The following is a 113,160-nucleotide window of genomic DNA, read 5'->3' as shown; positions in this document are numbered from 1 at the left end:
GGTCAGCAGCATGATCAGGCCGACGCGGATGCGCGCCGGCAATACCGTGGCGCCGAACACCGGCGCCACCAGGAACAGGCCGGCCACGCGGCCCATCGCCCACAGCACGCTGCCGAGCAGGATCGACAGCTGGGCGAGATCCAGCGTGGTCACCGCACCGCTCCGGGCAATCCTTCGATCAGGTGCCGGGTGAACTGCACCAGGGTGCGCAGCATCCACGGCCCCGTGATCAGCGCGACCAGCGCCATCGCGATCAGCTTCGGGATGAAGCTCAAGGTCATTTCATTGATCTGCGTCGCCGCCTGGATCACGCCGACCAGCACACCGACCGTCAGCGCGGTAAGCAGCAAAGGGGCGGCGACGAGCATCGCGACGTAGAGTGCGTGCTGGCCGAATTCGATGACGGACTCGGGGGTCATGCGCTGGTCCTCCGCTTCTGCCCCCTCTCCCCTCCGGGGAGAGGGTTGGAGTGAGGGGCCGGGCGGAGCGAGATGTTGAGGGCCTGCCGCGGAGTGCAGCTCGCACGTACCAGCCCTGTGGCGAGCCCCGCCCCCTCACCCCGGCCCTCTCCCCGGAGGGGAGAGGGAGAAGATCGCGTCGCACTCATGAGAAGAAGCTCCCTGCCAGCGTGCCCAGCAACAGCGACCAGCCGTCAACGAGCACGAACAACATGATCTTGAACGGCAGCGAGATGATCATCGGCGACACCATCATCATGCCCATCGACATCAGCACGCTGGCCACCACCAGGTCGATGATCAGGAACGGGATGAACAGCAGGAAGCCCATCTGGAAGGCGGTCTTCAGCTCGCTGGTGACGAAGGCCGGCATGGCCACGCGGAACGGCACCTCGTCCTTGCCGGCATAGGGCTGCTCTTTCGCCAGGCGGGTGAACAGCTGCAGGTCGGCGTCGCGCGTCTGGTCCAGCATGAAGCGCTTGAACGGCGCGGCGGCGGCGGGCAGCGCCTGCTCGGCGGCGAGCTGGCCGTCCATATAGGGCTTCACGCCGTCGGCGTAGGCACGCTCCAGCACCGGCGACATCACGAACAGGCTGATGAACAGCGCCAGGCCCAGCAGCACCTGGTTCGGCGGCGTGGACTGCGTGCCCAGCGCCTGCCGCAGAAAGCCAAGCACGATGATGATGCGCGTGAACGAACTCATCATCAGCAGGATCGCCGGCAGCAGGGTCAGCACCGTCATCAGCGCCAGCATCTGCAGCGACAGCGTCCAGCTCTGGCCGCCGCCGGCCGCGTTCTGCACGTTCAGCACCGGGATGCCGGCGACCGGATCGGCCAGCAGCGGCAGCGGCGCCAGCAGCAGCAGGGCGAACAGGAAATATTTCATCACTTGCGCTTCCAGAAGCCGAGCAGGTCCGCGAAGGCGGGCATCGGCGGCGATGGCGGAGTCTCGGCGGCGGGCGCATCGCCTTCGTAGACGTGCAGCGTGCGCATGCCGCCCTGCCCCACGCCGACCAGCAGGCGCTTGCCATCCGCCTCCAGCAGCAGCACGCGCTCGCGCGTGCCCAGCGCGAAGGATTCGACGCAGCGGATGCGCCGGCCGCCGGATTGCGCGCGCCCCTGCGCGCGGCGGCCCAGCCAGCCGGCGGCGAAGATCAGCGCGATGATGCCGATCAGGCTCAGGCACACGCGCAGCAGTTCCCCGCCCACGCTGGGTTCGGCCGCGGGCGCGGCGGCCACGGCAAGCAGGAGCATCATCAGCGCAGCTTCCGCACGCGCTCGGCGGGGCTGATCACGTCGGTGAGGCGGATGCCGAACTTCTCGTTGATCACCACCACTTCACCGTGCGCCACCAGGGTGCCGTTGACGAACACGTCCAGCGGTTCGCCCGCGGCGCGGTCCAGTTCCACCACCGAGCCCTGGTTGAGCTGCAGCAGGTTGCGGATGCTGATGCGCGTGCGGCCGACTTCCATCGCCAGCGTGACCGGCACGTCCAGGATCAGGTCCAGGTTGACGTCGCCGTTCTCGCCGGCCACGCCCAGCATGGTTTCGTATTCCGGGCGGCCGGCCGGATCGAGCAGGGTGGCGGAGTCGTTGGTGGTGCTCATGCGTTGGGATTCCCGGTGGAGAACTCGGCGGACGTGCGCGTTTCGCGGCGGCCGGCGGGGGTCTGGAAACGGACGGCCTTGTGGCCGCTGGCGCGGCCGAGCTGGCCGCGGAAGATCGGTACGTCCTCGGCGAATACCGTGCACAGCTCCGGCAGGTTCACCGGGATCACGTCGCCGGGACGCAGCTTGAGAAAGTCGCCGATCTGCATGTCGGCTTCGAGCAGCAGCGAGCTCAACTCCACTTCGGCGTCCAGCACTTCCTGGTGCAGGCTCTGCAGCCAGCGCTCGTCGCGCTCGACGCGGTCGCTCTGCACGCCGGCGTCCAGCAGCACGCGGATCGGCTCGACCATGGAGTACGGCAGGGTGAGGTGGATCTCGCCGCCGCCGCCGTCCACTTCCACGTGGAAGCGCGACACCACCACGGTTTCGGTCGGGCTGACGATGTTGGCGAACTGCGGATTGATCTCCGAATTCAGGAACTCGAAGTTCAGCGGCAGCACCGGCGACCAGGCCTCGACCATGGCGGTGAAGATTTCCGCCAGCACGATCTGGATCACCCGCGTCTCGGTCGGCGTGAAGTCGCGGCCTTCGATGCGCGCGTGGTAGCGGCCGTCGCCGCCGAAGAAATTGTCGATCACGCTGAAGACCAGGCGCGGCTCCATCACGATCAGCGCGGTGCCGCGCAGCGGCTTCACGCGCACCAGGTTGAGATTGGTCGGCACGGCCAGGCCGTGCACGTATTCGACGAATTTGGACATCTTCACGCCCAGCACCGAGACCTCGCAGGTCTTGCGCAGCACGCCGAAGATGCCGGTGCGGAAGTAGCGCGCGAAGCGGTCGTTGACCATCTCCAGCGTGGGCAGGCGGCCGCGCACGATGCGGTCCTGCTGGGTGAAGTCGTACGACAGCACGGCATCCTTCGGCGGCGGCTCGTCGCCGCCGGTCGGCACGTCGCCGCCGTTGACGCCGTTGAGCAGGGCGTCGATTTCTTCCTGGGAGAGCAGATCGCTCACGGCTGCCTCACTGCATCACGAAGCTGGTGAAATACAGCGCTTCCACGCCGGGGCGGCCGGTGCGGTCCTCGACGATCTTCTGCACCGCCGCCAGCGCCTTGGCCTGCAGCTTCTGCTTGCCGGCGGTGTCGGACAGCGCGGTGTAGTCCTGGGCGGAGAACAGCATCACCAGCGCATTGCGGATCACCGGATCCGCTTCCTTGGCGGCCTGCAGCGCGGCCGGGTCGTGCGACATCAGGGTGACGCCGACCTGCAGGTAGCTGAGCCCGTCGGCCTTCTGGAAATTGACCACGAAGGCCGGGTCCATCGGCATGAACACCTCCGGCCCTTCCTTCTTCTTCTCGACCTTCGCTTCGCTGCCCGCGGCGCCTTGCGCGGCGTGCCCGCGCAGCGTGTACAGCGCGTAGCCGCACACCGCCGACACCAGCACCAGGGCTGCGGCAAGAATCAGGACGGTGCCCCGCCCATGGCCCGCCTTGGGGGCGGGGGCGGCGACGGCGGGAGTGGGCTCGGCGTTCGACATGCAAGACCTCGGGTGGACACGGTTCCTTGTCGGCAGCGCCCCGGGGGCGGTGCCTGGCGGAGGTCTTGTAGCAATCGGCATGCCATCGGAAGAAATGGCCTGGTGGCGCGGTTTGCGGCGCCCATGGGCGGGGATTGCGGCGTTTTATTGACGCGCGGCGGGGGGACGTCGCGACGCCGCCATGGCGGCGCATTTTCGGATTCGCGCGACGTATTTTCGGATTTGTGTGATACCATATTTCGGTACTATCCCTGCATGAAAAACAAACATGCAAGGACGCTGAGCCTGATCTTCAACCGCCCCGCTTCCGGCAACGTGAAGTGGGCGGAGGTGGAGGCTCTTTTCAGGGAGCTGGGCGCGAGGATCAGCCAGGCGGAAGGCTCCCGCGTGGCGGTCGTGCTGGCCGGGTAGGTCCACGTGTTCCACCGCCCTCACCCGCGGCCGGACATGGACAAGGGCGCGGTGGCCGGCGTCCGCAAATGGTTGGAGTCTCTTGGAGTGAAGCCATGATCAATGTCATGACCATCGACGGCCACAAGGCCGTGATCGAGTACGACCCGGAGCTCGAGATGTTCCGCGGCGAGTTCACCAGCCTCAACGGCGGTGCCGATTTCTACGCCACCGACGTGGCCGGCCTGGCGCGCGAGGGCAGCACCTCGCTGCGCGTGTTCTTCGAGACCTGCCGCGCCAACGGCATCGAGCCGTACAAGAACTTCTCCGGCAAGTTCCAGGCGCGCATCCCGCCCAAGCTGCACGAGCGCGCCGTCACGGCGGCGGCGGCGCGCGGCGTCAGCCTCAACCAGCTGCTGCAGATCGCGCTGGAGCACGAAGTGCTCAGCCCGGCCTGAAGCTGGAGCTCAGGCGAACGTATCCAGCAGGCCGACGGCGACCGTGCGGGCGCCGACGCCTTCGACCGGATCCGCTTCCGCGGCCAGCGCATCCTGCGGCTCGCCCGCGTGGCCGGCGCCGCGCTCTCCCGCACTTTGCTGCCCCACCTGCGCCTGTCCCAGCGACAGGCCATGCCCCGCCAGCATCAGGTCGAGCTGACCCAGCGTTTGCTGCACGGCGGTGACGGCCGCCGGATGCTGCGCGGTAAAGCTGACGTCGACGCGGCCGTGTTCGGCCACGCTCACTTTCACGTCGAGCTGGCCCAGTTCCTCCGGGCGCAGGCGGATGCGCGCCTGCTTGATCTCCTGTCCGCCCAGCCAGGCGACCTGCTGGCCGAGTTCCTGCGCAAAGCCCGGGCTGCCGGCGGGCGCATCCATCTTCAGGCTGTGCGCGGCAGGTGCGGCGTTCGGCGCAGGTGCATGCAGCGTCATCGGAGCGGCGAGCGCTTCGACGTTGCCCGGTTCGGCGGACTTGTGCGTTTCCGGCGCAGGCGACGCACTCGCCGCCGCAAGCAGTGCGCCGGCGTCGACACCGGTGGACGGCACGGGCGCCGCAGCGCCTGCATCCTTTGCGGCATCCATCACCAATCCAGGCAATCCACGTTGCGCACCGCCCTTGCCCGCATCGGCCGATACCGTCTGGCCCTGGCCCGCACCGGCGATCTTCGCCTGCGCCGCCACGCCCTGCCCCAGCATCGCGAGCACCGCCGCCGCCAGCGCATTGCCATCGCGCTCGGCCGGGTCGGTGGTCGCTTCGTCCTTGCCGGCGAGCGGACCGCCGGCCTCCACGGGGGCCAGCGCCACCTTCGCCGGCAGCACCGGTGGCGCGATGGCTGCCGGCAAGGCGGCGCCCGCCTGCTGGCGCATCACCTGGTTGAACTGGCGCTCGAAACCTTCCTGGCCGGAGGCGGCATCGGCCGCGCCGGTCTGCGCACCTTTGCCGGCGGCGGCAGGCGCGCCGGAGGCGACGGGCTTGGGCGTGGAAGTAGGCATGGATACGTTCGGAGTCATGGAAGGAAGCCTGCTAGCTGCGGCGCCGCGGGTTGCGGTGCTGCATGCGTTCGTCGATGTCGTTCTGTTCGCGGCGCTCTTCGCTCTTGCGTTCCTGCTCGCGCGCCTGGCCGATCACGCTCTCCAGCGCACGCTCGCGCGCATGCGCGGCACGCCAGGCGGCGCCGGCCTGGTCGAGCAGGCGGCGCTGGCGCTCCACCTCGAACAACTGCTGATTGATGGCGCGGTCGATGCGCTCCACGAACTGCTGCCGGTTGAGCAGCGCCGCCACCGAAACCGCGGCCGCGCCGTCCAGCGCGTACTCCGCGCGGTAGCGGCGCAATTCGGAAAGCTGGTGCTCGGCCGCGCGCAGGCGCTCCTGCTGCTCGGCGAGGCGCAACGCGGCGGTCTCGCGCTTTTCCTTGGCGTGATCGGCGGCCGGCGCCAGGCGGGCGGAACGCGGCTTCATGCGGCGGCCTCGGCGGCGAGGTCCTGCAGCGCCTCGATCGCCTGCGCCAGCGGCATCGGATCGTCCACTTCCTGCTGCAGGAAACCGCGCAGCTGCGGCCACATCGCAATGGCCTTGTCCACCTGCGGATCGGAACCCTTCTGGTACGCGCCCACCGCGATCAGGTCGCGCTGCTGGCGATACGCCGAATAGACCTGCCGGAACTGCTGCGCCGCGCGCAGGTGCGTGCGCTCCACTACCGCCGGCATCACGCGGCTGATCGAGGCTTCGATATCGATGGCCGGATAGTGGCCGGCTTCGGCCAGGTCGCGCGACAGCACGATATGGCCGTCCAGGATCGCGCGCGCCGCATCGGCGATCGGATCGTGGCGGTAGTCGTCGCCCTCGGTCAGCACCGTATAGAACGCGGTGATCGAACCGCGCCCCTCGGCATCGTTGCCGGCGCGCTCGACCAGGGCCGGCAGCAGGGCGAACACCGACGGCGGATAGCCCTTGGTCGCCGGCGGCTCGCCGATGGCCAGCGCGATCTCGCGCTGCGCCTGCGCGTAGCGGGTGATCGAATCCATCAGCAGCAGCACGCGCTGGCCGCGGTCGCGGAACCATTCGGCAATCGCGGTGGCGTACTGCGCGCCGCGCAGGCGCTTCAGCGGCGGCGCATCGGCCGGCGCGGCGACGATCACCGCGCGGGCGCGGCCTTCCTCACCCAGCGTGTGCTCGACGAATTCCTTCACCTCGCGGCCGCGCTCGCCGATCAGGCCCACCACCACCACGTCGGCGTCGGTGTAGCGCGTCATCATGCCGAGCAGGGTCGATTTGCCGACGCCGGAGCCGGCGAACAGTCCCAGGCGCTGGCCGCGGCCCACGGTAAGCAGCGCATTGATCGCGCGCACGCCCGTATCCAGCGGCGCGTCGATCGGCTTGCGCGCCATCGGATTGATCGGTTCGCGCTTGAGCGAGGCGTGCTCGTCCACGTCGAGGGGGCCGGCGCCATCCAGGGGCACGCCGTCCGCGCCGATCACGCGGCCCAGCAGCGCGGCGCCCACCGGCAGGCCGCCGGTATGCGAGCACGGGCGCACGCGCGCATTCGGCAGCACGCCGTGCATCTCGGTCACCGGCATCAGCAGCAGGCGGTCGTCGGCGAAGCCGACCACTTCGGTATCCAGCTGCACGCCGCCCGCGGCGGCCACCAGGCAGCGCGCGCCGAGCGGCGCTTCGCAGCCTTCGGCTTCCAGCGTCAGCCCGACCACGCGGCGCAAGCGCCCCTCCACCACCAGCGGCGCAGCCGCCTCGGCGCGGCGTGCGCGGCGGGCCAGGCGCTGGCGCCAGCGTTCGGTGGTGGCGGAGCCGCTGCTCATGCCATTTCGGTCTCGGGATCTTCGCTGGCTTCGTCGCCGAACACCGCGTCGGCGATGGCGGCGAGCCGCGTTTCCACCTTGGCGTCCAGGCGCGAGCTTTCGCTTTCCAGCAGGCAATCGCCGCGCTGCATGTCCGGGTCGGGCAGCAGCTGCCAGTGCGGCTCCGCCGCCTCCAGCTCGCGCAGCAGGGCCAGATCGTCCGGATGCAGATACACGCGCAGGTTGCGCGTCGCCGCCGGCAGGGCCAGCGCGGCTTCGCGCACCGTGCGTACGATCAGCGCGGGCGAGGTTTTCAGTTCATGCCCCACCACACGGCGGGCGATCACCAGCGCCAGCCGCGCCAGGTCCTGTTCGGTCGCGTCGTCCAGCGCTTCCAGCGGCCGCGCGGCGGCGTGCAGGATGCCGTCGAGCAAGGCGAGCTTTTCGCGCAGCTCCGCGTCCGCGGCGGCGCGCCCTTCGGCCAGGCCTGCCGCGTAGCCCGCGTCGCGCGCTTCGCGCTCCAGGCCTTCCAGATCGGCCACGGTCGGCAGCGCCGCCTGGGCTTCCGCCGCCTCCGCCGGCTTGGGCTCGCCCACCTCGGGCAGCTCCCACCGGCGGAAATCCTTCAGCTGTTCGCGCGAGAGAAAGGAGGCGGCCATCAGACGAAGTCGTCACCGCCGCCGGTAAGGCTGATCTGCCCGGTGTCGGCCAGCCGGCGGGCGATCTGCAGCACTTCCTTCTGCGCGGCGTCGACTTCGCTCAGGCGCACGGGGCCCTTCACTTCCAGGTCGTCGCGCAGCATGTCGGAGGCGCGCTTGGACATGTTCGAGAAGATGCGTTCGCGCACGCCGGGCTCGGCCCCCTTCAAGGCGGTGACCAGGCGCGCCGACGGCACTTCGCGCAGCAGCATCTGCATGCTGCGGTCGTCCAGCTCCGCCAGGTCCTCGAACACGAACATCAGTTCTTCGATGCGGCCGCCGAGCGCCGCATCGTGGCCGCGGATCGCGCTCATCAGCTCGGTCTCGCGGCTGGTCTCCATCGCATTGAGGATGTCCGCCGCCGCCTTCAGGCCGCCGACGGTGGCGGACTTCAGCTTGTTGGTATTGCCGGAGAACTGGCGCTCCATGATCTCGTCCAGTTCGTTCAGCGCATGCGGCTGCACGCCGTCGAGCGTGGCGATGCGCATCACCGAATCGCTGCGCACGCGCGGCGGCAGGTAGCCGATCACTTCGGCGGCCTGGTCCGGCTCCAGGTGCGCCAGCACCAGGGCGATGATCTGCGGATGCTCCTGCCCGATCATCTCGGCGATCGCGCGGCTCTCCATCCACTTCAGCGATTCCAGGCCCTTGCTGCTGCGGCCGAGCAGGATGCGGTCGATCAGGCCGCCCGCCTTGCTCTCGCCCAGCGCGTTGACCAGGATCTTGCGGATGTATTCCTCGGTGCCCACGCCCAGCGAGGTGTGCCGGCCCATGTCCTCGGTGAGGCGGCCGAGTACGTGCTCGACCTGCTCGCGCGAGACATTGCTCAGGCCTGCCATGGCCTGGCCGACGGCCTGCACGTCGCGGGCATTGAGATGCTTCAGGACTTCGGCCGCGTCCTGCTCGCCCAGGGTGAGCAACAGGATTGCCGCGCGCTGGGCGCCAGTGATTTCGATATTAGCCGCCATCTTCGCCCACCCAGCTCCTGACCACCTGCGCCACCTGCTTGGGGTTCTCGGTGACCATGCGCTTGGCCATCGCCACGCGCGCTTCGTAGTTCATGCCCGGCGGCGGGCCCAAACGCCCCGGCGCCACGTCGTCGTCCATATCGTCGATGCGCACCGATACCGTCGGCACGCCGCCGGCGCCGGCAGGCAGCGCCTGCAGCGCGGTGCCCGGCGCGCCCTTGAACACGCCGCGCAGCAGCGGGCGCAGCAGGCCGAAGGCGATGATCAGCGCGACCAGCACGCCGCCGCCCTGCTTGATCAGGTCCATCACGCCGGGGCGCTGCCAGAACGGCGTCTCCGGCAAGGGTTCGTTGCCCGGCGCCTTGTGGAAGGGCTGGTTGATCACGCTGACGCTGTCGCCGCGCTGCTGGTTGAAGCCGACCGCGTTCTTGGCCAGGTCGGTCAGGTGTTCCAGCTCCTGCGCGGTGAACGGCACGCTCTTGCTGTTGCCCTTGTCGTCGGTGGTGGCCTTGTTGTCCACCGCCACCGCCACCGTGAGGCGCGCGAGGCGTCCGGCCGGATCGCTGACGTGGCTGACGGTGCGATCGAGTTCGTAGTTGCGCGTGGCGCTGCTGGAACTCTCGCCGCCCGCATTGGTATTCGCCGTGGCGCTGGCATTGCCCGCGCCGGCATTGGGCTTGGCCGCGGTCGGCTGCGCCACCGTGGTCGGCGGCTGGTTGCTCAGCGCGCCCGGCACGCCGCCGTTGCTGGAGCCGTCGCGCCGCTGCTCGCTGCTGACCTGTTCGCTGCGCAATGCGGGGTTGTCGTGATTGTAGGTTTCGGTGGCCTTCTCGGTCTGGCTGAAATCCAGGTCCGCATAGACCTGCGCGCGCACCTTGCCCGGGCCGACCAGCGGCGTGAGCAATTCCTCGATACGCTGCGCGTAGGTGTTCTCCATCCGCGTAGCCAGGCGCAGGCGGCTGTCGCCGACCGCGCCGGCGCTGTCCGGATCGGTGACGGTGAGCAGCTGGCCTTGCTGGTCGACCACGGAAACCTGGCGCGGATCCAGCTCCGGCACGCTCGACGCCACCAGGTGCACGATCGCCGCCACCTGCGAGGCATCGAGCTGGCGGCCCGGGAACAGCGTCACCAGCACCGAGGCGCTGGCCTGCTTGTTGTCGCGAATAAAGGCCGACGGTTTCGGCAGCGCCAGATGCACGCGCGCCGCGCGCACCGACTGCAGGCCGGCGATGGTGTTGCCCAGGTCCGTTTCCAGCATCTGCTGATAACGCGTGCGTTCGGCCAGGTCGCTCATGCCGAACGGCGAATCCGCGCCGGGCACGGTGGCGCTGGTGCCCGCGCTGCCTTGCGGCAGGCCTTGCGCGGCAAGACGAAGGCGCACGGCGGCAAGATCCGCCGCCGGCACCGAGATCGATGCGCCATCCGGCCCCAGCTGATAGGGCGTATTGGACGTCTGCAACGCCTGGGTAATGGCGGAGGCGTCCTTGGAATCCAGGCCCGCATACAGCAGCGCGAAGTTGGGCCCGCGCGACCACAGCACCACCGCGACGCCGAACGCCACGGCCGCGGCCACGGCAACCAGCAGCAGCAGCTGCCGCGTCGCCGGGCTCTGCGCGAGTTGCTTCAGCGGGTCCAGGCGCTTGCCGTTCGGGTCGGTCTGCGCGATGGCGTTTTCGGCCATGAAAACTGCTCGTTATCGGTGGAGTGGGATGGCGGGCGGACGCTGCGGTCCGTTACACCGGCATGTTCATGATGTCTTTGTAGGCATCGACGAGTTTGTTGCGCACTTCGGTCATGGCGCGCAGGGAGAGGTCGGCCTTCTGCACGGCGACCATGGTGCGGCCGAGGTCGGCGCCGGCGTCACCGCGTTCGAAGGAGGCCGCCAATTTTCCGGCTTCCATTTGGGTCTGGCCGACAGTGGCTATCGATTGCTTGAGCAGGGCGCCGAAATCGCTGGTTTGGGCTGGGATTACGCTGCGCGATGCGGTTTCGGGTGTCGGCATGGTGGCGGACATTTGCCGCATTTGGGATAGCAGGGTGTTGACGTCGATTGTGGGCATGACGGAATTCCAGCGCGTCCTTTGATGACTAGGGGGATGGATGCACAAGGTGTGCCATCACCAAAAAATGGGTTGCGCGTGCGTTGCTCGTCATCCCGGCGTAGGCCGGGATCCAGTGGCGGTATCGCTCGGTTTTGCGTGGCCGCGACTTGGCCGCTTATGCAGCGGGCATTTCGGACGCCTGCCGGCGCCCGAGTCACTTTCTCTTTGCTGGCCCAAAGAGAAAGTAACCAAAGAGAGAATGGCCTTAGAGCAAAGGCTCGCGACGCGACTAGAAGGAGCAGTGGGCGGCTGCGGTAGCCTGATTAACCTGGGTCTACACGAAACGACTGTGCGTTTACGTAGCGGCTTCTTCAACGTGCCGTTGCCGAGAGGACGTTCAAGGAACGAGGCCAGCTTTTGCTCTTCGTTCCTGTATGCGGCGCCACATCACTTCTCCCTCTCCCCTCCGGGGAGAGGGTCGGGGTGAGGGGCCGGGCGGAGCGAGGGGGTGAAGTTCTTTGCGCTTGATAGAACGATCCAAATCCGGCGCGCGATTGGCGCGCCGGATTTGATCTGATCAAGGCACCTGCAGACCCGCCTGCAGGCCGTACTTGCGCAGCTTCTCCACCAGCGTGGTGCGCTGCATGCGCAGCAGCTTGGCTGCGTGGGCGACGACGCCGCCGGTGGCGTCGAGAGCCTGGCGGATCAGGCCTACTTCGATATCCGAGAGGTGATCCTTCAGATCCAGGCCGCCTTCCGGGAGGATCGCCGCCGAAGGCTCGTGGGCAACCGAGGCGGCGATCGGGGTGGCGATCACGGGAGCGCGGCCTTCCATGACCGCCAGCAAGGCGGCGCCGGTGACTTCTTCGCCGACGGGAACGCCGCGGTATTTCTCGGGCAGGTCGCCGGCGCGTACTTCACAGGACGGATAGAGGATGGCCATGCGCTCGACCAGGTTGCACAGCTCGCGCACATTGCCGGGCCAGGTGTGGCTGCGCAGGGCGTTCATCGCGCTGGCGCTGAAGCGCACGCCGCCCAGGCCGCGGCGCAGCAGGCGCTGGTTGAACTCGGTGATCAGTTCCGGCAGGTCTTCCAGATGCTCGCGCAGCGGCGGCATCTCCAGCGGGAACACGCTGAGGCGGTAATACAGGTCTTCGCGGAAGCGGCCGTCGGCGATGGCCTGCTCCAGGTTGCGGTGCGTGGCGGCGATGATGCGCACGTCGCAGCGCTGGGTGCGGTTGCCGCCGACGCGTTCGAACACGCGCTCCTGCAGCACGCGCAGCAGCTTCACCTGCATCGGCAGGCTCATGTCGCCGATCTCGTCGAGGAACAGCGTGCCGCCCTCGGCCAGTTCGAAACGGCCCTTGCGTGCGCTGATCGCACCGGTGAAGGCGCCCTTCTCGTGGCCGAACAGTTCGCTTTCCAGCAGTTCCGCCGGAATCGCGCCGCAGTTGATCGCGATGAACGGCTTGTCGCGGCGCTGCGAGGATTCATGGATGGCGCGCGCCACCATTTCCTTGCCGGTACCCGATTCGCCCAGCACCAGCACGGTGGAATCGAACGGCGCGACCTGGCGCACCAGCGCATTCACGCGGCCCAGCGCATTGGAACCGCCGACGATGCGATGCATGCCCGACTGTCCCGTGGCGCAAGCGGACTGGCCGCCCTTGAAGCTCAGCCGCGATGGCGCCGAGCAGCGGCGCAGCGCGTCGAGCAGCGGTTCGTAGCGCAGCGGGAACGAGAGCAGCTCCACCGAGCGCGAACGCGAACCCGGCAGCGCGCCGGGCAGCTGCGCGGCGAGCGGGGAATCGTTCGCCACCAGCAGCGGCAGATGCAGCGCCAGGTCGCCCAATGTGTCGAGCTGGCGCTGGAAATCGTCGAGGTCCACCACGTCGCCGATATAGATCGCGCACCAATCGCCCTTGCCGCTTTCGGCGGTATCGTTACCGGCGAAACGCGGGCGATACCCCAGGAATTGCAGCGCCGATCCGATGGTATCCGCCCGGACGGCATCCGCTTCGATGACCAGTACGTCGATGTCTTGGACTTCGTTTTGCACGCTAAACCCCCTGCCCATGGTGGTGACCGGCGTTCCTATGCCCTGTCACTCGTTTTTTCTGCTGACCCATAGCGTCAACGCTCCGACGTCGACGCCGTTGGGCTATACGCAAAATCGGGGCCAACGAGGTGGCGGGTCTATGACGGGGGGTAGGGATGGGGTCGGTTTTCCGACTACTCCCTAGTGCTGTAAACGTATTCACGACGCCGGCGAAACGTCTTAAACCGTTGAGCGACCGACGCTAAATGAATGGATGCTGACGCCGCAGGCCTGGGCACACCGCACATGCCAAGTGTCAGACACGTCAAAAAACTGAACTTTTGGGGCCTCGGTTTTGTGATATCGATCACATTGCCTTCACGAACCGCTTCAGGCCGCTGGCCCATGCCCTTGCCGGGTGACTGCCACTCTGCGTCGGTGATGGCGAAAAACCATCCGTTCCAGCCCTTCGCCCAGCGCGTCGGAATGATTCTCAAACGTCAGGAACACGCGGCCGTCGGGGAAACGGCGTTCCACGCGCACCGGCAGTTCCAACGGAAAACTCGGGCAAGCATCGAGACGGATGCGCAGCAGCGCGCCCTCGCCGGCCGGCGCCAGCGCCGGCGGCACCAGGGCGCCCACGGCGTTGAAGCGCAGGGTGTGGCGGGGCCGGGTCAGCGCATCGGGAATCAATACGCGGTTGATGATGTGGATCAGCGCGGTGAGCTTGGCGTCCATCCGCGCAAGATCCTGCACCAGCGGGCTGTCCTCGTCGGAAACCTCGGCAGTGCGCTCGTCCAATACGTCCAGCATGCCCAGCGCGGCCAGGTTGCGTTCGGCATAGCCGGCGGCCATGCGCTCGTCCAGCGGCAGCGAGAGCGGCTCCAGCTCGGCCAGCCAGTCGCCCTCGCAGGCGAGCAGTTGCTGGAATTCGTCCCAGGCGCTGGCATTCATGTGTGGCGTTCTCCGGCGATGCCGCCCGATCGGGCGTAGGTTGGGGTGAGCCGCAGGCGACTGCGAAGGCAGGATGCCGTAGCGAACATCCGCATAGCGGATGGCCCGAAGGGCGGGTTGCTGATGCAGCCCGTAACCCCAACGTGGCGAGGCGCATGAAGTTGCCGGCTTCGGGGTTCGCCTGCGGCTCAGCCCAACCTACACGGATGATTCCGCGACGTCAGTTGCTGGTGTAGGCGGCGATGGCCTGCGAGCGGCCATGCGCCGCCTGCCATTCCTGCGCCACTTTATCGCGCTCGCGCTCCACCACCTCGCACAGGCGTCGGTTGTAGTCGATCAGGGCGCGCAGGGCGGTCGCGTCGCCGCGGCTGGCCGGCAGCACCTGTTCGAGCACGCGCTCGCGTTCATCCTGGATCGCGGCGAAGCGTTCCCAGTCGCCCTGCTCGGCCATTTCCAGCATGCCGCGGCTCAGCGCCATTACCTGTTCCAGGCCGTTCACAGCGCGGCCTGCGCGGGACGCTGCGGGCTGCGCGCGTCCATCGGAATGCCGTTCCAGGCGCGGCGCAGCTTCTGCATCAGGTCGGAGACCTCGTCCAGCGCGCGCGGGTCGTCGTGCAGGTTGGCGTGCAGCAGCCGGCGGCCCATGTAGTCGTACAGCGCGCCGAGCTGGCCGACCAGCGGCGTTTCCACCGCCGGATCCAGGCTGCCGCGCAGCTCGCTGATGATGTCCAGGCAGCGCGAGATCAGCTCGCCCTTGGCGGCCACCTCGCCGTGCAGCATATGGCCGCGCGCCTTGGTCAGGCGTTCGATCGCGCCGTCCATCAGCATGGTGATGAGGCCGTGCGGGTCGGCGGTTTCCACCGTCCCGTGCGAACGCACCTGCTGGTAGGCGCCGGCGCCGTATCCGAATCCCATGGTCTGGCTCCTCGCTTACTTGCTGCTCTTGGTGAGCGCGTCGAACTGCTGCGTCAGGTAGCTGCTGGTGCTGTTGAGCTTGGTCAGCAGGGTGTCCAGCGCGGTGAAGCGCTTGGTGTACTGGGTGGTCAGCGCGTCCATGTCGGAGTTGAGGTTGTCCTGGCGCGTGCCCAGGTCCTTCAACTGCTTGTTGAGATTGTTGGTGCGCGTGGTCAGCACGCCGGTGCTGGCGGTCCAGTCGGTCAGCGGGCTGTTGAGCTGGGTGGCCATGCCGCTGGTGCCGGAGAACAGGCCGCTCACCTTGGTGCCGCCGTCGCTCAGCGCGGTGGACAAGGCGCCGCTGTCCAGCTTCAGCGTGCCGTCGATCTGCAGGGTGATGCCGATCGAATTGAGCATGGCGCCGTTGCCGCCCGGCCCGCTGACGATGTTGGAAAGCGTGCTCTTGATGCTGTTGAGCGTGGCGTCGCCGATCAGCGCGCCGGTATTGGCGCCGCTCGGGTCGTACGCGGTGAGCGATTGGTACGTGCCCACGAAGTTGTTGTACGCGGTGACGAAGTTGCCCACCGCGGTGGACGCCGCCGAACTGTCGGTGCTGACCGACAGCGTAGCCGTGCCCGGCTTCCACAAGCTCAGGGTGATACCGTCGATGGCGCCGGTCACCGTATTGCTGGCGCTGGTGGCGGCCAGGCCGTCGATGGTGAATTTCGCGTCCTGCGCCGCGGTCAGCACGGACATGCCGTTGCTGCTGGACGCCGGGTCGTAGTTGAGCGCCGCCAGGCCGCCGTCGCCGCCGCTGCTGCTCACCGTGAAGGCATTGGCCTGGCCGGTGGCGGTGCTGCTCAGCACCAGGTGCGCGCCGTCCGAGCCGGTGACGATGGTGGCGGTGACGCCGGGGTTGCCGCTGCTCTTGTTGATCGCGTCGCGGATCTGCGACAGCGAGGAACCGTCGCTGCCGATGTCGATGCTCATCGACTTGCTGCCGACGCCGATGGTGAGCGTGCCGGTGCCGACCTTGGCATCGCTGCTGGCCACGCCGGCCGACTGCACCTTCAGCGCGGTGGCGAGCTGGCTCACGTTGAGGTTGTAGCTGCCGTTCATCGCGCCGGTGGTGGAGCTTACGCTGAACACGCTGGCGTCGCTGGTCGCGGCCTTGCGGGTCTGGAACGAGGTGCCGTCGCTCAGGCCCTTCAATGCGGTCTGCAGGGCGGCGAGCGCCGAACTGACCTGGCCCAGCGCGGAGATCTGCGTCTTCGCCGTGCTGGTCTGGGAATCGATCTGGTCCTGCAGCGGCTTTTTCTTGGCCGCCACCAGCTGGCTGACCAGGCCGTTCACGTCCAGTCCCGAACCCACGCCGGCGGCGGTGAGCGGGCCGGTGGAGGAAGAAGTGGAAGAGGTGGTGATAGCCATGGTCGGAAGGATTTCCTTATGAAAAGGGACGGCCGCGTTTTATGCGCGGCCGTCCACCGGGAGTTACTGCAGGAGCTTCAGCACGCTCTGCTGGCTGGAGTTGGCCTGGGCCAGCACCGACACGCCGGCCTGCTGCAGGATGTTCGCGCTGGACATGTTCGCGGTCTCCGCGGCGAAGTCGGCGTCCTGGATCTGGCTGCGCGACGAGTCGAGGTTCTGCGAAATGGTCTGCAGGTTGGAGATGGTGGACTGGAAACGGTTCTGCACGGCGCCCAGGTCCGAACGCAGGTTGCTCACCGACTGCAGGGCGGCGTCGACGCGGCGGATGGCGTCGTTGGCGCCGGACACCGTGCTGATCGAAGCGTCGGACAGGTGCTTGCTGTCCAGCGCGTGCGTGGCCTTGTCGGCGGCGGCGAAGCCCAGGGCGGTGGCGCCGGAAGCGTCGACGTCGGCGCCGAAGGCGGCGACCGAGATCTTGCCGGTGGCGTCGGCCGAAGCCTGCGCGTCCACGCCGGCGTCCTTGAAGCCCGCATTCAGCGCGTCGGTGGCGTCCTGCGCGGTGTTGAACACCGTGCCGCTCTTGAGCGTGACGCTGGTGGTGCCGATCTTCACCGTCTGGTCGGCGGCAAGGGTCAGCGGATAGGTCGGGGCCGTGCCGCTGGCGGTCACCGCGGCGGTGTCGACCTGGCCGACCTGGTTGGTCTTCATGCCGACGCTGAAGTTGACGCTGATGGTCTCGCCGACGTTGGCGCCGACCTGGAACGCCACCGTGCCGGCGCTGCCGTCCAGCACCTTGGTGCCGTTGAAGTTGGTCTGCTGCGCGATACGGGTCACTTCGGCCAGACGCTGCTGCACTTCCTTGTCGAGCGCGGCGCGGTCGGTGGTCGAGTTGGAGCCGGTGGCCGACTGCACGGCCAGCTCGCGGATGCGCTGCAGGTTGTTGGTCACTTCGTCCAGCGCCGACTCGGTGGTCTGCGCCATCGAGATACCGTCGTTGGCGTTGCGCACGGCCTGGTTCAGGCCATTGATCTGGGTGGTGAAGCGGGTGGAGATGGCCAGGCCCGCCGCATCGTCCTTGGCGCTGTTGATGCGCATACCCGAGGACAGGCGCTCGATGGCGGTGCTCAGCTTGCTCTGCGTCTTGGCCAGGTTGTTCTGGGCATTCAGCGAGCTGATGTTGGTGGTAACGCTCATGACCATGGGAATTCACTCCGTTGGGGTCGAAGCCGGAAAGAGGCCGGCGGTTGGTTCAGCGGGAATTCCTGCTGGAACGTCCGCCTCAGGTACTGTTTCGACCGGTTCCCATGGAACTTGAGCAGGCTGGCGATTTGGGCTAGGAACGGCCACGCCCGGCCACGCGCCGCCCCGGCGGCGAGGCCGCACAGAATGGTGGTGGTGGTAGAGAGCGTGATCGTCATGGCCGTGTGGTTTCCTTGAGTGGTGGATGGCCGCGCCCCATGCGCGGCCATCGCTGATCGCTTACTGCAGCAGTTTCAGCACGCTCTGCTGGCTGGTATTGGCCTGCGCCAGCACCGACACGCCGGCCTGCTGCAGGATGTTTGCGCTGGACATGTTCGCGGTCTCCGCCGCGAAGTCCGCGTCCTTGATCTGGCTGCGCGACGAATCGAGGTTCTGCGAAATCGTCTGCAGGTTGGTGATGGTGGAATGGAAGCGGTTCTGCACCGCGCCCAGGTTCGAGCGCAGGTCGCTCACCGATTGCAGGGCGGCGTCGACGCGGCGGATCGCGTCGTTCGCCCCATCGGTGGTGGCGATCGAGATGTCCGACAGGTGCTTGCTGTCCTTGCCGACCACCACTTTGTCGGCCGCCGCAAAACCGAGTTCGGTGGCTGCCGAAGTGTCGATGACGGCGTCCAGCTTGCTCGTGGCGATGGTGAACTTGCCCTTGATGTCGACCGAGACCTGCGCATCCACGCCCGCGCTTTCGAAGCCGGCCTTCAGCGCGGCGACGATCTCGTTGCCGAACTTGAACACGGTGCCTTTCTTGAGCGTGACGTTCGCGCCGTCGAACTTCACCGTCTGATCCGCAGAGAGCGTCAACGGGAATTTCGGCTCCGTGCCGCTCGCCGTCACGGAAGCCGTTTCGATCTGGCCGATCTGACTGGCTTTCATGCCGACGCCGAAATTGACGCTGATGGTCTCGCCCACATTGGCGCCGACCTGGAACGCCACCGTACCGGCGCTGCCATCCAGCACCTTGGTGCCGTTGAAATTGGTCTGCTGCGCGATACGGGTCACTTCGGCCAGGCGCTGCTGCACTTCCTTGTCCAGCGCGGCGCGATCGGTGGACGAATTGGACCCGGACGCCGACTGCACCGCCAGCAGGCGCATGCGCTGCAGGTTGTTGGTCACTTCGTCCAGCGCCGACTCGGTGGTCTGCGCCATCGAGATGCCGTCGTTGGCATTGCGCACGGCCTGGTTCAGGCCATTGATCTGGGTGGTGAAGCGGGTGGAGATGGCCAGGCCCGCCGCATCGTCCTTGGCGCTGTTGATGCGCATGCCGGATGAAAGGCGCTCGATGGCGGTGCTCAGCTTGCTCTGCGTCCTGGCCAGGTTGTTCTGGGCATTCAGCGAGCTGATGTTGGTGGTGACGCTCAGGCTCATGGTGCTTGCACTCCAATGGATTCGGAACCGTCGAGGACGGCGGTTCGGATTCCCATGGGAATGCCAGCAGGAACGCCGCCGCCTCAAGGAGGGCGTCGGCGGCAGCGGCATGGAGCTGCAGCGGATCGAGGGCAAAGCGCCACGCACGGATACCAGCGGCGGACGATCGGATACGGCGGCGCGGCGCACGGCGCCGCCAACCTTCGTTTCCGCTCGTGCGCGTTCGCTGCTCATCCCTGCGTCCGCATCACTTCAGATAATCGAACAGCGTGGATGACTGCACCTTGGTGTAGGTCATCTGCGCGGCCTGCAGCGCGGTGTTCTGCAGATTGAGCTTGCTGATGGCGTCGTAGTAGTCCAGGTCCTGCACGTCGCTCAGCGCCCCCTGGTACTGCAGCGACAGGTCGCCGTTGAGCGACTGCTGCTGGTCCAGCGCATTCATGCGTCCGCCGATGGCGGCGCGCGTCTGGGTGACGGTGTCGATGGCCTGGTCGAGGTTGGAGAACTGCGCATTGAGCGCGTTCTTCATCGCCGGCCCGCCGCCGGTGGTCTTCAGCGCGCCGATGATGTTGTCCAGCGTGCTGAAGATGTCCTGCTTGCCCGAAGGCCCCACGCTGAAATTGTCGCCCGCCGCCGGCGTGCCGCTGATGCCCACCTGCACGCCGCGGAAGGCCACCACCGCGTTGCCGTCGTCGGCATAGGTGCCGCTGCCGATCACGTTGTTGGAGGCGTCGCGCACCTCATAGGCCGTGGCCGAGGTGAAGGCGATGGTGTAGTTGCCGTTGTCCCACTGCGTGCGGTCGGCCACGCTGATGGTGCCGGCCACCGCGGTGCCGGTATTGGCGGCGCCGGAAGACACCTGAAAAGTGCCGTTGCCGGTGGGGATATTCATGAACACCGCCGAGCCGGGGTCGCCGGTGGCGACCTGCATGCCGGGGCCGGCGGCGACCATGCGCTGGCCTTCGTCGCCGTTGTAGACCACCGCGCCGCCCTGGGCCGAGAACGGCTGCCCGCCGGTGCGGTTGCCGGCGAACAGATAGTCGCCGTTGCCGTCCTTGCCGTTGGCCAGGCCCATCAGCTGGGTGCGGATCTGGCTCAGCTCCGCGGCGATGTCGGCGCGGGTCTGGTCGGTCTGCGTGCCGTTGATGCCTTGCAGGACCAGGGTGCGCACGCGGGTCAGCGCGTCCGAAGTGGTCGACAGCGCCTGGTCTTCCAGGCCCAGGCGCGCATTGGCCGAGGTGATGTTGCGCTGGTACTGCGCCACGTCCGCGTCCATATGGCCCAGTTCCAGCGCGCGCGCCGCGCCCACCGGATCGTCCGAAGGCTGGTTGATGCGCTTGCCGCTGCTGATGCGGTTCTGCAGGTCGGACAGGCTGGCCTGCCCGTCGAGCATGCTGCTGACCGACTGCTGGGCCATCCAGCTGGTGGAGACTCTCATCGGATGCTCCTTCAGTTGCGCACGGCGCTGAGCAGCGCGTCGAAGATCTGGCTGGCGGTGGAGATCACCTGCGCCGAGGCCTGGTAGGCCTGCTGGTAGCGCACCAGGCTGGCGGCTTCCTCGTCGATGTTCACGCCGGACACGCCCTGCTGCGATTGCAGCGCCTGCTGGTACACCGCGTTCTGCGTGGTCAGCGCGTCCTTGGCCAGGGAACCGGCGCTGCCCACCTGGCTGGTCAGCTGCCCGTAGGCGCGGCCCACGCTGGTGGCGCCGTTGTCGAGCACGCCCAGGTTCGCCACCTTGCCCAGTGCCAGCGCGTTGCCGTTGTCGCCGCGCGCATTGCTATTGGCCTTGAGGGTGAACGTGTCGTTCGCCGCGGGCGTGCCGTTGAGGGTGAGGCTCCAGCCGTTGGCGTTGATCGGCTGGCCGGGCGTATACGTCTGCGCCGCGCCGCCATTGATGGTGTAGCTGGTCGGCGAGGTGAACACGATATTCGCCGTGCCGAGCAGGCCCGCATTGGACGGATCGGTGACCGCGATGCCGCCGATGCTGCCGCTGCCCGTGTTGGCCGCGCCGGCCGAGCCGGCCAGCGGCGCCGCGGCGGCGATCTTGTTCGGGTCGGTGATGGCCGCGCCGAAACCCGCCGCGGCCGCGGCGGTGGGGCGCACCTGGAAGCTGTCGCCGGCGCTCGGAGCGCCGCCCACCACCAGGCTCAGGCCATCGGCCTTGAACGGATCGGCGGCGGTGCCGGTGCCGGTCATCGCCACCGCGTTGCCCGCCGTGTCGCGCAGGCTCCAGGCGCTGCCGTCGTAGCGCAGCACGTAGTCCTTGGTGGTCAGCGCGCCGACGTCGGAGATACTGGCGCCCACCGTGCCCGTGCCCTGGTTGGCCGAGCTGATCTGCACCTGCGGCGCGCCGACGTTGAAGAAGGCGCCGCCCATAGTGCCGTTGAGGTCCATGCCCTGCGCATGCTGGGCATTGAAGGCGCTGGCCATCGCCACCGCGGCGCGGCCGAGCTGGTTCTGCGCGGGGTCCAGCACCTGGCTGCGGAAATCCAGCAGCGCGCCGAGCGAGCCGCCGCCGACCTGGCCGGTGATCACGCTGCCGCTGTCCTTGCCGACGATCTCCAGCCGTGTCGGATCGTATTGATTCGGCGCGGTGGCCAGCGCGTAGGCATTGGAGCCGTTGACCAGCGCCTGGCCGTTGCCGACGAACAGGCTCACCGTGTGGTCGTCCTGCTGCACCACGCTGACGCCCACTTCGCCGGAGACTTTCTTGATCAGCGCATCGCGCTGGTCCAGCAGGTCCGACGGCTCGCCCTTGCCGCCGGCATAGGCGGTGCGGATCTGTTCGTTGAGCTTGGCGATGGAAGCGCTGTCGCTGTTGATCGAGTCGACCGTGTCGCTGATCTGGCGCTGCACCTGGGTGTTCAACTGGTTGAACTGGCCGGACAACGCCTGGAAGGTGCTGCCCAGCGCATTGGCGCGGGCCAGCAGCACGCCGCGCGCGGCCGAGTCGGCCGGCGCGTTGGAGACGTCGCCCAGCGCGCCGTAGAACGCGTCCAGCGAGGTCTGCAGGTTGGTGCTGCCGGACAGCTGGTTGTTGATCTGCCCGGTCAGGCTCTGGTACGTGGCCGCGCGGCTCTGGTCCGACGAGGCGGTCCACAGCGCGGTATTGAGGTACTGGCTGTAGGCGCGCTGCACCGCCACCGTATTGACGCCGGTGCCGACGTAGAAATTGCCCAGCTGCTGCGCCTGCCGCGCATTGAACTGCACGGTCTGGCGGCTGTAGCCGTCGGTGTTGACGTTGGCCACGTTGTGGCTGACGGTGCTGAGGCCGATCTGCGAGGCCAGCAGGCCCGAGACGCCGGTGGAGAGCAGGTCAGCCATGGTGGGCGGTCCTTGTAGCGGTACGTGTCATAGGGAATGGGGAGCACGTCATGGCGACTGTGACGGCAAACCGTCGCCCGACTTGAGCGCGGCCAGCGCATCCAGCCCCTTGCGCATTTCCGGGCTGTTGGCGATCGCCTCGAGCTTGGCCGCGTAGGCCGGGTCGGTGGCATAGCCGCCGTGCGCCAGCGCCCTGGCGAAACCCTTGATGTCCTCGCCCTTGCCGATGGCATTGGCGTAGCGCGGGTTGTTGGCCAGCACCTCGGCGTAGTCGGAGAACGAATCGCCCGGGTTGCCGTAGGCGCGGAACTGGTCGCGCTTGCGCACCGCCACGCCGCCTTCGTATTCCAGCGTGGGCACGCTGACCTTGTCGCCGTCCCAGCTGCGCCCGGCCTTCATGCCGAACAGGTTGTTGCTGCTGCTGCCGTCGTGGTGCGCGGGCAGATGCTTGCCCCAGCCGGTTTCCAGCGCCGCCTGGGCCAGCAGCGCGCGCACCGACACGCCGAGCTTCTTCGCCGCGGCTTCCGCATGCGGCGCCAGCGCCTGCACGAAGTTCACCGCATCGCCGGTGCCCGGCATCCACTCGGCCACCTTGCCGGCGACCTTGCCGGCGCCGTGCGCGAGCTGGTCCAGCGTGCTTTGCCAGCTCGACGCGGCATCGGCGGAGGCATCGGCGCTGCCGCTGTCCTTGCCGCCATCTTTGCCGCCGAGCTGGCGCATCAGCATCTGCGCAATGCCCAGGCCATGGCCGCCGTTGGACAGGCTCAATGACAACTGATGATCGAACAGATCGCGGTAGGCATTGCCCTGCTCGCTGTCGCCGATGCCGCCGCCGGGGCTGGCCTCGCGCATCGACTTCAGCATCATCTGGGTAAAGATCGCTTCGAACTGTTTGGCGACCTGCGGCAGCGCCGACTTGCCGTCGCCGGCCGCCTGCGCGCGCAGCTGCTGGAAGCCCGAGAGCTCCGTCCAGGTATTGAGCGCGCCCTTGGCCGCGCCGATGATGCCGCCGTCGCCGACGGCCATCTCAGATCACCACCAGTTCGGCGCGCAGCGCGCCGGCCTGCTTGAGCGCCTGCAGGATCGAGATCAGGTCGGTCGGCGATGCGCCCACCTGGTTCACCGCGCGCACGATCGTGTCCAGGCTGGCGCCGGGACCGAACTTGAACATGTGCCCGCCGTCCTCGCTGACCTGCACGCTGCTGCTGGGCACCACCACGGTCTGGCCGCCGCGGCTGAACGGCGCCGGCTGGCTGACCTGCGGCTGCTCGCTGATGGTGACCTGGATGGAACCATGCGCCACCGCGGCGGCGCTGACCTTGACGTCCGAACCGATCACCACGGTGCCGGTGCGCGAATTGACCACCACGCGCGCCGGCGCGTCGCCGGGCTGCACCTCCAGCGCCTGGATCATGCCCAGCCATGACACGCGCTGCGCCGGATCGGCCGGCCCGCGCACCGCCACCGAGCCGCCGTCCACCGCCTGGGCGGTGCCGGCGCCATAGGCGCGATTCACCGCTTCGGCAACGCGCGCGGCGGTGGTGAAGTCCGGCGTATTGAGATTGAGCACCAGGTCGCCGCCCTGCCCGAACGAGGACGCCACGCTGCGCTCCACCGTCGCGCCGTTCGGCACGCGGCCGCTGGCCGAGATATTCACCTGCACGCTGGAACCGCTCTTGCCCTGCGCGCTGATGCCGCCGACCACCACGCTGCCCTGCGCCATCGCATACACATTGCCGTCGGCGCCGCGCAGCGGCGTCATCAGCAGCTCGCCGCCGCGGATGCTCTTGGCATTGCCGATCGAAGCCACCGTCACGTCGATCGCCTGCCCCGGCTTGGCGAACGGCGGCAACTGCGCCGTCACCGTCACCGCCGCCGCATTCTTCAGCTGCGGCCGCACATTCGCCGGCACCGTGATGCCGAACTGCTGCAGCATGTTCTCCAGGCTCTGCGTGGTGAACGGCGCCTGGGTGGTCTGGTCGCCGCTGCCATCGAGGCCGACGACCAGGCCGTAGCCGATCAGCTGATTGCTGCGCACGCCGGCCACTTGGGCGAGGTCGCGGATCTTGTCGGCGTGCGCGGAAGCGACGCACAGCAGCAGTACAAGGAAAAGAATGACGCGTGAGCGCATACGACCCAACCAAGGCCTAGAGACCAGCCCCCTCTCCCCTCCGGGGAGAGGGTTGGGGTGAGGGGCCGGGCGGAGCGAAGCGTCGAAGGCTTGCTCAAGCCCCTTACGCGAACGCCTGGCACCGATCAATGCAGTCGCGAGCACCCGCCCCTCACCCCGGCCCTCTCCCCGGAGGGGAGAGGGGGAAAAGCGCGCTGTCGTATTCATCAGAACGGCATCCACTTGGAGCTGAAGAATCGCGACAGCCAGCCCTGCGTATTCGCATCCGCCAGCGTGCCGCGTCCCGTATAGCCAATCCGCGCATCCGCCACCCGCGTCGACGGCACGCTGTTGTCCTGCCCGATATCCTGCGGCCGCACGATGCCGGAGATACGCACCAGCTCCTGCCCCTGGTTGATCGTCAACCACTTCTCACCGCGCACCAGCAGATTGCCATTGGACAGCCGCTGCGCCACGGTCACCGTGATCGAGCCCGTAAGCTGATTGCTCTGGCTGCTGTTGCCGCTGCCGTCGAAGCTGCGGTCGCCGTCGGTGCCGAAGCTGACGTCCTTGCCGCCGATGCTGACCGGGCGGCCCAGGAAGGTGGGCGCAGCGAGGTTGCTCTTGTCCTTCTTGCTGGTGCTGGTCGAGGCCTTCTTGCTGGCCTGCGTGCTCTCCACCAGCGAGATGGTGAGGATGTCGCCCACGCGGTGCGCGCGCGGGTCGTTGAACAGCTCCATGTTCTGCGCTTCGTGATAGATCGAGCCATCCGCGGCCGGCGGCGCCACCGGTTCCTGCGGCGGCGTGGCGGCCCAGGCGGCATCGTCGCCGCGCGGCGCGGGCATGGCGCAGCCGGCGAGCTGGGCCAGGGCGATGAGCGCGCCGCACAGGCGCAGGCGACGGAAATTCGACATGGCCTTGGCTCAGGTCTTGTTGGTGAGGAACTGCAGCATCGAATCCGCGGCGGAGATCGCCTTGGAATTCATCTCGTAGGTGCGCTGCGTTTCGATCATGTCCACCATCTGCTCGACCACGTTGACGTTCGAGCTTTCCAGCGAACCTTGCGTGACCGTGCCCAGGCCGTTGAGGCCGGGCTGGCCGATCTGCGGCGCGCCGCTGGAGGCGGTTTCCAGGTAAAGGTTGTCGCCGCTCGGCTGCAGGCCGGCGGGATTGATGAAGTCGGCCAGCTGCACCGTGCCGATGGTCTGCGGCGCGGCCTGGCCCGGCAGGGTGGCGCTGACCGTGCCGTCGGTGCCGATGGTCACGCTCTGCGCGTTCTGCGGAACCACGATGGCAGGATCGAGCTGGTAGCCCGACGCGGTGACCAGCTGGCCGTTCTGGTCCAGGTGCAGCGAGCCGTCGCGCGTGTACGCCACGGTGCCGTCGGGCTGGGTCACCTGCAGGAAGCCGCGGCCCTGGATGGCCAGGTCCAGCGCGTTGCCGGTCTGCTGCGGATTGCCCTGGGTGAACAGCTTCTCGCTGCCGACCACGCGCACGCCGGTGCCCAGCATCAGGCCGGACGGCGACTGCGTCTGCTCGGTGGTCTGGCCGCCGGGCTGGCGCACGTTCTGGTACATCAGGTCCTGGAACGAGGCGCGCGAGCTCTTGAAGCCGGTGGTATTGGCATTGGCCAGGTTGTTGGAGATCACGTCCATGCGCGTCTGCTGCGCATCGAGACCGGTCTTGGCGACCCACAGGGAAGAAAACATTGCTTCGCTCTCCGCGCGGCGCGTGCCGCTTGCAGGAAAAAAATCAGCCCACTTGCAGCAGGCGCGTGGCCGACTGCGCGTTGTCGTCGGCGGTGCGGATCGAACGCACCTGCAGTTCGTACTGGCGCGACAGCTGGATCATCTGCACCAGCGTCTGCGACGGATTCACATTGCTCGATTCCAGTGCGCCGGCCTTCACCGTCACCGCCGGATCGGCCTGCACGGTGCCGCCGTTGGCCAGGTGCATCAGGCCGTCGTCGCCCTGCTGCAATTGATCGGCCGCGGGATTGACCAGCTTCAGCTTGCCGATCACCGAGGACGTATCCGGCCCCTGCCCCTTCGGCACCACCGAGATGGTGCCGTCGGCGCCGATGCTGACCTGGGTGGCGTCCGGCACGGTGATCGGGCCGCCGTCGCCCAGCACCGGATTGCCGCGCGCGTCGGTGAGCAGGCCGTCGGCGGTGAGCTGCAGCTGGCCGGCGCGCGTATAGCCTTCGCCGCCGTCGGCGCCCTGCACCGCCATCCAGCCGTCGCCCTGCACCGCCACGTCGAGCGGGCGGCCGGTATCCATCTGCGCGCCGGCATGCATGTCCAGGCCGATGCCCTGCGCCACGCCGTTGATGCGCGAGTTCATGCCCTGGCCCTGCACGGGCAGCGGCTTGAACGCCGACATCTGCGCCTTGAAACCAACCGTGTCGGCATTGGCCAGGTTGTGCGCCACCTCGGTCTGCGCACGCATCATCTGCGTGGCGCCGGTCATGGCTACATAGACGGAACGGTCCATGGTGGTTCTCGCGATTCGATGCGTGGGCTTTGCGTGTCGTTGCGGCTGACGCCGCAACGACACGGCACTTTTCACTGGACCCCGGCCTTCGCCGGGGTGACGCGCTATGCGCGTCAGTTGCGGATGTTGATGATGGTCTGGGTCAGCTTGTCGTCGGTGGAGATCACCTGCGCATTCGCCTGGTAGTTGCGCTGCGCCTTGATCATGTTCACCAGCTGCGCGGTGAGGTCGGCGGTGTTGGACGCTTCCAGCGCGCCGGACTGCACGTTGCCGAAGTTGCCGCTGCCGGCCGCGCCCATCACCGGCGTGCCGGAGTCGTACGAGGCGGCCCAGTTGGTGTTGTCCATCTGGCGCAGGCCCTGCGGGTTGGCGAAGTTCGCCAGCGCCAGCTGGCCGAGCGACTGCGACTGGCCGTTGGAGAACTTGGCCTGCACCACGCCGTCGCTGGACACGTCGATGCTCGACAGCGTGCCGGTGGGATAACCGTCCTGGCTGATCGAGGTCACCGCATAGTTGTTGCCGAACTGGGTGGCCTTGGTCACGTCCAGGGTGATCGCCATCGGGTCGGAGCCCGGGCTGGCGCTGATCGCCGGGAAGGTCAGCTTGCCGCCGGCCGGCGTGGCCAGCGCGCCGGTGCTGGTGAAGCTCAGCTGCTGGGTGGCGCCGGTGTCCTTGCCGTCGATGAACAGGTGCGCATCCCAGGTGTTGGCGGTGGCGTTGCGCACGAAGTACACGGTGCCGTTATGCGTGGCGCCGAGCGAATCGTAGGCGGTGAACGGCGTGGCCTGGTTGTAGCTGGTGGCGTCCTTCGGGTCGAAGGCATTGGCCGGCGGCGTGGCATCCGACGGCAGGTTCAGCGCCAGCTGCACGCTGCCGGTGGCCTTGGCCGCGTTCTGCGAGGTGATCAGGCGCAGGTCGGTCATGGTGCTGGTGTCGAAGCCGCCGGCATTGTTGGCCGGGAACACCTGCAGGTTCTGCCCGGCGCTGTTCACCACATAGCCGTTGGCGTCCTGGCGGAACGCGCCGGCGCGCGTGTAAGAGAGGCCCTTGCCGTCCTTCAGGGTAAAAAAGCCGTCGCCACTGATGGCGAAATCCAGCGCGTTGTTGGTGTTCTCCACGTTGCCCGCGGTGAACTGCTGCGCCACGTTGGTCAGGCGCACGCCGCTGCCGACCTGGGTGGCGCTCAGGTTCTTGCCGGCCACGCTGTAAAGCTCGGCGAATTCCGCGCGCGAACCCTTGAAGCCGGTGGTGGAGGTGTTGGCGATATTGTTGGCGGTGACTTCGAGATCCGACGAGGCCGCCTTCAAGCCGCTCAGTGCGATGTTGAATGCCATGCTGTGCTCCCCTGTGGAGACTGTGTGTGCGGGGCCGCCCGGCCCCCCGATATGTCAATCGATGTCAATCGATGCGCGCGACCTGGCCCAGCAGCACGCCGCCGAAACCGGCGACCTGCAGATACGCCCCCTGCTCGCCGGCCATGCCGACGCTGTCGACCTTGCCGCTCACGTAGGCCTGCACCGCGGTGGTGCCCACCTGCGCCTTGATGCCGTAGGTGCCGTTCGGCAGCGGCTGGCCGTTCTCGTCCTTGCCGTCCCAATGGAAATCCGCCAGGCCCACGTCGGGCTTGCCCAGGTCGATGGTGCGCACCACGTTGCCGGCGGCATCGACGATCTGCACCGAGGCGGTCTGGCCCGCATCGCCGACATTGATCGCACCGTCGACGCCCGCCGTGCCTTCGAGCTTGGCGGCGTTGGACGGCACCGTGACGGTACGCCCCACCAGGTCGCTGGCCTGCAGCAGCTGGTTGCCCTGCAGCGCGGTGCTCAGCGTGTCGAACGAGGTCTGCAGCGACTGCGTGGCCGACACCTGCGCGATCTGCGCCAGCTGGCTGACCATCTGCGAGGAATCCATCGGCTGGGTCGGGTCCTGGTTGCGCATCTGCTGGGTGAGCAGGCTGAGGAAATCGGCCTGGCTCAAGGTGCTGCCATTGCTCTTCTTGACCGCCTGCGAGGCGGAAGAGCCGGTGGTGGTATTGATCGCGATATCGGCCATGTCGGGGTTCCGCTTACTTGCCCAGGTCCAGCGTCTTCTGCATGAGCTGACGCGTGCTGTTCATCACCTCGACGTTGTTCTGGTACGAACGCGAGGCGGAAATCATGTTGACCAGCTCGTCCACCGGATTGACGTTGCTGGCGTAGACGTAGCCGTCGCCGTCGGCGAGCGGATTGCCCGGCTCGTAGCGGCTTTCCACCGCGGCCTGGCTTTCGGTGACGCCGAGCACCTGCACGCCCCGCGCGCCTTCCTGCTCCTTCGCGGCGAGATTGCGCTGCACGGTGGCGAACAACGGTTCCTTGGCGCGGTATGCCGCTTCCGGCGAACCGGCGACGCTGTCGGCGTTGGCGATATTGCTGGCCACGGTATTGAGCCGCAGCGACTGCGCGGCCATGCCGGAGCCGGCCACGTCGAAGATCTTGAACAGGGACATCAGCTCTGCCCTCCGGTGATGGCCGTGCGCAGCATGTGGATCTGCGCGGTGATGAAGGACAGGCTGGCCTGGTAGTGCACGCTGTTGGCGGCGAAGTTCGCCTGCTCCACCTGCGTGTCGACGGTGTTGCCGTCCATCGTGGGCTGCAGCGGCACGCGATAAGCGAGCTGCTCATTCGCCTGGCTGGCCGGATCGATGTGTCCGGATTCCGTCGCGGCCAGCGGCAGCTTGCCGTCGCCGCCCGCGCTCATCAGCGCCTGGCGGAAATCCACGTCGCGTGCCTTGTAGTCCGGCGTGTCCGCGTTCGCCAGGTTCCCCGCCAGCACTTCCGCACGCTTCTGCCACAGGCCGAGCGCCTGCGTATGGATGCCGAACAGCTTGTCGTTGATCTGGCTCATGGCCTTGAGACTCCAGGCGGAAACTCCGCGGAGGGACTTGAGCAAGACGCGTGCCATAGGCTCGCGAAGCCTTATGGGGCCTGGGTTTGCGGGGGATCGGCGCGAACTTCGATGGAGCGCCCGTCGGAATTCCGACACCGCCTTGGGAGCATTCCGACTATTGGAAAAATCCTGCCGAACGGCCGCGAGCAATTCCGCACACTGCGCCGCTCATTGATTTCATTCAGGATCGAACGGCGTGTCGGCATCACGAACCACCCATCACCCAGTCCCCCCCGCGGATGGCCGTCATCGCCTGCTGTCGCGCTATTCCCCCCTCGCGCTGGCCCTGGCCTGCGGCCTCGCGCATACCGGCACGGCGCTCGCGCAGACCGCGCAACCGGCGCAGGACGGCCAGGAAACCGAGCGCCGCCTGCGCCGCGAACTGGAACGCACGCAGGACGAAGTCGAACAGAACAGCCGTGCGCTCAACGGCAGCAAGGCACGCAAGCACGCCCCCTTCGCGCCGCCGCAGGAAGCAGGCTGCGTCGCTGTGACCGACGTGGGCTGGAGCGGCATCCTGCCGTTCCCGTGGCTGCCGGGCGCCGTCGCACCGCGCGGCATGTGCCTGGGTCCGGAAGGCCTCAAAGCCCTGCAGCGCTATCTCACCGGCCAGCTGATCGAGCGCGGCTACGTGACCAGCACGGTGCAGATTCCGGAGCAGGGCCTGGCCGAAGGCCGGCTCGATATCCGCGTGATTCCCGGCCGCGTCGGCAAGCTGCTCGACAAGGCCACCGGCCAGCCGCTGCAGGCACGCAATTCCTTCCCGATGCGCGAAGGCGATGTGCTCAACCTGCGCGACCTCGACCAGGCGCTGGAGAACCTGCGCCGCACACCCGGCCAGGCCGGCGCGACGCTTACGCTGACGCCCGGCGACGAGCTCGGCACCAGCGACATCACCGTCGACCGCAACCGCAGCAAGGATCGCTGGCATGCCGTGCTCACCGCCGACAATGGCGGCCAGGACGCCACCGGCCAGAACCAGCTCGGCCTGATCGGAATTGTGGACGCGCCGCTGGACCGCGACGATCTGTTGCTGCTGACCTACAGCAACAACATGAATATCCGCAACGACGAGCAGAAATCGCGCGGCCTCGGCCTCAGCTGGTCGATGCCGGTCGGCTATTGGAACGTTTCGCTCGGCGCCAATACTTCGTATTCGAAGCAGACGCTCGACGCCCAGGAGTACGGCAAGTTCCCCTACACCAGCAAGACCAATTCGATGCAGCTGGGCGTGGATCGGGTGGTGAACCGCAACTCCAACAGCCGCGGCACGGTCAAGCTGCAGCTCAGCCGCCGGACCGATTCCAGCAGCGTCGCCGGCGAACAGGTAGCGGTGCAGCGGCGCGACATCACCGGCTACGGCATCGGCTACGAATACCTGCGCTTCATCGGCCAGACTTCGCTGCAAGCCAACCTCGGCCTGCGCGGCAGCCTGCCGGGCCTGTCCGCGCGCCCCGGCTATGTGGTCGGCCGCACCAGCTGGAACGGCAGCTATCGCCTGGGCACGGCCAGCCTCGACGTGAATGCGCCGTTCGCCATCGGCGGCGAACGCTTCACCTACGAAGGCAACCTCTCCGGCCAGCATGCCTTCACCCCGCTGCCGGGGACCGAATACCTGTCGATCAACAGCCGCTATTCGGTGCGCGGCTTCGATGGCCGCTATGTGTTCACCGGCGAGAACGGCTGGGTTTCGCACAACAACGTGGTGTGGAACAGCGGCGCCAAGCTGGGGAATCCCTATCTCGGCGTCGATGCCGCGCGACTCAGCGGACCTTCACTCGCCGCACAGGGCACCCAGCGCTTCAGCAGCGTGAGCCTGGGCCTGCGCGGACAGGTCGCGCGCTTCGGCTACGACGTGTCGGTGGGACGCGTGCTAAGCAAACCGAAGGCAGTGCCCGACGGCGGCTTCAACGTGTCGCTGCGCATGACCGCGCGCTTCTGAGCGCCGGATCTGTTCGTCGCCGGCCGCAGTGGCCGGCGCGGTATTCCGGTGCGCCAGGGAAAGGTTGCCGGTACAGGGGCTCTTCAAACACAAGGCATTGCAATGTCCAAATCAAGCAAGAAGAAACCGGGTCGCCCCGAGCTGTACGCGGCGATCGCGCTGGTGCTGCCGATGGGTGGCGCAATGGCGACGGTGCCGGCCGGCACCCAGGCCCCGGTGGTCGATATCGCCGCGCCGAACAGCGCGGGCGTATCGCATAACCAGTTCGCCCAGTTCGATGTCGGCACGCAGGGCAAGGTGCTCAACAACAGCCAGAATGGCGCGCACACCGAGCTGGCCGGCACTATCGCCGGCAACGCGAATCTGACCAATGGCGCCGCCTCGGTGATCATCGCCGAGGTCACCGGCAGTGCCGCATCGCAGCTCAACGGTGCACTGGAAATCGGCGGCCAGAAGGCTGCCCTGATCGTCGCCAATCCCAATGGCATCAATGCCAACGGCGCCAGCTTCATCAACGCTTCGCGCGTCACGCTCACCACCGGCACGCCGCAGCTCAACGCTCAGGGCCAAGTGGCTTCGATCGATGTGGCCAAGGGCGTCATCAACGTCGCCGGCACGGGCATCGATGCCCGTGGCGTCGAGATGGCGGACCTGATGGCGCGCAGCATCGCGCTGAATGCCCAATTGCAGGCCAAGCAGCTGCGCGTGGTCACCGGCCACAACCGCGTGAGTTATGGCAGCAATGGCAACTCGATCGTCACCACTGATATCGCTGGCACGGGAACGGCTCCGACCGTGGCCCTGGACGTGGGCTCGATGGGCAGCATGTACGCCAATGCGATTCGCATGCAGGGCACGGAAACCGGTGTAGGCGTGAATATCGCCGGCAAGGTCAAAGCCATCGACTCGGTCAACCTGACCAGCGGCGGCAACATGCATGTCCTGGAGGGCGGCAAAGTGATGTCGGATCACGACATTCATCTGGCCGTGGCTACCTCGCTGACCAACGACGGCATCATCGCCGCCAAGCGCGATATCCATGCCGAGGGTCAGAGCTTCCTGTCCACCGGCAACGCCTGGTTCGCGGCGGGGCGCAATGTCAACAGGCGGTTCAGTTCGTCCTCCGACGAGGGCAATAACGGTGTGCGGCCGGACGATGTGCCGGGTCGCAACTCGTGGGTGGAGCCGCCCGCCGAACAGCCGCCGGTTCAGCAGCCGCCCGCCGAACAACCGCCGGTTCAGCAGCCGCCCGTCGAACAGCCGCCGGTTCAGCAGCCGCCCGCCGAACAGCCGCCGGTTCAGCAGCCGCCCGTCGAACAGCCGCCGGTTCAGCAGCCGCCCGCCGAGCAGCCGCCGGTTCAGCAGCCGCCCGCCGAACAGCCGCCGGTTCAGCAGCCGCCCGCCGAACAGCCGCCGGTACAACAGCCGCCCGCCGAACAGCCGCCGGTTCAGCAGCCGCCCGTCGAACAGCCGCCGGTACAGCAGCCGCCCGCCGAGCAGCCGCCGGTACAGCAGCCGCCGGTACAGCAGCCGCCCGCCGAACAGCCGCCGGTACAGCAGCCGCCCGCCAACAAGCCGCCGATTCAGCAGCCGCCAGTCGAACAGCCGCCGGCCCACAAGCCGGTGGCTCAGCAGCCCACGATCGAACAGATCATCCTGGGCCAGCTGCTGGACATGCTCTACGGCCGTCCGTCGTACGGGTACGCGCCGTGGGCCTTCCCGGCCATCGGCTTCGCGCCGTGGAGCCAGCCGTCCTACGGCTATTCGCCGTGGATGCCGCAGGTCTTCCGTCCGCGCCCGGTGTTCTCGCCGTGGCGCCCGATGGCCTATGGCTATGGCCGCCCGCACTGGCGTTAAAGCGCTGAGCAACGGCAACTGATCCGGATAGCGCGGATCGGCGCCGGAACGACGAAGAACGGCCGGAGTGCAGACTCCGGCCGTTTTTTTACGCGCGGGACATCCTGCAAGCTGCGCTTCGACCCGTGGCACACCCCTTGCTTCCTCAAGTTCCGCCATCTCCGGACGATCTCTACGCAGACGCGTAGACCCTAAGGAACACCTTATCCATGAGCCTTATCCCGGCCAAAGCCATCGCCGACCTTGCCCAGGCCGCCGCCAGCGGCGACACCTCGAAGGCCGAGCAGCTCGCGCGCCGCCACCCGCGCCTGGCCGAGGCGCTGGCCCCGCTGCTGGCGCGCCTCGCGCCGCGCGAACCGGCCGCCATCGCGCTGCAGGCGGTGGAACAGCAAAGCCTGGTGATGGGCACCGCGCAGACCGTGCTGCGCGCGCAGGAATCCCTGCACCAGGCCACCGGCGAGGCGCGCGACAGCGTCGGCCGCTTGACGGAGCAAGGCGCCGGGATCTCGACATCCCTGCAGCAGGCCGCCGGCGAGCTGGCGCAGGCCACCGCGCACAACCGCCAGGGCGCCGAGACCGTCACCGAACTCGATGGCCAGCTGCGCCTGCTGCGCAGCGCGCTGTCGGCAATGAACCGCAACCAGAGCAAGCTGGCCGAGCAGGTCGCGCAGATCCGCAAGCTCACCTCCACCGTGCAGGAGGTCGCGCATCAGACCAACCTGGTCGCGCTCAACGCCGCCATCGAGGCGGCGCGCGCGGGCGAGGCCGGCCGCGGCTTCGCCATCGTCGCCGACGAAGTGAAGCAGCTGGCGGAAAAGACCACCCAGGCCACTGACCAGATCGAAGCGGTGACCGCGTCCATCGGCGCGTTCTCGCAGCAGCTCGACGGCGACGTGCGCCAGGGCGTGCAGCGCCTGGAGCGCGCGCAGGACCGCGCCGGGCATACCGCCGGCACCCTGGAGCGCGAGGGCGAGGCGCTGCGCGCCATCGCCGCGCGCGTGCAGGGCTCGCAGCAGGGCTGCGATGCGCAGAACGCGCGCATCGCCGCGGCCCAGGCCACGCTGGGCGCGCTGCAGCGGCGCAGCATGGAGGCGATCCGCCAGGCCGAGTCGCTGGACCGCGCCGCCGTGCTGTCGCACCGGCTGTGCCTGGGCTGGCTGGACCACGCCGACACCGCGTCGGTGGCCAGCCTGAGCCTGAGCCTGCGCGAGTCCATCCAGGGCCTGCGCCAGGCGATGGAGCTGGCCCTGCACGAACCGGCCGCGCTGGACCGGCGCTGGTTCGACACCGCCACCTTCGACCGCGCCCTGGCCCGCCTGGGCGCGCAGCGCGCCGAACATCCGGCCGCCGCCACCCTGCTCGAAGCCGGACAGCGCCTGTCCGGCCACGCCGGCAACTTCGTGCGCCTGCTCGGCGAGGGCCAGACCGCCCAGGCCGCGCAGTTGTCCGACCAGGTCGAGCGCGAGCGCGAATCCATCCATCAGCAGCTCAGCCAGCTGCTGGCGCAAGCCGAGGCATGAAGCACCGCGCGCCGCCCTTGCTGCTGCTCCTGCCGCTGCTGGCGGCGGGCCCGGCGCATGCCGCCGCGGACGAACCGCGGCGGGTGGCCGAGCAATGGCTGCGCCAGCATTTCGAGCAGCCGGGCAACCGCGTGGTGGCCGCGGCGGAGCCGGCGGATACGCGCCTGCAGCCGCCGTCCTGCGCCCAGCCCTGGCAGGCCGCCCTGCCCGATGGCGCGCGCGCCGCGCCGCGCATGAGCGTGGAAGTGCGCTGTCCGAGCACCGGCTGGCGCATGCAGGTGCCGGTGAAGCTGCAGCTGTTCCGCACGGTGCTGGTGGCGAACAAGCCGCTGCAGCGCGGCGACGGCGTCACCGCCGCCGACGTGCGCGGCGAGGAGCGCGACGTCACCCGCCTGGGCTACGGCTATATCGACGGCCTGGACCAGGTCGCCGGCCGTCTGCTGTCGCGCCCGCTGGGCGCCGGCGCGGTGCTGGCGCCGGCCGCGTTCGGCGGCCGCCAGACCGTGCGCGCGGGCGACCGCGTGCAGCTGATCGCCCGCCTGGACGGCATCGAGGTGCGCGCCTCCGGGGTGGCCCTGGGCGGCGGCGACACCGGCGCCCGCCTGCGTGTGCGCAACGACAGCTCCGGCCGCACCGTGGACGCCATGGTGCGCGACCCCGGGGTGGTGGAAGCCCTGCCATGACCCCGCCTTCCGACCCCGCTAAAGTTCACCCGCCCGCCGCCGATAACCGGTTTGAAGGGTCGACAAGCCCTCAAGGACACGTCTCATGAACACCACCATCACCTCCAATGGATTGCCGGTACTCCCCCAGGCCAAGGGCAACCAGAATGCCCAGGCCCAGGCCAGCCCGCCGGCGACCGAGGCCGCTCCCGCGGCCAAGGCGGACGACAGCGTGAAGCTCACCGAGTCGGCACGCGCGCTCACCGCCGCGCAGGGAGACAAGGCCCCGGCCATCGACACCAAGCGCGTGGAGCAGATTCGCGCGGCGATCGCCGACGGCAGCTACCGCGTCGACGCCGGCAAGATCGCCGACGGCCTGATCTCCATGGAAGGCCAGCTCAGCGGCAAGCCATGAGCGCCGGCCTGCACCACGAGATGAGCGACGCCTTCGACGCCGTGCTCGGCGAGATGCGCCAGAGCGCATCCCGGCTGACCGCAGCGCTGGCCGCCGAACGCGATGCGCTGGAGCGCGCCGACGCCGACGCGCTGCATCTCGCCGGGCAGGACAAACAGGCCCAACTGGACCGCCTGGAACAACTGGATGCCGAGCGCCAGCAGCTGGCGCGCGCCATCGCCGCCGCCACGCCCGCGCAAAGCGCGGCCTGGAACGGCGTGATGGCCGCGCTCGCCGACTGCCAGCGCGCCAACCGGAACAACGGCCAGATCGTCGGACAGCGCCTGCGCCAGGTGCGCCAGGCCCTGGCGGTGCTGACCGGCGGCGCCGAGTCGGGGGTGTACGGCCCCGGCGGCACCTTGCGCATCGATCACCGCTCGCTCTCGCTGGCGGAAGCCTGACCTTGAAACGCCCCACCTGAAGGACCTGCCGCACGCGGCGGGCGAACCCACACGGCCCTGCCCCGGCGCAGGACCATCGCTGGCCGACCTCTCCATGACCGATACCGCTGTAGAAGCCGCCCAAGCCCACGCCGCCGCCCTGGCCGGCACCGCCGCCAGCTCGCCGCTGCCGGTAGTGCGCATCCCGATGCTCGACCGCGACCGCCAGCTGATGGCGTACGAGCTGCTGCTGCAGGAAGACGGCGAGGACGAGGCCGCGCTCGGCCACCGCCTGCTCTCCACCATCATCGACGGCTCGGTCACCCAGTGGGCCCGCGGCAACCGCGTGTTTGTGCGCCTGCCGCGCGAGCTGGTGCTGGAACAGGCCGACCAGGTGCTGCGCCACCCGCGCATCGGCCTGGTCGTTTCGCCGCAGGCCATCCACGACGTGCTGCTGCTGGAGCGCCTGCGCCAGCTGTCGGCGCGCGGCTGCGCGCTGCTGCTGGACCTGGACGGCGAAGCCGGCGACCTGGACGAACTGCGCGTGCTGCTGGATCTGTCGCGCTACGTGCGGCTGGATGCCAGCCGGCTCGAAGAAGCCACCTTGCGCGAGCGCTGCGAAGCGCTGCACGCGCGCGGCCTGCACGTGGTGGCCGGCCACGTGAACGACCACGACACCTGCAACCGCTGCATGGCGCTGCCGTTCGCCGGCATCCAGGGGCCGTATCTGCTGCGTCCCGAAAAAGTGGACATGCCGGTGCTCACCGCCAACCGCCTGAGCGTGCTGCGCCTGCTGCGCGCGCTGGACGAGGACGGCAACGGCCCGGTGGAGCTGGGCCAGATCATCCGCAACGACGTGATCCTCAGCTACAAGCTGCTGGGCTGCGTGAACTCCGCTTATTTCGCGCTGCCGCGCCAGCTGAAGTCGGTGGAGCAGGCGGCGATCTTTTTCGGCCTGACCCGCATGCGCAACTGGATCAGCACCATGGCGTTGAGCGGCATGGACGACCGTCCGCCGGAACTGCTGCGCGCCGCGCTGATCCGCGCCCACATGTGCGAGCAGCTGGCGCAGAACCTGTCGCGCGAGCAGCGCGAGATGGCCTTCACCACCGGCCTGTTCTCGCTGCTGGAAAGCCTGATGTGCGCGCCGATGGAACTGCTGCTGCAGCATCTGCCGCTGGCCCCGGACATCCGCGCCGCCCTGCTGGAACAGCAGGGGCCGTTCGCGCCGCTGCTGGAACAGGTGCAGCGCTGGGAAGCCGGCGAGCTGCGCGGCGGCGAAGCCTCGCCGCAGCATATCCGGCGCATGGCGGCGGCGTATCTGGAAGCGATCCGCTGGGCGGACCATGTGCATTCGTTTGCGGAGCAGAAGCCGCATTGAACAGCGTAGGTTGGGGTGAGCGCAGCGAACCCCAACGTCTCCGCTACGCATGCGCCCCTGTTGGGGTTCGCCTTCGGCTCACCCCAACCTACGCGGGTGTGACGATCAGTCCGGCGTGAACTCCATCGTCGCCCGCACCGCCTTCTTCCAGCCGCTATAAAGCTTCTCGCGCTTGTCCTGCGCCATCGACGGCTTGAACTCCCGGTCCACCGCCCAGCGCCGCGCGATCTCCTCGCGGCTTTGCCAGAAACCCACCGCGAGCCCGGCCAGATACGCCGCACCCTGTGCGGTGGTTTCCTGCACCTTCGGCCGCAGCAGGGTGACGTCGAGAATGTCCGCCTGGAACTGCGCCATGAAATCGTTGGCGATGGCGCCGCCGTCCGCGCGCAGCTCCTTCAGCTCGATGCCGGAGTCGCTCTGCATCGCTTCGAGCACGTCGCGGGTCTGGTACGCCATCGATTCCAGCGCCGCGCGGATGAACTGCTCTTTGGTGGTGCCGCGCGACAAGCCGAACACCGCGCCGCGCACGTCGCTGCGCCAGTACGGCGCGCCCAGGCCGACGAAGGCCGGCACGAAGTACACGCCCTCGCTGTCGCGCGCGCGCTCGGCGTAGTCCTGCGAATCGCTGGCCTTGCCCAGCATGCGCAGGCCGTCACGCAGCCACTGGATCACCGAGCCGGCGACGAAGATGCTGCCTTCCAGCGCGTATTCGACCTTGCCGTCGACACCCCAGGCGATGGTGGTGAGCAGGCCGTTCTTCGATGCCACCGCTTTCTCGCCGGTGTTCATCAGCATGAAGCAGCCGGTGCCGTAGGTGTTCTTGGCCAGGCCCGGCTCGAAGCAGGCCTGGCCGAACAGCGCGGCCTGCTGGTCGCCGGCGATGCCGGCGATCGGCACTTCGCGGCCGAAGAAATGCTTGGGCAAGGTCTGGCCGTAGATCTCGCTGGAGGACTTCACCTCAGGCAGCATCGCGCGCGGAATGTTCAGCATCCGCAGCAGCTCATCGTCCCACTGGCGCCGGTAGATGTCGTAGATCAGCGTGCGCGAGGCATTGGTGTAGTCGGTGACGTGGACCTTGCCGCCGGTGAGGTTCCAGATCAGCCAGGTGTCGATGGTGCCGAACAGCAGCTCGCCGCGTTCCGCGCGCTCCTGCGCGCCGTCGACGTGGTCGAGGATCCAGCGCACCTTGGTGCCGGCGAAGTACGCGTCGATCAGCAGGCCGGTCTTGCCGCGCACCAGCTCGTCGTAGCCTTCCTGCTTCAGCCGCTCGCAGATCGCGGCGGTCTGGCGCGACTGCCACACGATGGCGTTGTGGATCGGCTGGCCGCTGCTCTTGTCCCACACCACCGTGGTCTCGCGCTGGTTGGTGATGCCGATGCCGGCGATGCGCGCCGGGTCCACGCCGGCCTGGTTGATCACCTCGGTCATGGTCACCAGCACGCTGGTCATGATCTCGCGCGGGTTGTGCTCCACCCAGCCGGGCTGCGGGAACACCTGCGGGAATTCGCGCTGCGCGGTGCCGACGATGTGGCCGTCGTGGTCGAACAGAATGGCGCGCGAGCTGGTGGTGCCCTGGTCGATCGCCAGGATGTAGGTCTTGTCCATGGAACGCCTCGCTCAGGCCGACGTGCTGGAAGAGGAAACCGGCTTGCCCTGCGCGGCGGCCGCGCGCGCCGCTTCCAGCTCGCGCACGCGCGCCGGCAGGAACGGATGCACCAGCAGCTGGTACGCGCCGGCACCGACCACGCCGCCGATCAGCGGACCGGCGATCGGCACCCACCAGTAGTTGTCCGGACTGGGCAAGGCGGAGCCGCCCCAACCCGCGAAGAAAGCGAACACGCGCGGGCCGAAATCGCGCGCGGGGTTGATCGCCCAGGCTTCGAGATAGCCCATCGAGGCGCCGATGGTCGCCACCAGCAGGCCGATCATCAGCGCGCCGGAATTGGCGCCGGGCGCCATCTCGTTGAAGCGCTCGGTGATGGCGAAGATGCCGAACAGCAGGAAGGCAGTAAGGATCACCTGGTCCAGCAGCGCATGCATCGGCGTGATCGCCAACCCCGGATGGGTGAAGAACACGCCGGCCGCTCCGCCGGCTTCGCGGGTGAGCCCGTGCGTCTGGTTGTAATGATCGATCACCGGCCCGAACAGCACGTAGACGATGGCCGCGCCGAGAAACGCGCCGATCACCTGCGCCACCGTGTACGGCAGCACCTTCTTCCACGGAAAGCCGCGGAACAGCGCCAGCGCCAAGGTCACCGCCGGGTTGGCATGCGTGCCGGACACCGACGCGGTGGCATAGATGGCGATGGTCACCGCCAGGCCCCAGGCGATGCACACGCCCCAGTAGGCATTCTGGTACGGGCTGGGGTCGTACAGCACGTACATGCACGCCACCGAGTCGCCCAGGCCGATGATGATGAACATCGCCAGCGCTTCCGAAATCAATTCACCGATCGTCTGCCGCATTCCACCGCTCTCCTCAGGATGCGCCGGGCCGTCCGCGCCCGGCGTGTGAATCGGAATCTCAGTTCTTGGCGAAATACGCGTCGAGCCGCGCCGCGCCTTCCGCACCCACGTGCAGGCCCAGCTTGGTGCGCCGCCACAGCACGTCCTCGGCGCAGCTGGCCCATTCGTAGCGGCGCAGATAGTCCACTTCGCTGGCGTAGAGATCGGCGCCGAAATGCTCGCCGAGTTCCGCCAGCGAAGCGGCATTACCGATCACGCGCACCGACTGGCTGCCGTAGGTATGCGCGAGGCGCCAGGCCATCGCCTCGCCCAGCCAGGGACGCGTGGCGCGCAGCTGCTGCGCCAGGCCGTCGACGTCCTGGATATCGCCGCCGGGCAGCGGATGGCCCTTGCCGGTCCAGGCGGGTTCCTTGTTGCCGAGCAGGGGTGCGAGCTTGTCCACCGCTTCCTCGGCCAGCTTGCGGAAGGTGGTGAGCTTGCCGCCGAACACGTTGAGCAGGGGCGCGCCCCTGGCCGGCTCGATCTCCAGCAGGTAATCGCGCGTCACTTCCGAGGCCTTGCCGCTTTCGTCGTCGAGCAGCGGACGCACGCCGCTGTAGTTCCACACTACGTCGGCCGGCGCGATGCTGCGCTTGAAGTAGCGGTTGACCGCGTCGCACAGGTACGAGATTTCCTCCGCATCGATGCGCGGATGCGCCGGGTCGGCGCGGTATTCGACGTCGGTGGTGCCGATCAGGGTGAACTCGCGCTCGTAGGGAATGGCGAACACGATGCGCCGGTCAGGTTGCTGGAAGATGTACGCGTAGCGATGCTCGTACAGCCGGGGCACCACGATATGGCTGCCCTTGATCAGGCGCAGGCTGCGGTCGTGGCCTTCGGCGGCGACGTCGTCGAGGAAATCGACGGCCCACGGACCGGTGGCATTGACAAGCGCGCGCGCCGCCACTTCGGTGATCCTGCCGTCCGCGCCCTGCAAGCGCGCCAGCCAGCGGTCGCCGCTGCGCCGCGCGCTGACGCAGCGCGTGTGCGTCATCACGCGCGCGCCGCGCTGCACGGCGTCCATCGCGTTGAGCACCACCAGGCGGGCGTCCTGCACCCAGGCGTCGGAGTAGACGAAGCCGGTGAGGAACTCCTCGCGCAGCGGCTGGCCCACCGCATGCCGGGACAGGCGCACGCGGCGCGAGCCGGGCAGGCTGCGGCGGCCGCGCTGCAGATGGTCGTAGAGGAACAGGCCCAGGCGGATCATCCACGCCGGGCGCAGATGCGACTGGTGCGGCAGCACGAAGCGCAGCGGCCAGATGATGTGCGGCGCCACGCGCAGCAGCACCTCGCGCTCGGCCAGCGCCTTGCCCACCAGGGCGAATTCGAACTGCTCCAGATAGCGCAGGCCGCCATGGATCAACTTGGTGCTGGCGCTGGAGGTGTGCGCGGCCAGGTCGTCCTGCTCGCACAGCCAGACGCTCAAGCCCCGGCCTACCGCATCGCGCGCGATGCCGGCGCCGTTGATGCCGCCGCCCACCACCAGAACATCGACTTGCTCCGCCATGCCTCGTCCCGTGTGTGCGGTGGGGTCAACGTCCAAGATCCGTCATTCCGGCTTTCACCGGAATGACGAGATTGAGCGGCATTCAGTGAGCCGCCCGTGCATGCAGCCGCCACACCACCACGGCGAGCCCCGCCACCGCGAGCACGAACCAGTACGCGCTGGCCTGCAGGTCCTTGCCCAGCCACATGACCCCCGCCACGGCGCCGGCGAGCAGCACGCCCGCGCCCAGCGCGATCAGCGGCGCGTGATGGTCGGACATCCGGCTGCGCAGCAGCAGGAAGATGCCCAGGCTGACCAGCAGCACCGCCAGCACGCGCCGCGCCACGGCGAAGACCGGCGGCTCCGGCACGTCCGGCAGCACGTCGACCAGGCGGCGTTCGCCGACCTGCACGTCATAGCCCTTGCCGTCGGCGGCGTCGCTGGCCGGCACCAGCAGGTCGCCCTGCGGACGGGCGAAGACGGTGAGCACCTGCACCGGGATGGCTTCCCAGCTCACGCGCAGGTCGCCCAGGCGCGGATGCTCGGGGCTGGCGCTGGTCACCAGGTAATCGCCGTAGCTGGAAAAGCTCGCGGCAAGATTCGCCGGCAGCGTCTTCAGGTCGGGACCGATCAGGTCGCCGCCCGGCAAGGCATGCAGCAAGGCGGGAGCGAGCGCATAGCCGCCGATCTTCACCAGGCCGGCATCGAACTGCTTGCCCTGGATGGGGAAGGCGCCCGGGTTGGCGTGGCCGGCGGGCTTTTCGAAACGGCTGGCGTCGAGCGGGCGGTCGACCCAGTCCTGCTCGTAATGCACGTCGCTGCCGACGCGCACTTCGCGCCACTGGAACATCTCCACGTGGCGCACCAGCACCGGCGTGGCCACGCGCTGGTTGAATTCGGGATCGAGCGGCGCGTCGACCACGTTGAGCCGCCCGCTGACGCGAACCATATAGCGGTCCTTGCCGACGTCGGGGCGCGCATCGCCCTGCACGTCCAGTACCTGGCCGCCGTGGCGCTCGGCGGCGACGCGATGCTCGATCGCCGCCTGCTCGGTCATCGCCACCAGCCCCAGGCCCGCCAGCACCAGCACGGCGCCGGCCACTCCCGCCAGCCACTGCCGCGCGCTCATGCGCGCACCAGCCCGGCGAGCTCGCGCCGTTCGTCGGCGGTGCCGTAGCGGCCGCGCTCGTCGCGCACCACGCGGGCGATGGCGCAGTCGTGGTCGTGGGTGAAGAACAGTTCGATGCCGCGCGCGAGCTTGTCTTCGAGGAAGGCGCGCTTCTCGTCGATGATCTCTTCGGGGTAGCGGTCGTAGCCCATGGTGATCGGCAGGTGCACCCAGAAGCGGCCGGGGATGAGGTCGGCGCAGAACACCACGCCGCCCACTTCGGCCAGCATCAGCCCGGGCGTATGGCCGTCCGAATAGCTGAAGCGCACCGACGCGCCCAGCGTCGCGGAATGCTCGCCTTCGACCAGCTCCAGCCGCCCGCTGTCTTCCAGCAGCGCCTGCAGTTCGGGAATGAACGAGGCGCGGTCGCGCGGATGCGGCTGCTGCGCGCGGCGCCAGTGTTCGGCGCCCACCACGTAGGTGGCCTTGGGGAACAGCAGGCTGGGCGGCTCGCCTTCTTCCCACGCGGCGAGCAGGCCGCCGGCGTGGTCGAAGTGCAGGTGCGACAGCACCACCACGTCGATGTCCTGGTGCGACAGGCCGGCCTGGGCCAGCGAGTCGAGCAGCACGTGGCGTTCTTCCATCACACCGTAGCGTTCGCGCAGCGCGGGCTCGAAGAAGGCGCCGATGCCGGTTTCGAACAGCACGTTGCGGCCGTCAAGATCCTTGGCGAGCAGGCAGCGGCAGGCCAGCGGAATGCGGTTCTGCGCATCGGGCGCGATCCAGCGCGACCACAATGCCTTCGGCGCGTTACCGAACATGGCACCGCCGTCGAGCTGCTGGGAGTTACCGGTGAGCGACCACAACTGCATGGAAATCCCCTGCCCTACCACTTGTCTCATGGCACCGGCGCGCGCCCCCTTAGCAGCGCGCCGGCGTTCCTCTTACTGCACCTTGCCCAGGCCCGACGGCCGGCGCGGATCGCTGGCCGCGTCGAGCTTGCCGCTCTTGAGGTCCCAGGTGACCACGTTCATATAGCCCCACGGCGAGCGGGATTTCAGCGTATGGCCCATGCGGGTCAGCGCGTCGGCGGTGGCGGCGTCGAACACGCCCTCCTCCACGTCCACGCGGTCCGGCATGTACTGGTGATGGAAGCGCTTCTGCCCGGCGATGCCGAGCGCGTCCTTGCCGTCGATGAACGCCATGATGCCTTCCAGCACCTGGGTGATGATGGTGGAGCCGCCCGGCGAGCCGATCACGCCGACGCGGTCGGCGCCGAACACGATGCTCGGCGTCATCGACGACAGCATGCGCTTGCCCGGTGCCGGCGCGTTGGCGGCGCTGCCGAGCAGGCCGTAGACGTTGGGCATGTTCGGCACCAGGGCGAAGTCGTCCATCTCGTCGTTGAGCAGCACGCCGGTGCCGTCGGCGACGAAGGTGGAACCCAGGGTGTAGTTAACCGTGAGCGTGATCGAGGCGATATTGCCCTCGCGGTCGATCACCGAGAAATGCGTGGTGTGCATGCCCGGATCGACGCCGGTGCTCGCCGGCAGCATCGCTGAAGGCGTGGCCTTGTCCGGCAGGATGGTCTGGCGCAGGCCGGCCGCGTAGTAAGGCGACAGCAGCATGTCCAGCGGCATCTTCACGAAGTCCGGGTCGCCCAGGTAATCGTTGTGGTCGCGGAAGGCGCGGCGCATCGCCTCGATCACCAGATGCGTGCGGTGCGCGTCGTCCAGCTTGGCCAGGTCGAAGCCGGAAAGAATATTGAGGATCTCGGCCACCGCCACGCCGCCCGAGGAAGGCGGCGGCGCGGTGACGATGCGGTAGCCGCGGTAGTCGACCACGATCGGCGCGCGCTCCTTCACCTGGTAGCTCTCCAGGTCCTTGGCGCTCCAGTGGCCGCCGGCCGCGTTCACCGCGGCGACCAGCTTCTGCGCCACGTCGCCGCGATAGAAACCGTCGTGGCCCTGCTCGCCCAGCCGTTCCAGCGTGCGGGCCTGGCCGGGATCGCGCCAGGTCTCGCCCTTGCCCGGCACCTTGCCGCCCGGCAGGAACTTGGCGGCGGAAGCGGGCCAGCGCCGGATGTCCTTCTGGCGTTCCTCGATGGCGTTGAGCAGGCGGCTGTCCGGCTCGAAACCGTCGCGGGCCAGGCGCACCGCCGGGGCCAGCGACTCCTTCAGCGGCAGCTTGCCGTAGTGCCTGGCCAGCCAGGCCAGGCCGGCCGGTTCGCCGGGAATGCCGGCGGAGAGCGGGCCGTTGAGCGCGGCGTCGCGGTTGGGCGAGCCGTCGGCGCTGAGGTAGTCCTTGGCGTTCACCGAAGCCGGCGCGGTCTCGCGCGCATCGATGAAGATGTCCTTGCCGTCGGCAGCGCGGTGCAGCACCGCCATGAAACCGCCGCCGATGCCGGAGCTTTCCGGTTCCACCACCGACAGCGCGGAGGCCACCGCGATCGCCGCGTCGAAGGCGTTGCCGCCCTTGGCGATCACTTCGAGGCCGGCCTCGGTGGCGTGGAAGTTGGCGCTGGCGATGGCGGCCTTGCCCGGGCCCTTCAGCGCGATTGGCGTCTTCGCCGCGGCGGGAACGTTATGCGGACCATCCGCACAGGCGGCGCCACTGACCAGCAGCAGGCCCAACAGCACGGCGCGGGCGCGCAGCGCCGGCCACTTCACGGAAAACCTCATGCCTGCCCCTCGTTCATCAACTGGCGGTACTTGAGTTGAAGCTGTTCCTGCGTCTCGGTGTGCTCGGGGTCGACCAGGATGCATTCGACCGGGCAGACCTCGATGCATTGCGGTTCGTCATGATGCCCCACGCACTCGGTGCACAGCGCCGGGTCGATCACGTAGTACTCCTCGCCCAGCGAGATAGCCTTGTTCGGACAGACCGGTTCGCATACGTCGCAGTTGACGCAGGTATCGAGGATTTTCAGGGACATCGCGCGAGTGTACACGGTAGCGCCGGATGCCGCGGCGCAGCAATCGGCCCGGGGCCCGGGATTTCGCCCAATAAAAAACCCGCGGCGTCTGCACGCCGCGGGTTCTTGCCGCGAAGGCCGCAACCCTGGCTTACATCGCCACGAAGCGCAGCTTGGCGCCGGTCGGCTGCAGCGCGGTGGTGACGCGCGCCTCGTCGGCCTGGTCGCCGATGAACAGGATGATCACGTCCTTGAAGGAACCCGGCTTGGCATCCTTGAAGGCTTCGATGATCAGGTCGGCGGTCTTGGCCGATTCCGGACCGGCGAACACCAGCATATTGCCCGGCAGCACGCCGCGGGCCACGGTGTCCTGCACGTTCGACAGCTGGCGGTCGCGCTTGGCTTTGTCGTCGTCGCTGTCGCCGGCGTTCACCAGGTAGGGGTACGGGCGATCGGCGGTCATGCCCTGCATGTTCTTCTGCACGATCTGGCCGAGGTACGCGTTCCAGGCCTTGGCGTCGTTCGGGTCGGTCGGCTTGGAAACCTGCGCGGTCTGCGTGGTGGCCTGGCTGGCGTTCTCGTCCTCGCCCTTGTTGCAGCCGGCGAGGGCCAGCGAGCCGAGCGCGATGGCGGCAAGGAGTGCGTACTTGTACATGGTGGTCACCCTGGAGTTCTTGGAAGTCTGGAGGTGGATCCCGGAAGACAGGACCCTCCGGTGCCGCTGACGGGAACGCTGCCCCTGTCCGCAGGATGGCCGGGAGCATACACGAGCGCCCCCGATGCAAACCACGCTTAGGGAACCTCTGATCTATTCCTACGTACCCGGCATGACGTCCAGAAGGCCCGCAGGCGTGGCCGCGCGACTTGGCAAGACGGCCAGTCTTCCCGGCGCCGCGCGGCCACGCCTGCGGGCCTTCTGGACGTCATGCCGGGTACGTAGGAATAGATCAGAGGTTCCCTAGATACGGCGCTGGCGCATCGCCTGCTGCACGGCCGGGTGCACGAAACCGGAGATGTCGCCGCCGAGGCGGCCGATCTCGCGCACCAGCGAAGACGAGATGAAGCTGTACTGCTCGGCCGGGGTGAGGAACAGCGTTTCCACGCCGGGAATCAGATGGCGGTTCATGCTGGCCAGCTGGAATTCGTATTCGAAGTCCGACACCGCGCGCAGGCCGCGGATGATGACGCCGGCGTGGATTTCGCGCACGAAGTCCGCCAGCAGGCAGTCGAAGCCGCGCACTTCCACGTTGCGCAGGTCGGCCAGGGCCAGCCGCGCCAGCGCGATGCGCTCGTTGAGGCTGAAGCCCGGGCCCTTGCCTCCCTTGTTCTGGCTTTCGGCCACGGCCACCACCACCCGCTCGAACAGCGGCGCGGCGCGCGCGACCAGGTCGGCGTGTCCGTTGGTGATCGGATCGAAGGTGCCCGGATAGACGGCGAGACGCGTATTGACCGGCGGATTCACGTGGGCTTCGACGCTGCGGCGAAAAGGACCGGTAGCTTAGCGCCTGGGCTGGCTCAGGCAACCCGCCGATAGAGTGCGTAGCGCACCTCGCCGGCATGGCCCTCGCGATGGAGCTGCCATGCAGGCGGCAGGCTCAGCGTCTTGCCGCGCGGCGATTCGACGTAGATCCACGCCGAAGGCGACAGCCAGCCGCCGCTTTCCAGCCGCCTGGACAGCGGCTCCCACAGCTCCAGCGCGAAGGGCGGGTCGAGGAAGACCACGCCGTACGGCCGCGCCGGGCCTTGCAGGTAAGCCCCGGCATCCGCCGCCGCCACCTCGCCGCCGGCCGCCTTCAAGCGGACAAGGTTGCCGCGCAGGGCCTGCGCCGCGCGCGGATCGCGCTCCACGAACTGCGTGCGCGCCGCGCCGCGCGACAGCGCCTCGATGCCCAGCGCCCCGGTCCCTGCGCACAGATCCAGGCATTCCGCACCGGCGATCACCGGCGCCAGCCAGTTGAACAGCGTTTCGCGCACCCGCTCGGCGGTGGGGCGCAGGCCCGGCAGTCCGGGTACGTCCAGACGGGAATTGCGCAGCGTGCCGCCGATGATGCGGATGCGCCCGGCCGCGCCGCTCATGTGAACCGCGGCCGCGCCGCGATGCGCGGGGTGCCGGCTGGGAGTCGGGGAGGAAAAGTCGGGGGTGGTAGCATGGGCGGCATTGTCTTCGAATCCCCGCCGCAATGCTCAAGTTCTGGAAGAAGAAACCCGCCGAGACGCCCACGCCGCCGCCGGCCGAGCAGGCTGCAGACGAGCAGGCCGCCGACGCTCCGGCCGCGGCCATTCCGCACGACGCGGATGCCGGCTCGCTGGATAACCCCGCGCTCGGCGAGGCACTGTCGGAAGCCGCCCCGCCGGCCGAACCCGACACCGAGGAACACCCCTTCGAAGTCCCCGCCGCCGAAGCCGCTCCGGCCAAGCGCAGCTGGCGCGAACGCCTGTCCGGCAGCTCCTTCGCGCGCGGCCTGAGTTCGCTGTTCAGCCGCAACCCCAAGCTCGACGACGCTTTGCTCGACGAGCTGGAAACCACCCTGATCACCGCCGACGTCGGCATCGAAGCCAGCACCTCGCTGGTGGAAGACCTGCGCAAGCGCATGCACAAGCGCGAGTTCGGCGACGCCGCCGCCCTGCTGGCCGCGCTGCGCAAGGAACTGGTGACCCTGCTGGCGCCGGTGCAGCAGCCGCTCGACGTCAGCGGACGCAAGCCCTTCGTGGTGCTCACCGTGGGCATCAACGGCGTCGGCAAGACCACCACCATCGGCAAGCTGGCGCGCCGCTACCGCGACGAGAACCGCGCGGTGCTGCTCGCCGCCGGCGATACCTTCCGCGCCGCCGCGGTGGAACAGCTCAAGACCTGGGGCGCGCGCAACAGCGTGCCGGTGATCGCGCAGGGCCAGGACGCCGATTCGGCCAGCGTGATCTTCGATGCGCTGCAGGCCGCGCGCTCGCGCGGCGCCGACGTGCTGATCGCCGACACCGCCGGCCGCCTGCATACCCAGGGCGGCCTGATGGACGAGCTGGGCAAGATCGCCCGCGTGCTGAAGAAGCTCGACGCCGACGCGCCGCACGAGGTGCTGATGGTGATCGACGGCACCACCGGCCAGAACGCGGTGAGCCAGGTGCGCCAGTTCCGCCAGATCGTGGGCGTGACCGGCCTGGTGGTGACCAAGCTGGACGGCACCGCCAAGGGCGGCGTGGTGTTCGCGCTGGCCCGCGAGTTCGGGCTGCCGATCCGCTATGTCGGCCTGGGCGAAAGCGCCACGGACCTGCGCGTGTTCGACGCCCAGGATTACGTGGACGGCCTGCTGCCGGCCAGCATCGGTGCCTGACGGTATGCGCCAGCCATGCGAGTGACCCTGCCGCGCTGGCTGCGCATCGCGCTGTGGAGCGTCGGCGGCCTGGCGCTGGTCGGGCTGCTGACCGCGGTGATCTCGCTGTACCTGCTGCTGCAGCCGAGCCGCTTCACCGCGCTGCTGCAGCGCGAAGCCAGCAACGCCGGCCTGGTGCTCAATCTCGCCAGCCCCGCCAGCCCCACCTTGTTCCCGCGCCCCGCGCTGGAACTGCAGGGGCTCACGCTGAGCGCGAAAGACGCCAGCATGCCGATCCTGCTCGCCGCGCGCGGGCGCCTGCAGCTGCCGTGGCGCGCGCTGCTGGGCAAGGAGACGGTGATTTCGCGGCTGGAGATCGATTCTCCGCGCGTGGACCTGGACGCACTGGAAGCCTGGGCCGCCAGCCTGCCGCCGCGTTCGGCCGGCGAGCCGCCGCAGATTCCGCGCATCGACGCCGGCGTGCGCGTGACGCGCGGCAGCCTGGTGCGCGGCAATCAATTGCTGCTGGGCGACGTGTCGCTGGATACCGGCAGCCTGATCTCCGGCCAGCCGTTTCCGCTGTCGATTTCCGCCAAGGATGCAGCGGGCGAACCGCTGCAGCTGGATCTGTCGGCGACGCCGCGCCTGAAGGGCGACACGCTGCAACTGGATGCGCTGGGCGTGCACTTCTCCCAAGGCAGCACGCTCACCTTGCAACTGTCCGGCGACGCACACTGGCACGGCGCCGCCGATGCCTCGCTGCGCCTGCGCGGCAAGCTCGATCACGCCGAGGCCGGCGTCTACGACACCTCGCTGGTGCTGACTCCCGCCAACCAGGTCGACCCGCTGCTGCTGGCGGTCAAGCTCGACGGCCCCGGCAACCACGCCGACCTGCGCCTGCCGCCGCTGGCGCTGGCCGACTGGTGGGCGCAGCTCAACCATCCGCAGGGTCCGCGCCTGAGCGTGCCGCCCGGCAGCGGCACCGCCGAGATCGCCAAGCTGGAAAGCGGCGGCGTGAGCATCGAAGGCCTGAGCATCAAGACCGGCGTCGCCCCGGTGTCCGCGGCTTCCGCGGCCGCGCCCGCCGACAGCAAGTCCGCCGCGCCGCGCGCACCGAAATGAGCAAGCTCGCGATGCCCGATTTCGCCACCCGGCTGCTGGCGTGGTTCGACCGCCATGGCCGCCACGACCTGCCCTGGCAGCATCCGCGCGATGCCTACCGCGTATGGCTGTCGGAGGTGATGCTGCAGCAGACCCAGGTCGGCACGGTGATTCCCTACTTCCAGCGCTTCGTCGGCTCGCTGCCGACGCTGCGCGACCTGGCCGCGGCGGATGAGGACACGGTGCTCGCACTGTGGTCGGGCCTGGGCTACTACCGCCGCGCCCGCTTTCTGCATCGCGCCGCGCAGCTGTGCGTGGAACAGCACGGCGGCGAACTGCCGCGCGATTTCGATGCGCTCGCTGCCCTGCCCGGCATCGGCCGCTCCACCGCCGGTGCCATCCTGGCGCAGGCGCACGGGCTGCGCTTCGCCATCCTGGACGGCAACGTCAAGCGCGTGCTGACACGCCATCTCGGCATCCACGGGCATCCCGGGCAGAGCGCGGTGGAAAAAGAACTGTGGCGGCATGCGCAGGCGTACACGCCGGCCGCGCGCGTCGCCGACTACACGCAGGCGATCATGGATCTGGGCGCCACCGTCTGCGTACGCTCGAAGCCGAAGTGCGAGGACTGCCCCGTCGCCGCCGACTGCGTGGCGAAACGCGACCAGCTCACCGCGCAACTACCCAGCGCCAAGCCCGGCAAGGCCGTGCCCACGCGCTCCACCGTAATGCTGCTGCTGCGCGACGAACGCCGCCGCGTGCTGCTGGAACGCCGCGGCCCGCAGGGCGTATGGGCCGGCCTGTGGAGCCTGCCGGAAGCCGAGGGCACCGAAGAGGCCTGGCGCAAGGCGCAGCAGCTGGCGCGTATCGACGATGCCCAGGCGCTCACGCCCTTCGTGCACGTCTTCAGCCATTACCGCCTGCAGGTGGAGCCGCTGCTGTTCGACGGCGCGACAGCGCATCGCGCCATCGCCGATAATCCCGCGCTGCGCTGGTGCGACACCGGCGACCTCGCCGCGCTCGGCCTGCCCGCTCCCGTGCGCACCCTGCTGCAAAGTCTTTAAGGAAACTCCGCGATGAGCCGTACCATCCGCTGCGCCAAGCTCGGCATCGAAGCCGAAGGCCTGGACTTCGCCCCCTGGCCCGGCCCGCTCGGCCAGCGCATCTACGCGGAAATCTCCAAGCCCGCCTGGCAGGAATGGCTGGCGCACCAGACCATGCTGATCAACGAATACCGCCTCAACCCGCTGGACCCGAAGGCGCGCAAGTTCCTGGGCGAGGAAATGGAAAAATTCCTGTTCGGCGGCGACGTCGCACAGCCGGAAGGCTATGTGGCGCCCGACGCGGATTCTTGACGGCCGCGGCGAACTTCGGTTTAATGCGCGGCTCCACGCAGTACCGATGACCTTCCTGGTCGTCAGCACTTCTGGCCGAGTAGCTCAGTTGGTAGAGCAGGGGATTGAAAATCCCCGTGTCGGCGGTTCGATTCCGTCCTCGGCCACCATCTCAAGCGGTTTTCCAGCGTTGCGCTGAAGCAGCCGCAAAAATCCCAGGCTTGCTAAAGATCGGATCGTTCGTTCGACGAGCGGTGCGTCGCGCTCGCGTCGTCGCGCATACCCGTCGAACGAAGCGCATGCGCATCGGATAGTCCGCGCCCTGCCCGGTGCAGCGTAAGCGCAAGCCCAAAAGCAGGCCTGGTTACGCCGATCGGCCCGCGCCGGCCTCTAGCCTGTCGCTGTTCGCCCCTCGCCCATTGACCGATACACACTACGTGTGTATAAAAGCCATGAACAGCGCCGACCTTCTCAAGCTCCTCCGATCCAAAGGCTTCTTTCTGGTCGGCGTCCGCGGCAGCCACCACAAGCTGCGCAATGCGGCCCGGATCACGGTGATCATTCCTCATCCCAAGAAGGACCTGGGCAAGGGACTGGTCGCCGCCATACTCAAGCAGGCCGGCCTTTGAGCCTTGCCCGAGGTGCCTATGCGTTACCCCGTCGTCATCGAAACCGGCAACGATAAAACCGCCTTCGGCGTCATCGTCCCCGACTTCCCCGGTGTATTCAGCGCCGGCGACACGCTGGACGAAGCCCTGGCCCAGGCCGAAGAAGCCATCCTGTTCGCGCTCGAAGACGTGGTGAGCGAAGGCAAGGACTTTCCCGCCGCGTCGAATCTCGCCGACCTGATCTCGGGCAAGGACCCCAGGGGCGGCCCAAGGCATTTCCCGGCCACCCGGTGGGCCTGGCACGTCATCGACGTCGACACCTCCAGGCTCACCGCCAAGGCCATCCGCGTGAACATCACCGTGCCGGAGCCGCTGCTCAAGATGATCGACCGCTATGTCGCCGAACATCCCGGCGAATCGCGCAGCGGCATCCTGGTGCGCGGCGCCCAGGCCATCATCAACCGCTAGCATCCGGCGATGCGGCTGCTACATTCCCCTCCTCCCGACAAGAACCCCCGCAGCAATGCCTACTCGCATTTCTGACGATATCTGGCGTCAGTTCCAGGAAGAACTCGCAGCTGTCGATCGCAAACCTTCCGCGCCGCTGTCGCGCGACGAACTGGCCCGCCTCAATCCGGAGCAGCGCCTGGCGCTGGCCAGGACCGAGTTCATGGACATCAAGCGCAAGTACGGCTTGAAAGTGGACGACGTGCTCACCTTCCTCCCGGAAGAGGAAGTAGTGACTTATCTGCAGCAGCTGATGAACTGAGCCGCGCGCCACGCCCCACGGAAGGATCAGGAACATGCTCGAAGGCATCTCCACGCTCGCCGGCACCCGTGTGCTGGTCTATGCCGCGCAAGGTCCGCTGCTGGCGCAGGAGCGCGACGCGAACGATCTGATCGCCGAGGCCGGCGTGCACGAGGCCACGTGGGTCGCCTTGCCCGCCGAACGTCTGCACGAAGACTTCTTCCGCCTCGACACCCGCCTGGCCGGCGCGATGCTGCAGAAGTTCGTCAACTACGGCGTGCGTGTCGCGGTGATCGGCAACATCGATGCGTGGCTGGAACGCAGCAAGGCGCTGCGCGATTTCGCGCATGAGACCAATCGCGGAGCGATGTTCTGGTTCGTCGGCGATATGGCTGCGTTCGAGCACAAGCTGCAGAACTTCCCGGACTGAACCGCGCGGCACCCGGCTCGCCTAATAGGACTTATCTGATTCCGGGCGTCGAGCCTCATCGGCACGATGCTCAGGTGCCCGCGGCGAGGTCAGTTGCACGTGCCCCCTTGCCAGCCCGACCCTCGCCGCGGGCCACCTTCCTACTGCCGGGGATGGCCGGTACTGGCGAGCACGCCAGCGGCGGCGAGGTCGTCGGAGCGACTCGCCGCCGGGATTTTTTCCTAGCTATCCAAGCAGCGCGCTATTCAGCGCATCTTTCGCTTCGTGTACGCGGCGTCCTCGTTCACCCGAGGTTGCGTCCGCCGAAGGAAGACTCGACGGGCTCCATTCCCCACCGCAAAGAGGAGACGTCGATGAAGCTTCATCCTTCTTCATTGGCCACCGCACTGGCGCTCGCCGTAGCGCTGGCCGCTCCGCTCGCGATGGCGCAGGACGCGCTGACCGAACGGCAGGTGCACAACCAGCTCGAGCAGCAGGGCTACAAGAAGATCCACGATCTGAAATTCCGCGACGGCATGTGGCGGGCCCGCGCAAAAAGCGCGGACGGTCGCAGCGTCACCGTCAAGATCGATCCGCGCACCGGCGAGGCGTATCCCGACGAACAAGTCTCGCGCCTCAGCGAAACCGACGTGCGCGCCTCGCTCTCCACCGCCGGTTACACCCACGTGCACGATGTGGATTTCAAGGATGGCCTGTGGCGCGCCAAGGCGGAGAACCCCGCCGGCGCCGACGTAAAGCTGCAGATCGATCCGCATACGGGCAAGGTGATCGGTACCGACTGATCCCGCGCGAATCAACCTCCCGCATATGCAAAGCGCCGGTGGCTCACGCCCCGGCGCTTTGCATATCTGGATATCCATCCCCGAAAGCCGTTCGCGCGATGCGCCGGACGGCGAAATAAATAGGCGGCGTTCACGGCCATGTGGATTGCGTCGAGCCTGCTATCCCTAGCCCCCTGTCGACACGCCGCGGGAAGTCGAACACTTAGCTCCCCGGCGCGCATGGTAGGGAGCCTGTGCGCAGGCGTTCTGTGATGCAGTTCCATACGGCAGGAACTGTCTCTAGGACTCTTTGACATTATCTCGATCCAAAAAGAAACGGGACCGGCGCGCGTACCACGCTCTATGATTGAGTCCGTTTTCCCCACAGGTAACGCCCGTGAAACGACTCGCCCTTTCGCTACTCGCCCTGTCCATTTCCAGCGCCGTGCTGGCGGCCGAAGCGCCGAGCTTCGATCCGCATCGCCTCTCGGCCGACGTGAAGACGCTTTCTTCCGATGCGTTCGAAGGCCGCGGCCCCGCCACCGCCGGCGAGACCAAGACCGTCGATTACCTGATCGCCCAGTACAAGGCCGCCGGCCTGCAGCCGGGCGGCGACCTGAAGAACGGCAAGCGCGCCTGGACCCAGGCCGTGCCGCTGCTGCGCGCGGAGATCGCCGGCACGCCGGCGCTGTCGGTATCGGTCGACGGCAAGCCGCAGGCGCTGACCCAGGGCGAGCAGATCGCCGTGCGCGCCGCGATGGACGGTTCCAAACAGGTGGCGATCAAGGACGCCCCGCTGGTCTTCGTCGGCTACGGCGTGAAGGCGCCGGAGCGCCACTGGGACGACTTCAAGGGCGTGGACCTGCACGGCAAGATCGCCGTGGTGCTGATCAACGATCCGGATTTCGAGACCGGCCAGGGCGATTTCGGCGGCAAGGCCATGACCTACTACGGCCGCTGGACCTACAAGTACGAAGAAGCCGCACGCCAGGGCGCGGCCGGCGTGCTGATCGTGCACGAGACGGAGCCGGCGTCCTACGGCTGGAACACGGTGAAGAACTCCAACACCAATGCGATGTTCGACATCGTGCGCGACAAGCCGGCCGAGACGCATCCGCAGGTGGAAGCATGGATCCAGCGCGATTTCGCCGTGGATCTGTTCAAGCGCGCCGGCCTCGACTTCGATGTGCTGAAGAAGCAGGCGCAGACGCGCGAGTTCAAGCCGGTGACGCTGAAGGGCGAGAGCTTCTCCGCCAGCTACAAGGTGGACAGCAAGGTCATCACTTCGCACAACGTCGTCGGCCGCATCGACGGCGCCAAGCATCCGGACGAGACCGTGATCTACAGCGCGCACTGGGATCATCTGGGCGTCGGCGCACCCGATGCCAAGGGCGACAAGATCTACAATGGCGCAGTGGACAACGGCACCGGTACGGCGGCGCTGATCGAGCTGGCGCGCGCGTTCAAGAGCGCACCCAAGCCGGAGCGCTCCATCGTGTTCCTCAACGTCACCGCGGAAGAGAAAGGCCTGCTCGGCTCCGAGTACTACGCGGCCAATCCGCTTTACCCGCTGGGCAAGACGGTGGGCGTGATCAATCTCGACGCGCTCGACCCGCACGGTCCGGCGCGCAACTTCACCATTTCCGGCAGCGCCAGGCTGGATCTGCTGGACGACCTGATCGCCACCGCCAAGCGCTGGAACCTCAGCTACTCGCCGGACCCGAAGCCGGAAGCGGGCCACTTCTTCCGCTCCGATCATTTCTCCTTCGCCAAGCGCGGCGTGCCGGCGATCTCGTTCGGCTCGGGCAACGACTGGGTCGACGGCGGCCTGGCGGCAGGCAAGCAGGCCGAGGACGAATACACCGACAAGCACTACCACCAGCCCTCGGACGAGTGGGAGGCCGGCTGGTCGTTCACCGGCATGGCGCGCGACCTGCAGATCCTCTACACGCTGGGCAGCGAGCTGGCCAATTCGAACCAGTGGCCGGACTGGAGCAAGGACTCCGAGTTCCGCGCCGCCCGCGACAAGACCGCCGCCGACCGCAAGTAAGCGGCGCTCACCGCAGCACGCGAACGGCCCGCTTCGGCGGGCCGTTTGTTTTCCATCAGCGGATGAACGGAGATTTCACGAAGAGCCACAAAGCCGTCTTCGCCGAATCACGATCCGGTCATAGGCCGCGCGCACGCTATGCGGACACCGTCCCCCACGGCAAGAACCGCTTCATGCTGGCCCAATACGTATTCCCCGCGAAGGCAGGGCTGTTCCGCATCGTCCGCCACGGACGCCGCTGGCGCAGCATGTTCGACATGCAAGAGACCGGACGCTACGACAGCGCCGAGCAGGCACTGGCCGCGCTGCGCGAGGCGTGGCCGCAGGCGCGGCTGCCGGCATCGCTGGAAGAGTGGCGTTATCTGCGGCAGGCCGCGGCGATGACGCATGGGCGCGATCCGGATGAGCCGGGAGAGCGCTGGCGCATGACGGGCTGAACGCAACGTAGGTTGGGGTGAGCGCAGCGAACCCCAACTTGCAGCACGGCCGCGAGGTTCGTTGGGGTTCGCTGCGCTCACCCCAACCTACGCAGGCGCCAGACCTTCGGTCATCGCCCGCGCCAGCTCCCGTTCGCCCATCACCACCATATCCGCACCCTGCTTCTGCAGATGCTCGCGGCACTCCTCCGAATCCGCCCGCGCAATGATGCGCAGCCTTGGATTCAACTGCCGCGCCGCGCGCACCACCTCGCCGCTCTCGAACGCCTGCGGCAAGGTCACCAGCAGCGCCTTCGCTTCCGGCAGGTTGGCGGCGCCCAGCACTTCGTCGCTGGAGGCATTGCCCACCAGGGTCTCGATGCCCTGCTGCTGCAAGGTATCGACGTGGTCTTTTTCCTCTTCCAGCACCAGCAGCGGCAGGCCGGTGGCATGCACTGCTTCGCCCAGCAGCTGGCCGAGCTTGCCGTAGCCGGCCACCACCACGTGCCCGCTCAGCTCGGTCGGCTGCAGCGGCACGGCGGCGGTGCCGCCCTGCTCCGCCTCGGCGGCGGCCGCGCGCGCATCCATCCGCGCCTTGGCGCGATCGAGCAGCTTGAACAGCAGCGGATTGATCAGGATGGACAGGATCGCCGCGGCCAGCAGCACGTCCTGCGCTTCCTTGGTCACCAGGTTCTGCGCCACGCCCACGCCGATCAGGATGAAGGAGAACTCGCCGATCTGCGCCAGGCTGGTGGCGATGGTGAGCGCGGTGGTCATCGGCTTGCGGAAGGCCAGCACGATGCCCAGCGCCGCCACCGACTTGCCGATCACGATGATCGCCAGCGCGGCCAGCACCACTAGCGGCTCGGACAGCAGCACCTGGTAATTGAACAGCATGCCGATGGAAACGAAGAACAGCACGGCGAACGCATCGCGCAGCGGCAGGGTTTCCTCGGCGGCGTCGTGCGCGAGTTTCGACTCGCCCATCATCATGCCGGCGAAGAACGCGCCCAGCTCGAACGACACGCCGAACAGCCCCGCGGCGCCGAAGGCCACGCCCAGCGCGATCGCCAGCACGGCCAGGCGGAACAGTTCGCGCGAACCGGTCTGCGCGATCACCTGCAGCAGCCAGGGGATCAGCCGCTTGCCCACGATCAGCATCACCGCCACGAAGGCCACCACCTTGCCGATGGTGATGCCGACGGTCATGGCGATCTCGCCGAAGGACATCGACTGCCCGGCATTCAGCGACGCGCCGATGGCCGGCAGCAGCACCAGCGCCAGCACCATGGCGAGGTCCTCGACGATCAGCCAGCCCACCGCGATGCGCCCGCGCTCGGTCTCCATCAGCCGGCGCTCTTCCATCGCGCGCAGCAGCACCACGGTGCTGGCCACCGACAGCGCCAGGCCGAACACGAAGCTCTGCACCATCGGCCAGCCCAGCGCCCAGCCCAGCAGCATGCCCAGCACTGTGGCCACCGCCATCTGCCCGAGCGCGCCGGGGATGGCGATGGATTTGACCGAGAGCAGATCCTTCAGCGAGAAGTGCAGGCCGACGCCGAACATCAGCAGCACCACGCCGATCTCCGCCAGCTGGTGCGCCAGATGGCCGTCGGCGACGAAGCCCGGGGTGAACGGTCCGCACACCACGCCGGCGAGCAGATAGCCGGCCAGCGGCGGCAGGCGCAGGCGGTGCGCGATGGCGGCGAAGAAGAAGGCGAGCACGATGCCGCCGACGATGGTGCCGATAAGAGGGGCGTCATGCATGGCGGCGGTCCTTCCGGTGATGAGCGGGTACCCGGGCGCTGAGGGAGCGCGGGGGCGCCGTGGTGGACAAGCAGGCTCGTCGTGGCGCGTCTAGGTGTTGTAAGGGCTTGGGGCGTGCGGCACAAGCGCGAAGGCGCATTTTCGGCCTTTCCTCAACCTCCACTCTCGTCATCCCGGCGCAGGCCGGGATCCAGTGGCGATATCACTCGATGGTCGCCGCAGGCTCCGCTGGTGATGCCGGCTGGCTTCCCGCGTTCCATGAGCGCTGTCGCCACTGGATCCCGGCCTACGCCGGGATGACGAGCAAGAGCCGCACGTCGACATCACTCCTGCGCGTTGATCACCGCCAGGAAATCCCGCCCGTACCGCTCCAGCTTCGCCTTGCCCACGCCGCTGATCGAGCCCATCTCCGCCTCGTTCGCCGGCAGCTCGCGCAGCATCGCGAGCAAGGTGGCGTCGTGGAAGATCACATAAGCCGGCACGCCATGCTGCTTCGCGAGTTTCGCGCGCAGGGCGCGCAGCGCATCCCACATGGGCTGCTCGTAGGCTTCGATGCCCAGGCTGCTGCCGGTGACCAGCTGGCTGTCGCGGCGGCGGCGCGAGCGGCGTTCCGGCCGCGTGTCCTCGCGCAGCAGCACTTCGCGGTTGCCGGTCAGCACCTCGCGGCTGCTGCGGGTGAGGCGCAGCGTGCCGTACTCGCCTTCCGCTTCCAGCAGCCCCGCGGCGAGCAGCTGGCGGAATACCGAACGCCATTGTTTTTCGTCCATGTCGGCGCCGATGCCGAAGGTGCTCAGGTGATCGTGGCGCAGCTGGCTCATGCGCTCGCTGTCCACACCGCGCAGGATGTCGATCACGTGGCCGGAGCCGAAGCGCTGTCCGCTGCGGTACACCGCCGACAGCGCCTTCTGCGCGGGTACGGTGGCGTCCCAGGTTTTCGGCGGCTCCAGGCAGTTGTCGCAGTTGCCGCAGGGGCCCGCATAGGTCTCGCCGAACGCGCCGAGCAGGCGCACGCGGCGGCATTCGGTGGCTTCGGCATAGGCGAGCAGCGATTCCAGCTTCTGCCGCTCCACGCGCTTGCGCTCGTCGGCGGATTCGGACTGGGCGATCATCTGGCTCATTGTCACCACGTCGGACAGGCCGTAGATCATCCAGGCCTCGGCCGGCAGGCTGTCGCGTCCCGCGCGGCCGGTCTCCTGGTAATAGCCTTCCATGCTGCGCGGCAGGTCCAGGTGCGCGACGAAGCGCACGTCCGGCTTATCGATGCCCATGCCGAAGGCCACCGTGGCCACCATCACCACGCCGTCCTCGCGCAGGAAGCGCTGCTGGTTCGCCGCGCGCGTGGCCGCGTCCAGCCCGGCGTGATAAGGCAGCGCGGCAATGCCGGCCTCGGCCAACCACTGCGCGGTTTCGTCGACCTTGCGGCGACTGAGGCAATACACGATGCCGGCTTCGCCACGATGGCCCTCGAGAAAATCCGTGAGCTGGCGCTTCGCGTTGTGGCGCAGGGCCACGCGGTAGCGGATGTTGGGGCGGTCGAAGCTGGACAGGAACTGGCGCGCGTCCTGCAGCGCCAGGCGCTCGACGATCTCCTCGCGCGTGCGCGGGTCGGCGGTGGCGGTGAGCGCGATGCGCGGCACCTGCGCAAAGCGCTGGTGCAACACCGCCAGCTCGCGGTACTCGGGACGGAAATCGTGGCCCCACTGCGATACGCAGTGCGCTTCGTCGATGGCGAACAGCGCCACCTCGGTGCGTTCCAGCAGGCCGAGGAAGCGCGGCGTGAGCAGGCGCTCCGGCGCCACGTAGAGCAAATTCAGCTCGCCGGCCAGCAGCTGCCGCTCCACTTCGCGCTGGTCCTCGGCGGACAGGCTGGAGTTGAGATAGGCAGCGGCGACGCCGGCCTCGCGCAACGCGTCGACCTGGTCCTGCATCAGCGCGATCAGCGGCGACACCACGATGCCCGTGCCCTGCCGCAGCAGGGCGGGAATCTGGTAGCACAGCGACTTGCCGCCGCCGGTCGGCATCAGCACCAGGGCGTCGCCGCCCTCCGCCACCTGCTCGACGATGGCTTGCTGCTGGCCGCGGAAGCTGGTGTAGCCGAAGACGCTGTGAAGAATGTCGAGGGGAGAGGAAGACATTCCCCGAATGCTAGCAAATGCGGCCCGCGGCGCCCCGGGCGTGCGGCGCTTCATCGTGTAGGCGAGCTCCGATTTCGCGGTCGGCGCGGCGAGCGTCAATCGCCCGGCATGCCCCACAGCGCGCGGTCAATATCCGCATCCAGCCCGAAGCGCGACAGCGGCACCTTGCCGTTCTTCACTTCCACGCCCTCGGCGCGCAGGCGCCTGGACTGCTCGCGAAACCCGCGGCTGCCCGGCGGAAACGCAATCTGCCCGCTGGAACGCAGCACGCGGAACCACGGCAGTTCCATGCCATCGGGCACCTCGCCCAGCACACGCCCGACCAGGCGGGCGCGCCCGGGCAGGCCGGCGCGGGCGGCGATGGCGCCGTAGCTGGCGACGCGGCCCGGGGGAATGGCGGCGATGGCGGCGAAAATGCGGGCGTGCTGTTCGTTCATGGCGTGTCCGGGGTGAGACGGCATGAAGGCCTATAGCGGTAAGTCTTAGCGCGCGCCGTCATAAAGTCGTGGCAGAGTAGCGGAACCCGTTCTGCTGCCGGGAGCCGCCTCATGCATCACTTCGAAGCCGTGCGTTCCCATATCGGCGCAAAGCACGAGCTGCGCCACAACGGGCCCTACCTGATCAGCTTCGACCTGCCGCTGCCGCGCGGGCGGCACCAGGGCATCTACCTGGCCGAGCTGGAAGACGAAGCCGGCCGCCGCTTCCTGCGCGTCTCCACCCCGATCGGCCCGCTGGCCGGCGCCGACGCGCGCCGCTGCCTGCGCTTCAATTGGGAGCAGCGCGTGGGTTTCCTCGCCGTGGCCGACCTGGACGGCTCGCCCTTCCTGCACCTGTGCGAGAACCGCCCCTACGAGCTGCTCTCGATCGAAGAACTGCAGCGGGTGATCCACGAGCTGGGCGAACTGGGCGACGAGCTGGAACAAGTCGTCGCCGACGGCGGCGACGACTTCTGAGCTCTTAAGACAGCGCCTGCGCCAACCGCACCGCGCCGTAGGCCAGCAGCGCCGTGACCGGCAGGGTGAGGATCCACGCCCACACCATCCGCTCCACCACCGACCAGCGGATCGCATTCCAGCGCTTGGCAGCGCCCACGCCCATGATCGAAGCCGACACGTTGTGCGTGGTCGACACCGGCACGCCCAGCGCCGAGGCGGTGAGGATCACCGCGGCCGAGCTGCCTTCGGCGGCGAAGCCATTGATGGGATGCAGCTTCACCATCTTGTGGCCCAGCGTCTTGATGATGCGCCAGCCGCCGCCGGCGGTGCCGCCGGCCATGGTCAGCGCGCACACAACCGCCACCCACGCCGGCACGTCGAAGCCGCCGTCGGCCGAGCCATGGATGCGCAGGAAACCCAGCCACGACGGCAGGCTGTCGAACTGGCCCGCGGCGGTGGCGCCGGCCAGGGCCAGGGCGATGATGCCCATGCTCTTCTGCGCGTCGTTCATGCCATGGGCCAGGCCCATGGCGCTGGCCGAGACGATCTGCGCCTTGCCGAAGAAGCTGTTGACGAAGGGCGTGCGGCCGAGCCGGCGCAGCGGGCCGCTCTGGCTGGAGAACCAGCCGAGCAGCGCATACAGCGCGCCCATCAGCAGGAAGCCCATGACGAAGCCCAGCAGCGGCGACACCACCATCGGCACCACCACCTTGGGGATCACGCCCTTGCCCTGCCACCAGTGATCGCCGCCCTGCGACCAGATGATGGCGGCGAAGTTGTCGCCCGAGGCCGCGATCGCCGCGCCCACCAGGGCGCCGACCAGGGCATGGCTGGAACTGGACGGCAGGCCCAGCCACCAGGTCAGCAGGTTCCACACCGTGGCTGCGCCCAGCGCGCAGATCAGCAGCTGGGAACCAGCCGCCACCACGTGGGTGTCGATCAGGCCGGCGGCGATCGTCTTGGCCACCGCGGTGCCCCACAGCGCGCCGATCAGGTTGGTGATGGCGGCCAGGATCACCGCCTGGCCCGGCGTCAGCACCTTGGTCGCCACCACCGTGGCGATGGAGTTGGCGGTGTCGTGAAAACCGTTGATGTAGGTGAAGACCAGTGCGATCAGCACCACCGCGAAGACCATGCTCATCGCGGGCGCCTCAGGAGTTCTTGAGCACGATGGAATACACGATGTTGCCGACGTCGCGGCACTTGTCGATGGCTTTCTCGATCAGCTCGAACAGGTCCTTGGCCAGCATGGCGCGCATGGCGTCGCTGCCTTCCACGTACAGCGTGCGGTACGGCGCCAGCAGCATGCGGTCGCCTTCGGATTCCAGCGTCTGCAGGCGGTCCTGCAGCTTCTTCACCGGGTCGATGCGCAGGCCGCGGCGCAGCTCGCCGATCATTTCCGACACCACCGCGCTGGCCTGCTCCAGCACCTGGGCGCGCTGGGCGAAGTCCACGTCGGACAGGCGCGCGGCGACGATCTCGTAGCGCTCGGCGAACTTCTCCACCGTCTTGGGGATCTTGTACAGCGCCGAGTTCAGCGCCTCGATGTCCTCGCGGTCCAGCGCGGTGACGAAGGTGTTGACCAGTTCCTCGCTGATCTGCGCGGCCAGTGCTTTCTCCCGCGCCCGGGCCGAGGCGAAGGCGGCCATCACCGGGGCGCGGTCGCTATGGGTCACCAGCTCGTGCAGGGCGCGGGCGCTTTCCCGCACCGCCTCCGCGCTTTGCTCGAGCAGGCCGTAGAACTTGTCGCCTTTGCCGAAGATCGTCTGCAGTGAAAACATGCGCGGAATGCCTGGAAGCCGATGGGAAGAAAGGAAAATTGACGGATATGTTACAGGACAGGCTTAAGCCCCGGCAGCAAGCCCCCGCTGCCGGCCCCGCCCCCGCAGGCCTTACACTCCCGGCCATGCCCCGACCCGCTACCGCTTCCCCCCGATGCTGACCGAGATCGCGACCGTCTTCGTGCTCGCGCTGGCCAACGGCTTCTTCGCCCTCTCGGAAATGGCCCTGGTCGCCTCCCGCAAGAGCCGCCTCAAGCAGATGGCCAAGACCAGCCGGCGCGCCCGCGTCGCGCTGCGCCATGCCGAGGCGCCCGAGCATTTCCTGTCCACCGTGCAGGTGGGCATGACCCTGGTGATCCTGGTCACCGGCGCCATCGCCGGCGACGCCCTGGGCGACCACATCGCCGAGGCCATCCACGGCGGCCGGGCGGCCTGGCTGGAGCCGTACGCCAAGGTGATCGGCCTGGTGCTGGGCTTCGCCCTGATCTCCTTCATCCAGATCGTGATCGGCGAACTGGTGCCCAAGCGCCTGGCGCTGTCGGCGCCGGAGAAGGTCTCCGGCTTCGTCGCCATGCCGATGCTGGTGCTGTCGCGCATCGCCGCGCCGTTCGTGTGGCTGCTGAATTTCTCCAGCAGCCAGCTGCTGCGCCTGCTGCGCGTGGCCAAGCGCGGCAGCGATGCGGTGACGGAAGAGGAAATCCGCCTGCTGGTGGCCGAAAGCGCCGAGCAGGGCGTGCTGGACGCCGACGAGCACAACATGGTCAACCGCGTGCTGCGCCTGGGCGACCGCACGGTGGACAGCGTGATGACCCCGCGCACCCGCATCGCCTGGCTGGACGTGGCCGCCACGCCGGAAGAGAACGACGAAGTGCTGCGCGACACGCCGTATTCGCGCTATCCGGTCTACCGCGCCGACGAAAGCGACGTGGTCGGCGTGGTCGAGGTGAAGCACCTGCTGCGCAATTTCCGCCACGGCTCGCCGGACCTGTTCGGCCGCATGGCCAAGCCGCTGTTCGTGCCGGCCACGGCGCGCGCGCTGGACCTGCTGGAAGAATTCCGCGACGCCGAAACCCAGCTGGCCCTGGTGGTGGACGAATACGGCGACATCGAAGGCCTGGTCACCCTCAACGACCTGCTCTCGGCCGTGGTCGGCGCCAGCCAGCGCGGCAGCCAAGGCGGCGAGGAAACCGCGCCGATCGTGCCGCGCGAGGACGGCAGCTGGCTGGTCGACGGCTCGATCTCCACCGACGACCTGCGCGAACTGCTGCACGTGGACCACCTGCCCGGCGAGCAGGAACACGAATACCGCACCGCCGCCGGCATGGTGATGGCCGTGCTCGGCCATATCCCGCAGACCGGCGAGGTGTTCGCCTGGCAGGGCATCCGCTTCGAAGTGGTGGACCTGGACGGGGCACGCATCGACAAGCTGCTGATCACGCCGGCGCGGCCGATCGAAATGGCCGAAGACGAGCAGTAGCTCAGGGGCGGGGAACGGGGAACTTGCGAGGTCCCGCAACTTTGCGGCGTTTTGTTCTTGTGAATGCCTAGGTGACGCAAGATCTGGCTTGTATCGAGGTCAATGCTCCCCGTTCCCTTTTCCCTGTTCCCCGGCTTGCTTCGCAAGCCCAGCCATCCGCTGCGCGTCGGCGAAGATGCCGTGCAGGATGCGCAGCTCGCGCTCGTCCATCTGCGCGCGCTGGAACAGCTTGCGCAGCCTCAGCATGATCGTGGTCGGCGCGCGGCCCTTGTGGAAGTCGATGTCGTCCAGCGTCTCGGCGAGGTGCTCGTAGAAGCGCTCCATGCGCGCCGCATCGGCCGGCGGCTCGGCGTCGTCGCGCACCGGCGCCGCCGGCACCTCGCCGCCGAGCAGGGCCACGCGCAGTTCATAGGCCATCACCTGCACCGCCTGCGACAGATTCAAGGAGCTGAAATCGTCCACGCTGGGAATGCGCACCATCGCGTGGCAGCGCGCCAGCTCCTCGTTCTCCAGGCCGGTGCGCTCGTTGCCGAACACCAGCGCCACCTGCTCGCCGCGGCTGGCGGCGGCCAGCACTCGCGTGGCGGCTTCGCGCGGGGAGAGTTCTTCCAGGTCCACGCCGCGCCGGCGCGCCGACAGGCCCAGGGCCAGACTGCAGCCGGCCAGGCCGTCGACCAGGCCTTCGTGCACGCCGGCTTCGGCCAGCACCTCGTCCGCGCCGGCGGCCAGGGCCGAGGCCTCGGCATGGGGAAAGCGGTGCGGGGCGACCAGGGTCATGCGGCCGAAGCCCATGGTGCGCATGGCCCGCGCCGAGCTGCCGATGTTCCCCGGGTGCGAGGTGCGCACCAGGACGAAGCGGACGAGGGAGGCGAGGTCGGTAGGCGGCATGGGAGGGCGGTGGACGGAGAAGGGGCGCAAGGATAGCGGGAACGGGGAACAGGCAGCAGGGAATGGGGAACGGGGAATATGTAGAGCGGTAGCCATGGATGTGTCTTGCTTCGTGGCATGCGGTCAGAGCGTTGCATTCAGGGCGATTTGCCAGACTCTCAAGTTCCCCGTTCCCCGTTCCCCGTTCCCCGTTCCCCGTTCCCCGTTCCCCGTTCCCCGTTCCCCGTTCCCCGTTCCCCGTTCCCCGTTCCCCGTTCCCTGCTGCCTGTTCCCCGTTCCCCCTCCCTGCTAAACTCCGCGGCCGCTCCCCGTTCTTTCGAAAAGCCGAAGCCATGCCCAGACCCGCCGTCAACGTCGCGGTGCGCGCCGCTCGCGCCGCTGGAAACGTGATCCTGCGCTATATGAACCGCATCGACGGTCTCAATATCGTGGAAAAACAACGCATGGACTTCGCCTCGGAAGTCGACCGCCTGGCCGAAGCCGAGATCGTCAAGGAACTGCGCCGCGCCTACCCGAGCCACGCCATCCTCGCCGAGGAAAGCGGCCAGATGGGCAAGGGCCCGCTGACCTGGGTGATCGACCCGCTCGACGGCACCCACAACTATCTGCGCGGCATCCCGCATTTCTCCGTGTCCATCGCCCTGCTGGAAAAGGGCGAGCCGGTCTACGGCGTGGTGTTCGATCCGCTGCGCGGCGAGCTGTTCACCGCCAGCAAGGGCGACGGCGCCTACCTCAACGACCGCCGCATCCGCGTCAGCCGCCGCGAGGACCTGGGCGGCGCGATGATCGCCACCGGCTACCCCTACCGCCAGCGCCAGCATCTGGAAGCGCAGCTCAACATGACGCGCGTGCTGCTGGGCCAGGCCGAGGACATCCGCCGCTCCGGCTCGGCCGCGCTGGACCTGGCCTACGTGGCCGCCGGCCGCTACGACGGCTATTTCGAGATCGGCCTGAAGCCGTGGGACATGGCCGCCGGCGTGCTGCTGGTGCGCGAGGCGGGCGGCCGCTACGGCGATTTCGCCGGCCGCGACGGCATCCCGGCCAGCGGCAACATCATCGCCGGCAACCTGCACGTGGTGCAGGCGATGACCGAGATCATCGGCGCGCAGTCGACGCCGGGCCTGCTGAAAGCGTAGGCGTAGGTTGGGGTGAGCCGAAGGCGAACCCCAACATCGTCACGTCCAAACGCACCGCAATGTTGGGGTTCGCCTGCGGCTCACCCCAACCTACGCCGATGGGTTTACGCGATCGGTACGGATCAGCCCTGATCCTTGAGGAAGCCGCGCAGGAACGGCACGGTGATGCGCCGCTGCGCGGCGAGCGAGGCCTTGTCGAGCTTGTCGAGCAGGTCCAGCAGCGCGCCCAGGTCGCGCGCGTAACGGGCGAACAGCCAGTCCAGCACGGTGTCGTCCAGCTCGATGCCGCGGCCGGCGGCCTGGCCCTTCAGCACGGCGCGGCGCTCGGCGTCATCCAACGGCTTCAGCACCGCCTGCTGGCAGGCGCCCAGGCGCGAGCGCAGGTCCGGCAGGCCCAGGCCGAGCTGGGCGGGAATCGCTTCGGCGGCGAACAGCATGGCCAGGCCTTCGGCGCGGGCCTGGTTGTAGACGTCGAACAGCGCGTGCTCGGCCTCGCGGTCGCCGGCGATGGCGCCGAGGTCGTCCAGCGCCAGCAGCTCGCTGCCGGCCACGCCGCGGATCGCCGCGGCGTGCTGGCCGATCGTGGCCAATGGCAGGTACTGCACGGTGCGGCCGGCTTCGCTCGCCGCCTGGCAGGCGGCCATCAGCAGGTGGCTCTTGCCGCTGCCGGCGGAGCCGCCGAGGTAGAGCCAGGGTGTGCGCGGCGTCATCGCCAGTTCGCGTACGGCAGCGACGGTGGCTGCGTTGGAACCGTCATGGAAATGCTCGAAGCGCTGGCGCCGCGGCCAGCGCAGCGCAAGAGGCAGCTGCGGGATCATGCTTGCGGGTCGTCCCGATCCTTCCGGGTGTGTTCTTTCACATCCACCTCGATGCCGTCCTCGCTCTGCTCTACCGCCACTTCCATCTCCGCGATCACCGGGTCCTGCCGCCCTTCCTCCGTATACAGTCCGCTATGCCGGTATCGCTGGCTGAGATAGCGCAGCACCACCAGGATCACGGACGCCGCCGGCAGCGCCAGCAGGATGCCGAGGAAGCCGAACAGATAGCCGCCGGCCAGCACCGCGAAGATCACCGCCACCGGATGCAGGCCGATCTTCTCGCCGACCAGGCGCGGCACCAGCACATAGCCTTCCAGCAGCTGGCCGATCACGAACACCACCACCACCAGCGACACGTGGGTCCAGTCGCCGTACTGCACCAGCACCGCGATCAGCGCCGAGCCGAAGCCGACGATGAAACCCAGGTAGGGCACGAAGCTGAGCAGGCCGGCGACCATGCCGATCAGCGGCCCCACCGACAAGCCGAGCAGTGACAGGCCCGCGCCGTAGAAGATGCCCAGCGCCAGCATCACCAGCAGCTGGCCACGCACGAAGGCGCCCAGCACCAGGTCCGATTCGCGCGCCAGGTGGGCGATGGTCGGCTCGATCGAGCGCGGCAGCATGTCGTCGACCCACGCCACCAGGCGGTCCCAGTCGCGCAGCAGGTAGAACGCCACCACCGGGATCAGCACCAGGTTGGTCATCCAGGCGATCACGCCCAGGCCCGAGCGGGTGACCTTGCCCAGCACGGTGGATACGACGCCGCCGAGCGAGCCCAGGTGGTCCTTGAGCTCGGCGATCAGGCGGTCGGTGTCGAAGGCGTTCGGGTCCAACCGCAGCTTGGCCTGCAGCCAGGGCAGCGCGGTGGTGCGCACCCAGTCCACGTAATGCGGCAGGCTCTGCACCAGGTTCTCGACCTGGCGCGAGATCAGCGGGATCAGCAGCAGCAGCGCGCCCACCGTCACCAGCAGCAGCACGAAGAACACCACGCTCACCGCCACCGTGCGGCCCATGCCCAGCCGCTCCAGGCGGTCGGCCAGCGGGTCGCCGAGATAGGCGAACATGCCGGCCACGGCGAACGGCATCAGCACCGGCGCCAGCAGCCAGAGCAGGTAGAGGATCACTGCGGTGATCGCCAGCATCTGCCAGCGGCGGGAAATGTCTTGGGTCATTCGTCGCGGCTCGTCGTGGGAGGTGGCGAGGGCGGCTTGCCAGGCGGCATGGCCTCACGCGCAAGTGTGACTGATGCGCGCGGCGCTGTCAGCGCAGTGCCGCGCGGGCCCGGCGCGACCAGCGCCAGACGTAGTCCGCGCCACTGGCCAGGCACAGCGCGGCGACCAGCCAGGCCAGCGGGTTCATCGCCGCCAGCCGCCAGCCGGCGCTCCCGGCCAGGATGCCCAGCAGATAGACGATCTGCAGCAGGGTGCAGGCCTTGGAGACCAGGCTGGGCTCCGGCTGCAGCGGGCCGATCAGCAACCGCCAGGCCAGCGCGCCGGTGGCGATCACCGCGTCGCGCACGCATACCAGGGCCGCCAGCCACCACGGCGCGAGGCCGGTCAGCGCCAGCAGTACGAAACAGGTGACCAGCAGCAGCTTGTCCGCCGCCGCATCGAGGATGCCGCCGAGCCGGCTCTGCCAGCCGCAGCGCCGCGCCAGGAAACCGTCCAGGCCGTCGGTGAAGCCGGCCAGCGCGACCAGGCCCAGGGCCAGGCGCGGCTCGCGCGCCAGGATGGCCCAGCCGATCGGCGGGACCAGCAGGATGCGCAGCAGCGTGATCGCGTTGGGCAGGTGGCGCCAGGGTGAGAGCGGCCCGCCAGGCATCGCCGCGCTCCCTGCCGCCGGAGACTCAGTGCACCCAGCGCAGGCTGGCGTCGGCGCCGCTGTGGGCGTCCGCTTCGAGCAGGCGGCCGCCAGCGGTCAGGCTGCCGGCCATCACGTTGAGCGGCAGGCCGGTCTTCACGGCGAACAGGATGCCGTCGTTCTGCGCGCTCAGCGTCACCACCTCGCGCACCATCGGGTCGGCGCGCAGCGTCGCCAGCAGGTTGGCGTAGTCCAGCGCGGAAGCCACGCCGCTCACCCACAGCTTGCCCGCGACATTGCCGGAGCCGATCACGTTGAGCTGCTTGCCCAGGCGGTCGGACAGCGCGTTGCCGGCGTCGACCAGGGTCTGCTGAGTGGGTGCGCCGGTGCTGTTCCACTTCTGCTGCGGGCCGCCGGAAACCAGGTTCCAGTCCGCGCCGTCGGCGCGCAGCTGGCCGAGCAGGACCAGGCCGGTCTTGTACTGGCGGGCCAGGCCGAAGATCTGGTCGGGCTCCGCGCTGGCCACCGAGGGAGCGTCCGCGCTCTTGCCGGGGTCGGCCAGCACCACGTTGTAGCCGCGCTGAGCCACGGCCTGGGACAGCGGCGCCAGGGCGTCCTTGTCCATCACGTTGCCGCTGGCGTCGCGCACCAGCAGCAGCACCGGCGGCTTGCCGGTGGTGCCGGCCACGCCCATCTGCGAGACCGCCCGCTGCACCGCGCCGGAGTCGAAGCTGACCTGCAGCGCCAGCCCGCCGGCGGCGCGCTGGTACTGGTACTGCTGCACGATGCCGGAGGCCGATTTCAGGGTGTCGTCGTAGCCGGGCTTGCCGCGCAGGTCCTGGCCGCCGGCGGTGCGCGCCAGCACCTGGCTGAGCGCCACGCCGAAAGCCTCGTCGCGCTTGGCCTCGCTGGTGTCGGCGACCGGCACGGTGACGGTATAGGGCGAGACCTGGCCCTGGGCGTGCGCCGCGGGAAGCAGGAAGGCCAGCAGAAGGCCGACGAACAGCAGGCGTGACAGGCGCATAAGCTCGGAAGGCTGGCGGGGAAAACGCTCCGCAGTCTGCCCAATCCGGCCCCCAGCGTCTATCATTGGGCGTTTCTCCACGCCGGTTCCTGCCATGTCCGACGCACTCACCTACCGCGCCGCCGGTGTCGATATCGACGCGGGCAATGCCGTGGTCGAACGCATCAAGCCCCTGGTCAAGCGCACCTTCCGCCCCGAAGTGATGGGCGGCCTGGGCGGCTTCGGCGGCCTGTTCGACCTGGCCGGGCGCTACAAGGAGCCGGTGCTGGTGTCCGGCACCGACGGCGTCGGCACCAAGCTCAAGCTCGCCCAGCAGCTGGGCCGCCACGACACCATCGGCATCGACCTGGTCGGCATGTGCGTCAACGACGTGCTGGTGCAGGGCGCGGAGCCGCTGTTCTTCCTGGACTACTTCGCCACCGGCAAGCTCGATGTCGACACCACGGTGGCCGTGGTCGGCGGCATCGCCAAGGGCTGCGAACTGGCCGGCTGCGCGCTGATCGGCGGCGAAACCGCCGAAATGCCCGACATGTACCCGCCGGGCGAATACGACCTGGCCGGCTTCACCGTCGGCGCGGTGGAGAAATCCGCCCTGCTCAGCGGCGAGGCTATCGTGGCCGGCGACGTGATCCTGGGCGTGGCCTCCTCCGGCCCGCATTCCAACGGCTATTCGCTGATCCGCAAGATCGTCGAGCGAGCCGGCAGCCCGCTGGAGCTGGACCTGGGCGGCGTCACGCTGGCCGACGCGCTGATGGCGCCGACCACGATCTACGTCAAGCCGATGCTGGAACTGCTCAAATCCGCGCCAGTGCATGGCATGGCCCACATCACGGGTGGCGGGCTGAAGGAAAACATCATCCGCGTGGTACCCGACGGCCTGGGCCTGGCGCTGGACGCCGCCGCCATCGTGCTGCCGCCGGTGTTCGACTGGCTGATGCGCGAAGGCAAGGTGGCGCGCGAGGAAATGTGGCGCACCTTCAACTGCGGCGTGGGCTTTACCGTGATCCTGCCGCGCGACGCCGTGGCCGCCGCCGCCGCGCTGCTGCACAAGCATGGCCTGGCCAGCTCGGTGATCGGCGAAGTGGTGCCGGCGCAGGGCGACGAGCGCGTGCACATCGGCTGAGCCGGTCCGCTCTTTTTCTCTTCCATCGCCGCGCGATCCCCTGCGATCGCGCGGCCTGAATACCCGGCCCCGCGCATGTCCTCTCCTCTTCGCATCGCCGTCCTCGCTTCCGGACGCGGCAGCAACCTGCAGGCCCTGATCGCCGCGCGCGACGCCGGCAAGCTGCCGGTGGAGTTCGTGCTGGTCGGCAGCGACAAGGCGCAGGCCGGCGCGCTGGAGCTGGCCGAGGCGGCGGGCATTCCGCGGCTGGTGCTGAATCCGAAGGCGTATCCGTCGCGCCGCGCGTTCGATCTGGACTTGTTCTCGCGCATCGAAGCCACGGGCGCCGACCTGCTGGTGCTGGCCGGCTACATGCGCATTCTCGACGGCGAGGCGCTGCACCCGTGGGTGGGGCGGATGATCAACATCCATCCCTCGCTGCTGCCGAAGTACCGCGGCCTGCATACGCATCGCCGCGCGCTGGAAGCGGGCGATGCGGAACACGGCGCCAGCGTGCATTACGTGACCGCGGAGCTGGATGGCGGGCCGGTGATCGCACAGGCGCGCATCGGCATCGAGGCCGGCGATCACGAAGACCTGCTGGCGCAGCGGCTGCTCGCCTATGAGCACCGGTTGCTGCCGGCGGTGGTGCGGATGATTGCCGCCGGGCGGCTGGCTTATGCGGCGCCGGATGGCGTGGCGCTGGATGGCGAGCGCTTGTCCTCGCCGCTGGAACTGCGCGGGGACGAGCTGGTCCGCTGACGCGGTCTTGATCGACGCCCAACGAGTCATTCAGCCGGCGCGCGTAGACTGCCCCGCCATGGCTACCCTCACCTCTCCCCGCAAGTTCCTGGCCGGTCTCGCGCTGGCCCTCTCCGCTTCCGCCGCGTTCGCCGCCACCACGCCCACGCCGTTCACCGCCACCTACCAGGTGCTGCAGGGCGACCAGGTGATCGGCGAAGCCACCATCAGCCTCAAGTCCACCGCGCTCGGCTGGGAATACAGCAACCAGACGCGCGGCACCGGCGGCCTGGCCGCGGCGCTGGGCGCCAGCTCCAGCGAGATCACACGCTTTCGCTGGAACAACAACGCGCCGGAAACCGTGGCCTACGACTACCGCATGAACGCGTCGATCAAGAGCAAGCAGCGCACCACCCGCGTGGACTGGAACAGCAAGCAGGTGAGCGTCGACGACGGCAAGGGCGCGGAAACCTACGCCGCCGCGCCGGGCATGGTCGACCGCAACACCGCGCCCTACGCCATCGGCCTGGCGCTGCACGACGGCAAGCAGGCGGTGACCCTGCCGGTGGCGGTGAAGCGCAACGTCGAGAACCAGCAGTTCAAGGTCGCCGGCAACGACGACGTGAAAGTGCCGGCCGGCAGCTTCAAGGCGCAGCGCGTGGAGCGCACCGACAAGGACCAGAGCTTCAGCGCCTGGTACGTGCCGCAGAAATACCTGGTGCCGGTGAAGCTGACCCAGAGCGACGGCGGCAATCTCACCCTGCAGCTGGTGAGCTACCAGGCCGGCCGATAAAAGCAGGCGATAAAAAAGGGAGCGCGCGGACAGCGCACTCCCTTCATGAAAAAAGCCGGCAGCGATGCCGGCTTTTTTTTTGTCGCCTCAGGACGGCAGGCGGCGGATCTTCGCGCCGAGCACGCCGAGCTTTTCCTCGATGTTCTCGTAGCCGCGGTCGATGTGGTACACGCGGTCCACCGTGGTGTCGCCGTCCGCGACCAGGCCGGCCAGCACCAGGCAGGCGGAGGCGCGCAGGTCGGTGGCCATGATCGGCGCGCCGCTCATCTTGTCCACGCCCTTGATGATCGCGGTGTTGCCTTCCAGGCGGATGTCCGCGCCCAGGCGCTGCAGCTCGTGCGCGTGCATGAAGCGGTTCTCGAACACCGTCTCGGTGATGACGCCCACGCCCTCGGCCACGCAGTTGAGCGCGGTGAACTGCGCCTGCATGTCGGTCGGAAACGCCGGGTACGGCGCGGTGGTGATGTTCACCGCCTTCGGGCGACGGCCCTGCATGTCCAGCTCGATCCAGTCCGGGCCGGTGTTGATGTGCGCGCCAGCTTCTTCCAGCTTGGCCAGTACCGAGTCCAGCGTGTTGGCGCGCGCGTTGCGGGCGCGCACCTTGCCGCCGGTCATCGCCGCGCCGACCAGGAAGGTGCCGGTCTCGATGCGGTCCGGCAGCACTTCGTATTGCGCGCCGTGCAGGCGCTCGACGCCGTGGATGGTGAGGGTGGAGCTGCCGGCGCCCTCGATCTGCGCGCCCATGGCGATCAGGCAGTTGGCCAGGTCCACCACTTCCGGTTCCTGCGCCGCGTTCTCGATGATGCTGGTGCCCTGCGCGAGCGCCGCGGCCATCATGATGTTCTCGGTGCCGGTGACGGTGACCATGTCCATCACGATGCGGGCGCCCTTCAGGCGGCTGGCCTTGGCCTTGATGAAGCCGTTTTCCACGCTCACCTCGGCGCCCAGCGCCTGCAGGCCGCGGATGTGCTGGTCCACCGGGCGCGAACCGATCGCGCAGCCGCCGGGCAGCGAGACCTCGGCCTGGCCGAAGCGTGCCACCAGCGGGCCCAGCACCAGGATCGAGGCGCGCATGGTGCGCACCAGGTCGTACGGCGCCACGTGGCGATCGGTGGAGCGCGGGTCGACGTGCATCTTCATGCGGTCGTCCAGCACCAGCTGCACGCCCATCTGGCCGAGCAGCTCGATGAAGGTGGTGACGTCGTGCAGGTGCGGCACGTTGCTGATGGTCACCGGCTCGTCGGCGAGCAGGCAGGAGGCGAGGATCGGCAGCACCGCGTTCTTGGCGCCGGAAATACCGACCTCGCCATTGAGCGGCACGCCGCCGCTGATCAGGATCTTGGCCATTCTTGTCCTTGGGGGTGTTCTTGGAACCGGGCGACGGCCGTCAGCGGCGCGCCGCGGCTTCCTCGGGGGTCAGGGTCTTCAGCGCCAGGGCGTGGATCGCACCGCCCATCAGCTCGCCCAGCGTGCCGTAGACCAGGCGATGGCGCGCCAGGGGGAGCTTGCCGGCAAACTGCGCCGCCACCACTTCCGCCTCGAAATGCACGCCGTCGTCGCCGGAAACCTGCGCCTGCGCACCGGGCAGGCCTTGTTCGATCATTGCCTGTATGGTGGCAGCGTCCATCGGGAATCCAGTCGTGGGTCACCGGCGCCTGGGCTTGCGGAATCCCTCATCAGGACCACATCGGCGCCGACCGTGACGATAAAATGCGAATATGCCATGGTAATGGAAATCCGCTGTCACAGAAACGATGCGCGGCCCTTCGGCCCGGTTTCGTCCCAGCCAAGCCTTTGAATCACACGGGAAGCCTTGGCTGACCGTCGCCCGCCGTCACCGGCACCACCGCCGCACGGCCCGCCACCCGAGAACGCATGAACGCCCACGTCGCCCCGCCCGCCAAGCCCGCCCTGCTCGACGCCGATGCCCTGGTGCGCAGCGCCCGCACGGTGATCGCCACCGAGGCGGCTTCGATCCGCGCGCTGGAACCGCGCATCGGCCCCTCCTTCGTGGAGGCCTGCCGCATGATCCTGGGCTGCGCCGGGCGCGTGGTGGTCACCGGCATGGGCAAGTCCGGCCACGTCGGCCGCAAGATCGCCGCCACCCTCGCTTCCACCGGCACGCCGGCGTTCTTCGTGCATCCTGGCGAGGCCAGCCATGGCGACCTGGGCATGATCCTGCCGCAGGACATCGTGCTGGCGCTGTCCAATTCGGGCGAGACCGACGAGGTGCTGTTCATCCTGCCGGTGCTCAAGCGCCAGGGCATTCCGCTGATCGCCATCACCGGCAACGAGCGCTCCTCCCTGGCCGACCAGGCCGACGTGCACCTGGACGCGAGCATCTCGGCCGAAGCCTGCCCGCTGGGCCTGGCCCCGACCGCCAGCACCACCGCGGCGCTGGTGATGGGCGACGCCCTGGCCATCGCCCTGCTGGAGGCGCGCGGCTTCACCTCCGAGGACTTCGCCCGCTCGCATCCGGCCGGCAGCCTGGGGCGCCGCCTGCTGCTGCACATCGGCGACGTCATGCACACCGGCGAGGGCATTCCGAGGGTGGCGCCGGACGCCTCGCTCACCGCCGCGCTGATGGAAATGACCCGCAAGCACCTGGGCATGACCGCCGTGGTCGACGCCGAACAGCGCCTGCTCGGCGTATTCACCGACGGCGACCTGCGCCGCGCCCTGGACGACGAGGACGTCGACCTGCGCGGCGCCACCGTGGCCGAGCTGATGACCCGCGGCCCCAAGACCATCGGCGCCGACAAGCTGGCGATCGAAGCCGCGCAGATGATGGAAAAGCATCAGATTCACGCCCTGCTGGTGGTGGACGAGGCGCAGCGGGTGGTCGGCGCGCTGAACATTCATGATCTGCTCCGCGCGCGCGTGGTGTGATGCCTGGCTGGCGCGGGCAGCCGCGCCGCCGGACAACGCTTCGCCGCCCCATGCGTTCTGCCGGCCGGGCCGTTGACCCGGCCCTCCCCCGAGCCCCTGACCAGACTTCCCCGTGGCCCATTACCTCGACCATCTGCCCGCCGAACTGCTCGCCCGCGCCGCCAGGATCCGGCTCGCGGTCTTCGACGTGGATGGCACCCTCACCGACGGCCGCCTGTGGTACGGCGAGGACGGGCGCGAGACCAAGGTCTTCCACGTACATGACGGCCTGGGCCTGAAGCTGCTGCAGGCGCACGGCGTGCAGGTGGCCCTGATCACCGCGCGCATCAGCCACCCGGTCGCGCTGCGCGCCGAGGAACTGAACATCGCCCACGTCTACCAGGGCCAGCGCGACAAGCTCGCCTGCTTCCGCGAACTGCTGGCCGCGCTGGGCCTGGAGGCCGAGCAGGCCGCCTTCGTCGGCGACGACCTGCCCGACCTGCCGCCGATGCGCCAGGCCGGCCTGGCCGTGGCCGTGGCCAATGCCCACCCCTGGGTGGCCGAGCAGGCGCACTGGCGTACGGCCAAGACCGGCGGCATGGGCGCCGCGCGCGAAGTGTGCGACCTGATCCTGCTCGCCCAGGGCAAGGCCGAGCAGGAACGGGGGCGCTGGCAGTGAGTCTTCGCGATTACCTGCGCGACCGTCGGCTGACGGTCGCGATCGTCCTGGTCGGCGGCGCCGCCGTGCTCAGCCAGCTGCTGCTGTGGTGGCTGGGGCCGGCGCCCAAGCCCAACGACTTCATCGGCCCGCCGCGTTCCGGCTACACCCTGGCCGACTTCAAGGGCTATGTGTACGGCGAGGACGGCCACCCGACCTTCCGCGTCACCGGCCCGCGCCTGGACCGCCGCGAAGGCGACGACTCGCTCTACCTCGACTCGCCCAAGTTCGAGCTCCCGGCCAAGCAGCCCGGCGTGCCGGACTGGAAGGGCGAATCCCGCTACGGCTGGGTGGACAAGAGCGGCACCCTGCTCAAGCTGCAGGGGCCGGTCTACATGCACCGTCCCGCCTACGGCGACACGCCGCAGGCCGAACTGCATACCTCCGAGGTCACCGCCTGGCCCAAGGAGAACCGCATGGAAACGGCCGAGCCGGCACAGTTGACGCAAGGCGACAGTAGAATGAGCGGCGTCGGCATGCGTGCCAACCTCACTGACAATCACCTGGAGCTGCTCGATGACAGCCACGGCTCGTTCCCGCCGCGCAAACGGAAGTCCTGACCTCATGCGTAGCCGCCTCCTGTTCGCGCTGGCCACCCTCGCCCTGCTGCCGGCCCTTGCGCTGGCCAAGAAGGACGACCGCAGCCAGCCGATGAATTTCACCGCCAAGTCGACCAACGCCTACAACGCGCCCAACAGCATCACCACGCTTACCGGCAACGTGAAGCTGACCCAGGGCACCCTGCTGATCACCGGCGCCGAGGCCAAGGTCTACCTGGACAAGGACACCCAGATCTCGCGCGTGGTGGTCACCGGCAGCCAGGCGCACATCCAGCAGCTGGACGAGAACAACAACCTGATGCAGGGCGACGCCGCCCAGCTCGACTACGACAACATCAACGGCATCGCCGTGCTCACCGGCAACGCCAAGGTGACCCAGCAAGGCCGCGGTGAATTCCACGGCGACAAGATCACCTACAACACCGACACCAGCCTGATCACCGGCGAGTCCGGCGGCGACGGCCTGGTCCACGGCACCTTCCTGCCCAAGCCCAAGCCGGCCGCTACGGCGCCCGCCGCCAAGCCGGCCGCGCCGGCACCGGCCAGTTCGGCCCCCAAGCCGGCCACGGCGGCTTCGGCCGCGGGTAAGTAATCGATGCTGTCCGCCGAAGGCCTGCAGAAACGCTTCCGCGCGCGCCAGGTGGTGCGCGACTTCGCTTTTTCCATCCGCGAAGGCGAGGTGGTGGGCCTGCTCGGTCCCAACGGCGCCGGCAAGACCACCTGCTTCTACATGGTGGTGGGCCTGATCGAGGCCGACGCCGGCACCATCAAGCTCGACAAGTACGACATCACCGGCCTGCCGATGCATGCGCGCGCCAAGCTGGGCATCGGCTACCTGCCGCAGGAACCGTCGGTGTTCCGCCGCCTCACCGTGGCCGACAACATCATGGCCGTGCTGGAACTGCGCGAGAACCTCGGCGCCAAGCAGCGCGCCACCGAGCTGGAAAGCCTGCTCGACGAGCTGAAGATCGCGCACATCGCCGACCAGCGCGGCATCAGCCTCTCCGGCGGCGAGCGCCGCCGCGTGGAGATCGCCCGCGCGCTGGCCGCCGAGCCGCGCTACATGCTGCTGGACGAACCCTTCGCCGGCGTCGACCCGATTTCGGTGGGCGAGATCCAGCGCATCGTGCGGCACTTGAAGGAGCGCGGCATCGGCGTGCTGATCACCGATCACAACGTACGTGAGACGCTGGGCATCTGCGACCGCGCCTACATCCTCAACGACGGCGAAGTGCTGTCGCGCGGCACGCCGGCGCACATCCTGGCCGACGAGAAAGTACGCGAGGTCTATCTGGGCCGCGAATTCAGGCTGTAAGGCTTTCCTGATGGCCGCGGTGCGCGCGCCGTCACATTCAGCCATTCGGCCTACGCGAGGATCGGCGGGAACCTATGGCCGCTCCTCCCCCTAGGGGTTAGGATGACCCGAAGCTCATCCAAGCCTTTGGGCTCATTCAAAACAGTGGCATGAAACCCGGACTGCAGTTTCGCCTCAATCAACAGCTCACCCTGACGCCGCAATTGCAGCAGGCGATCCGCCTTCTGCAGCTGTCGCAGCTGGAGCTGGAGGCCGAGCTGCGCCAGATCGCCGAGAGCAACCCGCTGCTGGAGTTCTCCGAGGACGCCGCCAACGAGGGCGACAGCGAAGGCGATGGCGAGGCCGCCACCTTCGACGCCCCCACCGAGGCTGCCACCTCCGCCAACGACGGCGACAGCGGCGACGAGCCGGCCGACTGGAGCGAATCCGGCGGCAACGCCGAAGAACCCATCGACTTCTCCTCCGCCGGCGGCAGCCGCAGCAGCGGCGGCGACGAGGACCACTTCGAACCGCAGAACGCCGCGCCGGAGACCCTGCAGGAACACCTGCTGTGGCAGCTCAACCTCACCCACATGAGCCTGCGCGAGCGCACCATCGCCGCGATCATCATCGATGCGCTCAATGCGGACGGTTATCTGGGCGAGACGCTGGAATCGGTCACCGCCGCGGTGCCGGCCGACCTCAAGGCCACCGTCGAGGAAGTCGACGCCGTGCGCCGCCAGGTGCAGCGCTTCGATCCCACCGGCGTGGCCAGCCTGGACCTGCGCGACTGCCTGCGCGTGCAGCTGGAGCAGTTCGATCCGGACCTGCCTCAGCGCGAGCTGGCGCTGCGCATCGTCGACAGCGAGCTTGAGCTGCTGGCGCGCAACGACATCGCCCGCCTGTCGCGCCGACTGCGCGCCAGCGACGAGGAAACCCACGCCGCGGCCATGCTGATCCGCAGCCTGGACCCGCGCCCCGGCGCCGCGCTCGACGTCACCCCGGTGGAATACGTCGCGCCCGACGTCTACGCGCGCAAGGACAGCGGCCGCTGGCGCGTCAGCCTCAATCCCGACTGCCAGCCGCGGCTGGGCCTGAACCAGCACTACTGCAACCTCATCGCGCAGGCCCGCGGCGAAGACGCCAGCTGGATGCGCGGCCAGCTGCAGGAGGCCCGCTGGCTGATCAAGAGCCTGGAATCGCGCGCCGAGACCCTGCTCAAGGTGGCCGAGGCCATCGTGCGCCGGCAGAGCGCCTTCCTCGACTACGGCCCCGAGGCCATGCATCCGCTGGTGCTGCGCGAGGTGGCCGAGGAAGTGGGCATGCACGAGTCCACCATTTCCCGCGTCACCACCCGCAAGTACATCCATACGCCGCGGGGCACCTTCGAGCTGAAGCACTTCTTTTCCAGCGGCGTGTCCACGGAAGACGGCGGCAGTGCATCCGCCACCGCCATTCAGGCCATGCTGCGCAAGCTGATCGACGCGGAAGACCCGCGCAAACCCCTGTCCGACCAGGCCATCGCCGAGGAACTGCACCGCAAGGGCATCCAGGTGGCGCGCCGCACGGTCGCCAAATATCGGGAGGCCATGCGAATTCCCAGCTCCAGCGAGCGCCAGCGGGCAGGTTGACCGGCGCGCAAGTGCGCCTGGACGGGAACTTGGCGGGATGGAAAGCGTCCCCATACCAAGAGATGACTGTGATGTGTCGGCGACCATCCGGCACCGGCGCATCGACCCACGCCGCGTCATGCGGCAGTACCAGAGGAGGCGCACCATGCAAGTCCAGCTCAGCGGCCAGAAGATCGAGATCACCCAGGCCCTTCGCGAACGCGTGAACGGCCACTGTGAGCGACTTACCCGCCTCGAAAGCAGACTCCTCGAATTGAGCGTCGTCCTCTCCGTCGACAAGCTGCAGCAACGCTGCGAAGGCACGCTCAAAGTCCCCGGCGCCGCACCGCTCCACGCGGAAGCCACCGAATCGGACATGTACGTCTCCATCGACAACATGTTCGACAAGCTGGTGGCGCAGCTGCGCAAGCACCGCGACAAGGTGTGCGACAAGCACCAGCGCGAAGTGCGCGAGGAACGCCAGTACGGCTGAACCTCGCCGGCCCGCCCCGCCCGCCGGGGCGGGCCGCTCCCAAGCCCGGCCCCAGCCCGTGCCGTCTTGCGGCGCACCAAACCGTCCGAACTGGCACAATGTGCGCCATCGCCGCCGGCCCCTGCCGGGCATCACGCGGTGCAAAGGATTCGGTTTGGACCGGCTTACCGCCCGACAACTCTACGATGGCGTGCACGAGCGCATGGCCCTGCGCTGGGTGGCCGGCATGCGCGGCGAATCGCGGGTGCTCGAGCGCGGCGTGACCGCGTCGCGGCGTCCTTCGCTGATCGGCTATCTCAACGTCATCTATCCGAACAAGATCCAGATCATCGGCACCGAGGAGCTGAATTTCCTCGACGCCCTGGATTCGCGCCAGCGCTGGGAAGCGATCAACAAGATCGCCGCCTACCAGCCGGTGGCGATGATCGTCACCAAGGACCAGGCCATTCCCCCCGACCTGCGCGAGGTGGCCGAGGAAACCAACACCCCGCTGTGGATCAGCTCCAAGCGCGGCCACGAGCTGCTCACCTGGATGCAGTACCACCTGGCGCGCATGCTGGCGCCGAAGGTCACCCTGCACGGCGTGTTCCTGGAGGTGTTCTCCATCGGCGTGCTGATCACCGGCGAATCCGGCTCCGGCAAGAGCGAGCTGGCGCTGGAACTGATCAGCCGCGGCCACCGCCTGGTCGCCGACGACGCCACCGAATTCACCCTGATCGCGCCGGACGTGATCGACGGCACCTGCCCCGAGCTGCTGCAGGATCTTCTGGAAGTGCGCGGCCTGGGCGTGCTCAACGTGCGCGAGATGTTCGGCCACACCGCGGTGAAGCCGTCCAAGTACCTGCGCCTGGTGGTGCACTTGAAGCCCATGCGCGAAGGCGAGGACACCGACGGCCTCACCCGCCTCACCGGCGACGTCGGCCACCGCGACATCTTCGAGGTGGCGGTGCCGATGATCACCATTCCCGTCGCGCCCGGCCGCAACCTCGCGGTGCTGGTGGAAGCGGCGGTGCGCAACCATATGCTGAAAAGCAAGGGCATCGATCCCGCCCAGACCTTCATCGACCGGCAGGCCCACCAGATGCGCCGCCTGCCCCCGTGGTGACACGCATGAGCAATGCTTTCCTGACTTCCGACATCCACCAGCCCGACGCGATCCACCTGATCGTGCTCACCGGCATGTCCGGCGGCGGCAAGACCGTCGCGCTGCGCGCGCTGGAAGACCTGGAGTTCTACTGCGTCGACAACCTGCCCACCGCCCTGCTGCCCGAGCTGGTGGCCGCAGTGAGCCACGGCGCGGTGGCCGGGCGCCGCCAGAACATCGCGGTGGGTGTGGACGTGCGCAACCGCGGCGAGGATTTCCTGCGCATGCCCACCGTGCTGTCCGAGCTGGCGGCGGCGGGCGTGCAGGTGCACCTGGTCTTCATCGACTGCCGCGACGAAGTGCTGATCAAGCGCTATTCCGAAACGCGCCGGCGCCATCCGCTCTCGGTGCTGGGCCTGTCGCTGTCCGACGCCATCGCGGAGGAACGCAAGCTGCTGCGTCCGCTGATCGCCATCGCCGAGAAGGTGATCGATTCCAGCGAATTGAACGTGCACCAGCTGCGCCGCCTGATCGCCACCGACTACGCCCAGGCCACCGACGGCTTGACCCTGATGTTCACCTCCTTCGCCTACCGCCGCGGCCTGCCGCTGGACGCCGACTTCGTGTTCGACGCGCGCTGCCTGCCCAATCCGCACTGGGAACCGCGCCTGCGGCCGCTGTCCGGCAAGGACGCGCCGGTGCGCGAATACCTGGAAGCGCAGCCGCTGGTGGAGGAATACTTCGACGACACCGTGCGCTGGCTCGACGCCTGGCTGCCGCGCTTCGCCTCGGACGACCGCAGCTACGTCACCGTGGCGATCGGCTGCACCGGCGGGCGGCATCGTTCGGTCTACCTGGTGGAGCGGCTTGCCGCCCACTACCGGGCGCGGCACGAAGGCGCCCTCACCTTCCATCGCGAGCTCGAGTGATGAAGGCTCAATCCTTACTTAGCGCAGGAGTCCGGCCATGAGCGTCGGCGTGCTGCTGATGACCCACGAGGCGGTCGGCCATGCGCTGATCTCCGCCGCCCACCACGTGCTGCCCAAGCTGCCGTTGCAGGTGGAGGCCGTGGAAGTGCCGCCCTCGGCCGATCCGGACGTGATGCGCACCCTCACCGCCAGGCATGCGCGCGAGCTGGACACCGGCGACGGCGTGCTGGTGCTGGCCGACCTGTACGGCGCCACGCCGTGCAATATCGGCCTGTCGCTGGGCAAGCTCGGCGTCCACCTGCGCTGCGTCTCGGGCCTGAACCTGCCGATGCTGCTGCGCGTTCTCAACTATGCCGAAAAGCCGCTGGACGAACTGGCGGAAGTGGCTGCCAGCGGCGGCCGCGGAGGAATCTTCATCGACCATGCTTGAAAAAGAGATTGTCGTATCCAACAAACTGGGGCTGCACGCCCGCGCATCGGCCAAGCTGGTGCAGCTCGTGCAGGGTTTCAAATCCACCGTGTGGCTGATCAGCAAGGGCCGCGAGGTCAATGCGCAAAGCATCATGGGCGTGATGATGCTGGCCGCCGGCATCGGCACCCCGCTCACCGTGCGCGCCGAAGGCGCGGACGAAGAGCAGGCGCTGGACGCGGTGGTGGACCTGTTCGACCGGAAGTTCGACGAAGGAGCCTGATGTGGAGTTGCCCATGGCGCAGAGGACACGAAGCTTGAACCGCCGCACGCCGCAAGGCGCGCCGCACGCTTCGTTGCCGGTCCGCCGCCATGGAGCCGCCGCATGAGGCACGTGCTGCCCGGCTCCAACGCCTCCCGCGGCATGGCCCTGGGCCGCGCGCGGCTGGTGCAGCCGAGCCGCTATCTGGTCGACACGCGTCCGCTGGCCGAGGACGAAGTCGACGCCGAGCTGGAAAAACTCCACCGCGCGCTCGACACCGCCCGCCAGGAACTACGCGAACTGCGCGGCAAGCTGCACGGCGCGCTGGCGCGCGAAGTCAACGAATTCATCGACGCGCACAGCCTGCTGCTGGACGACCAGGAACTGCTGCGCGGCCTGGACGACCTGGTCCGCATCGGCCACTACCGCCCCGGCGCCGCGCTTAAGAAACAGCGCGACCGCCTCGCCGCGGTGTTCGAAGCGATGGACGACCCCTACCTGCGCAGCCGCAAGGAAGACGTCGACCAGGTCATCAACCGCGTCATCTCCGCCCTGCAGCGCCAGACCAGCCGCGAGGAGCGCAAGCTCGCCGCGCGCGTGGGCGAGATCCTGATCGCCGACACCATCGCGCCGGCCGACATGGCGCAACTGGCCGGCAATGGCCTGCTCGGCGTGGTGGCCAGCTCCGGCAGCCCGTATTCGCACAGCGCGATCCTGGCGCGCAGCCTGGACCTGCCCATGCTGGTGGGCGTACGCGACGCGCTCGCCACCATCCACGACGACGACCTGATCCTGCTCGATGCCGAACGCGGCGAAGCGGTGGTGCATCCCACCGCGCAGGACCTGGCCCGCTACCGCGCCTGGCAGCGCGAGGCGCAGCAGGAAGGCCGCCGCCTGGCCTCGCTGGCGAATGCGCCCACGCGCACCCGCGACGGCACCGACATCCGCCTGCTCGCCAATGCCGAGACCAGCGCCGACATCGCCATGGCGCGTTCGCGCGGCGCCGACGGCGTGGGCCTGTACCGCACCGAATTCCTGTTCCTGCGCCACAAGGGCCTGCCGTCCGAGGACGAGCAGTTCATCGCCTACCGCGACCTGGTGCTGGGCATGGGCGGCCTGCCGGTGACCATCCGCACGCTGGACCTGGGCGCGGACAAGGCGGACGCCGCGGGACTGGCATTGCGCGGCGAAGAAAACCCCGCGCTGGGCGTGCGCGGCGTGCGCCTGTCGCTGCGCTATCCGGCGGTGTTCACCACGCAGATCCGCGCCATCCTGCGCGCCGCCTGCTACGGCCCCGTGCGCGTGCTGGTGCCGATGGTCACCCAGCCGGACGAGCTGATCGCCGTGCGCACGCTGTTCAAGCTGGCGCGCCAGGACTTGAAGCGCGAAAACATCGACCTGCCGGAAAAACTGCAGCTCGGCGCAATGATCGAAGTGCCCGCGGCGGCCATCAACGTGCGCTCGCTGCTGGAGCACGCGGACTTCCTCGCCATCGGCACCAACGACCTGGCGCAGTACGTGCTGGCCTCGGACCGCGGCAACGACGCGCTCGACAATATCTACAACCCGCTGCAGCCGGCCCTGCTGCGGCTGATCTCCTACGTGATCACCAGCGGCCGCCGCGCCGGCAAGCCGGTGAGCCTGTGCGGCGAGATCGGCGGCGACACCAAGTTCACCGCCCTGCTGCTGGCGCTGGGCCTGTGCGAATTCAGCATGCACTCCAGCCAGCTGCTGCATGTGCGCGACCGCATCGCGGCGCTCAACCACAAGGGTCTGCGGCGGCTGGCGCCAGCGATCCTGCGTTGCCGGACGCATGAGGAAGCGGAAGATCTGCTGTCGCGCATCACCTGCTGAAGCACGTCGACCAGACCTGTAGGTTGGGGTGAGCCAAAGGCGAACCCCAACAGACCTGTGCGCCGCCGCATCGCTGGGGTTCGCTGCGCTCACCCCAACCTACGTCAGGCTCGCGCGTTGACCAGAAACGCATCCAGCAAGGCCCCGCGATACTTCTCCCGCTGCGTCAGCAGGAACAGCTTGCGCCGCAGATCCAGGAACGGCGTATGCAGCGCTTCCAGGCGCCCGGTCGCCAATGCGTCGGTCACCGCCACCGCCGGCAAACAGGCGATGCCCAGCCCCGCCACCACCGCCTGCTTGATCGCTTCGATCTGATCCAGCTCCAGCACGGTCTCGCCCGGCGGCAGCTGGGCCAGCACGCGTTCGTTGCTGGCGCGCGTGGCCGAGCCGGGTTCGCGCAGCACCCAGCGCGCGCCGGCGAAGTCCTGCGGCCGCAGCTGGCCGCGGCGGGCCAGCGGATGGTCGGGCGAGGCGCACACCACCAGGATGTCGTCGCGCCACGGCTCCATCTCCAGCGCGGGATGCACCACCGGCCCTTCCACGCAGCCCACGTCCAGTTCGTGCGCGAGCAAGGCGGCGGCGATCGCATCGGTATTGGCCACGCGCAAACGGATCGCCACCTGCGGATGCGCCCGCACGAAATCCCCCAGCAGCGCGCCGACCAGGTAATTGCCCACCGTATTGCTGGCGCCGATGCGCAGCTCGCCCGCCAGCGAGGCGGCGCCGCCGCGGCCCAGGCGGCCGAATTCGGCGTAGCGCTCCAGCAGCTCCTGCGCCAGCGGCAGCAGCTCGCGGCCGCGGGTGTTCAGCCGCAGCCGGCCCCGCTCGCGGGCGAATACAGGGGCGTCCAGCTGCCGCTCCATCTCGGCCAGGGCCATGCTCGCGGCCGGCTGGGTCAGGTGCAGGGCCTCGGCGGCGGCGCGGACGCTGCCCAGGCGGGCGATCTGCACGAAGACCTCCAGCTGGCGCGGGCTGATATTGATCATCAGCCAATCTTATTCCATTGATCAGATATTTAAAGTTTTCCTGATCGAAAGGCCCCGGGACAATGCCTCGACTTCGAGGACACCCGCATGGCCGCCACCACCATCCCCACCGCCCCCGCCCCCTCCCCCTCCTTCGGCCAGCGCGCCCCCGGCCTGCTGCTGGCGGTGCTGGTGGCCCTGGCGGCGCTGGGCCTGGGCCGGGTAGCGCCGCTGGTGGGCGGGCCGGTGTTCGGCATCGTGCTGGGCATCCTGGTGCGCAACGTGTTCGCGCCGGGCGGCACCTATACCCCCGGCATCCAGTTCGCCGGCAAGCAGGTGCTGCAGTGGTCGATCATCGCGCTGGGCTTCGGGCTGAGCCTGGACCAGGTGGCCCGGACTGGCCTGGAATCGCTGTCGGTCACCCTGGTCACCATCACGGTGGCCTTCCTGGCTGCCTGGGGCCTGGGCCGCGCGCTGAAGGTGCAGGACAAGCTGAAGATCCTGATCGGCGTGGGCACCGCGATCTGCGGCGGCTCGGCCATCGCCGCGGTCACGCCGATCATCAAGCCGGACGAGCACGACACCGCCTTCGCCATCTCCACCATCTTCCTGTTCAACCTGGTCGCGGTGCTGCTGTTCCCGCTGCTGGGCCACGTGCTGCATCTGTCGGACCTGGGCTTCGGCCTGTGGGCCGGCACGGCGATCAACGACACCTCCTCGGTGGTCGCGGCCGGCTACAGCTTCAGCAAGGCGGCGGGCGACTACGCCACCATCGTCAAGCTCACCCGCGCGACGCTGATCATCCCGATCTGCCTGGTGCTGGCCCTGCTGGTGGCTTGGCGCGAGAAGAAGCAGGGCCAGAGCGACTTCAGCCTGAAGAAGATCTTCCCCTGGTTCATCCTGTGGTTCCTGGTCGCCTCGGGCCTGCGCACGGCCGGCCTGATTCCGGCCGCGATCCAGCCGGCGATCCATATGGCCGCCGAATTCCTGATCATCGTGGCGCTGACCGCGATCGGCCTGTCGGCCAACCTGCGCCGCATGGCCTCGACCGGCGCACGGCCGGTCCTGCTGGGCCTGGGCGTATGGGCGGCGGTGTCGGTCAGCAGCCTGCTGGTGCAGCTGGCGATCGGCCAGTTGTGAGAGGATCGGGAATAGAGAATCGGGAATAGAGAATGGGTAAAAGCGGAGGACCGCCAGCTTGAAGCAACCCGCTCTTCCTATTCCCTATTCCCTACTCCCCATTCTCTCACGCAAGGTGAGCGCCACCTTGTCGCGCAGATAGACCGGCAGGGCCAGTTCCGGCGCTAGCGCGTGGCCGGCGTGGAATTCGCGCACTGCCAGTTCCGCGATGTGCTCGGCCTGCGGGTAGCAGTCGCCGCGTTCGGACAGCACGGGCGCCGCGATCCGCTCCAGCAGCACGCCCGCATAGGTGGCCCAGCCCGAACCCACCACATGCCAGCCCTCGGCCCGCGGCAGGCGCAGCGCTTCCGGCGGGCAGACCCGCTCCTCGTCCAGCGCCACCAGGCCGCCGAAGGCGTCGCGCCGGTAGGCGGCTGCATAGACCTCGCCCATGCGCGCGTCGATCACCGCCAGGATCGCGCCCTCGCTTTCCGGCGCCTCCAGCGCCAGCGCGGCCAGCGACGACACCGTCACCACCGGCCGGTCCAGCGCCAGCGCCATGCCCTGCGCGAGCGAGATGGCCAGCCGCACGCCGGTGAACGCACCCGGCCCGCGGCCCACCGCGATCGCATCCAGCGCATGGCGGCCCAGGCCGGCCTCGGCCAGCAGGCTGTCGGCCATGGGCAGCACCAGTTCGGCGTGGCGGCGGGGCGCGATTTCGCTGCGGGCGATGACCCGGTCGCCATGGACCAGGGCGACGGAACAGGCTTCGGTGGAGGTTTCGATGGCGAGCAGATTCATAGGGGCACCATGGTAGCCGCTGGCGTCATGCCAGGTCGCCATCACAGCGCCCGCACCGGGCACGCCGCGGGCGCTCCCGGGCCCATTCCGGGCAGCGCGGCGGCGGGCGCCGGTTCGCTTCCGAATCCTTCGCAGCCGTGTCGATTTCCCTCCCGGCCGTTCGTCGCCTAGGCAAGAGACCCATCCATGGGCTCCAGGCCAACCCGAAGAGGAGATACCCCCATGCGTTTCATGCTGATGGTCCGCGCCACCCAGGATTCCGAAGCCGGCGCGATGCCGAGCGAAGCGATCCTCACCGCCATGGGCAAGTACAACGAGGAACTGGTCAAGGCCGGCGTCCTGCTCGCCGGCGAAGGCCTGCATCCGAGTTCGCGCGGCGCCCGCGTGCGTTTCGCCGGCAGCCAGCGCACCGTGATCGACGGCCCGTTCGCCGAGACCAAGGAGCTGATCGCCGGCTTCTGGCTGATCCAGGTGAAGTCGCTGGAAGAAGCCATCGAGTGGGTGAAGCGCTGCCCGAATCCGTTCGAAGGCGAATCCGACATCGAGATCCGCCGCGTGTTCGAAGCCGAAGACTTCGGCGCCGAATTCACCCCCGAGCTGCGCGAGCAGGAAGAACGCCTGCGCGCCCAAGTCGCCGCCCGTCCCGCCCACTGATCCTTTCCACTGACCCAGGAGCCGCACCCATGATCGTCCAGCCCTATCTCCACTTCGAAGGCCGTTGCGATGAAGCCATCGAGTTCTACAAGCAGGCCGTCGACGCCAAGGTCGACATGCTGATGCGCTACAAGGACAGCCCCGTGTCGCCGCAGGAAGGCTGCACGCCGGCGCCGGGCTTCGAGGACAAGGTGATGCACTCGGCCTTCCGCATCGGCGAGACCACGGTGATGGCCACCGACGGCTTCAACAGCGGCAAGACCGCCTTCAGCGGCTTCTCGCTCTCGCTCACCTGCGCCACCGACGCCGAGGCGCGCAAGCGCTTCGACGCGCTGGCCGAAGGCGGCACCGTCACCATGCCGCTGGACAAGACCTTCTTCACCACCAGCTTCGGCATGCTCACCGACAAGTTCGGCGTGGACTGGATGATCCTCACGATGCAACAGCAGTAAAAACTCCCCTAGTGAACCCTTCTCCCTCCGGCGACCCGAAGGTAGTCCCCGTGGGAGAGAAGGTGCCGGCAGGCGGATGAGGGTTCGGCCGGAGCGGTGCACATCACCCTTGCGCTCCGCCCGCACCCTCACCCCAACCCCTCTCCCAGGGGGAGAGGGGCCTCATCAACCGTCTTGCGTCCTGAGACGGCGGGGTGCTCTGATCGCCCCCCATGACCGCCTCCGACATCCATCGCACCATCGACGCCGTCTGGCGCATCGAATCGGCCAAGCTCATCGCCGGACTCGCGCGCATGGTGCGCGACGTCGGCCTGGCCGAGGAACTGGCCCAGGACGCGCTCGTCGCGGCGCTGGAGCAATGGCCCAGCAGCGGCGTGCCGGACAACCCCGGCGCCTGGCTGATGACCACCGCCAAGCACCGCGCCATCGACCGCCTGCGCCGGCACAAGCTGCTGGAGCGCAAGCACGAGGAAATCGGCCGCGACCTGGAAGCGGAGCAGGAACTGGCTTACTCCGAGGTGGAACTCGCCGCCGACGACCATATCGGCGACGACATGCTGCGGCTGGTGTTCACCGCCTGCCATCCGGTGCTGTCGATGGAAGCGCGCGTCGCGCTCACCCTGCGCCTGCTCGGCGGCCTCACCACCGACGAGATCGCGCGCGCCTTCCTGGTGCCCGAACCCACCGTGGCGCAGCGCATCGTGCGCGCCAAGCGCACGCTGGCCGACGCCAAGGTGCCGTTCGAAGTGCCGCGCGGCGAGGAACTGCACGAGCGGCTGGCCTCGGTGCTCGGCGTCATCTATCTGATCTTCAACGAAGGCTATTCCGCCACCGCCGGCGACGACTGGATGCGCCCCGCGCTATGCGAGGAAGCGCTGCGCCTGGGCCGCGTGCTGGCCGAGCTGGTGCCGCGCGAACCGGAGGCGCATGGCCTGTCCGCGCTGATGGAAATCCAGGCCTCGCGCGCCAAGGCGCGCACCGGCCCCACCGGCGAGCCGATCCTGCTGCTGGACCAGAACCGCGCGCAGTGGGACCGCTTGCTGATCAGCCGCGGCCTGGCCTCGCTGGAACGCGCCGAGCGCCTGTCCGAACAGCGCGGCATCTACACCAGCCAGGCCGCCATCGCCGCCTGCCACGCGCGTGCGCGCACCGCCGAGGCCACCGACTGGCGGCGCATCGCCACGCTGTACGCGGAGCTGGCGCAGATCGCGCCCTCGCCGGTGGTGGAATTGAACCGCGCGGTGGCGGTGTCGATGGCCGCGGGTCCGGCGGCGGCGCTGGTGATCGTGGAAGGCCTGGTCAACGAGCCCTCGCTGAAGAACTATCACCTGCTGCCCAGCGTGCGCGGCGACCTGCTGCGCAAGCTCGGCCGCATGGACGAAGCCAGGCGCGAATTCGAACGCGCCGCTTCGCTCACGCGCAACGTGCGCGAGAAAGAACTGCTGATGGAGCGCGCCCGCACCTGCGAGTAGGTTGGGGCGACAACCCCGACATCGGCACGACATACGCCACACCACGTTGGGGTTATCACCCCAACCTACGTCGTTGCAGCGAGTAGGTTGGGGTGACAACCCCAACATCGGCACGATATGCGCTACGCGATGTTGGGGTTATCACCCCAACCTACGTCGTTGCAGTCTCGGCGAAGAATGCCTGCACCTCGCCCAGCTCCTTGGTCCGCGGCATCGGCGGCAGGCTGGCCATGAACAGCCGTCCATAGCCCTTGCTGCTCAGGCGCGGGTCGCACAGCACCAGCACGCCGCGGTCGTGCACGTCGCGGATCAGCCTGCCCACGCCCTGCTTCAGCGCGATCACCGCATTGGGCACCTGCCAGCCCATGAAGGGATTGATGCCGGACTGCTCCAGCGCCTCCAGCCGCGCCTGCAGCACCGGGTCGTCCGGCGCGGCAAACGGCAGCTTGTCGATCACCACCACGCTCAGCGCCTCGCCGGCCACGTCCACGCCTTCCCAGAAACTGGCCGCGCCCAGCAGCACGCCATGGCCGCTGGCGCGGAAATCTTCCAACAGCCGATGCCGCGGCGCCGTGCCCTGCACAAACAGCGGCCACGGCACGCGGCCCTCCAGCAGCTCGGCCGCGCGGCGCAGCGCGCGATGCGAAGTGAACAGCAGGAAGGCACGGCCGTTCGATGCGTGCAGCACCGGCAGCACCGCATCGACCACGCGTTCGGTGTAGTCGCGCGCGGCGGGGTCGGGCAGGCCCGGCGGCAGATAGCACAGCGCCTGGCGCGCGTAATCGAACGGGCTTTCCAGGCTCAGCGTGACCGGATCGTCCAGCCCCAGCTGCCGCGCGAAATGCCCGAACTGCCCCGCCACCGACAAGGTGGCCGAGGTATGGATCCACGCCGCCTGCGCGCGCTCGCGCAAGGCGCGCATCGGCGCGGCCAGGTCCAGCGGCGTGGCATGCAGCGCAAAGCCGCGCGGGAACAGCTCGTACCAGCGCACGTCCTGCTCGTCCGCCTGCTCGACGATGCGGTCCAGCCGCTCGCTGTACAGCGCCGCGCGCTCGTGCGCATTGGCGAAACCGCGCGAGCGTTCCGCCTGCGAGGCCAGCACGTCGGTCAGCGCGGCCAGCAGTTCGCGCACGTCGTGCAGCGACTCCGACACCGCGGACGATTGTTCCAGCTGATGGAACGGCCCGCGTTCCGGCAGCGCATCCATCGCCAGGCGCAGCTTGCGCACCGCCTCGCGCAGCGATTCCACCGGCTCCAGCACCAGCCCGATCGCGCCGGTGATGCCATTGCATTCGCCCAGCGCATCCTGCGCCAGCTCGGTGAGCTGCCGCGCGCTGATGCTCTGCGAAAAGAACTGGCCGGCGAGTTCCGGCACCTGGTGCGCCTCGTCCAGGATGAACGCCTGCGCGCCCGGCAGGATCTCGCCGAAGCCTTCCTGCTTCAGGGCCAGGTCGGCGAACAGCAGATGGTGATTGACCACCACCAGATCCGCCTCTTGCGCCTCGCGCCGCGCCTTCACCACGTGGCAGTCGTCGAAGAACGGACACTCCACGCCGATGCAGTTCTCCGGCGTCGAGGTGACGCGCGGCCACATGGGCGATTCCTCCGGCACCTCGGCCAGCTCCATGCGGTCGCCCTGCCGCGTGCGCGCCGACCACGCACGGATCGCCGCCAGCTGCGAAGCCTGCACGCGGTCGAACGTGGCGCCTTCGCGCACGGTCTGGTCGAGGCGATACAGGCACAGGTAATTCGCGCGCCCCTTGAGCAGCGCCGTCTTCAGGCGCGCGCCGAGCACCGAACGCACCTTCGGCAGGTCGCGGAAATACAGCTGGTCCTGCAGCGCCTTGGTGCCGGTCGAAACGATCACCCGCTCCCCCGACAGCAAGGCCGGCACCAGGTAGGCATAGGTTTTACCGGTGCCCGTGCCGGCTTCCGCAATCAGCGTCTCGCGCTCGGCAATCGCATGCTCCACCGCGCGCGCCATCGCCTGCTGGGCGGCGCGCGGAGCGAAGTTGGGCAGTTCGCGGGCGAAGGGGCCATCCGCGCCCAGCAGCGCGGATATGTCGGTGTCGGTCATGCGGGCAAGTATCGCCGACGGGGAACGCACACGTCATGCGGCATCTACTCCCTCTCCCCGGAGGGAGAGGGAGCAAGCCTTAGTAACGCGGCACGCCTTCCACGTGGCACTGCTTCACCCATTTCCCCGCCGTAGCCGCGGCGCCCTGGTCGCCCGCGCGATCGCGCAGCTCTTCGATGGTCTGCCAGTTGCGCGCGCACAGCGGTCCCAGGCGCGGACCGATTTCCCAGGACTTGCGCGCGAGCTGCTCGGCGGTGGCGTAGTCCTTCAAGCGGATCGCAAGCTCCGCGCGGTCCTGCAGCAGGTCCGGAGAATTCGGGCTGAGCTTGATCGCCGAGTCGAGCTTCGCGGCCGCCGCATCGAACTGCCCCGCGCGCACGTCGGCCTGCGCGGCATCCTGCAGCGACGCCACGCCCGGATCGCGCAGCGGATGCACGTCGATCACCGACTTCTCCTTGTCCCCCGCCGCCTGGATCGACGCCAGGATGTCGGCGTCCGAACGCGTCGGGCGAGTCGCCTGCGACGGTGCGGCAGGCTGGTTGCAGGCGGCCAGCGCGAGCGTGGCCAGGACGGTGGAAGCGAGCAGCAGACGGCGATACGGCATGATCAATCTCGGATGGGAGCGGTAGAGGCCGGCGCCGGCGACTTGTTGTCGTCGCCGCCGAACCAGTTCTGGACACGCTGCCAGAAGCAGCCTTCGGAATCCTGCGCAAGGGTACCGGCAACCACCGGAATCTGCCGCGCGCCTTCGCAGGAGGGATCGGTGCGCTTGCCATCGGCCGGGTTCACCCAGGCCATCTCCAGGCCTTCGCCCGGCGCCGCGGGTAGCGGTTTGGACGGCAATTTGCGGAACAGTTCCTGCCACGCGCGCAGGCTGCCGGTGGCGCCGTACAGGCCGCTGGGCTTGTTGTCGTCGCGGCCCATCCAGAACACGGCGAGGTGATCGGCGGTGAAGCCGGCGAACCAGCTGTCGCGCATCTCGTTGCTGGTGCCGGTCTTGCCGGCCGCATTGAGGTTGGGCAGGGTCTTGCCGATCGCCGCCGCGGTGCCGGAACGCACCACCTGCTGCATGGCCCAGGTCACCTGGCGCACGGCGAGCTGGTATTCGCCGCTGCCGGTCTTCACTTCGTAGCGCTTGACCGTCTTGCCGTCGGCGTCGACCACGCCGCGCACCGCCACCAGCGGCAGCGCATGGCCGTCGGCGGCGATGTACTGGTACAGCTGCGCCACCTGCAGCGGCGGAATGCCCTGCGCGCCGAGCAGCAGCGAGGGGCTGGGATTGACGTCTTCCAGGCCGAACGATTCCAGGAACGACTTGATGCGCGGCAGGCCCACTTCCAGGCCCAGATGGATCGTCGCCAGGTTCCACGAATGCACCAGCGCGTCGAGCATCGGCACCGAGCCGTGCACGTCGCCTTCGTCGTTCTTCGGCGTCCATTGCGTACCGTCGGGCTGGCGCATGCTGATCGGCGTGTCTTCCACCGGCGAGCCGAGGTTCCAGCGCTCCGGCTGCGCCAGCGCCACCAGGTACACCAGCGGCTTGATCAGCGAGCCGATGGAACGGCGCGCATCGATGGCGCGGTTGAAGCCCTGGTCGCCCGGGTCCTTGCTGCCGACGATGGCCAGCACGCTGCCGGTCTGCGCGTCGGTGACCACCGCCGCCGCCTGCGCCGCTTCGCCGCGCTTGCCCAGGCCCGCCATCGCGGTGGTGATGCCCTGCTCCGCATACAGCTGCGCGGCGGGGTCCAGCGTGGTGAAGATGCTTAAATTTCCGGCGCTGAGCGTGGCGTCGTCGAAATCGTTGGTGATCTGCGCGCGCACCAGCTGCATGAAGGCCGGGAAGCGGTTATGCGGCAGCTGGCCGTTGCTGACGATGCCCAGCGGCGTGGCCTCGGCGGCCTTGGCCTGCTCCGGCGGCAGCAGGCCGGTGCTGGCGAACTGCTCCAGCACCAGGTTGCGGCGCGACAGCGCGCGGTCCGGATAGCGGCGCGGGTCGTAATAGCTCGGGCCCTTCACCATGCCGATCAGCAAGGCCATTTCCTGCGGGCGCAGGTCTTCCATGCGGCGGCCGAAATAGAACTCCGACGCCGCGGCGAAACCGTGCACCGCCTGCGCGCCCTGCTGGCCCAGGAACACCTGGTTGACGTAGGCCTCCAGGATGCGGCCCTTGTCGTAGTGCGCTTCGATCAGGATCGACATCAGCGCTTCGTTGAATTTGCGCGTGAAGTTCTGATCGCGGTCCAGGAACAGATTGCGCACCAGCTGCTGGGTCAGCGTGGAACCGCCCTGCACGGTATGGCCGGCGCGCAGGTTGGCGAAGCTGGCGCGCAGGATCGCGCTGAAATCGATGCCGATGTGGTGCTTGAAGTCGCGGTCCTCGACCGCCTGCAGGCCGGCGATCAGCATCGGCGGCACGTCGGCCAGGCGCACGATGCGGCGCTCTTCCTGCTGCGAGCCGTACACCGTGGCGATGCGCGCCGGGTTCAGGTGCGCCGTCTCGATCGCCTTGCCGCTGGCGGCGTCCTTCACCGACACCACCGCGCTCTTGTTCAGCGCCACGCGGATGCGGTGCGGCAGCTCGCCGCCGTCGGGACCGGCGAAGCCGCGCGAGGAAATCACATAAGTGGAACCGTCCTTGGCCCAGGTGCCGGCGACCTGGCCGTGGCCGTCATTGCCGTAGCCGGCGAAGGTCAGCTCCAGTTCCAGCGCGGCCGGCGTCATCGGCGCACCGGCTTCCAGCGCCAGCGGGCGGGCATAGACGCGGGTGGGCACGGCGAAGACCAGATCGTTGAAGCGATCCTGCACGCGCTTGTTCAGTACCAGGGTGTACGGCAGCACGAAGCCGAAGAACAGGCCCAGGCCGATCCAGAAGGGAATGCGCACCCAGGGCCAGATAGCGCTTGCAAGCGAGCGGAGTCGGGTCAGAAAGGCCAACGGGGGGAATCCTGAACGGTAAGGGGACGATCATAGGGGGTGCTTCCCGGCGCGCATATGAACGCAAACGGCCGGATCCGGGCGTAGGTTGGGGTGAGCCGCAGGCGAACCCCAACCTACGCCTGGCGGTCTGCCATGCCCCAGCACGCCGCATCCGGCCGGAACGGCCGCGGCGAAATGCCCAGCAGCTGCTGCACGGCGCTGTTGTCGGCGATCAGGTCGCTCTCCAGCCGCGCCAGCGGTCCGCGCAGGCGCGGCACCGCATGGCGGCCCAGCCGCAGCAGCCAGGCCGGCAGAGGTACCGGCAGCGTGGCCACCGGCAGGCTGCGCCGCACGCGGGCGAACATCTCGCCGGCATGCAGCCGCTCGCCGCCGCCCAGCGGGATCACCTTGCCGGCGGCCAGCGGCGTATCCAGCGCGGCCAGCACGGCCTGGGCGATATCGTCCGCATGTACCGGCTGGCGCTGGCCGCGCCCGGCCGGCAGCGGAAACACCCGCGTGCGCACGGCGCGGCGGGCGATCGGGGTAAGGCTCTTGTCCAGGCCGGCGCCGTACACCAGGGTGGGCCGGAACACCGTCCAGGCGCAGCCGCGGCGCTCGCAGATCGCCGCCAGCGCCGCTTCCGCATCGCGCAGCTGGCGCGACAGCGCGCGCTCGGCCAGCACCGCGGATTCGCGCTTGCTTTCCGCGCTCATCGAACTGGTGGCGATCACCCGCGGCGCGCCTTCGAACGTGGCGCCGAGCAGCCAGTCGGCCAGCCCCTGCAGGGGGCCGAAGCTCACAATGGCCGCGATCTCGCCGATCGCCGGCACGTCGTGCGGCAGATCGCCCCGCAGCCAGGTCACGCCCGCGCCGTCGCGCGCGCGGCGGCTCACCGCCACTACGTCCGCGCCGCGCTCGCGCAGGCGCGGCAGCAGGAAATGCCCGATCTGGCTGCTGGCGCCGAAGACGAGGACACGCATGCAGATAAGGCTCAGCCGCCGGCCTGCAGGCGCGCGGTGATGCTGCTCAGCCGCGGATTGCCCGGCGCCAGCTTGCGCGCGTGGTCCAGCGCCTGCGCGGCGGCGGGGCGGTCGCCGCCGGAAAGGCGTTCTTCCGCCTGATCCATCCACGCATTGGCCAGCCGCTGGCGCAGTTCCGCCTGGCCGGCTTCGCCGGGCGCCAGGTCGCCGAGATCGTTGAGGCGCTCGCCGGCCTGCTGCAGGTTGCCGTTGGACAGCGCCTGGTTGAACTGCTGCACCACCGTCGCCGGCAGCTCCTGCAGGCCGCGGCGCGCGGCCTCGTTATTGCCGTCGATGGCCAGCGCGCGGCGATACAGGTCGTAGGCGCTGTCGCCGGGCGGCAGCATCACGTTGCCGTTGCGCGCAGCCGCTTCGGCCTGGCGCACCAGGCGCGCCAGCTCGGCGTTCTGCTGCGGGGTGAGTTCGGCCTGCGCATCCGCCTGCGGCAGCGCGCCGGGCACCACGCCCTCGCCGGGGCGGTGCGCGGTGTCGTTCAGATGCGCGCGCGCCGCGGCCAGCTCGGCCGATTTCGGCGCCAGCTCGGCGGCCTGGTCCAGCAGGCGGCTGGCCTGGGCCGTGTCGCCGCTGTCCTGCGCGGCATTGGCCTGCACCACCAGCGCCTGCGCCACCTGGCCCAGCCCGGCCTTGGCCTGGGCGTTGTCCGGATCCAGCGCCAGCGCGTCCTTGAAATGCGCCAGCGCGGTATCGCTGCCGTTGCCGCTGATGCGGCCCGCGCGCAGCGCGGCCTGGCCCAGGCGGATCGCCTCGGACAGCTGGCCGTCGTCTTCCTTCTGGTCCTGCACCAGCGCGGCGCGCAGCGAAGGCAGCTCGCCGTAGTTGGGCAGCAGCGCGGCGAGGCGGTCGACGCTGGCGCTGGCGGCGGCGCGGTCGCCGGCGTCGATTTCCTTGTGCGCCTGCGCGGCCAGCGCGTCGCCCACCTTGTCCAGCCCATGCGAAGCCACCGCATTGCCGGGGTCGGCGGCGAGGATGCGCTTGTACAGCGCGCCGGCATCGGCCGGGCGGCCGTCGCTCATGGCCTGCTGCGCCTGGTCGACCAGGGTGCCGGCTTCGAAGCTGGCGCCACGCGCCTTGGCGATCGCCTGGCTCAGGCGGTCCACGTCGCTGCCGCCGCCGAGCAGTTCGCGCGCGGCATTGGTGGCCTGCTCCGCTTCGTCCGGCTTGCCGGCGGCCAGCGCGGCATCCGCCTTGGCCACTTCGGCCAGGCCGACCTTGCGCAGGCCGTCGCGGGCGCGGTCGTTGTCCGGTTCCAGTGCGCGCGCCGCTTCGAACAGTTCGCGCGCGCTGGTGCCGTCGTTGCCGTCCAGGCGGCCGTCGTGCAGCGCCTGTTCGGCGCGGCCGAGCACGTCGTTGAGTTCCGTGGTGGGCAACAGGCCGCGCACGCGGTCCTGTTCCAGATAGAAAGTGACGCCGACGCCGATCGCCACCAGCAGCAGCAGCGGCCATAGCCAGCCGCGCTTGGAGGATGCGCGCGACTCGCGCGCGGCGCGGCCTTCGTTCGCATGGGCGCGGCGCTGGCCGGCATCCACGGTCACCTTGGGCAGGCCGTCGTCCGGTTTGCGCGTGTCGCGCGCATCGGCGGCGTCGAGCTGATCGAGGTTGCCCAGGGTGGGTTCCGTGCGCCCCTGCGGATCGGATTCGTGCTGGTCTCTGCGTCCGCTCATGGTCCACGCAATCGTTTCGACCGCGGGAGCTTAGCACCGCGCCATGGCGCCGCCGCGTGCCTGCCGCCGCGCCGAAAAGGCAGGCTTCAGCCGCCGCCCACACGCCTGGCGTCCGCCACGTTCGGCAGGGCCGCCACGCGGGCCAGCAGGGTGGAGAGCTGCTCGAAATCGCGCACGCGCAGGGTGAAGCGCATTTCCACCTCGCCGGTGCGCACGAACACCCGGCTGGACGAGGCGATGATGTGGGTGCCGGCGTTGCTGATCACGCTGGTCACGTCCTTCTGCAAGCCCTTGCGATCGTAGCCGCGGATTTCCACGTCCACTTCATAGGCCTGGGCCGCGGCCTTGCCCCACTCCACCTCGATCACCCGGTCCGGATCGCGCCGCGCCAGCCGCGCCAGGCTGGAGCAATCGGCGCGATGCACCGACACCCCGCGCCCGCGCGTGACGAAGCCGCGCACCGGGTCGCCCGGCAGCGGCTGGCAGCAGCGCGCCAGGGTGGTGAGCAGGTTGCCCACGCCTTCGATGCTCAGCGCGCTGTGATCGAGCGTGCTGTGGCGCGAAGCCACCGGCAGCTGCGACTGGGTCATCTCCACCGGCGGCGTCTCGGCTTCCTGCAGCACGCGGGCGATCTGGCCCGGCGTGATCTCGCCCAGCGCCAGCGCCACCAGCACGTCGTCCAGCTGCTTGAGATGGAAATGCGCCGGCAGCTTGCTGAGATCCGGCGCGGCCAGCGCGAGGCGCTTCAGTTCGCGCTCGAACATCGCGCGCCCGGCGGCGAGGTTGGCGTCGTGCGCGCTGCGGCGGAACCAGGCGCGCACCTTTTCGCGGGCGCGCGAGGTGTTGAGGTAGCCGTGATGCGCGGACAGCCAGTCGCGGCTCGGATCGCCCAGCTTGGCGGTAAGAATCTCGATGCGATCGCCGCTGTGCGGCTGGTGGGTGAGCGGCACGATGCGTCCGTTCACCTTGGCGCCGCGGCAGCGATGGCCCACTTCGGTGTGCACGTGATAGGCGAAATCCAGCACGGTGGCGCCGCGCGGCAGGTCGACCACTTCGCCACGCGGGGTGAGCACGTAGACGCGGTCTTCCATCAGCTCCGTATGCAGTTCCGCGGCCAGGTCGCCTTCGCTCTCGGCCTTCGGTTCCAGCAGGCGGCGCATCCAGGCGATCTTCGCCTCGAACTCGCTGTCAGCGCTGCCGCCTTCCTTGTAGCGCCAGTGCGCGGCCACGCCCAGCTCGTTGACGCGGTGCATCTCGTGCGTGCGGATCTGCACTTCCAGCGTCTTGCCGTGCGGGCCGATCACCGCGGTGTGCAGCGAGCGGTAGTCGTTGCCCTTGGGCCGCGCGATGTAGTCGTCGAATTCGCCCGGCAGGTGCGGCCACAGCGTATGCACCACGCCGAGCGCGCCGTAGCAGTCCGCCACGCTGTCGACCAGCACGCGGACCGCGCGGATGTCGTACAGGTCGGAGAACTCCAGCGATTTGCGCTGCATCTTTTTCCAGATGGAATAGATGTGCTTGGGCCGCCCGGCCAGCTCGGCGCGGATGCCGGCGGCGTCGAGCGAGCGCCGCAGCTGGTGCAGCGATTCGCGGATAAAGCTCTCGCGGTCGGTGCGCCGCTCGTCCAGCAGCCTGGCAATGCGGCGATAGGTGTCCGGCTGCAGATAGCGGAAGGCCAGGTCTTCCAGCTCCCACTTCAGCTGCCAGATGCCGAGGCGGTTGGCCAGCGGCGCGTGGATGTCGCGGGTCAGCCGCGCCAGTTCCACCCGCTCCGCTTCGGCCAGCGCGCCGGCGCCGCGCATGCGCGCCAGCTGCCGCGCCAGCAGCACGAACACCACGCGCAGGTCGCGGATGATCGCCAGCAGCAGCCGGCGCAGGCCTTCCGAGCCGCTCTGCGGCGCCTGCTGGGCATGCAGCGCCCAGACCTTCTCCGCCGCCAGCTGGCCCTGCACCAGGCGCTGCAGTTCCGGCGCCAGGGTGGGTTCGATGGCGGCCCAGGCTTCGGGCTTGACCCGCGCCAGCTCGAACCACAGCGCCGCGGCCTGGGTCTGCGCATCGCAGCCGAGCATGGCCAGCAGGTCGAGCACGTCCACGCATTCGGCTTCGCGCAGCGCATGCCCGGCGCAGGCCTGCAGCGCCTGCGCCAGCACGGGCGCCGGCGCGGCGGCGCGGTCGCGCCACTGGGCCAGGCTGGGTGCTGCGGTGGGGGCGGCTTGGACCACGCGGGACGTCCTTAAGCGGATGCGCTCATTCTAGGGCCTGCGCCCGCGTTTCAGCCCAGCGCTTCCAGCGCCCGCGCCAGCCGCTTGGCCGAGACCGGTTCGGCCGTCTTCAGCTCCTGCGCGAACAGCGACACCCGCCATTCCTCGATCAGCCAGCGCAGCTCCGCCAGCACGGCCGGCTCGGCGCCCGCCGCGCGATGCTTGAGGTATTCGCGCCAATACGGCAGCACCTGCAGCATGCGCTGCTGGTCCTTGGCCGGGTCCTGGCGCAGGCGTTCGGCGCGCAGGCGCATGGCTTTGAGGTAGCGCGGAAAGTGCGCCAGCCGCGCGGTCGGCAGCTCGCGCAGGAAGCCCGGCTCCAGCAGATGCGCCAGCTGTTCGCGCAGGTCGTCGTAGCTGGCGCGGGCGAAGCCGATCAGCGGCGGCTCCAGCCAGGGCTTCAGCTCGGCCTGCGCCTCGATGATCGGCTCGGCCAGCTTCAGCCGCTCCACCGCCGCGCCGAACAGCTCGCGGTGGGCCTGGGTGTGCAGGGCTTCGAACGCACCGGCGGTGCGCGCATCCAGCGCGTGGCGTTCCAGCAGATCGGCGAAGCCGCCTTCGGCGAGGTCTTCGCGCAGGCTGTCGACGCTGCCCAGCGGCGCGTATTTCAGCGCCAGCGGATTGCCCACCGGCAGCCGGCGGCGCACCTGCTTCATCTCGCTGGCCAGCGCGTTGCGCAGCAGGCGCACCACGCCGCCGCGATGCGCCTCGCGCGCCTCGTCGCTGCGCTCGAACACGCGCAGCGCCACGGCGTCGCCCAGGTCGACCAGCGCCGGGAAGGCCATCAACCCGCCGTCGGAACGCACCTGGGCCGGGATGTCCTCGAAATCCCAGCGGGTGACGTCCTCGCGGGTCAGTTCCAGATCGGTCTTGCGCGAGAACGCCTCGCGCGCCTGCCCTTCCCACTGCCCGCGCAGCGCGGCCAGGTCGCGGCCGGCGGCGAGGGTGCGGCCGTTCTCGTCGTGCAGGCGGAAGCGCATGCGGAAATGCGCGGGCAGCGCGGCCGCGTCGAATTCGTTCGCGGCGACGTCCACGCCGGTGGCGCGCTTGAGGAAGGCGGCCAGCGCCTTCGGCAACGGCTCGTCGCGCGGCGCTTCCGCCTCGACGAAGGCGCGCGCGAAATCCGGCGCCGGCACGAAGTTGCGGCGCAGCGGCTTGGGCAGGCCGCGGATCAGTTCGGCGACCTTTTCGCCGAGCAGGCCGGGGACCAGCCATTCGCAGCGCGCGGCGGGCAAGGCGTTGAGCATCGCCAGCGGGAGATGCAACGTGACGCCGTCCGCGTCGTCGCCGGGGACGAAGCGGTATTCGAGGCGATAACGCTGCGGCCGCTCCTGCGCATCCTGCGCCCGCGGCACTCGACCATCCATGGTCATCGGTGGAATATCCAGCGAAGCAGGAAAGGCTTTCGGATCCAGCCCCGCGCCACCCGCCATCACATCGTCCAGCGACCAGCGCAATGCCGCCTGTTCGGTAGGCCGCGCACGGCTGTACCACGCATCCAATCCACGGCTGCTGGCAATGTCCTGCGGCAGCTTGCCTTCGAAGAAGGCGGCGAGATCGTCCTCATGCCGGATCAACCCTTCGCGCCGCTGCTTCGCCTCGATGCCGCGCGCATCCTCCATCACGCGCAGGTTCGCGCGCACGAAGTCGGCACGCGCATCGATATCGCCGCGCGCCAGCGCCTCGCGCAGGAAAATCTCGTGCGCCAGCGGCGGATCCTGCTGCTGGAAGGTGACCGGCCGGCGCTCGACCAGGGTCAGGCCGAACAGGCTCACCTGCTCGTAGGCCACCACGGTGCCGCGCTTGCGCGACCAGTGCGCGTCGCGGCAGCTGGCCTTGAGCAGATGCGCGGCCTGCTGCTCGATCCACAGCGGCTCCACGCGGGCGCACATCATGCCCCACACCTTGCCGCCGACATCGAGGATCTGCGCGGCGAAGATCCAGTTCGGCGGCACTTTCGCCAGGGCCGAGCCGGGGAACACCTGGAAGCGGCGTTCGCGGGTACCGCGGTAGAGGCCTTTTTCGTCCTTGTGGCCGACCTGGGTGGGCAGGCCGGCCAGAAGGCTGCGGTGCACGGCTTCGTAGAGACGCTGATCGTCACCCTCACCGTCACTCCCTCTCCCCTCCGGGGAGAGGGCTGGGGTGAGGGGCCGGGGCTCGCGGGAAGGTTTATTCGGAGCGTGTTTTTTTGCCTGAGGCGCGGATGGAGTTTGTCGCACCCGTGACCCCTCACCCAGTAGGGGAGAGGGCGAAGTGTGGTTCCACCCTAATTCCTCCGACACCAGCAACAACTGCCGATGCAGCTCCCGCCACTCCCGCATCCGCATGAAGCTCAGGAAATGGCGCGAACACCAATCCCGCAGCTTCGACTGCGTCAGCTCCTTGTGCGACTCGTCATAAGCCCGCCAAAGATTCAGCACACCGGCGAAATCCGACTTCGGATCGCTGAACTGCGCATGCGCCTGATCCGCCTGCTGCCGCGCATCCGCCGGCCGCTCGCGCGGGTCCTGGATGCTGAGGAAGGCCACCAGCACCAGCAGTTCGCGCAGGCTGCCCAGCTGGTTGGCTTCCACCAGCATGCGCGCCAGCTGTACGTCGATCGGCAGCCGGGCCAGGGTGCGGCCCACCGGCGTCAGCTTCTTGTGCTCGTCGATCGCCGAAATCTCGGCCAGGCGCCGATAGCCGTCGGCCACCACGCGCGGATCCGGCGCCTCCAGGAACGGGAACTCGTCCACCTCGCCCAGCTGCAGCGACAGCATGCGCAGGATCACGTTGGCCAGCGAGGAGCGCAGCAGCTCCGGGTCGGTGAAGGCAGCGCGCGCGTGGTAGTCCGCCTCGTCGTACAGGCGGTAGCAGATGCCCGGCCCCACGCGGCCGCAGCGGCCCTTGCGCTGGTCGGCCGCGGCGCGCGACACCGGCTCCACGTGCAGGCGTTCGAGCTGGCCGCGCTGGCTGTAGCGCTTGACGCGCGCCAGGCCCGAGTCGATCACGTAGCGGATGCGCGGCACGGTCAGCGAGGTCTCGGCCACGTTGGTGGTCAGCACCACGCGGCGCTTGGGGCCGGGCTTGAACACGCGGTCCTGGTCGGCGGCGGACAAGCGCGCGTACAGCGGCAGGATTTCCGTCTCGCGGTATTGCCGGCGCGACAGCAGCAGGTGCGCGTCGCGGATCTCGCGCTCGCCGGGCAGGAACACCAGCACGTCGCCGCGCGGGTCCTCGCGGGTGAGTTCGTCCAGCACCGCGGCCACGTGCTCGGCGCCGCCCTGCTGCATGTCGCGGCCGCGGCGTTCGCCCAGTTCGTCCAGCGAGCGCCAGCGCACGTCCACCGGATAGGCGCGGCCCTCCACCGACACCACCGGCGCGTTGCCGAAATGCTCGGCGAAGCGCGCGGTGTCGATGGTGGCCGAGGTGACGATGATCTTGAGGTCCGGCCGCTTCACCGCCAGGCGCTTCAAGTAACCCAGCAGGAAATCGATGTTGAGGCTGCGCTCGTGCGCCTCGTCGATGATGATCGTGTCGTAGGCCGACAGCCACGGATCGCCCTGCGTCTCGGCCAGCAGGATGCCGTCGGTCATGAACTTGACCAGGCTGCGCTCGGACACCTGGTCGTTGAAGCGCACCTGGAAACCGACCTGGTCGCCGAGCTGGGTGCCCAGTTCTTCCGCCACGCGGCGCGCCACCGAGCGGGCGGCCAGGCGGCGCGGCTGGGTGCAGCCGATCATGCCGGCCTCGCCGCGGCCGGCGGCCAGGCACAGCTTGGGCAGCTGGGTGGTCTTGCCGGAGCCGGTCTCGCCAGCGATCACCACCACCTGGTGGCGGCGGATCAGCTCGACGATCTCCTCGGCGCGCGCGGCGATCGGCAGCGATTCGTCCAGGCGGATCGCCGGCTTGGCCTCGGCGCGGACGCGGCGCTTTGCCGCGGAACGCTCGATGTCGCCGGCCAGCGCCTCCAGCTTCTTGTCGTCGGCACGGCGCGACAGGCCGCGCCAGCGCCCCAGCAAGCGGCCGAAATCGCGGCTGGAAACGCCGTCCAGCGCCTTGCGCAGGCTGCGCAGACGGGCATCGGGCGGAACGGGGCGGGAGGCAGGTGTGTCGCTCATCGGACCGCACATTGTACCGGCAGCGCGGCCGTCATAGCCCACAACTATCGCGCGCATCGGAAGCATTCATTTCTTCCTAACGGGACGCCCCGCTAAGCTCGACGACAGACTTTCATCACTCAAGGAGTACGGCCATGGCCATCGATATCGGCATTGCCAAGAAAGATCGCGAGCAGGTCGCCAAGCACCTGTCCAAGCTGCTGGCGGACACCTACTCCCTCTACCTGAAGACCCACAGCTTCCACTGGAACGTCACCGGCCCGCAGTTCAACAGCCTGCACGCCATGTTCGAGACCCAGTACAACGAGCTGTGGCTGGCCGCCGACGAAGTGGCCGAGCGCATCCGCACCCTGGACGTGTTCGCCCCCGGCTCCTACAGCCAGTTCGGCAAACTCACCACCATCAAGGAAGAAGCCGGCGTGCCGGACTGGAAGGACATGGTCGGCCAGCTGGTCGAGGGGCATGAAATCGCCGCCCACACCTCCCGCGAGACCATCAAGGTGGCCGATGCGGCCGGGGACGAGGGCACGGCGGACATGGTCACCGGGCGGCTGAAGGAGCATGAGAAGACGGCGTGGATGCTGCGTTCGCTGCTGAAGTAAACCCCAACATGGAGCTCTTCTCCCCTCCGGGGAGAAGATGCCGGCAGGCAGATGAGGGGCGGGTGCTCGCGAAAGGGGGTCGACGGAGCGTCGCCCGCTCTCCGCTCCCGCTTCACCGCTCCGCCCGCCCCCTCACCCAAGCCCTCTCCCCGGCGGGGAGAGGGAGCCAAGGGCTGACCTCGCGCTGACCACCTGCCCCCCGCCTTTATTGAGCCTGCTGCCCACCCTCGGTAAGCTCCTCAAGCTTTGGCGCCTCGTGTGAGAGGCAACCACGGGGATCGTTCTTGAGCGCTACCGCTGCAGCAGCCACCCATCCCAGCCGGTCCACGCTGTTTTCAGCCATTCTGCTGGCGCTGGTCGTCGCGGCGCTGAATGTCGGCCTGTGGTGGTGGGGCAACCTTCCGAACGGTCCCAAGGACTGGAGCGGCCCGGTCGGCGGCTTCGCCCTGTCGGCCTTCCAGCGCTACCAGAACCCGCTGAAGAACGATTTCCCCAGCGAGGAGGAGATCGAGGGCGACCTGAAGCTGCTCAGCCGCTACACCTCGCGCATCCGCACCTATTCCACCCTGCAGAATCCCCAGGTCTACCGCCTGGCCGAGCGCGACGGGCTGGACGTCATGGCCGGCGCCTGGATGGACCGCCGCCTGGACAACAACGAGCTGGAGCTGGACGCGCTGATCGCCCAGGCCCGCCGCTACCCCAATTCGATCACCCGCGTGATCGTCGGCAACGAGGTGCTGTTCCGCGGCGACCTCACCCCCGAGCAGCTGATGGCCTATGCCGACCGCGCCCGCGCGGCGCTGAAGCAGCCGGTGTCGATCGCCGAGCCCTGGCATATCTGGGCCATGTACCCGGAACTGGCCGACCACGTGGACTTCATCACCGTCCACCTGTTCCCGTACTGGAACGGGGTGCCCCGCGCCGACGCCGTCGTGGACGCGATGAAGAGCTACGAGGCCCTGCAGCAGCTGTTCCCGAACAAGCACATCGTGATCGGCGAGATCGGCTGGCCGTCCAACGGCGACCGCTTCAAGTACGCCCAGCCCTCGGTCTCCGACGAAGCGATCTTCCTGCGCCTGTGGTTCAACAAGGCCAAGCAGGAAAAGCTCGACTACTACGTGATGGAAGCCTTCGACCAGCCCTGGAAGGAAAAGCTGGCCGGCCGCACCGAAGCCTATTGGGGCATGTTCAATGCCGACCGCCAGCCCAAGTTCCCGTTCACCGGCCCGGTGACCGAGGACACCGGCTGGCCGTGGAAGGCGCTGGCCGCCGGCCTGCTGGCACTGGTGCCGATGATCTGGTTCGGGCGCCGCTTCGCGCGCTTCAAGCTCACCGGCCGCTTCTTCTTCGCCGCGCTGATCCAGCTGGCCTGCGGCCTGGTGGTGTGGTCGGCCACCCTGCCCTTCAATTTCTACCTGAGCTGGATCGACTGGACCATGCTGGTCCTGCTGTTCCCGGCGCAGATCGCCATCCTGGCCATCCTGCTGATCAACGGCTTCGAATTCACCGAAGTGCTGTGGCGGCGCTCGTGGGTGCGCCACGCCGGCATGCTGCGGCCGGATCCGCCGGCGAAGCAGCCGTTCGTGTCGATCCACCTGGCCTGCTACAACGAGCCGCCGGAAATGGTGATCGTCACGCTCGACTCGCTGGCCGAGCTCGAGTACGAGAACTACGAAGTCCTGGTGATCGACAACAACACCAAGGACCCGGCGATCTGGCAGCCGGTGCAGGAATACTGCGAAAAGCTCGGCCACCGCTTCCGCTTCTTCCACCTGGAGCCGTGGCCCGGCTTCAAGGCCGGCGCGCTGAACTTCGGCCTGAAGGAAACCGATCCGCGCGCCGACGTGGTGGCGGTGATCGACGCGGACTACGTGGTGCGCCAGGACTGGCTGGCCACGCTCACCGGCCACTTCCACGACCCCAAGGTGGCCGTGGTGCAGTGCCCGCAGGCACACCGCGATTTCGAGCACAACCGCTTCCGCCGCATGACCGCGTGGGAATACGACGGCTTCTTCCGCATCGGCATGCACCACCGCAACGAGCGCAACGCGATCATCCAGCACGGCACCATGACCATGGTGCGCCGCTCGGCGCTGGAAGGCACCGGCGGCTGGTCCGAATGGACCATCTGCGAAGACGCGGAACTGGGCCTGCGCCTGATGCATGCCGGCTACGAGCTGGTCTACGTCGACGAGCTGATGGGCAAGGGCCTCACCCCGGCGGACTTCAAGGCCTACAAGAGCCAGCGCTACCGCTGGGCCTTCGGCGCCATGCAGATCCTCAAGGGCCGCTGGGACTGGATGACGCGCAAGGGTCCGCTCTCGGTGGGCCAGCGCTTCCACTTCCTCACCGGCTGGTTCAGCTGGTTCGCCGACGCGCTGCATCTGATCTTCACCCTGATGGCGATCTTCTGGACCGCCGGCATGGTGGCCGCGCCGAAGCTGTTCACCCTGCCGATGCAGCTGTTCCTGATCCCGGTGATCGGCTTCTTCTTCGCCAAGGCCATCTTCGGCATCGTGCTGTACCGCGCCCGCGTGCCCTGCAGCTGGTACGACACCTTGATGGCCTCGCTGGCCAGCATGGGCCTGTCGCACGCCATCGCGCGCGGCATCCTGCACGGCCTCACGCGCGAGAAGACCTCGTTCGTGGTCACCGCCAAGAGCCGCCGCCTGGGCGGCAGCAACTTCGCCGCCTTCGCACCGGTGCGCGAGGAAATGCTGATGGCCATCGCCCTGCTGCTGTGCGTGGTGGGCATGGGCATGGCCTACGGCACGCACTACGTGGAGAGCAAGCTGTGGATGTTCATCCTCAGCGCGCAGGCGATTCCGTACGTGTCGGCCGTGGTCGGCGCGTGGATCGCGCACAAGGCCGGCGACAAGGCCGGTTGATCCCCGCCGCGCCAGCGTGGGTTGGGGTGAGCGCCAGCGAACCCCAACACCGCAGTACCCTCCACGCGCGTTGAAGTTCGCATTCGCCCACCCCACCGCACGAACCCGCGAACGGCAGCCCGAGGTTGCGGTCTCACCTCCACCCGCTAAGCTCGGACCAGGCGATGCATTCGCCTGCCGCCCCAATGGATGGAACCCCCGCATGCGCCGACAACGACGCCTGGGCCTGGCCGCCCTGCCCCTGCTGTTGCTGAGCCCGTTCGCGCGGGCCGGCGTGCAGCTGGTGGTGGACGGGGTGGACGACACGCTCAAGGCTCCGGTGATCGCCGGCGTCGAACTCTCCCAGTACGCCAACCGCGACGTGAGCGAAGCCCAGGTGCGCCGCCTGTTCGAGCGCGCGCCGGAGCAGGTGCGCAGCGCGCTGGAGCCCTACGGCTATTACGAAGCCAGCGCCGCAGGCGACATCCAGCAGAACGGCGCCGACTGGCGCGTTACCCTGCACGTGAAACCGGGCGAGCCGGTGCTGGTCAGCGCAGTCGAGGTCAAGCTCGACGACGAGGCCATGAAGATTCCCGCCGTGCGCCGCGCCGAGCGCGCGGTGGAACGGCTCAAGGGCCAGCAGCTCAATCACGGCACCTACACCAGCACCCGCGACGCGCTTGCCGGCGCGCTCACCGCCAACGGTTATCTGTCTGCGCGCATGGTCACCCACCGCGTGGAGGTCAACCGCGGCGAGCGCACCGCCACCATCGCGCTGGCGTGGGAAGCCGGCAAGCGCTACCGCTACGGCGAAGTGCACTTCGAAGGCTCGCAATTCAAGCAAGGCTTCCTTCAGCGCTACGTGCCGTTCAAAAGCGGCGACTATTTCCAGCAGGACCAGCTGCTGCAGCTGCAGCAGGCGCTCAACGGCGCCGACTATTTCTCGGTGGTCAATGTGCTGCCCGACGTGGACGAGGCCAGGGACGGCGTGGTCGACGTCACCGTGCAGCTGGCGCCGGCCAAGCGCACCATCTACACCGGCGGTCCCTTCGTCGGCACCGACACCGGCGCCGGCGTGCGCGCCGGCATGGAGCGGCGCTGGATCAACCGCAGCGGCCACAAGTGGAAGAACGAACTGGTGCTGGCGCAGCGATTGAAGACGCTGTCCACGCTGTATTCCATTCCCATGCCGGGCGACAACCAGCGCTCGTTCAACTTCGGCGCCAACTTCCGCGACGCCAACACCGACACCTCGAAATCGCGCACGCTCGAACTGGTCGCCAACGAAACCCGCCTGTGGCACGGCTGGACGCGCACTGTCGGCCTGCATGCGCTGTCCGGCACCTTCACCGTGGGCAAGCAGGCCGGCGAGAACGACAACGTCGCCGGCATCGAGCACGGCCGCAGCACGCTGTTCTATCCGGAGGCCTCGCTGTCGCGCAAACAGGCCGACAACCCGACCTTCGTGCGCAACGGCTGGGCGATCGACATCTACGCGCGCAGCACGGTCGGCACCTTGCTGTCCGACGCCAGCTTCAGCCAGCTCGCCGCGGATGCGAAGTGGATCCGCGCCTTCACCAAACGCGACCGCCTGATCCTGCGCGGCAGCGTCGGCTATACCTGGACCAACGACTTCAACGCGCTGCCGCCGCAGCTGCGCTTCTTCGCCGGCGGCGACCGCTCGGTGCGCGGCTACGGCTTCCAGACCATCGGCCCGCGCAACGACTTCGACCGCGTGGTCGGCGGCCGCAACCTGCTGGTGGCCAGCTCCGAAGTGGAGCACTACTTCACCCGCAACTGGGGCATGGCCGCCTTCGTCGACGCCGGCAATGCTTTCGACGGCACCGATTACCGGCCGCGCGTCGGCGCGGGCCTGGGCGTGCGCTGGCTGTCGCCGGTGGGCATGATCCGCGTGGACGTCGGCACGCCGGTCAATGACAAGCGCGAACACGGGGTGCAGTTGCATCTCGTGATCGGGCCGGACTTGTGAGGAACATGACGATGGCCAAGTGGCTCAAGCGCATCGGCATCTTCCTCGGCATCGTGGTGCTGTTGCTGGCGGTTGCGCTGTGGTGGCTGCTGGGCAGCGCGTCCGGCCTGCGTTTCGCCTTGGCGCGCGCGCAAGCCTTCACCGATGGCGCGCTTACCGTGCAGCAGGCGGATGGCCATCTCGCCGGCCCGCTGCAGCTCAAGGGCCTGCGCTACGCCGACGGCCAGGGCATGGAAGTGAAAGTGGCCAGCGCCACGCTCGACCTGCGCCTGTGGCCGCTGCTGCGCAAGCGCGCGCATGTGCTGAACCTGGATGCCGACGGCATCGAGGTCGCGCTGCCCAAGCCGAAGGAAGAAGAAAAACCCGGCGAAAGCAGCTTTTCGCTCAAGCCGCCGCTGGACATCGTGCTGGACCGCGTCCACGTCGGCGCCGTGCGCATCGTGCAGGCGGACGAGCCGCTGTTCGCCTCCAACCGCCTGGACCTGGCCGGCCAGTGGACCTCCGCCGGCATCGAGCTGCACCAGCTCAACCTGCTGGCGCCGGATGGCCACGCCGACCTCAACGGCAAGCTCGTCATTGCCGCCGGCGAACAAGGCGACGGCGCCGCGGGCTTCGCCTGGAAGGTAGCAGGCGTGGAATACGCCGGCAGCATCGAAGCGCACGGCGACGGCAAGCGCATCAAGACCGAACTCAAACTCACCCAGCCCACCGCGCTGCAACTCACCGTGGACGCCGCGCAGCGCGGCGACTACGACTGGAACGCGCGCCTGGACGCGCCGCGCTTCGATCCCAAGCCCCTGCTCGGCGACAGCTCGCTCACCGCGCTGGGCCTGGCCCTGCAGGGCAGCGGCGACCGCCACGGCGGCACGCTGCAGGGCAAGGTCGATCTCAACGACTACCAGCTGCTGCTGCAGCCGCTGAGCGCGCGCTTCAGCGACGATTTCAAGACGCTGCAACTGCAGAAGCTCACCCTGGGCTCGCCGCAGATCAAGGGCCAGCTCGAAGCCAACGGCACCGTGCAGCTCGGCGCGCAACCGGTGAGCGGCGACCTCACCATCGCCTGGAAAGACCTGCTGCTGCCCGCGTCGCTCGCCGGCCAGGACCTGGCCAGCCAGGGCAGCCTGAAAGCACGCGGCAGCGCGGATGCGTTCCATGCCGAAGGCGATGTGGACGTCGGCCCGCCCGGCAGGCTGGCCAAGCTCGCGCTCAATCTGGACGGCACGCCGAAACTCGTCACCCTGCACACGCTGGAACTCAAGCAGCCGCAGGGCGGCATGCAGGCCAAGGGCACGCTCACCCTGCAGCCCGCGCTGGCCTGGCAGCTCGAAGCCACGGCGAACAAGCTCGACCCCGGCCAGCTGCTGGCCGGCTGGAACGGCGCGCTCGATTTCGACATCGCTACCGACGGCACACTGCCGCAGAACCAGCCCGACGCCACGCTGGATATCCGCAAGCTCGCCGGCACCCTGCGCGACCGACCCGTCCGCGCGCAGGGCAAGCTGCATCTCACCCCGCAACAAGTGGTGGACGGCAAGCTCGATCTCGCCTCCGGCGGCAGCACGGTCAAGCTCGACGCCAAACCCGGCGCCAGCAACGACGCACAGCTCGACCTGGCCATCGCCTCGCTGGGCGACTGGCTGCCGGATGCGCAAGGCCGCGTACAGGGCGACCTGCGCCTGCGCGGCAAGGCGCCGAAGCTCTCGCTCGACGCCAGGCTGCAAGGCAATGGCATCGCCTACGCCGGCCAGACCGTCGACAGCCTGCACCTCAACGCCAACCTGCCCGACCTCAGCAACCCGGGTGGACAGCTAGACCTGGAAACCGGCGCCGCCAGGCTCGGCGGCCTGGATTTCAAGCGCATCGACCTGCACGGCGAAGGCAGCTCCGCACGCCACAGCCTCACCCTGCAGGCCAGCGGCCAGCAGCTTTCCACGCGCGTCGCGCTCAGCGGCGGCATGAAGGGCAGCGCGTGGAACGGCACGCTGTCCACGCTGGACCTGGAGCCGCAGGGCATTCCGCGCTGGCATCTGCAGCAGCCCTCGCAGCTGGGCTACGACAACGGTGCGATGAGCCTGTCCGAGCTGTGCCTCACCGCCGGCGAGCCGCAGCTGTGCGTGGCCGCCAGGCAGGACAAGGCCGGCAATCTCGACGCCAACTATCGCCTGCGCGACTTGCCGCTCGCGCTGCTGATGACCTTCGCCGGCCCCGGCATGCCGATGCGCGCCGACGGCACCCTCGGCGGCAGCGGCAGCATCCGCCGCAACGCGGCCGGCGCGCTCAGCGGCAGCGCCTCGATCACCTCGCCGCGCGGCGCCGTCACCTATGTCGACCGCGCCGACCAGCCGCTGCTGTCCTACAACGAACTCGCGCTGCAGGCCCAGCTCAGCCCCTCCAGCCAGAACGCCACCTTGCACGCGGGCCTCAACGACGGCGGCCGCATCGACGGGCAGGTCTCGATCAACGGTGCGCAGCAGGCGCTGGGCGGGCAACTGGAACTGCACCTCAACAATCTCAAGTTCATCGAACTCTTCAGCAATGAAGTCGCCGAGGTGAAAGGCGCGGCCAACGGCAGCTTCCGCTTCGCCGGCACCGTGGCGCAGCCGCTGGTTTCGGGCCAGGCGGCCGTCACCGGCTTCGCCGCGGAAGTGCCGTCAGCGGGTTTGAAGCTCAGCCAGGGCCAGCTCACCGTCAGCACCACCGACGCCAGGCAGTTCCTGATCGGCGGCAGCGTGCAGTCGGGCAAGGGTTCGCTGCGCATCGACGGGCATGCGGGCGTCGGCGAAGGCGCCACCACCGCGATCAACGTCAAGGGCAGCCAGTTCACTGCCGCCGACATTCCCTCGGCCAAGGTGATCATCTCGCCCGACCTGCAGATCACCCAGGACGCCAAGGGCATCAACGTCGGCGGCGACGTCACGCTCGACACCGCCGACATCGACGTCTCCCGCCTGCCCGGCGCGGGC

At 68.6% G+C, this 113,160-nt stretch carries 110 protein-coding genes and 1 tRNA gene (2 of these 111 only partly in view); 47 read left to right on the top strand and 64 right to left on the bottom strand.

Features of this window, described 5'->3' with window-relative positions:
* The 7 genes from fliR to FHW85_RS08220 form a co-directional block, all read right to left on the bottom strand.
* On the bottom strand, positions 1–153 hold the 5' end (the start) of the coding sequence (fliR, locus tag FHW85_RS08250) for a flagellar biosynthetic protein FliR (RefSeq protein WP_168647932.1). Its footprint begins 618 nt before the window's first position; the window shows 153 of its 771 coding nt (coding positions 1–153); the start codon lies at positions 151–153; the stop codon falls past the left edge of the window.
* A complete protein-coding gene (gene fliQ, locus FHW85_RS08245) occupies positions 150–419 on the bottom strand; it encodes a flagellar biosynthesis protein FliQ (RefSeq protein WP_168647931.1) in 270 nt (89 codons plus the stop codon). The genes fliR and fliQ overlap by 4 nt, the downstream gene beginning before the upstream one ends.
* 184 nt (positions 420–603) lie before the next feature.
* Entirely contained in the window at positions 604–1,344 is a 741-nt protein-coding gene (gene fliP, locus FHW85_RS08240) for a flagellar type III secretion system pore protein FliP (protein WP_168647930.1), read from the bottom strand.
* Positions 1,344–1,715: a flagellar biosynthetic protein FliO gene (gene fliO / locus FHW85_RS08235; protein ID WP_246866694.1), complete on the bottom strand. Its 372-nt coding sequence runs from the start codon at positions 1,713–1,715 to the stop codon at positions 1,344–1,346. Before fliO ends, fliP begins: the two co-directional genes overlap by 1 nt.
* Positions 1,715–2,002: a flagellar motor switch protein FliN gene (gene fliN / locus FHW85_RS08230; RefSeq protein ID WP_231504260.1), complete on the bottom strand. Its 288-nt coding sequence runs from the start codon at positions 2,000–2,002 to the stop codon at positions 1,715–1,717. The genes fliO and fliN overlap by 1 nt, the downstream gene beginning before the upstream one ends.
* A gap of 59 nt (positions 2,003–2,061) precedes the next feature.
* Positions 2,062–3,078: a flagellar motor switch protein FliM gene (gene fliM / locus FHW85_RS08225; RefSeq protein WP_167256711.1), complete on the bottom strand. Its 1,017-nt coding sequence runs from the start codon at positions 3,076–3,078 to the stop codon at positions 2,062–2,064.
* A gap of 7 nt (positions 3,079–3,085) precedes the next feature.
* Positions 3,086–3,601, bottom strand: coding sequence for a flagellar basal body-associated FliL family protein (locus tag FHW85_RS08220; protein WP_167256710.1), 516 nt, complete (start codon positions 3,599–3,601; stop codon positions 3,086–3,088).
* Positions 3,602–3,703: 102 nt separating this feature from the next.
* Here FHW85_RS08220 and FHW85_RS22340 point away from each other — a divergent pair, with 102 nt between their 5' ends.
* Positions 3,704–4,012: a hypothetical protein gene (locus tag FHW85_RS22340; protein WP_246866693.1), complete on the top strand. Its 309-nt coding sequence runs from the start codon at positions 3,704–3,706 to the stop codon at positions 4,010–4,012.
* 95 nt (positions 4,013–4,107) lie between these two features.
* A complete protein-coding gene (locus FHW85_RS08210) occupies positions 4,108–4,449 on the top strand; it encodes a type II toxin-antitoxin system HicB family antitoxin (RefSeq protein WP_168647929.1) in 342 nt (113 codons plus the stop codon).
* 9 nt (positions 4,450–4,458) lie between these two features.
* On the opposite strand, the gene FHW85_RS08205 is transcribed toward FHW85_RS08210, so the two are convergent.
* The 26 genes from FHW85_RS08205 to flgB form a co-directional block, all read right to left on the bottom strand.
* A complete protein-coding gene (locus FHW85_RS08205) occupies positions 4,459–5,481 on the bottom strand; it encodes a flagellar hook-length control protein FliK (protein WP_168647928.1) in 1,023 nt (340 codons plus the stop codon).
* 31 nt (positions 5,482–5,512) lie between these two features.
* Positions 5,513–5,947: a flagellar export protein FliJ gene (gene fliJ / locus FHW85_RS08200; RefSeq protein WP_167256706.1), complete on the bottom strand. Its 435-nt coding sequence runs from the start codon at positions 5,945–5,947 to the stop codon at positions 5,513–5,515.
* On the bottom strand, positions 5,944–7,302 hold the full coding sequence (gene fliI / locus FHW85_RS08195; protein ID WP_168647927.1) for a flagellar protein export ATPase FliI: 1,359 nt from the start codon (positions 7,300–7,302) through the stop codon (positions 5,944–5,946). Before fliI ends, fliJ begins: the two co-directional genes overlap by 4 nt.
* A complete protein-coding gene (locus FHW85_RS22480; protein WP_168647926.1) occupies positions 7,299–7,940 on the bottom strand; it encodes a FliH/SctL family protein in 642 nt (213 codons plus the stop codon). The genes fliI and FHW85_RS22480 overlap by 4 nt, the downstream gene beginning before the upstream one ends.
* Positions 7,940–8,929, bottom strand: coding sequence for a flagellar motor switch protein FliG (fliG, locus tag FHW85_RS08185; RefSeq protein ID WP_343203607.1), 990 nt, complete (start codon positions 8,927–8,929; stop codon positions 7,940–7,942). Before fliG ends, FHW85_RS22480 begins: the two co-directional genes overlap by 1 nt.
* A gap of 7 nt (positions 8,930–8,936) precedes the next feature.
* Positions 8,937–10,628, bottom strand: coding sequence for a flagellar basal-body MS-ring/collar protein FliF (gene fliF / locus FHW85_RS08180; protein ID WP_168647925.1), 1,692 nt, complete (start codon positions 10,626–10,628; stop codon positions 8,937–8,939).
* 52 nt (positions 10,629–10,680) lie between these two features.
* A complete protein-coding gene (fliE, locus tag FHW85_RS08175; RefSeq protein WP_168647924.1) occupies positions 10,681–11,007 on the bottom strand; it encodes a flagellar hook-basal body complex protein FliE in 327 nt (108 codons plus the stop codon).
* Positions 11,008–11,566: 559 nt separating this feature from the next.
* The gene (locus FHW85_RS08170) at positions 11,567–13,048 is read right to left on the bottom strand and encodes a sigma-54 dependent transcriptional regulator (RefSeq protein WP_343203605.1); all 1,482 of its coding nucleotides are present in this window, start codon (positions 13,046–13,048) and stop codon (positions 11,567–11,569) included.
* 369 nt (positions 13,049–13,417) lie between these two features.
* A complete protein-coding gene (locus FHW85_RS08165) occupies positions 13,418–13,981 on the bottom strand; it encodes a PilZ domain-containing protein (protein ID WP_168647923.1) in 564 nt (187 codons plus the stop codon).
* Between the two features lie 220 nt (positions 13,982–14,201).
* Entirely contained in the window at positions 14,202–14,459 is a 258-nt protein-coding gene (locus tag FHW85_RS08160) for a flagellar protein FliT (protein ID WP_168647922.1), read from the bottom strand.
* A 17-nt stretch (positions 14,460–14,476) separates the two neighbouring features.
* Positions 14,477–14,896 carry a flagellar export chaperone FliS gene (gene fliS, locus FHW85_RS08155; protein ID WP_167256698.1) on the bottom strand — a complete coding sequence of 140 codons (420 nt, stop codon included), beginning with the start codon at positions 14,894–14,896 and terminating at the stop codon, positions 14,477–14,479.
* A gap of 15 nt (positions 14,897–14,911) precedes the next feature.
* Positions 14,912–16,303 carry a flagellar filament capping protein FliD gene (gene fliD, locus FHW85_RS08150; RefSeq protein ID WP_168647921.1) on the bottom strand — a complete coding sequence of 464 codons (1,392 nt, stop codon included), beginning with the start codon at positions 16,301–16,303 and terminating at the stop codon, positions 14,912–14,914.
* Positions 16,304–16,366: 63 nt separating this feature from the next.
* Complete coding sequence (locus tag FHW85_RS08145) at positions 16,367–17,503, bottom strand: flagellin (protein ID WP_167256696.1); 1,137 nt, start codon at positions 17,501–17,503, stop codon at positions 16,367–16,369.
* On the bottom strand, positions 17,494–17,721 hold the full coding sequence (locus tag FHW85_RS08140; RefSeq protein WP_168647920.1) for a hypothetical protein: 228 nt from the start codon (positions 17,719–17,721) through the stop codon (positions 17,494–17,496). Before FHW85_RS08140 ends, FHW85_RS08145 begins: the two co-directional genes overlap by 10 nt.
* Before the next feature lie 61 nt (positions 17,722–17,782).
* Complete coding sequence (locus FHW85_RS08135) at positions 17,783–18,925, bottom strand: flagellin (protein WP_168647919.1); 1,143 nt, start codon at positions 18,923–18,925, stop codon at positions 17,783–17,785.
* Positions 18,926–19,172: 247 nt separating this feature from the next.
* Complete coding sequence (gene flgL / locus FHW85_RS08130) at positions 19,173–20,363, bottom strand: flagellar hook-associated protein FlgL (protein WP_168647918.1); 1,191 nt, start codon at positions 20,361–20,363, stop codon at positions 19,173–19,175.
* A gap of 11 nt (positions 20,364–20,374) precedes the next feature.
* Entirely contained in the window at positions 20,375–22,252 is a 1,878-nt protein-coding gene (gene flgK, locus FHW85_RS08125; protein WP_168647917.1) for a flagellar hook-associated protein FlgK, read from the bottom strand.
* A 48-nt stretch (positions 22,253–22,300) separates the two neighbouring features.
* Positions 22,301–23,278, bottom strand: a complete 978-nt coding sequence (gene flgJ, locus FHW85_RS08120; RefSeq protein WP_168647916.1) for a flagellar assembly peptidoglycan hydrolase FlgJ — start codon at positions 23,276–23,278, stop codon at positions 22,301–22,303.
* Between the two features lies 1 nt (position 23,279).
* Positions 23,280–24,383 (bottom strand): flagellar basal body P-ring protein FlgI, encoded by a 1,104-nt coding sequence (locus FHW85_RS08115; RefSeq protein WP_168647915.1) that lies wholly within the window; start codon positions 24,381–24,383, stop codon positions 23,280–23,282.
* Positions 24,384–24,589: 206 nt separating this feature from the next.
* Complete coding sequence (gene flgH, locus FHW85_RS08110) at positions 24,590–25,276, bottom strand: flagellar basal body L-ring protein FlgH (RefSeq protein WP_167256689.1); 687 nt, start codon at positions 25,274–25,276, stop codon at positions 24,590–24,592.
* Between the two features lie 9 nt (positions 25,277–25,285).
* Positions 25,286–26,071, bottom strand: coding sequence for a flagellar basal-body rod protein FlgG (gene flgG / locus FHW85_RS08105; protein WP_167256688.1), 786 nt, complete (start codon positions 26,069–26,071; stop codon positions 25,286–25,288).
* Between the two features lie 43 nt (positions 26,072–26,114).
* The gene (gene flgF / locus FHW85_RS08100) at positions 26,115–26,855 is read right to left on the bottom strand and encodes a flagellar basal-body rod protein FlgF (RefSeq protein ID WP_168647914.1); all 741 of its coding nucleotides are present in this window, start codon (positions 26,853–26,855) and stop codon (positions 26,115–26,117) included.
* A gap of 113 nt (positions 26,856–26,968) precedes the next feature.
* Entirely contained in the window at positions 26,969–28,189 is a 1,221-nt protein-coding gene (flgE, locus tag FHW85_RS08095; RefSeq protein WP_167256686.1) for a flagellar hook protein FlgE, read from the bottom strand.
* 64 nt (positions 28,190–28,253) lie between these two features.
* Positions 28,254–28,907, bottom strand: coding sequence for a flagellar hook capping FlgD N-terminal domain-containing protein (locus FHW85_RS08090; protein WP_167256685.1), 654 nt, complete (start codon positions 28,905–28,907; stop codon positions 28,254–28,256).
* Positions 28,908–28,920: 13 nt separating this feature from the next.
* Complete coding sequence (flgC, locus tag FHW85_RS08085; RefSeq protein WP_168647913.1) at positions 28,921–29,340, bottom strand: flagellar basal body rod protein FlgC; 420 nt, start codon at positions 29,338–29,340, stop codon at positions 28,921–28,923.
* Entirely contained in the window at positions 29,340–29,738 is a 399-nt protein-coding gene (flgB, locus tag FHW85_RS08080; RefSeq protein WP_167256683.1) for a flagellar basal body rod protein FlgB, read from the bottom strand. The genes flgC and flgB overlap by 1 nt, the downstream gene beginning before the upstream one ends.
* A 238-nt stretch (positions 29,739–29,976) precedes the next feature.
* On the opposite strand from flgB, the gene FHW85_RS08075 reads away from it, so the two are divergent.
* From FHW85_RS08075 to FHW85_RS08045, 7 genes are all read left to right on the top strand, one after another.
* Entirely contained in the window at positions 29,977–31,722 is a 1,746-nt protein-coding gene (locus tag FHW85_RS08075) for a ShlB/FhaC/HecB family hemolysin secretion/activation protein (protein ID WP_168647912.1), read from the top strand.
* 102 nt (positions 31,723–31,824) lie between these two features.
* Positions 31,825–33,579: a filamentous hemagglutinin N-terminal domain-containing protein gene (locus tag FHW85_RS08070; RefSeq protein WP_168647911.1), complete on the top strand. Its 1,755-nt coding sequence runs from the start codon at positions 31,825–31,827 to the stop codon at positions 33,577–33,579.
* Between the two features lie 209 nt (positions 33,580–33,788).
* A complete protein-coding gene (locus FHW85_RS08065) occupies positions 33,789–35,099 on the top strand; it encodes a methyl-accepting chemotaxis protein (RefSeq protein WP_168647910.1) in 1,311 nt (436 codons plus the stop codon).
* Positions 35,096–35,782 carry a flagellar basal body P-ring formation chaperone FlgA gene (gene flgA, locus FHW85_RS08060; RefSeq protein WP_167256679.1) on the top strand — a complete coding sequence of 229 codons (687 nt, stop codon included), beginning with the start codon at positions 35,096–35,098 and terminating at the stop codon, positions 35,780–35,782. Before FHW85_RS08065 ends, flgA begins: the two co-directional genes overlap by 4 nt.
* Before the next feature lie 85 nt (positions 35,783–35,867).
* The gene (gene flgM, locus FHW85_RS08055) at positions 35,868–36,176 is read left to right on the top strand and encodes a flagellar biosynthesis anti-sigma factor FlgM (RefSeq protein ID WP_167256678.1); all 309 of its coding nucleotides are present in this window, start codon (positions 35,868–35,870) and stop codon (positions 36,174–36,176) included.
* Complete coding sequence (locus tag FHW85_RS08050) at positions 36,173–36,616, top strand: flagellar protein FlgN (RefSeq protein ID WP_168647909.1); 444 nt, start codon at positions 36,173–36,175, stop codon at positions 36,614–36,616. Before flgM ends, FHW85_RS08050 begins: the two co-directional genes overlap by 4 nt.
* Before the next feature lie 94 nt (positions 36,617–36,710).
* Positions 36,711–37,976, top strand: coding sequence for an HDOD domain-containing protein (locus FHW85_RS08045; RefSeq protein WP_243868122.1), 1,266 nt, complete (start codon positions 36,711–36,713; stop codon positions 37,974–37,976).
* 105 nt (positions 37,977–38,081) lie between these two features.
* On the opposite strand, the gene glpK is transcribed toward FHW85_RS08045, so the two are convergent.
* The 10 genes from glpK to rsmD form a co-directional block, all read right to left on the bottom strand.
* A complete protein-coding gene (gene glpK, locus FHW85_RS08040) occupies positions 38,082–39,581 on the bottom strand; it encodes a glycerol kinase GlpK (RefSeq protein ID WP_168647908.1) in 1,500 nt (499 codons plus the stop codon).
* Between the two features lie 12 nt (positions 39,582–39,593).
* Positions 39,594–40,442: an MIP/aquaporin family protein gene (locus FHW85_RS08035; RefSeq protein WP_167256675.1), complete on the bottom strand. Its 849-nt coding sequence runs from the start codon at positions 40,440–40,442 to the stop codon at positions 39,594–39,596.
* A 58-nt stretch (positions 40,443–40,500) separates the two neighbouring features.
* Positions 40,501–41,988, bottom strand: a complete 1,488-nt coding sequence (gene glpD, locus FHW85_RS08030; RefSeq protein ID WP_168647907.1) for a glycerol-3-phosphate dehydrogenase — start codon at positions 41,986–41,988, stop codon at positions 40,501–40,503.
* Between the two features lie 82 nt (positions 41,989–42,070).
* Complete coding sequence (locus tag FHW85_RS08025) at positions 42,071–43,096, bottom strand: TMEM43 family protein (protein ID WP_168647906.1); 1,026 nt, start codon at positions 43,094–43,096, stop codon at positions 42,071–42,073.
* Complete coding sequence (locus FHW85_RS08020; protein ID WP_168647905.1) at positions 43,093–43,947, bottom strand: MBL fold metallo-hydrolase; 855 nt, start codon at positions 43,945–43,947, stop codon at positions 43,093–43,095. The genes FHW85_RS08025 and FHW85_RS08020 overlap by 4 nt, the downstream gene beginning before the upstream one ends.
* A gap of 72 nt (positions 43,948–44,019) precedes the next feature.
* Positions 44,020–45,756, bottom strand: coding sequence for a gamma-glutamyltransferase (ggt, locus tag FHW85_RS08015; RefSeq protein ID WP_168647904.1), 1,737 nt, complete (start codon positions 45,754–45,756; stop codon positions 44,020–44,022).
* Positions 45,753–46,010: a YfhL family 4Fe-4S dicluster ferredoxin gene (locus FHW85_RS08010; protein WP_167256670.1), complete on the bottom strand. Its 258-nt coding sequence runs from the start codon at positions 46,008–46,010 to the stop codon at positions 45,753–45,755. The genes ggt and FHW85_RS08010 overlap by 4 nt, the downstream gene beginning before the upstream one ends.
* Before the next feature lie 130 nt (positions 46,011–46,140).
* A complete protein-coding gene (locus FHW85_RS08005; protein ID WP_167256669.1) occupies positions 46,141–46,644 on the bottom strand; it encodes a hypothetical protein in 504 nt (167 codons plus the stop codon).
* Positions 46,645–46,947: 303 nt separating this feature from the next.
* A complete protein-coding gene (gene coaD, locus FHW85_RS08000) occupies positions 46,948–47,451 on the bottom strand; it encodes a pantetheine-phosphate adenylyltransferase (RefSeq protein WP_026636784.1) in 504 nt (167 codons plus the stop codon).
* 53 nt (positions 47,452–47,504) lie between these two features.
* On the bottom strand, positions 47,505–48,065 hold the full coding sequence (gene rsmD / locus FHW85_RS07995) for a 16S rRNA (guanine(966)-N(2))-methyltransferase RsmD (protein WP_168647903.1): 561 nt from the start codon (positions 48,063–48,065) through the stop codon (positions 47,505–47,507).
* 104 nt (positions 48,066–48,169) lie between these two features.
* Between rsmD and ftsY the strand changes: the two genes are divergently transcribed.
* The 12 genes from ftsY (at position 48,170) to FHW85_RS07935 (ending at position 56,763) form a co-directional block, all read left to right on the top strand.
* A complete protein-coding gene (gene ftsY / locus FHW85_RS07990) occupies positions 48,170–49,315 on the top strand; it encodes a signal recognition particle-docking protein FtsY (RefSeq protein WP_168647902.1) in 1,146 nt (381 codons plus the stop codon).
* 15 nt (positions 49,316–49,330) lie between these two features.
* Positions 49,331–50,416, top strand: coding sequence for an AsmA family protein (locus FHW85_RS07985; protein ID WP_343203604.1), 1,086 nt, complete (start codon positions 49,331–49,333; stop codon positions 50,414–50,416).
* 11 nt (positions 50,417–50,427) lie between these two features.
* The gene (mutY, locus tag FHW85_RS07980; RefSeq protein WP_168647989.1) at positions 50,428–51,459 is read left to right on the top strand and encodes an A/G-specific adenine glycosylase; all 1,032 of its coding nucleotides are present in this window, start codon (positions 50,428–50,430) and stop codon (positions 51,457–51,459) included.
* A 12-nt stretch (positions 51,460–51,471) separates the two neighbouring features.
* On the top strand, positions 51,472–51,750 hold the full coding sequence (locus FHW85_RS07975) for an oxidative damage protection protein (protein ID WP_167256666.1): 279 nt from the start codon (positions 51,472–51,474) through the stop codon (positions 51,748–51,750).
* Between the two features lie 73 nt (positions 51,751–51,823).
* Positions 51,824–51,899: transfer RNA gene (locus FHW85_RS07970), tRNA-Phe, on the top strand.
* A 282-nt stretch (positions 51,900–52,181) separates the two neighbouring features.
* Positions 52,182–52,358: a type II toxin-antitoxin system HicA family toxin gene (locus FHW85_RS07965; RefSeq protein ID WP_167256665.1), complete on the top strand. Its 177-nt coding sequence runs from the start codon at positions 52,182–52,184 to the stop codon at positions 52,356–52,358.
* An 18-nt stretch (positions 52,359–52,376) separates the two neighbouring features.
* Positions 52,377–52,805: a type II toxin-antitoxin system HicB family antitoxin gene (locus tag FHW85_RS07960; protein WP_167256664.1), complete on the top strand. Its 429-nt coding sequence runs from the start codon at positions 52,377–52,379 to the stop codon at positions 52,803–52,805.
* 55 nt (positions 52,806–52,860) lie between these two features.
* A complete protein-coding gene (locus FHW85_RS07955; protein ID WP_167256663.1) occupies positions 52,861–53,106 on the top strand; it encodes a 2-hydroxyacyl-CoA dehydratase in 246 nt (81 codons plus the stop codon).
* A 34-nt stretch (positions 53,107–53,140) separates the two neighbouring features.
* Entirely contained in the window at positions 53,141–53,515 is a 375-nt protein-coding gene (locus FHW85_RS07950) for a DUF4180 domain-containing protein (protein ID WP_168647901.1), read from the top strand.
* A 353-nt stretch (positions 53,516–53,868) separates the two neighbouring features.
* Positions 53,869–54,297 carry a PepSY domain-containing protein gene (locus FHW85_RS07945; protein ID WP_167256661.1) on the top strand — a complete coding sequence of 143 codons (429 nt, stop codon included), beginning with the start codon at positions 53,869–53,871 and terminating at the stop codon, positions 54,295–54,297.
* A 376-nt stretch (positions 54,298–54,673) separates the two neighbouring features.
* The gene (locus tag FHW85_RS07940) at positions 54,674–56,326 is read left to right on the top strand and encodes a M28 family metallopeptidase (RefSeq protein WP_168647900.1); all 1,653 of its coding nucleotides are present in this window, start codon (positions 54,674–54,676) and stop codon (positions 56,324–56,326) included.
* A gap of 173 nt (positions 56,327–56,499) precedes the next feature.
* Positions 56,500–56,763, top strand: a complete 264-nt coding sequence (locus FHW85_RS07935) for a hypothetical protein (RefSeq protein WP_168647899.1) — start codon at positions 56,500–56,502, stop codon at positions 56,761–56,763.
* A gap of 87 nt (positions 56,764–56,850) precedes the next feature.
* Here FHW85_RS07935 and ybaL read toward each other — a convergent pair whose 3' ends face one another.
* The 3 genes from ybaL to FHW85_RS07920 all read right to left on the bottom strand — a co-directional run bounded on the left by ybaL (position 56,851) and on the right by FHW85_RS07920 (position 61,081).
* On the bottom strand, positions 56,851–58,509 hold the full coding sequence (ybaL, locus tag FHW85_RS07930) for a YbaL family putative K(+) efflux transporter (RefSeq protein ID WP_168647898.1): 1,659 nt from the start codon (positions 58,507–58,509) through the stop codon (positions 56,851–56,853).
* 323 nt (positions 58,510–58,832) lie between these two features.
* Positions 58,833–60,644 carry a DNA helicase RecQ gene (gene recQ / locus FHW85_RS07925; RefSeq protein WP_167256657.1) on the bottom strand — a complete coding sequence of 604 codons (1,812 nt, stop codon included), beginning with the start codon at positions 60,642–60,644 and terminating at the stop codon, positions 58,833–58,835.
* 95 nt (positions 60,645–60,739) lie between these two features.
* Entirely contained in the window at positions 60,740–61,081 is a 342-nt protein-coding gene (locus FHW85_RS07920) for an MGMT family protein (protein ID WP_167256656.1), read from the bottom strand.
* A gap of 111 nt (positions 61,082–61,192) precedes the next feature.
* Here FHW85_RS07920 and FHW85_RS07915 point away from each other — a divergent pair, with 111 nt between their 5' ends.
* Complete coding sequence (locus tag FHW85_RS07915; protein WP_167256655.1) at positions 61,193–61,597, top strand: hypothetical protein; 405 nt, start codon at positions 61,193–61,195, stop codon at positions 61,595–61,597.
* A gap of 4 nt (positions 61,598–61,601) precedes the next feature.
* Here the strand turns inward: FHW85_RS07915 and FHW85_RS07910 are convergent, their stop codons facing one another.
* Positions 61,602–62,720 carry an inorganic phosphate transporter gene (locus tag FHW85_RS07910; protein ID WP_167256654.1) on the bottom strand — a complete coding sequence of 373 codons (1,119 nt, stop codon included), beginning with the start codon at positions 62,718–62,720 and terminating at the stop codon, positions 61,602–61,604.
* Between the two features lie 10 nt (positions 62,721–62,730).
* On the bottom strand, positions 62,731–63,360 hold the full coding sequence (locus FHW85_RS07905) for a pit accessory protein (protein ID WP_167256653.1): 630 nt from the start codon (positions 63,358–63,360) through the stop codon (positions 62,731–62,733).
* Positions 63,361–63,514: 154 nt separating this feature from the next.
* Here FHW85_RS07905 and FHW85_RS07900 point away from each other — a divergent pair, with 154 nt between their 5' ends.
* On the top strand, positions 63,515–64,837 hold the full coding sequence (locus tag FHW85_RS07900; protein WP_168647897.1) for a hemolysin family protein: 1,323 nt from the start codon (positions 63,515–63,517) through the stop codon (positions 64,835–64,837).
* A 99-nt stretch (positions 64,838–64,936) separates the two neighbouring features.
* Here the strand turns inward: FHW85_RS07900 and FHW85_RS07895 are convergent, their stop codons facing one another.
* Positions 64,937–65,725, bottom strand: a complete 789-nt coding sequence (locus FHW85_RS07895; RefSeq protein ID WP_168647896.1) for an RNA methyltransferase — start codon at positions 65,723–65,725, stop codon at positions 64,937–64,939.
* A 332-nt stretch (positions 65,726–66,057) separates the two neighbouring features.
* Between FHW85_RS07895 and FHW85_RS07890 the strand changes: the two genes are divergently transcribed.
* Positions 66,058–66,861, top strand: a complete 804-nt coding sequence (locus FHW85_RS07890; RefSeq protein WP_167256648.1) for an inositol monophosphatase family protein — start codon at positions 66,058–66,060, stop codon at positions 66,859–66,861.
* Positions 66,862–66,983: 122 nt separating this feature from the next.
* On the opposite strand, the gene hda is transcribed toward FHW85_RS07890, so the two are convergent.
* From hda to FHW85_RS07870, 4 genes are all read right to left on the bottom strand, one after another.
* On the bottom strand, positions 66,984–67,679 hold the full coding sequence (gene hda, locus FHW85_RS07885; protein ID WP_168647895.1) for a DnaA regulatory inactivator Hda: 696 nt from the start codon (positions 67,677–67,679) through the stop codon (positions 66,984–66,986).
* Positions 67,676–68,851, bottom strand: coding sequence for an AI-2E family transporter (locus FHW85_RS07880; protein ID WP_167256645.1), 1,176 nt, complete (start codon positions 68,849–68,851; stop codon positions 67,676–67,678). Before FHW85_RS07880 ends, hda begins: the two co-directional genes overlap by 4 nt.
* 88 nt (positions 68,852–68,939) lie before the next feature.
* Positions 68,940–69,500, bottom strand: coding sequence for a CDP-alcohol phosphatidyltransferase family protein (locus FHW85_RS07875; RefSeq protein ID WP_168647894.1), 561 nt, complete (start codon positions 69,498–69,500; stop codon positions 68,940–68,942).
* A 25-nt stretch (positions 69,501–69,525) separates the two neighbouring features.
* Positions 69,526–70,503: a DUF2066 domain-containing protein gene (locus tag FHW85_RS07870; protein WP_167256641.1), complete on the bottom strand. Its 978-nt coding sequence runs from the start codon at positions 70,501–70,503 to the stop codon at positions 69,526–69,528.
* 94 nt (positions 70,504–70,597) lie between these two features.
* Between FHW85_RS07870 and purM the strand changes: the two genes are divergently transcribed.
* The 3 genes from purM to FHW85_RS07855 all read left to right on the top strand — a co-directional run bounded on the left by purM (position 70,598) and on the right by FHW85_RS07855 (position 73,139).
* On the top strand, positions 70,598–71,626 hold the full coding sequence (gene purM, locus FHW85_RS07865; protein WP_167256639.1) for a phosphoribosylformylglycinamidine cyclo-ligase: 1,029 nt from the start codon (positions 70,598–70,600) through the stop codon (positions 71,624–71,626).
* Positions 71,627–71,701: 75 nt separating this feature from the next.
* The gene (gene purN, locus FHW85_RS07860) at positions 71,702–72,367 is read left to right on the top strand and encodes a phosphoribosylglycinamide formyltransferase (RefSeq protein WP_168647893.1); all 666 of its coding nucleotides are present in this window, start codon (positions 71,702–71,704) and stop codon (positions 72,365–72,367) included.
* A gap of 58 nt (positions 72,368–72,425) precedes the next feature.
* Entirely contained in the window at positions 72,426–73,139 is a 714-nt protein-coding gene (locus FHW85_RS07855) for a DUF3108 domain-containing protein (protein WP_167256635.1), read from the top strand.
* A gap of 87 nt (positions 73,140–73,226) precedes the next feature.
* Here FHW85_RS07855 and murA read toward each other — a convergent pair whose 3' ends face one another.
* On the bottom strand, positions 73,227–74,486 hold the full coding sequence (gene murA, locus FHW85_RS07850; protein WP_167256634.1) for a UDP-N-acetylglucosamine 1-carboxyvinyltransferase: 1,260 nt from the start codon (positions 74,484–74,486) through the stop codon (positions 73,227–73,229).
* Positions 74,487–74,526: 40 nt separating this feature from the next.
* Positions 74,527–74,766, bottom strand: a complete 240-nt coding sequence (locus FHW85_RS07845; protein ID WP_026636810.1) for a BolA/IbaG family iron-sulfur metabolism protein — start codon at positions 74,764–74,766, stop codon at positions 74,527–74,529.
* 248 nt (positions 74,767–75,014) lie between these two features.
* Between FHW85_RS07845 and FHW85_RS07840 the strand changes: the two genes are divergently transcribed.
* The 12 genes from FHW85_RS07840 (at position 75,015) to ptsP (ending at position 85,220) form a co-directional block, all read left to right on the top strand.
* Entirely contained in the window at positions 75,015–76,028 is a 1,014-nt protein-coding gene (locus FHW85_RS07840; protein WP_167256632.1) for a KpsF/GutQ family sugar-phosphate isomerase, read from the top strand.
* Positions 76,029–76,140: 112 nt separating this feature from the next.
* Positions 76,141–76,686 (top strand): HAD family hydrolase, encoded by a 546-nt coding sequence (locus FHW85_RS07835; RefSeq protein ID WP_167256630.1) that lies wholly within the window; start codon positions 76,141–76,143, stop codon positions 76,684–76,686.
* Positions 76,683–77,285 (top strand): LPS export ABC transporter periplasmic protein LptC, encoded by a 603-nt coding sequence (lptC, locus tag FHW85_RS07830; protein ID WP_167256628.1) that lies wholly within the window; start codon positions 76,683–76,685, stop codon positions 77,283–77,285. The genes FHW85_RS07835 and lptC overlap by 4 nt, the downstream gene beginning before the upstream one ends.
* Positions 77,286–77,289: 4 nt before the next feature.
* Entirely contained in the window at positions 77,290–77,877 is a 588-nt protein-coding gene (lptA, locus tag FHW85_RS07825) for a lipopolysaccharide transport periplasmic protein LptA (protein WP_246866692.1), read from the top strand.
* A 3-nt stretch (positions 77,878–77,880) separates the two neighbouring features.
* On the top strand, positions 77,881–78,600 hold the full coding sequence (gene lptB, locus FHW85_RS07820) for an LPS export ABC transporter ATP-binding protein (RefSeq protein WP_167256624.1): 720 nt from the start codon (positions 77,881–77,883) through the stop codon (positions 78,598–78,600).
* A gap of 149 nt (positions 78,601–78,749) precedes the next feature.
* Positions 78,750–80,210 carry an RNA polymerase factor sigma-54 gene (locus tag FHW85_RS07815; RefSeq protein ID WP_167256622.1) on the top strand — a complete coding sequence of 487 codons (1,461 nt, stop codon included), beginning with the start codon at positions 78,750–78,752 and terminating at the stop codon, positions 80,208–80,210.
* Between the two features lie 145 nt (positions 80,211–80,355).
* Positions 80,356–80,682: a ribosome-associated translation inhibitor RaiA gene (gene raiA, locus FHW85_RS07810; protein ID WP_167256620.1), complete on the top strand. Its 327-nt coding sequence runs from the start codon at positions 80,356–80,358 to the stop codon at positions 80,680–80,682.
* 154 nt (positions 80,683–80,836) lie between these two features.
* Positions 80,837–81,787: an HPr(Ser) kinase/phosphatase gene (hprK, locus tag FHW85_RS07805; protein WP_167256618.1), complete on the top strand. Its 951-nt coding sequence runs from the start codon at positions 80,837–80,839 to the stop codon at positions 81,785–81,787.
* Positions 81,788–81,792: 5 nt separating this feature from the next.
* Positions 81,793–82,695 (top strand): RNase adapter RapZ, encoded by a 903-nt coding sequence (gene rapZ, locus FHW85_RS07800; RefSeq protein ID WP_167256616.1) that lies wholly within the window; start codon positions 81,793–81,795, stop codon positions 82,693–82,695.
* A gap of 37 nt (positions 82,696–82,732) precedes the next feature.
* Entirely contained in the window at positions 82,733–83,125 is a 393-nt protein-coding gene (locus FHW85_RS07795) for a PTS fructose IIA subunit family protein (RefSeq protein WP_167256615.1), read from the top strand.
* Positions 83,118–83,387: an HPr family phosphocarrier protein gene (locus tag FHW85_RS07790; protein ID WP_167256613.1), complete on the top strand. Its 270-nt coding sequence runs from the start codon at positions 83,118–83,120 to the stop codon at positions 83,385–83,387. The genes FHW85_RS07795 and FHW85_RS07790 overlap by 8 nt, the downstream gene beginning before the upstream one ends.
* 102 nt (positions 83,388–83,489) lie before the next feature.
* Positions 83,490–85,220: a phosphoenolpyruvate--protein phosphotransferase gene (gene ptsP / locus FHW85_RS07785; protein WP_167256611.1), complete on the top strand. Its 1,731-nt coding sequence runs from the start codon at positions 83,490–83,492 to the stop codon at positions 85,218–85,220.
* A gap of 104 nt (positions 85,221–85,324) precedes the next feature.
* Here the strand turns inward: ptsP and FHW85_RS07780 are convergent, their stop codons facing one another.
* Complete coding sequence (locus FHW85_RS07780; protein ID WP_168647891.1) at positions 85,325–86,206, bottom strand: LysR family transcriptional regulator; 882 nt, start codon at positions 86,204–86,206, stop codon at positions 85,325–85,327.
* Between the two features lie 87 nt (positions 86,207–86,293).
* Between FHW85_RS07780 and FHW85_RS07775 the strand changes: the two genes are divergently transcribed.
* On the top strand, positions 86,294–87,325 hold the full coding sequence (locus FHW85_RS07775) for a putative sulfate exporter family transporter (RefSeq protein WP_168647890.1): 1,032 nt from the start codon (positions 86,294–86,296) through the stop codon (positions 87,323–87,325).
* 84 nt (positions 87,326–87,409) lie between these two features.
* On the opposite strand, the gene tsaB is transcribed toward FHW85_RS07775, so the two are convergent.
* Positions 87,410–88,105, bottom strand: coding sequence for a tRNA (adenosine(37)-N6)-threonylcarbamoyltransferase complex dimerization subunit type 1 TsaB (tsaB, locus tag FHW85_RS07770; protein ID WP_168647889.1), 696 nt, complete (start codon positions 88,103–88,105; stop codon positions 87,410–87,412).
* A gap of 222 nt (positions 88,106–88,327) precedes the next feature.
* Between tsaB and FHW85_RS07765 the strand changes: the two genes are divergently transcribed.
* From FHW85_RS07765 to FHW85_RS07755, 3 genes are all read left to right on the top strand, one after another.
* Complete coding sequence (locus FHW85_RS07765; RefSeq protein ID WP_167256603.1) at positions 88,328–88,759, top strand: YciI family protein; 432 nt, start codon at positions 88,328–88,330, stop codon at positions 88,757–88,759.
* 29 nt (positions 88,760–88,788) lie between these two features.
* Positions 88,789–89,211 (top strand): VOC family protein, encoded by a 423-nt coding sequence (locus FHW85_RS07760; RefSeq protein WP_168647888.1) that lies wholly within the window; start codon positions 88,789–88,791, stop codon positions 89,209–89,211.
* A 212-nt stretch (positions 89,212–89,423) separates the two neighbouring features.
* Positions 89,424–90,683: an RNA polymerase sigma factor gene (locus FHW85_RS07755; RefSeq protein WP_168647887.1), complete on the top strand. Its 1,260-nt coding sequence runs from the start codon at positions 89,424–89,426 to the stop codon at positions 90,681–90,683.
* 151 nt (positions 90,684–90,834) lie between these two features.
* Here FHW85_RS07755 and FHW85_RS07750 read toward each other — a convergent pair whose 3' ends face one another.
* The 7 genes from FHW85_RS07750 to hrpA all read right to left on the bottom strand — a co-directional run bounded on the left by FHW85_RS07750 (position 90,835) and on the right by hrpA (position 104,738).
* Entirely contained in the window at positions 90,835–92,760 is a 1,926-nt protein-coding gene (locus FHW85_RS07750; RefSeq protein WP_168647886.1) for an ATP-dependent DNA helicase, read from the bottom strand.
* Positions 92,761–92,839: 79 nt separating this feature from the next.
* Positions 92,840–93,364, bottom strand: coding sequence for a tetratricopeptide repeat protein (locus tag FHW85_RS07745; RefSeq protein ID WP_168647885.1), 525 nt, complete (start codon positions 93,362–93,364; stop codon positions 92,840–92,842).
* A 2-nt stretch (positions 93,365–93,366) separates the two neighbouring features.
* Positions 93,367–95,694, bottom strand: a complete 2,328-nt coding sequence (mrcB, locus tag FHW85_RS07740) for a penicillin-binding protein 1B (protein WP_168647884.1) — start codon at positions 95,692–95,694, stop codon at positions 93,367–93,369.
* Between the two features lie 116 nt (positions 95,695–95,810).
* Positions 95,811–96,656 carry an NAD-dependent epimerase/dehydratase family protein gene (locus tag FHW85_RS07735; protein ID WP_168647883.1) on the bottom strand — a complete coding sequence of 282 codons (846 nt, stop codon included), beginning with the start codon at positions 96,654–96,656 and terminating at the stop codon, positions 95,811–95,813.
* An 11-nt stretch (positions 96,657–96,667) separates the two neighbouring features.
* Positions 96,668–98,377: a hypothetical protein gene (locus tag FHW85_RS07730; protein ID WP_168647882.1), complete on the bottom strand. Its 1,710-nt coding sequence runs from the start codon at positions 98,375–98,377 to the stop codon at positions 96,668–96,670.
* Positions 98,378–98,463: 86 nt separating this feature from the next.
* Complete coding sequence (locus FHW85_RS07725; RefSeq protein WP_167256587.1) at positions 98,464–100,599, bottom strand: bifunctional (p)ppGpp synthetase/guanosine-3',5'-bis(diphosphate) 3'-pyrophosphohydrolase; 2,136 nt, start codon at positions 100,597–100,599, stop codon at positions 98,464–98,466.
* Between the two features lie 50 nt (positions 100,600–100,649).
* Positions 100,650–104,738 carry an ATP-dependent RNA helicase HrpA gene (hrpA, locus tag FHW85_RS07720; RefSeq protein WP_168647881.1) on the bottom strand — a complete coding sequence of 1,363 codons (4,089 nt, stop codon included), beginning with the start codon at positions 104,736–104,738 and terminating at the stop codon, positions 100,650–100,652.
* Between the two features lie 134 nt (positions 104,739–104,872).
* Here hrpA and FHW85_RS07715 point away from each other — a divergent pair, with 134 nt between their 5' ends.
* The 4 genes from FHW85_RS07715 to FHW85_RS07700 form a co-directional block, all read left to right on the top strand.
* The gene (locus FHW85_RS07715) at positions 104,873–105,340 is read left to right on the top strand and encodes a Dps family protein (protein WP_167256583.1); all 468 of its coding nucleotides are present in this window, start codon (positions 104,873–104,875) and stop codon (positions 105,338–105,340) included.
* Between the two features lie 284 nt (positions 105,341–105,624).
* A complete protein-coding gene (locus FHW85_RS07710; RefSeq protein WP_167256581.1) occupies positions 105,625–108,228 on the top strand; it encodes a glycosyltransferase family 2 protein in 2,604 nt (867 codons plus the stop codon).
* A gap of 202 nt (positions 108,229–108,430) precedes the next feature.
* On the top strand, positions 108,431–110,197 hold the full coding sequence (locus tag FHW85_RS07705) for an autotransporter assembly complex family protein (RefSeq protein WP_168647880.1): 1,767 nt from the start codon (positions 108,431–108,433) through the stop codon (positions 110,195–110,197).
* 11 nt (positions 110,198–110,208) lie between these two features.
* Positions 110,209–113,160, top strand: the 5' portion of a protein-coding gene (locus FHW85_RS07700; protein ID WP_168647879.1) for a translocation/assembly module TamB domain-containing protein. 798 nt of this gene lie beyond the right edge of the window; 2,952 of the gene's 3,750 nt are visible here — the first part of the coding sequence; it begins with the start codon at positions 110,209–110,211; the stop codon falls past the right edge of the window.

This window comes from Dyella sp. SG609 (assembly GCF_012275375.1).
GTDB lineage: Bacteria > Pseudomonadota > Gammaproteobacteria > Xanthomonadales > Rhodanobacteraceae > Dyella_D > Dyella_D marensis.
Note: the sequence above shows the minus strand (reverse complement) of the source record. Positions and strands in the feature narration are given on the sequence as shown.

Coding starts and splice junctions, on each gene's coding strand:
- fliQ (WP_168647931.1), bottom strand. CDS start 419: ATGACCCCCGAGTCCGTCATCGAATTCGGCCAGCACGCACTCTACGTC.
- fliP (WP_168647930.1), bottom strand. CDS start 1,344: ATGAAATATTTCCTGTTCGCCCTGCTGCTGCTGGCGCCGCTGCCGCTG.
- fliO (WP_246866694.1), bottom strand. CDS start 1,715: ATGATGCTCCTGCTTGCCGTGGCCGCCGCGCCCGCGGCCGAACCCAGC.
- fliN (WP_231504260.1), bottom strand. CDS start 2,002: ATGCTGGGCGTGGCCGGCGAGAACGGCGACGTCAACCTGGACCTGATC.
- FHW85_RS08220 (WP_167256710.1), bottom strand. CDS start 3,601: ATGTCGAACGCCGAGCCCACTCCCGCCGTCGCCGCCCCCGCCCCCAAG.
- FHW85_RS08210 (WP_168647929.1), top strand. CDS start 4,108: ATGATCAATGTCATGACCATCGACGGCCACAAGGCCGTGATCGAGTAC.
- FHW85_RS08205 (WP_168647928.1), bottom strand. CDS start 5,481: ATGCCTACTTCCACGCCCAAGCCCGTCGCCTCCGGCGCGCCTGCCGCC.
- fliJ (WP_167256706.1), bottom strand. CDS start 5,947: ATGAAGCCGCGTTCCGCCCGCCTGGCGCCGGCCGCCGATCACGCCAAG.
- fliI (WP_168647927.1), bottom strand. CDS start 7,302: ATGAGCAGCGGCTCCGCCACCACCGAACGCTGGCGCCAGCGCCTGGCC.
- FHW85_RS22480 (WP_168647926.1), bottom strand. CDS start 7,940: ATGGCCGCCTCCTTTCTCTCGCGCGAACAGCTGAAGGATTTCCGCCGG.
- fliF (WP_168647925.1), bottom strand. CDS start 10,628: ATGGCCGAAAACGCCATCGCGCAGACCGACCCGAACGGCAAGCGCCTG.
- fliE (WP_168647924.1), bottom strand. CDS start 11,007: ATGCCCACAATCGACGTCAACACCCTGCTATCCCAAATGCGGCAAATG.
- FHW85_RS08165 (WP_168647923.1), bottom strand. CDS start 13,981: ATGAATGCCAGCGCCTGGGACGAATTCCAGCAACTGCTCGCCTGCGAG.
- FHW85_RS08160 (WP_168647922.1), bottom strand. CDS start 14,459: ATGGCGCTGAGCCGCGGCATGCTGGAAATGGCCGAGCAGGGCGACTGG.
- fliS (WP_167256698.1), bottom strand. CDS start 14,896: ATGGGATTCGGATACGGCGCCGGCGCCTACCAGCAGGTGCGTTCGCAC.
- fliD (WP_168647921.1), bottom strand. CDS start 16,303: ATGGCTATCACCACCTCTTCCACTTCTTCCTCCACCGGCCCGCTCACC.
- FHW85_RS08145 (WP_167256696.1), bottom strand. CDS start 17,503: ATGGTCATGAGCGTTACCACCAACATCAGCTCGCTGAATGCCCAGAAC.
- FHW85_RS08140 (WP_168647920.1), bottom strand. CDS start 17,721: ATGACGATCACGCTCTCTACCACCACCACCATTCTGTGCGGCCTCGCC.
- FHW85_RS08135 (WP_168647919.1), bottom strand. CDS start 18,925: ATGAGCCTGAGCGTCACCACCAACATCAGCTCGCTGAATGCCCAGAAC.
- flgL (WP_168647918.1), bottom strand. CDS start 20,363: ATGAGAGTCTCCACCAGCTGGATGGCCCAGCAGTCGGTCAGCAGCATG.
- flgK (WP_168647917.1), bottom strand. CDS start 22,252: ATGGCTGACCTGCTCTCCACCGGCGTCTCGGGCCTGCTGGCCTCGCAG.
- flgJ (WP_168647916.1), bottom strand. CDS start 23,278: ATGGCCGTCGGCGACGGCGGCATCATCGGCGCGGCCAAGGGCGCGCTC.
- FHW85_RS08115 (WP_168647915.1), bottom strand. CDS start 24,383: ATGCGCTCACGCGTCATTCTTTTCCTTGTACTGCTGCTGTGCGTCGCT.
- flgH (WP_167256689.1), bottom strand. CDS start 25,276: ATGTCGAATTTCCGTCGCCTGCGCCTGTGCGGCGCGCTCATCGCCCTG.
- flgG (WP_167256688.1), bottom strand. CDS start 26,071: ATGTTTTCTTCCCTGTGGGTCGCCAAGACCGGTCTCGATGCGCAGCAG.
- flgF (WP_168647914.1), bottom strand. CDS start 26,855: ATGGACCGTTCCGTCTATGTAGCCATGACCGGCGCCACGCAGATGATG.
- flgE (WP_167256686.1), bottom strand. CDS start 28,189: ATGGCATTCAACATCGCACTGAGCGGCTTGAAGGCGGCCTCGTCGGAT.
- FHW85_RS08090 (WP_167256685.1), bottom strand. CDS start 28,907: ATGGCCGATATCGCGATCAATACCACCACCGGCTCTTCCGCCTCGCAG.
- flgC (WP_168647913.1), bottom strand. CDS start 29,340: ATGTCCCTGTTCAAGATCTTCGACGTGGCCGGCTCCGGCATGGCCGCG.
- flgB (WP_167256683.1), bottom strand. CDS start 29,738: ATGAGCCAGATCAACGACAAGCTGTTCGGCATCCATACGCAGGCGCTC.
- FHW85_RS08070 (WP_168647911.1), top strand. CDS start 31,825: ATGTCCAAATCAAGCAAGAAGAAACCGGGTCGCCCCGAGCTGTACGCG.
- FHW85_RS08065 (WP_168647910.1), top strand. CDS start 33,789: ATGAGCCTTATCCCGGCCAAAGCCATCGCCGACCTTGCCCAGGCCGCC.
- flgA (WP_167256679.1), top strand. CDS start 35,096: ATGAAGCACCGCGCGCCGCCCTTGCTGCTGCTCCTGCCGCTGCTGGCG.
- flgM (WP_167256678.1), top strand. CDS start 35,868: ATGAACACCACCATCACCTCCAATGGATTGCCGGTACTCCCCCAGGCC.
- FHW85_RS08050 (WP_168647909.1), top strand. CDS start 36,173: ATGAGCGCCGGCCTGCACCACGAGATGAGCGACGCCTTCGACGCCGTG.
- FHW85_RS08045 (WP_243868122.1), top strand. CDS start 36,711: ATGACCGATACCGCTGTAGAAGCCGCCCAAGCCCACGCCGCCGCCCTG.
- glpK (WP_168647908.1), bottom strand. CDS start 39,581: ATGGACAAGACCTACATCCTGGCGATCGACCAGGGCACCACCAGCTCG.
- FHW85_RS08035 (WP_167256675.1), bottom strand. CDS start 40,442: ATGCGGCAGACGATCGGTGAATTGATTTCGGAAGCGCTGGCGATGTTC.
- glpD (WP_168647907.1), bottom strand. CDS start 41,988: ATGGCGGAGCAAGTCGATGTTCTGGTGGTGGGCGGCGGCATCAACGGC.
- FHW85_RS08025 (WP_168647906.1), bottom strand. CDS start 43,096: ATGAGCGCGCGGCAGTGGCTGGCGGGAGTGGCCGGCGCCGTGCTGGTG.
- FHW85_RS08020 (WP_168647905.1), bottom strand. CDS start 43,947: ATGCAGTTGTGGTCGCTCACCGGTAACTCCCAGCAGCTCGACGGCGGT.
- ggt (WP_168647904.1), bottom strand. CDS start 45,756: ATGAGGTTTTCCGTGAAGTGGCCGGCGCTGCGCGCCCGCGCCGTGCTG.
- FHW85_RS08010 (WP_167256670.1), bottom strand. CDS start 46,010: ATGTCCCTGAAAATCCTCGATACCTGCGTCAACTGCGACGTATGCGAA.
- FHW85_RS08005 (WP_167256669.1), bottom strand. CDS start 46,644: ATGTACAAGTACGCACTCCTTGCCGCCATCGCGCTCGGCTCGCTGGCC.
- rsmD (WP_168647903.1), bottom strand. CDS start 48,065: ATGAGCGGCGCGGCCGGGCGCATCCGCATCATCGGCGGCACGCTGCGC.
- ftsY (WP_168647902.1), top strand. CDS start 48,170: ATGCTCAAGTTCTGGAAGAAGAAACCCGCCGAGACGCCCACGCCGCCG.
- FHW85_RS07985 (WP_343203604.1), top strand. CDS start 49,331: ATGCGAGTGACCCTGCCGCGCTGGCTGCGCATCGCGCTGTGGAGCGTC.
- mutY (WP_168647989.1), top strand. CDS start 50,428: ATGCCCGATTTCGCCACCCGGCTGCTGGCGTGGTTCGACCGCCATGGC.
- FHW85_RS07975 (WP_167256666.1), top strand. CDS start 51,472: ATGAGCCGTACCATCCGCTGCGCCAAGCTCGGCATCGAAGCCGAAGGC.
- FHW85_RS07965 (WP_167256665.1), top strand. CDS start 52,182: ATGAACAGCGCCGACCTTCTCAAGCTCCTCCGATCCAAAGGCTTCTTT.
- FHW85_RS07960 (WP_167256664.1), top strand. CDS start 52,377: ATGCGTTACCCCGTCGTCATCGAAACCGGCAACGATAAAACCGCCTTC.
- FHW85_RS07955 (WP_167256663.1), top strand. CDS start 52,861: ATGCCTACTCGCATTTCTGACGATATCTGGCGTCAGTTCCAGGAAGAA.
- FHW85_RS07950 (WP_168647901.1), top strand. CDS start 53,141: ATGCTCGAAGGCATCTCCACGCTCGCCGGCACCCGTGTGCTGGTCTAT.
- FHW85_RS07945 (WP_167256661.1), top strand. CDS start 53,869: ATGAAGCTTCATCCTTCTTCATTGGCCACCGCACTGGCGCTCGCCGTA.
- FHW85_RS07935 (WP_168647899.1), top strand. CDS start 56,500: ATGCTGGCCCAATACGTATTCCCCGCGAAGGCAGGGCTGTTCCGCATC.
- ybaL (WP_168647898.1), bottom strand. CDS start 58,509: ATGCATGACGCCCCTCTTATCGGCACCATCGTCGGCGGCATCGTGCTC.
- recQ (WP_167256657.1), bottom strand. CDS start 60,644: ATGTCTTCCTCTCCCCTCGACATTCTTCACAGCGTCTTCGGCTACACC.
- FHW85_RS07920 (WP_167256656.1), bottom strand. CDS start 61,081: ATGAACGAACAGCACGCCCGCATTTTCGCCGCCATCGCCGCCATTCCC.
- FHW85_RS07915 (WP_167256655.1), top strand. CDS start 61,193: ATGCATCACTTCGAAGCCGTGCGTTCCCATATCGGCGCAAAGCACGAG.
- FHW85_RS07910 (WP_167256654.1), bottom strand. CDS start 62,720: ATGAGCATGGTCTTCGCGGTGGTGCTGATCGCACTGGTCTTCACCTAC.
- FHW85_RS07905 (WP_167256653.1), bottom strand. CDS start 63,360: ATGTTTTCACTGCAGACGATCTTCGGCAAAGGCGACAAGTTCTACGGC.
- FHW85_RS07900 (WP_168647897.1), top strand. CDS start 63,515: ATGCTGACCGAGATCGCGACCGTCTTCGTGCTCGCGCTGGCCAACGGC.
- FHW85_RS07895 (WP_168647896.1), bottom strand. CDS start 65,725: ATGCCGCCTACCGACCTCGCCTCCCTCGTCCGCTTCGTCCTGGTGCGC.
- FHW85_RS07890 (WP_167256648.1), top strand. CDS start 66,058: ATGCCCAGACCCGCCGTCAACGTCGCGGTGCGCGCCGCTCGCGCCGCT.
- hda (WP_168647895.1), bottom strand. CDS start 67,679: ATGATCCCGCAGCTGCCTCTTGCGCTGCGCTGGCCGCGGCGCCAGCGC.
- FHW85_RS07880 (WP_167256645.1), bottom strand. CDS start 68,851: ATGACCCAAGACATTTCCCGCCGCTGGCAGATGCTGGCGATCACCGCA.
- FHW85_RS07875 (WP_168647894.1), bottom strand. CDS start 69,500: ATGCCTGGCGGGCCGCTCTCACCCTGGCGCCACCTGCCCAACGCGATC.
- FHW85_RS07870 (WP_167256641.1), bottom strand. CDS start 70,503: ATGCGCCTGTCACGCCTGCTGTTCGTCGGCCTTCTGCTGGCCTTCCTG.
- purM (WP_167256639.1), top strand. CDS start 70,598: ATGTCCGACGCACTCACCTACCGCGCCGCCGGTGTCGATATCGACGCG.
- purN (WP_168647893.1), top strand. CDS start 71,702: ATGTCCTCTCCTCTTCGCATCGCCGTCCTCGCTTCCGGACGCGGCAGC.
- FHW85_RS07855 (WP_167256635.1), top strand. CDS start 72,426: ATGGCTACCCTCACCTCTCCCCGCAAGTTCCTGGCCGGTCTCGCGCTG.
- murA (WP_167256634.1), bottom strand. CDS start 74,486: ATGGCCAAGATCCTGATCAGCGGCGGCGTGCCGCTCAATGGCGAGGTC.
- FHW85_RS07845 (WP_026636810.1), bottom strand. CDS start 74,766: ATGGACGCTGCCACCATACAGGCAATGATCGAACAAGGCCTGCCCGGT.
- FHW85_RS07840 (WP_167256632.1), top strand. CDS start 75,015: ATGAACGCCCACGTCGCCCCGCCCGCCAAGCCCGCCCTGCTCGACGCC.
- lptA (WP_246866692.1), top strand. CDS start 77,290: ATGCGTAGCCGCCTCCTGTTCGCGCTGGCCACCCTCGCCCTGCTGCCG.
- lptB (WP_167256624.1), top strand. CDS start 77,881: ATGCTGTCCGCCGAAGGCCTGCAGAAACGCTTCCGCGCGCGCCAGGTG.
- FHW85_RS07815 (WP_167256622.1), top strand. CDS start 78,750: ATGAAACCCGGACTGCAGTTTCGCCTCAATCAACAGCTCACCCTGACG.
- raiA (WP_167256620.1), top strand. CDS start 80,356: ATGCAAGTCCAGCTCAGCGGCCAGAAGATCGAGATCACCCAGGCCCTT.
- rapZ (WP_167256616.1), top strand. CDS start 81,793: ATGAGCAATGCTTTCCTGACTTCCGACATCCACCAGCCCGACGCGATC.
- FHW85_RS07795 (WP_167256615.1), top strand. CDS start 82,733: ATGAGCGTCGGCGTGCTGCTGATGACCCACGAGGCGGTCGGCCATGCG.
- FHW85_RS07790 (WP_167256613.1), top strand. CDS start 83,118: ATGCTTGAAAAAGAGATTGTCGTATCCAACAAACTGGGGCTGCACGCC.
- ptsP (WP_167256611.1), top strand. CDS start 83,490: ATGAGGCACGTGCTGCCCGGCTCCAACGCCTCCCGCGGCATGGCCCTG.
- FHW85_RS07780 (WP_168647891.1), bottom strand. CDS start 86,206: ATGATCAATATCAGCCCGCGCCAGCTGGAGGTCTTCGTGCAGATCGCC.
- FHW85_RS07775 (WP_168647890.1), top strand. CDS start 86,294: ATGGCCGCCACCACCATCCCCACCGCCCCCGCCCCCTCCCCCTCCTTC.
- tsaB (WP_168647889.1), bottom strand. CDS start 88,105: ATGAATCTGCTCGCCATCGAAACCTCCACCGAAGCCTGTTCCGTCGCC.
- FHW85_RS07765 (WP_167256603.1), top strand. CDS start 88,328: ATGCGTTTCATGCTGATGGTCCGCGCCACCCAGGATTCCGAAGCCGGC.
- FHW85_RS07760 (WP_168647888.1), top strand. CDS start 88,789: ATGATCGTCCAGCCCTATCTCCACTTCGAAGGCCGTTGCGATGAAGCC.
- FHW85_RS07755 (WP_168647887.1), top strand. CDS start 89,424: ATGACCGCCTCCGACATCCATCGCACCATCGACGCCGTCTGGCGCATC.
- FHW85_RS07750 (WP_168647886.1), bottom strand. CDS start 92,760: ATGACCGACACCGACATATCCGCGCTGCTGGGCGCGGATGGCCCCTTC.
- FHW85_RS07745 (WP_168647885.1), bottom strand. CDS start 93,364: ATGCCGTATCGCCGTCTGCTGCTCGCTTCCACCGTCCTGGCCACGCTC.
- FHW85_RS07735 (WP_168647883.1), bottom strand. CDS start 96,656: ATGCGTGTCCTCGTCTTCGGCGCCAGCAGCCAGATCGGGCATTTCCTG.
- FHW85_RS07730 (WP_168647882.1), bottom strand. CDS start 98,377: ATGAGCGGACGCAGAGACCAGCACGAATCCGATCCGCAGGGGCGCACG.
- hrpA (WP_168647881.1), bottom strand. CDS start 104,738: ATGAGCGACACACCTGCCTCCCGCCCCGTTCCGCCCGATGCCCGTCTG.
- FHW85_RS07715 (WP_167256583.1), top strand. CDS start 104,873: ATGGCCATCGATATCGGCATTGCCAAGAAAGATCGCGAGCAGGTCGCC.
- FHW85_RS07705 (WP_168647880.1), top strand. CDS start 108,431: ATGCGCCGACAACGACGCCTGGGCCTGGCCGCCCTGCCCCTGCTGTTG.